The sequence below is a fragment of the Arcicella aquatica genome (genome assembly GCF_034928825.1).
In the GTDB taxonomy this organism is placed as follows: domain Bacteria; phylum Bacteroidota; class Bacteroidia; order Cytophagales; family Spirosomataceae; genus Arcicella; species Arcicella aquatica.
Map to the genome: position 1 here is coordinate 57,672 of NZ_JAYFUL010000009.1, position 108,306 is coordinate 165,977.

Genomic DNA, 108,306 nt, shown 5'->3' on the forward strand with positions numbered 1-108,306 from the left:
CCAATTGAAATTCTCCGTCAAAACAGGCGTATAGTTTAAAATTACTTCAATCCCTTTCGTTTCTAATGAGCCTACGTTGGTCACTACTTTATTACTAAAGTTGGTTCCAGCCGCTACATCAATTTCGTTAATCAAATCAGAAGTAACTTTTTTGTATAAATCAATGCTACCAGAAAGACGTGATTTTTTCAAGCCAAAATCTACCCCAATGTTAGTAGATTCTGTTTGTTCCCATTTGATATTAGGGTCATAAGCATTCGGGCGTAGCAGGGTATAAAAAGTATTACCCAATTGATATTGAATACCCTGACTTGGCGTATAAGCATTTAAGTATGGATAGTCGCCCGAAGAAATATCTTGCTGACCCGTAATACCCCAGCCTAAACGAAGTTTTAAGTCTGTAAAAGTCTGGCTGTCTTTAAATTCGTTATTGATTTTCCAAGCCAAAGCAGCCGACGGGAATGTACCCCAACGGTTATTTTCCGCAAAACGAGATGAACCATCACGACGAAGTGTAAACGTTGCTAAATACTTGTTAGCCAAAGCATAATTCAAACGACCGAAGTATGATAACAAGGCATAATCCGTTTTGAAATATGATTTCGTGCTTGTTACATCAGGGTTTCCGAATGTTGTACCATTTTCTTCTTCTCTTACAAAACCTTGGTTTTCAACCCCTGCCATTACGTTGACAGTCTGGTTTGTAAACTCTTTCACATAGTTTAAATAAAACTGGTTAGTGAAATTATTACGACTCTGCGTATAATATCCTGTCGAACCTCTATTAGTATATAAGTTGGCTGACACCAAGTTTGATGCCGATTCTTTACCATCCGTATTCGAGCGGTCTACGCCTAAGTTCCAGTTAGCTTTTAATGCTGGTAAGAATGGGAATTTATAGTCAAACTGGATGTTGGCAATGATACGATTTACCGTAGCTTTATTACTTTTCAAATTTAATAAAGACAATGGGTTAGAAGGTGCCAACGACACAATATTACCATTGCTTTCTAACCAGTTAAAATAGCCACCGTACTTTTGATTTTCAACATAAGCAGGTTGGGTAGGGTCAAAGCCAATCGCCGAACCGATTGCACCTTCATCAGCGAAATTGCTTTTTGTTGAAGAGGCTTTTACGTTTACATCAATCTTCAAGCTGTTATTGAACAACATCGGGCTGATACCAAATGAACCAGATGTTCTTTCTAAACCAGAAGTCAATAAAATACCATTTTGATTAGTATGACCCACTGAAACGCGGTAAGGAATATCCTTCAAAACCCCTGTAATACTTAAATTATTATCGTTGCTCAAGGCAGTTCGATAGATTAAGTCTTGCCAGTTAGTATTGGCTGTTCCTAGTAAAGCTTTCTGAGATTCCGTACCTCTAGCATTCACCACTTCTCTGAATTGGTCAGCTGAAAGTACGTCTACATTTTTAGTTTTTACCCCCGCAGAGAACATCGAACTGAAATTCACATTGAATTTATCTTTCTTCGTTCCCTTTTTGGTAGTGATGATAATTACACCATTTGACGCACGTGAACCATAAATAGCAGTAGCTGACGCATCTTTCAATACGTTGAATGATTCAATATCGTTTGGATTGATAAAACTCAATGGGTTGGCTGATCCTTTTACTTCGGCATTGTCTAACGGTACTCCATCAATTACAATCAATGGGTCGTTACTAGCACTTAGAGAGGAACCTCCACGAATACGAATCTGACTGGCTGAACCGGGTGCTCCACCGTTGGATGTAATTTGTACACCTGCTAATTTACCTGTAATTAATTGTTCAGGAGTAGCAATGTTCCCTTTTACAAAATCAGCAGAAGTAATGCTGGTGATTGAACCTGTTAAATCCTTTTTCTTTTGACTACCATAACCCACTACCACTACTTCTGTCAATGTTTTTAAGTCTTCTTTCAAGGTAACATTGATAGCTGTTTTGTTGCCAACGGTGATTTCTTGGGGTAAAAAACCGATAAAACTTACTACCAAAACAGCTTGCTCGTTTGGAACGGTGATACTAAACTCTCCATTCGTATTAGTGGTTACACCTCTGGTTGTACCTTTAATGGCTACAGACGCCCCGGGAAGCGGACTACCTTTGTCATCTGCTACTTTGCCTGTAACTGTTTGTTCGGCCGTAGCAGATAGGTTTACTTCAGAAATGGAATTGTTCTCTTTTAAATCATTCCCTTCCATATTAGAAGATAGATTTTTTTCATTTGAAGCGATTTTTGTCTGCGTACTGCCCTCTGACTTTTTTCCAAAAATCAAGTAAGTATTTTTGCGAACTTTTTTGAAAGCTAAACCATTTGGTGCTAATAAAGCTTCCAATGATTGCTCCAGACTTTTACTAGTACGTACATTTTCTTGCAGAACGGAAATGCCCGAAAGTGTTTTTTCTTCAAAAAGAATATCAACATTAAATTGATTCTTTAGAGAAAGAATAGCATCACGTAGTTTCATTGTTGACGAAGTCTCAGGGCTTCTTTCAACTTTAGGCTTGTTTTGGGCGTATGCCAAAGCTTGCGCAGATAACGGATGGGGTAGGTAACTAAATGCAGTTACCATTCCTCCGATTATCACTAATCGAAATACTCGTTTTTTCATGTGTTTTTAAAAATGTTGGTTAATGGAAATTACTTTTGTAAGACTGTTTTTTAGTTGTGATTTAGTGAGTTGGGAATTGTGATTTAGTGATTATTTTTTTATCTAATCCACAATTCAATATTTTTGATTTTTGTTTATGTTCTTTTAAAATTCTTTTAAATCTTTTGTCTTTTTTTACCCGCTGATTTATGGAGATTTAATACGCTGATTTTCGCTGATTTTTATATTTTAATAGTCTTTCAGTCTAAAATCTAGCGTCTAAAATCTTCTAGTCCTAAAGTCCTCCAGTCCTAAAATCCTCCAATCTCCCTTCACTCATCAATCTCAGAAAGCACCACCGTTCCGTCGCTATTTTTCTGATATTGTAAATTGAGTAATTCTTGTAGAATAGAGATTAAATCATCAGCCTTGTCCGCACTAAAAGTGCCTGTTACCGTACGATTCGCTAATTCTTGCGAGTTCATTTTAATTTGTACACCAAACATTTCAGCGATTTGATAAGAGATTTCTTCCAGAGAAGTATCATCAAAAACAAAGCGGTGAACTTTCCAAGCAGTATAAGAATTTACATTTTTTACAGCCTTGATTTCCGACTTCCCCATTTTATCTAATGACACCAAGTCGCCAGGCTTCATCATAATAAAACGTTTTTCAGTGCCATTCAAAAAATTTACCTTTACTTTACCTTTGCTCAAAACTACTTTTGAACCACGATTTCTAGCAAAAACACTAAATTCTGTTCCTAGTACTTCTACTTCTAATTTTTGAGAAGTCTTTACGATAAACTTCTGATTATTAATGGTATGTTTTACCGAAAACTCAGCTTCTCCGTCTAAAAATACTTCTCTGGTAGCCTCATTTTTAAAACTAAATCGCTTTAATTTTAAGGTTGAATTCGCATTCAATGTAACATTACTGCCATCAGGCAAGCTAATAGATTGCGTTTCGCCATAAGCAGTTTGATACACTTGATAAATCAGATGGTCACGTTGGAAATACAAAGCCAAGCCCGAAAACATTAGAATCACGGCAGCACTTGTCCATTTAAACCAAGCCATTTGCCAGATACTTTTTTCTTCTATCGCATCATATTGGCTTTCTAAAGCTTCTTGAACATCAATGTCTGATTCACTATATATTTTTTGAAAAAAAAATGCCTTAGCCTTGTCTTTATCAGCCAGTATTTGTGGGTATTCGTTTTCGTATTCTTCCAACCATTTATAATACACCTCTTTATTTTCAGGGTTGTTAAGCCAATCTGCAATCATTTTCTTTTGCAAAGGACTCGTTCTTCCTGCGAAGTGTTCAAATAACATATTTTTGCTAAGCGTCGTCATATCGTTGATGATTTGTAAGGTAGTGTTTGAGGCTCTTAGATAAAAAATGTCAGAATCAGTCCGAATAATGAAGGATTATTCAGGACAACATCTCTTAAATGTACAAGCGCTTTGTTGATATGTGCCTCAATGGTCTTCGTTGCCAATTGTAGTTCATCAGCAATTTCTTTGTACTTTTTGCCTTCAAAACGGTTCATCAAAAATACTTTTTGGCATTGTGGCGGTAATTGGGAGATGGCTTGCTCGATTTGTTTTTGCAAGTCATCATAAAAGAGCATTTGGTCTGGCGAGACGTTCGACTCTGGAAACTGTAAATCGGAATTATCAAAGGCAAAAGATTTATTGCCTTGTTCTTGTTGTAAATATAAAAAACAACGATTTCTAACGGCCGTAAACAAATAGGCACGGAAAGAAGTAGTGATGTGTAAGAAAACTTGGTTTTTCCAGATGTTGTAAAAGATTTCTGCAATAATATCCTCCGCCACATCTTTTGAATAAACAAACCTTACAGCATGGCTACAAAGAGGCTTGTAATAACGATTGTATAGCAACTCAAACCCCTTTTTAGGGTCTTGCTTGAAAGTTTGTTTGATAAAGAATTCATCATCCATAATTTCCCCAGTCTCAGGTGCTTGAAAAGCCTGAGTTTTGAGAAAATTATTTGTTGATTCAGATGATATATTTTCGAGCATAATTTTAAAAGGAAATTTCCTTGAGATTGTTGATGAAGTGTATTTTAAATGTATAATATTCTATTAAAATAATTCAATTAAGAGCATAGACAAAAAAAAGGGCAGATACCCTTAGTTAAATTCAAAAAAAAATTAATATTCTTCAAATATATCATTTTATAGTGCTTAATTTATTGAAAATCAGCCAAATAAAATATCCAATAATTCCGCCAATTCCATCAGCCACTACGTCGTACCAATCAAAACTTCTATTAAATTCTTTTGGTAAAATAGCTTGCCAAAACTCAATGATAATTCCATAAGCAATGGCTACAAGAATTATTTTCCAAGATTGTTTAGTAGGGAAAATCCAGAAAAAAGTAAAACCAGCAAAAGCTACGAAATGGTTCGCTTTATCATTTACCATTACAACATCTGTCGGGATGTTTTTACTTGGTAACGAGCAAAGTATTAAAATGATGATTGACCAGATTATGGGCAATGCTTTATAATGCAGGAGTGTTGTAATAGTTTTCATGCACAAATTTACAAAAAACTATTGTTTGCTATGTTTTAGGATTATTACTAAATATTTTCAAAAAACGGGTTTATTTTTAGTAAAACGGAAATATGTTACATTTTATGAAAAAATATTTATGTTTTACCCTATAGGAAATTTTAAAATTGACTTTTTTTACCTTACTTTTGACACTTCTGTAACACTTTACTATTTTCCTTAATTTAATCATGAAAAAACTATTTTTTTGTTTATCGTTACTTATTAGCTCATTTGTAGCACGTAGTCAAAATCAGTACAATATCATTCCAGTTCCTCAGAAACTTACTCCGCTCACTGGCGAGTTTGTATGGGAAAAGACCACTACTATCGTTTCTACCTCTGAATTTAAAGATGTAGCAAACCTCTTGAATGAACAGTTGAATCTAGTATCTGGTTCTAGTAAAAAAGTTATTGTTAAAGAAAAAGGATTGGCTAGTTCAGCTATACAGTTCGTGAAAAATGAGCAATTGGGAGATGAAGCATATACTTTAAAGGCTAGCTCGAAACAGGTAATCATTGCAGCAAAAACAGCTAAAGGTGCATTCTATGGAGTACAAACTTTATTACAATTATTACCAACACAAGTTTTCAGTGAAGCAAAAGTTGAAGGAATAAAATTAGCTATTCCGAATTGTACTATTGAAGATGCGCCACGTTATGTTTACCGTGGATTGCACTTAGATGTAGGTCGTCATTTTTTCCCAGTTTCTTTTGTGAAAAAATACATTGATTTAATTGCTTTGCACAAATTTAATACATTCCACTGGCACTTAACAGAAGACCAAGGCTGGAGAATTGAAATTAAAAAATACCCTAAACTAACACAAATTGGTTCGATTAGAAAACAAACGATAGTCGGTCGTTATGGTTCTGGTAAATATGATGGTAAACCTTATGGCGGATTTTATACACAAGAGGAAATAAAAGAAGTAGTAGCTTATGCAAAAACTAAGTATGTTAACATAGTGCCTGAAATTGAAATGCCAGGTCATGCACAAGCTGCTTTGGCTGCTTATCCAGAATTAGGCTGTAACCCAGATAAAATTTATCAGGTACACACCACTTGGGGTGTTTCTGAAGATGTTTTTGCACCAAGAGAAGAAACTTTTACTTTCTTAGAAAATGTGCTTACAGAAGTAATGGCATTATTTCCGGGTCAGTATATTCACATCGGGGGTGATGAATGCCCTAAAGAACAATGGAAAGAAAGCCGTTTTTGTCAGGATTTAATGAAACGTGAAGGCTTGAAAGATGAGCATGAATTACAAAGTTATTTCATCCGTAGAATTGATAAATTCATTACTTCAAAAGGTAGAAAGATGATTGGTTGGGATGAAATTCTGGAAGGTGGTTTGTCGCCAAATGCTACGGTAATGTCTTGGAGAGGCGAAGAAGGTGGGATTGCAGCTGCTAAAGAAAATCATGATGTAATTATGACGCCAGGCTCTTATTTATACTTAGATCACTATCAGGCTGACCCTAAAACAGAGCCTTTAGCGATTGGTGGTTTCTTGCCATTAGAAAAAGTATATAGTTATGAACCAGCACCAAAAGAACTGACAGCCGAACAACAAAAGTTTATTTTGGGTATTCAGGCAAATGTTTGGACGGAGTACATGGAAACATCTAATTATATTGAATATATGGTTTTCCCAAGAGCTTGCGCTGTAGCAGAAGTCGCATGGTCGCCAAGTGCTTCAAAAAATTATGCTGACTTTACAAAACGTTTGAAAACACACGTTGAACGCCTTGGTAAACTAAAAGTAAATTATGCTAAAGGGTTCTTGAGTACGAAATAGCTTTTGGTCATCGGATTTCAGATGTCGGCTTTGACGTTTAGATTTTTGATTAGAAAACTATAATAGAGAGTATATTATCCAATTTTATTTATCATAGATTATTACCAATCCGATTGTTATTAGCCTTGGCTTTTAACAATCGGATTTATTTTTGCAAATCGATTTGAAATGATAGCCGATAGCTGAAGCGCGAAAGCTCTTATTCACATCCAAAATCCGCTCGCTAAAATTAGTACGCCCATTGCTATTTTTATAACTTTGCGAACTTAAATGATAAATATAGATATTTATTGTACGTTTATTTTTTAAAAATCTATAAACCAATGTTTTAGATTAATCTGGCGTTAGCATTTGATGAAATTCTGCTGTTTGAGCGAAGCGAGTTTCAGAATTTCTTGACTTTCTTTTGTTACTTTTCTTGTGTCAAGACAAGAAAAGTAAGGTCTTTCTAAAGAAAAATACTATTTAGCAAACAAGCTATTTTTGCAATTACTCTTATTTAAAGTTTTATAATATTATAAAACGGCAATGAACGTTTTAGTTCACTCGATACAAATTTTATGAGCAAACTATTCAAAAGAACCACCGTTACAGCAGCGTTGATTTATGCTAACGGTCCTATTCATATCGGACACATCGCTGGTTGTTATCTGCCAGCAGATATTTATGTGCGTTATTTACGTGCTACTGGTCAAGACGTAAAGTTTATTTCGGGAACAGATGAGCATGGAGTCCCTATTACAATTAAAGCCAAAAAAGAAGGCGTTACTCCGCAGGAAGTAGTAGATAAATACTATGGAATCATCAAAGATTCATTCGAAGAATTTGGGATTTCGTTCGATATTTATTCTAGGACATCCAACAAAGTACACCATGATATGTCGCAAGATATTTTTAAAAATATCTATGATAAAGGGCAGTTCGTTGAGGAAACTACAGAACAGTATTATGATGAAAAGGCACAGACTTTTTTAGCTGACCGTTATATCATTGGTACCTGTCCTAAATGTGGGAACGAAAATGCTTATGGTGACCAATGTGAACGTTGTGGTTCAACGCTATCGCCTACAGAATTAATCAATCCACGTTCGGCATTAAGTGGTGAAAAACCCGTCATGAAAGAAACCAAAAACTGGTATTTGCCTTTGGATGTAATGCAACCTGCTTTGGAAAAGTATGTTGAAAGTCATCCAGAATGGAAAACCAACGTAATGGGACAAGTAAAGTCGTGGTTAAACGATGGTTTAAAGCCACGTGCCATGACTCGTGACTTGGATTGGGGTATTAAAGTACCACTGCCCGATACTGAAGGTAAAGTAATGTACGTTTGGTTTGATGCCCCGATAGGTTATATTTCCATGACCAAGGAATTGACAGAAGATTGGGAGAAATATTGGAAAGACGAAGATACTCGTCTGGTGCATTTTATTGGGAAAGATAATATCGTATTCCACTGTTTGATTTTCCCTGCTATGTGTATGGCTGATGGTAGATTCATTTTAGCAGACAATGTTCCTGCGAATGAATTTATGAATCTGGAAGGCGATAAAATCTCGACATCACGCAACTGGGCAGTTTGGTTACATGAATATTTGCGTGAGTTTGAAGGTAAACAAGATATTCTACGTTATGTGTTGGCAGCGTCTGCCCCTGAAACCAAAGATTCAGATTTTACTTGGAGCGATTTCCAAATTCGTAATAATTCTGAATTAGTAGGTATTTTTGGGAATTTCATCAACCGTGCAGTAGTACTTACCGAAAAGAATTTTGAAAGTAAAGTACCTAAGCAAGGAGCGTTGAACGATTACGATAAACAAGTATTGGCTACTTTAGCAGATATGCCTGCTAAAATTGGTGACTCTATCGCTAATTTTCGTTTCCGTGAAGCCTTGGCTTTGATGATGGATGTAGCGCGTTTAGGAAACAAATACTTGGCAGATACAGAACCTTGGAAAGTCATTAAAACAGATGTTGAACGTACAGGTACTATCTTGAATATTGGTTTACAGATTGCAGCCAATCTTTCTATTGTAGCTGAACCTTTCTTACCATTCACTGCTGAGAAAATTCGTACGATTTTAAATACCGAAGCCTTCGGTTGGAGTGAAGCTGGCCGTGCAGATTTATTGGCGGAAGGACAAGCTGTAACAAACGTAGGTCTTTTGTTTGAGAAAGTAGAAGATGCCACGGTAGCAGCGCAAGTGCAAAAATTAGAAGATGCTAAACAACAGAATCTTTTAGCAGGTAAAGAAGTAACACCCTTGAAAGAAGAAATTCAATATGATGATTTTGCCAAAATGGATATTCGTATCGGTACCATCATTGAAGCAGAGAAAGTAGCTAAAAGTAAAAAGTTATTGAAATTGAAAATTGAAGATGGTATCAAACAAAGAACTATTTTGAGTGGTATCGGTGAACATTTTCAACCAGAAAACATCATTGGTCAGCAAGTAAGCTTTTTAGCAAACCTTGCACCTAGAAAAATGATGGGGATGGAATCTGAAGGAATGATTCTGATGGCAGAAGACAAAGATGGTTCTTTGGCTTTTGTTCAACCTAGTAAAAAAGTTTGGGATGGAGGGACAGTAGCCTAACCCCAAATTTATACCTTAGTATTACTAGCCTCGATTCTTGAATCGGGGCTATTTTTTTGAAGAGGGGTTAAGTATAGTATTGTAAATTAATAGAGAAATATACTCACTTAATCTTCCTTAAATTTATTTTAAATTTGAGAAATACTTAAAAATAAAATAAGGACAGGAGAAACCCCCGCCCTTATCTGTTTAACCTCTAAACCTATTTAACTATGAAAATTAATACAAATATAAGCTAAATTCTGGTTATTTAAACATTAAATGTCCCATGAATTTTTACTATTTTTTGACAAAAAAGCATTTTAAGTGATGAAACTTGGAAAATGATGTATATACAGACATTTTTCTATACTAAGTATTCACTTTTTAATGTATCAAAATGATAATTTCTATTTTAAAGCCTCACGATTGATAACAGTTGCCGATGCTTGAGCTACTGGAAACAGAGTGATGTCTGCCATTACTACATGCGGAGGTCGAGTCACAGCAAAGGCAATAATATCAGCAATGTCTTCGGCCTTTAAGGGTTCAAACCCTTTATAAATAGCATCTGCTTTTTGTTCATCTCCTTTAAAACGAACCATTGAAAATTCAGTTTCAACAGCCCCCGGCGCTACGTTGGTTACTTTAATACCAAATGGATTTAAGTCGAGACGCATCCCTTCAGAGATGGCCTCTACTGCCGCTTTAGAAGCACAATATACATTTCCGTTTGGATAAGTACTTTTGCCTGCAATAGAGCTTAGATTGATGATGTGTCCTTGCTTTCTAGCTTTCATCCAAGGCATAATTACCCTCGAAACGTATAGTAAGCCTTTTACATTGCTATCAATCATGGCATCCCAGTCGTCTGTTGAACCATCTTGAATAGGCCCCATCCCATGCGCATTGCCAGCATTGTTCACTAAAATATCTATATTCTTGGCTGTTTCTGAAAGCGAGTTCAACGCATTTTCTACTTGCTCTTTGTCTCTTACATCAAAAGTTAGTATTTGTACGTCAACTTTTCCTGAAAGACTTTCTTTTAAAGCTTCAAGCTTTTCAATACGCCTTCCACATATAATTAAATTGATTCCTAATTCAGCAAACGCTTCGGCAGTTGCTTTACCAATACCAGAGCTTGCGCCAGTAATAAGGGCTAATTTGGGCATGTTTGTCTATTTTAATGAAGAAATACGCTAATTATTTTAGCGGAGAAAACGGTACAGGGCTTAAATACTCAGAAGTAACAGTTACCGTTAGAGAGCCTCCTCCCTTTTCTTCTGATGCTTTGCGAACCGCTATCCATTCAGGGTCATCTCTGAAGGACTTAAATGAGGCTATGCCAGCTTCTTGGCTTTTATGAGCTAAAAAGTAAATTAATGTGTTGTCGGCTCCCTGTTCTTTGTCAGTTGGTGTCCAGTAAATAATATTAGTCATACCATGTCTTTCAAACAATTTTAGGGTATGGTTTCTGAATCTTTCTAACAAACCCGATAAATTATTGGGGGTAGTTTTGTAGGTTCTCAATTCAAACACTCTGTCACCCACACTTTTTAAATTGTTTGGTGAAAAATCAGTAGTTTTCAAGAAAGTACTTTCTACTTTGGCTACTATTTCACCGTTGGCATTCGTTTCTTTCGCTACTTTTATCCAACCTTTATCGTTTGAAAAGTCTTTCCATGATTTTTCACGGGCTTCACGTGATGGATACGATAACACATAGACCATTTTATTGTCTTTATTATCCAAAGGCAACCAAAAGCCTTCTAAGCGCATTTTATGTTTTTTAAAATAGTGTAAAGTATGTTCTTTAAACCTATTCATCAGAACATCAAATTTGCCCTCACTTGCATAATATACTCTTAATTCATAAACATGGCTGTTAGCATCGTCAGTTTTGTTGATAGCTAATATCGAAAAACTTGTCAATAAACATACAAGGAAGGCTAAAATTGGGCTTTTCATAGTTTTTTTAAATGGTTAATTTTTATATCCTGTAATTTATGAATTTTAAAGATGCATAGCATGAGTAAGTTACTAAAACTTATAAAATTGTTAGTTCTACTCGTCTATTTCTCTTTTTGTTTTCTTCTGAATCATTCGGGAAAAGAGGTCTGTTGCTTCCATAACCTTTGTAATACAATCTCCGTTCTTCAATTCCTTTACTTACTAAGTAATTATAGACGACTCGTGCTCGGTTTTCCGAAAGAGCAAGGTTTAGTCTTGTATCTCCAATATTATCAGTATGTCCACTAATTTCAATCTTGACCTGTGGGGCACTCTTCAATAGTTCAGCTATCTTGTTCAGCTCTTCGTAGGAAATAGACTGCAAAACAAAACTACTTTGTTCAAAATACACATTATCAAGGGTAATTGCTTGCCCAATTGCTATATTCGCCAAATCTTTAATTTTAGAACTTTCAATAGGGGCTTTGGCGGTAGCCATGCTAGGAGGAGGGGTATTTTTTGAATTATTTAACGAAGGTACCTTTTTTAATAAAACAGTATAGAAAACGGCTTTTTTAGAAGACGCATATTTTACTTGTTCTACTTTCAGCTCATAGTCTTTCGCAAAGGTCTCAATCTGATAAAGGTCTTTGTCCACTAAAGCTAAGTAATATTCTGAAATATCATCAGAAGTATTTACAGTGAATGATTTTTTCGTTTTGTTACCCGTCACCTTAAAAGTGGCACGCAATACTTTCCCACTTGTAGAATCAATTGCCGATAATACTAAGCCCTTGATTTTTTGTTTAGGCATTAAAAAACACTCTAAGTCGGTTTGTTTAATTTTAGATAACTCCTGTTGATACTTTTCAAACCCGTTTGTATTGATTTCTAACTGATAAGTATCGCCAGGAGCCAAGCTTACTAAAGCATCTCCATTTTTTAGTCGTTCTATTTTGGGATGATTTGCTTTATTACTAAGATTTACTACTTCTACTTTGTCAGCAATAACTACTTCACCGTTGAGTTTATTTTTTGCTTTAATGGTTAAGTGTACCAAGCTTTTTTCTAATCGAATGGTGTAATTATATTTCTTGGTAGGGTTAAAATCTGCCATGTTAAAAGTACTTTGCTTCGCAATATAGTGTTCGGCGGCAGTTTCAATCGTAAAAATCTCTTGAGTTGTTACCCTAACACTTGCTTTGGCTTCATTTCTAAATACTATATTCCTTTTTAATCGCTCAAGTTTGATATTAATAAATGATTTGATGGGCTTTTCTGTTTCGGCATCTACCACCTCAAAATTTACAGGAAGGCTATTTTTATACAATAAAAAGTTGACAGAATTTCCCTGAGGGGCTTTTACTACTTTCTCTTTTAGTTCAATATAATCTTCGGCATTGATGATAAACTCATACTTGCTTGAAAGTTTTAAATTGGCAGCATATTCCTCAGAATTTGTCTTTTTTGAAGCATTCTTAATTTCGGAGGCATCCAAATCAACAATTTTCACTTGCGCATTTTTGATAGACTCTTTGGTATCTGCATCCAATACTTTAATAGATAGCGGATAACGTTCAAAGACTAGAGGGATAGCAAAATCATGATGCGTTGTGGTAGTAAAGTCCTTGATCGAGATATTAGAATGAGCATCAGCATAGCCATCAGCGCGTACCACTACTGACAAGTTGTCTTGTTGCGATAATGAAAAAGAGAAAAAAGGGTTCTTATTGTCAGTGCTTCCCTTAAAAACCTCTCCCGTTCTTTCAGAACTAACTATAAAGTCTGCAAGAATACTTTCTTTTGTAGCTTTATTGATAGCAGTGAAATTTATTGTAATATTTTTAAGTTGAATATTTGACTTATTTGTCTGATTTTGAGGTAATTGTGTTTTTGTTAAATTATTTTTTAGTGTATCTATTAACTTTTTTTCAATAAAATCCGTAGATATTAAAGGATAGGCACGATTTTTATTACTTAATAAGTTAGGTAAATAATTCTTTGAAATTGAGTATTTATAATTAATTCCATTTATATCTGTCGATGTCAATAAATTAGTTGAATTTAACAGAGTAGGATAAGTGCTTGGGGCTTTCGAAAAGGCGGATTCCTTTATCAAGCATAATGTTAATGCGAGGAGGGCTGGACTTATCCTAATAGTAGCTTTGTTTTTCATGATTGGATACATACTATACAAAATTACTTAATTTTGATGATTGATTCATGAAAAAAAGAATACAAAGTTAATTTCAAATATATTTTACAGATGAAATACCTAATTGTTGGTCTCGGAAATATTGGACCAGAATATTTGCTTACAAGACATAATGTTGGTTTTATGGTGTTAGATAAGCTTGCGGCGAGTGTAGATGCGAAATTTTCGATGGAGCGATTGGCCTATCACACCGAAATAAAACACAAAGGGAAACAAATTCATTTAATAAAGCCCACCACCTATATGAATTTAAGTGGAAAGGCAGTTAATTATTGGATGAAGGAGTTGAAAATTGAAAAAGAGAATGTTTTAATCATCACTGATGATATCGCTTTGCCTTACGGCAAACTAAGAACAAAAAGTAAAGGTTCGCACGGAGGACACAACGGATTGAGAAATATTGAGGAGGTATTGGGTAGTTCACAATACGGTCGTTTAAGATTTGGCGTTGGAGATGATTTTGGTAAAGGAAGACAAGTAGAATATGTTTTAGGAAAATTTGATGGAAGTCAGTTTGCTGAATTGCCAGAGCATCTAGATCGTGCTATAGACATTATTTTTAGTTTTTGTTTACAGGGAATAGATAAGACGATGAACTCGTTCAACCAGTAGTTGTATTATTCTAATATTTTGAAAATAAATTAAAATAATTTACAACAAAATATTTGCAATGTTTTTATTATGCATGCAGAATAATATTCTGATTATTTTTATTTTTGTTTTGCTATTAAGTGTTTTTTGATTGATTTTTAGGTAGTTACTACTAAAATTTGTGTAAGTAATAGGCAATGATATTTGTATATTTATATAATATTGCACAACTTTGCAACGTTATTTATAAAAAAGAGTCTTTGTACAAAACCACGAATTATTTTTTTATTAATTTTTAAAAATAATTTCAAAAAGAAACTTTTTTGGCAGAAAATTTGTAGTAGTAATAACAAGACAATGATAAAGCTGGTTAACAGATTATCCTTCAATAAGAAAATTATTAGTTGCTTATAAGATTAAATTAGATAGCAACAATTAGTACATATAATTAAAAATTTTTCATAGTTAAATAGGTTTAGAGGTAAGATGGAAAGGGCGTTTCTTTTAGAGGCGCCACTTTTTAAAAAAGCTAAGTTTTTTGTGAGGTTGAATAAAAAGTTGAAAAAACTTAGTTTATTGATTTGAATAGTTATTTTTCATAGTTAAATAGGTTTAGAGGTAAGACGGGAAAGGGCGTTTCTTTTGGAGACGCCTCTTTTTAAAAAACAATTAGAGAATCAAGGTAGTGAGTGAGATTGAGTAGTATTCTACTAATTTTTTACATTTAAAGTGCAGTTATTTTTCATAGTTAAATAGGTTTAGAGGTAAGACAATAAAGGATATAGCCATTGGTTGTGTCCTTTTTTTATGCAAAAAGCCCTTTGTAGATGATACAAAGGGCTTTTTGATTTACTCTTATGTTGTTTCTGAAGCTTAGTTTATCCCAAACGCTTACGGATAGCTTCATAAAGAATTACTCCTGTTGCTACGGATACATTTAAAGAACCCACACGCCCTACTAAAGGAATCGTAGCCAATTCATCTACCGAGCGCATTAAATCATCTGAAATACCATCCTCCTCAGACCCCATGATGATGGCTGTAGGAACAGAAAAATCAATATCATAAATATTTTTTGATACCTTTTCAGAACAAGCCACTACTTGAATACCAGAATTTTGTAAATACCTTACGGTATGAAATAAATTTTCTTCTCTGCAAACAGGTAAAAAGTTTAATGCACCAGATGATGTTTTCATCGCATCAGCATTAATCTGAGCAGCACCTTTTGTTGGAATAACGATAGCATGCACCCCAGTACATTCGGCAGTACGAGCAATCGCTCCGAAGTTTCTTACATCTGTAATTCTATCTAATACTAAAATTAAGGGTACTTCACCTTTCTCATACACATCTGCTACTATATTTTCAAGTTTAGCATAATTAATAGCCGAAACAAAGGCAATAACGCCTTGGTGATTTTTACGCGTAATTCTATCTAGTTTTTCACTTGGTACTTTTTGAACAGGAATTCCTTTCAAACGCGCAAACTCTAATACTTCTAAACTGCCTAATTCTCTTTGGACCAATAGTTTGTCAATTTCTTTCCCAGAACGAATCGTTTCTAAAACTGATTGAATACCAAATACTATATCTTTATTTTCAGGTTTTGCTTGGTTGAAATATTTGAAGGGCTTTTTTTGTCCATCTGAATGGTTTTCCATTGTTGTTGTATTTAATTGATTATTAATTCTTATCGAACGATAGTTTCTCTTATTTTTTGTAAAGTTCGGAAACTTTTCATTCTATTTTTAATTTTTGATAAAGAAACACAATAAGTGACTCTTTTTTTACGTAAATAAGTACAGTTTCGGATAAAGCTTTTTAAGCATTTTTACGACCAAAAAATAAGTTTCTGCCTGTGCCCTGAACCTATCCGTGGCTTTGCTTATTTATTAAACGGTAGTATTTTTCCAAAAAAAAGTTTTATCTTTGCATTGTATTTGTGGAAATATACAAAATCGTTCTTTGAATTCACATTAATATAATCCTTTCTTTAACTACTGTAATTCAGTAGCTTACTTATCATTATTTCATTATCCTGATAAATACCAGGAAACAATTTCCACAGAAAAATCCTAATTACTTAAATAATCAAACATTATTTTTTTTGTTAAAGTTTCGTCTTTTTTTTTCGAGTCGCTCTTTAATTATTGTTCACGTAAGCCAAAAGAGGTTTACTTAAATCCCAAATCAAGGATATGAAAAAATTGATTAAATTAACAGTAACCGTTCTTTTACTGGGTTCAGTACTTTATGCTTGTAAGGTGAAACAGCAACAGAGTAGCCTTTCACACGAAATTCAACAAGCAGTACTACCCCACAAAAGCAATGCTTTACTTACAGAAATGTTAGCTAAAAGTTGGATAATAAATGTAGTGAATTACCAAGCTGATGCTCGTAGAAATGTATTATACGAACGAGGAGTAGCCGCTAATTTACATGATTATTCAAAAGAGGCTTTCAGATTAACAAGTGATGAAGAAGTAGATTATACGGATGGCGCTGGTAAAATTCACCATGGTACTTGGACATTGAAGGATGATGATTCCAAACTATTGATGTCTTTTGAAGATGGAGAAGAAATACAATGGGATATCGTTACGACTGATAAAAACCATTTGGATTTACATCTTGCCATTGATGCCAAAAAAGTAAAATGGAATATTCAAGACTTAAGTCAAATTGATATTCAAACTGCGGTTGTCTTTGCTGGCTTTTATGCTGGAATTGTGGATGAAGATACCCAGAAAGTAAATGTAACCTATCGGATGATGCCGAGAAGCTAAAAAAAGAGCCATTTTTCACATGAGAAATGGCTCTTTTTTTATAATAATTCGTTTGTAGGAGACCAGAAGAGTTCTTTAAAATGTTGAATCTTATCGTTTTTCACAATGATTCCTTCTGCTTCAAGTAATTCTTGCATTTTGTTGCCACCAAAGAAAGCTTTGCCAGTTAATACTCCATTACGATTTACCACTCTATGCGCTGGTATTGAATCGTCAGTATGAGAAGCATTCATTGCCCAGCCAACCATTCTGGCACCACCCTTTCCACCCAAGTATTCTGCGATAGCGCCATAAGAGCTTACTCTGCCGAATGGAATCAGCTTGACTACTTCATAGATGTCCTCAAAATTGTTTTTCATCTTATAGCTGTTCCCTGTCTCTTGCTTCGTTCAGAAGCTCTTGATACCAAGCTTCACCATATTTTCTGATTAATGGTTCTTTCAAAAACTTATAAAGCTCAACGCCCAGTTGTTCGCCATGAGAACAAGCATCAGAACAAATGTGCCAACGGTCGTAGTTCAGGGCTTCATAATGCTCGTACTTAGTTATTCTGATAGGGTATAAGTGACAAGAAATTGGTTTTCGCCAAGTAATTTTTCCATCAAAATAAGCCTGTTCTATCCCACACTTCAAGGTATTTCTATCATCGTAAATAGCATAGGCACATTCCCTGCCTTTGATTACAGGTGTTGAATAATCACCTTCCCAATCTTTTACATAAATGCCTTCTTCTTCAATCGTTTTAATTCCTTCTTGCGAGAGATAAGGCTTTACTTCCTGATAAACCTGATTCATAATAGATAGCTCATCATCATTTAGCGGAGCTCCTAGGTCACCTTCCACACAACAAGCACCCTTACATTTGATAAGATCACAAACGAAGAACTTTTCGATAATGTCGTCGCTAATGACGGTGTCTTCTATCAATATCATAATAAATTTTTATTTTCGTTTATATCTTGGGATGCATTTAGCACCTTAGATAATGCAAAATTACAGTAAAATTTAATGTAATGACCGAAATTTGCATAATTAACCGTTCATACTCCCCTAATTTAGGAAAAGGTATTTTTTCATATCTTTATTGAGATAATAAAATATTGAAGGTTTAATGTTACTTTAGGTAAATTTTTTATCTTCATTATTTTAATTATAAGCTATTAATCTTTATTAGATTACAACTCAAGAAAATAAATTAATTATGTGGTAAATAGGATGAAAGCTTACTCTTTTCATTTTATTTCTCTTAGAATTTCTAAATTATGAACAAGTATTTTTTGGTGGTTTTAATGCTTTTTTCTTATACTTTATCTAGAGCTCAGTCTTTGCCTCGTAGTATTAAAGTTGGTGCTATCAATGTAAAATATGATAGTTATGCTAAGGGTATTATTGAAAAAGAAATACAGAGTTTGAACAACAATCGTAAATACCTTGATGTACTGGTGGATAAAATGGCACTACATTTTCCAGTCATAGAAAAGATTTTAGCAGATGCTGGCATTCCCGATGAAATAAAGTATTTGTGTGTGCAAGAAAGTGTTTTTGATCCAGATGCTATTTCGATTTCTGGAGCAGTTGGCTACTGGCAGTTTAAAAGCGAAACAGCTAAAGAAATAGGCTTGAGGGTAGATGGAATCGTGGATGAAAGAAAACATCTTGCGGCATCTACCAAAGCAGCCGCTATTTATCTGAACAGAAGCAATTCGTTGTTAAACAATTGGATGACTACCGTACTTTCTTACCGTATTGGACAAGGGGCTATCAAAAACCATCCTGCTACAGACTGGGCAAATAAAAAAGAAATTACGGTTACAAACACTACAGATTGGTATTTACTTCGTTTTTTGGCTCATCGTTATCTATTAGAGATTGAATACAACAAAGTGAAAAATAATGCTAAAAGTGACTTTTTATATGAATACAGTAATAGTAGAGGCAAGAGCATTACTGAAATAGCGAATGAATTATCGGTAGCTCCTTCGGTGATAGCAGTGAATAATGTTTGGTTAAAAAGTTCAACAGTACCTAAAGACAAAGACTATATTGTCTATGTACCGATGACTTTGCAGAAGTATAAAGAAATGAGTCAGAATAATGCCAATCCGAAGAACGATGGCAATAAAAATAGTACGAATGATTTAGGTTTTCCTGTATTGGTGCGCCTCACCCAAGGGAATAGTAAAACTGAACCTATTTATTTTGAGATTAACGGTAAGAAAGGAATAATGGCTATCGAAGGGGATACGCCAGAAAGTATAGCAAACCGAGCTGATATTAATTTACATAGATTTTTGAAATATAACGACTTGGATATTGATAGCAGAATTATTCCTAACGAAGTGTATTACCTAAAGAAAAAAGACCACAAAGCAATGGTGGCTTATCATACTGTTCAGGATACTGAAACACTTTGGGCTATTTCACAGATGTATGGCATTTATTTGGAAGATTTAATGGCAAAAAATAGAATAGCTTCCTTACAGCGTTTACAAAGAGGAAGATTATTATGGTTGATTGATACAAGGCCAGATACACCGATTCAATATGTGGAGATGCCTAAAGTAAACCCTGTTGAAAAAACAGTTATCATCTCGACGCCTCCCAAACAAGTAGATACTACTAAGTCTGTCATAATTCTCGATAAACCAAAGGAGGTGAAGCCAACTGAAGTTCCCATAAAAGATAATAAGCCTTCAGGGTCGGGAGTAATTGATAATAGAGTTACTACCAAAGAGAGTACAGTGCCTGTAGCAAAAGATAATACTCAAGTCAGTGATAAAACAAGACCAGTTTTTACTGATCCAGCGGGGCCACCGAAAATTATTATAGAAGAAAAAATAGTAACTAAAGAATTGAAAAATCATACAGTATTGGCAAAAGATACCTATTTCTCAATAGCCCAACTATATGATATGAAGATAGGTGAACTTTTAACCTTGAATGATTTAAGGCTTGATGAAAAACTACGTGTAGGACAAGTTATCAAAGTGTATAAGGTGAGGAGTACACCCATTTCTGGAGCTTATGAAAGTGAAAAGAAATTGGATGGTAAAAAGGATGAGAAAGTTGTTGATGTAAAGGTTAAAGAAACGACCGATAAAATACCAACTATTATCAATAGTCCTGGTAAAGTCCTGTCAAAAGATGATCCAGCAAATGCTAAGGCGGAAATGCCTAAAATAATTACAAAAGAAGAAGTTGACCGAAAAAATATGGAAGCTATTAAGAGTGCTTCTAGAAATATCCATACTGTAAATGCTGGCGAGACGCTTTTTAGCATCGCTAAACTACATGGAGTTACTGTGGCTGACCTTAGAGCATGGAATGATTTAACTACTAATACTGTAGAAATCAACCAGCAATTATGGTTTTCTAAAAATAGTGGCAAATTGGTTGAAACGAGTGATTACGAAACTGTTATGCCTAAGCCTATTAAAAATGTAGTGAAACCTAGTGAAAATAATATATACCATATCATGAAAGTAGGGGAAACTGTATTCAAGGTTTCACAAATATATGGTGTTACTGTAGAGCAAATTGTTAAATGGAATAATCTCAAGAATTTCTCAGTAAGCGTAGGGCAGAGGATATTAATTAAGAAGTGAGGAGACTTTAGGACTGGAGGACTTTAGGACTCTGGACTTTAAGACGCTAGATATAAAACTTTGAGACGTTAGACTTTAACACGGTGTACTTTAAGATGTTAGACATAAGATATAATCTGCAAGCACATCTTTTGTCTAGCGTCTTAAGTCTAAAAATCCTAAAGTCCTTTAGTCCTAAAGTCTTCTCATTTCTTCCTACAAACCATCAATCCATCTCTAATAGGCATCAGGATGTTTTCAGTTCTTGGGTCTTCATGACACATCTTGTTGAAATCCAACAAGTTTTGGGTATCCTTGTCAATCTTTTTATTAGGCTCAATGTTAGCGACCTTACCACTCCAAAGTACATTATCAGAGATGATATAACCACCCTTTCGTACTTTATCAAATACCAAATCATAATATTTTTGATAGCTCATTTTATCAGCATCAATAAAGACAAGGTCAAATGTTTCATCAAGCATCGGAATGATTTCAGCGGCATCCCCAATTCTATAATCTATTTTTGCTGCATAGTCAGAGGCTAAGAAAAATTGTTTTGTAAAACTCTCCAATTCTTCATTGATATCAATCGTAATAATTTTTCCACCCTCAACTAATCCTTCAGCCAAACATAATGCAGAATAACCTGTATAAGTACCAATCTCTAAGATAGTTTTAGCTTGCATCATATGGGAAAACATCGATAAAACTCGTCCCTGTAAATGCCCTGAAAGCATTCTAGATTGAAGAATTTTAGCGTGTGTTTCTCTGTTGAGATTGGCTAATAATTCACTTTCTGAAGAAGTATGGTTTTCCGAATAATCATTGATATTTTTAGGTAAAAAGTCCATTGTAATAATTTTAAAAGATTGTTATGATAAAACACGCTGATAAAGTGATTGTAATTGCAAGGCGATGTTTTCAGCAGAAAATTGGGCGATATGTTGTTGTCCATCTAAAACCATTTGTTTCTGCATTGTTTTGTTGGATAAAACTTGCAGAATCTTGCTCGACAAATCGTTTACATCTTCGGGGTTTGCATATAAAGCACCTTTCCCGCCCGCCTCTTCCAAGCATGAACCCGTTGCCCCAATGACAGGAATCCCCGAATGTAGGGCTTCTAAGATAGGAATACCAAAGCCTTCGAACACCGAAGGATAAACAAAGAGGGATGCGCCTTGGTACAAAGCTGGTAAGTCTGCAAAAGGAACTTTGTTAAATATTTTGACATTAGTAAGTGAATGTTCCGAAATATAATCCTCAAGTTGTTGTTGATAGGCTGATTTTCCTCCTACCAATATTAATTCATAGTCTGAAAGATGTAATTTATGAAATGCCTTTAGGAGTAACAACTGGTTTTTTCGTTCGGTAATAGTAGCTACACAGAGGAGGTATTTTTTATAAATATTGTATTTAGCTTTACCTGCTTCAATATCTTCCTCACTAAGCTTTTCCTTGAAAACATTATCCGAATCTTGATAGACTACGGCAATCTTTTCTGGATTAATTTGATAGTATTCAATAATATCCCGTTTGGTTTGTTCACTAACAGCGATAACCAAATCTGCATATTGACAAGCTTTCTTGAATTTTAATTTGTAAATAAACCTATCAAAGGCGGGGTATAAATTGGGATAACGCTCAAAGATTAAGTCGTGGATGGTTACGATAGCCTTGATATTGTTCCTTTTTAAACCAATAGGTAGTTCATTACTAAGCCCATGAAACACTTCGATACCATCTTTTTTTAAGTCAGTCGTAATCAAAAAACTTCTCCAGAAAGACTTCATTTTTTTGAAAGTCGGCATTCTGATAGTGAAATTAAGAGAGGGCGTCGTCAGGTATTTTTCAGTAAAGGGGGCTGTGCTTACCTTAGGCGTGTAGGCAAAATAAGTATTTTCAGCGTTATATTTTAATAAAGCATCAATGATAAATCGGCTATAATTTCCTAAACCCGTATTATTGTTGAAAGCTCTTTTGGCATCGAAACCGATTTTCATTTTATTAAATAATTGGTGGATAGTGATTTGTTTTAACTTTTGAATCAAATGAAAATAAATTTCATAGATTTCTGCACAAAATTACCTTGAATTGGGTTAAATAAAAATGAGAATGATTTGTTTCGTAAATAATAGCTATATCTCACTAGCATACCATACTATGAACGAATATTTTAACACTATTTGTTTTATGATATAACAAGGCTTAAAATTACTTAACTTTGTATTTAAATTAGATTATATTTTATAAAAAACGAGCAATATATTATTTGTAAAATTGCTCGTAAATGATACGCATGTTAGAAATACAAGAATATAGATTATCGAATGGCATTAGAGTAGTACATCGACAAGTAACGCATACAGCAATTTCACACATTGGAATCATGTTGGATATGGGGAGCCGTGATGAGAAAACTCATCAACAAGGCTTGGCTCACTTTTGGGAACACATGGCTTTTAAAGGTACTAAAAAGCGTACGTCATTACAGATTATCAACCGATTAGAAATAGTTGGTGGAGAGTTGAATGCCTATACTACGAAAGAGAAAATCTGTTTTCATGCTTCTATTCTGACGCCTCATTATGAACGTGCATTAGAATTATTAGCAGATATTACCTTTAATGCTAGTTTTCCAGATAAACAAGTGGAGCGTGAGCGTGGCGTTATTTTAGAAGAAATGGCGATGTATTATGACTCACCAGAAGATGCTATCCAAGATGATTTTGATGAAATTGTCTTTGCTAATCATCAATTGGGAAAAAACACCTTGGGAAATCAGGAAAGCGTTTCAAATTTCAATAAAAAAGATTTATTCGACTTTATCGCTGAAAACTTGGATACTGAACGCGTTATTTTTTCGTCTATCGGTAATTTGCCTTTTAAAAAAGTGATACAGTTGGTTGAGAAGTTTTTAAAAGATATCCCTGCTAAATCTTCTAATTTAATCAGGATTCCCCCAGCGGATTATAAACCTCAGAATATCAGCATCACAAGAAGTATTACGCAAGCCCATGTTGCCATCGGACGAACATCATTTGCTCTGGCTGACGATAAGCGATTACCCTTCTTTATGTTAGTCAATTTATTAGGAGGGTTTGGGATGAATTCAAGGTTGAATCTGGCTGTTCGCGAACGCAATGGTTTGGTGTATGCCATTGATGCTGGCTACACGCCTTTTATTGATACGGGGTATTGGGGGATTTATTTTGCTACCGAAGTAAAGCGATTGAATAAAGTCAACGATTTGATTTTGAAAGAGTTGAAAAAGTTGAGAGATATTACCTTAACAAAAACGCAATTACAAAATACCAAAGACCAGTTAATGGGGCAAATGGCGATGTCGGAAGAAGGTAATATGAGTTTCATGCTGATGATGGCCAAAAGTCTCTTAGATATTGATAGAATAGATAGTCTTGATTATTTATTTGAGCAAATAAAGAAAGTATCGGCTAATCAATTACAAGATTTAGCCAACGAAATGTTTCAAGAAAAAGACTTGAGCTATTTAACCTTTTTGCCAGAGTAATTAATGAAGCTGTTTAAACTTTCCGTTTCGGGTGAAAGTATTGTATTTTTGAATTGATTTTTTCAAAATTTGGGAAGCATAGCATCGCTACGTTGAGTAAATTTTGGAACAAGCTATTCTAAAAGACTTAGTTTAACCCGAAAGGGAAAGTTTAAACAGCTTCAATATTATATAAAAATTTAATTGCCTTAAAGTTGTTATCTTTAAAGCTGTAGACACTTGCATTTATATATCCACATTCCTTTTTGCCGACAAGCTTGTCATTATTGTGATTTTCATTTTAGCACTTCGTTAAAGTTAAAAAGGGAAATCATCATAGCGATTTGCCAAGAAATAAAACTTCGAAGGGGTTATCTTCAACATAAGCAATTAGAAACTATTTACTTTGGTGGAGGTACGCCTTCATTGTTAGATGAGCATGATTTAGCCTTGATTTTCGAAACAATTTATCAATGTTTTAGCGTAAATGAAGGAGCAGAAATTACTTTAGAAGCCAATCCAGATGATTTGACAAAGGAGAAAATAATTCTCTTTCAACAATTTGGTATTAACAGACTGAGTATTGGGATTCAATCATTTAATGAAAATCATCTAAAGAAAATCAATAGGATTCATACTGCTCAAGAAGCAGAAACTTGTGTTAAATTGTCTCAAGATAGCGGTATTCATAATTTGACCGTCGATTTAATCTATGCTATTCCTTCGGAAAGTCACGCTATTTTTGAAAATGACTTGCTGAAAGCTACTAACTTAGGGCTTAATCATATTTCTGCCTATTGTTTGACAATAGAACCTAAAACTGTTTTTGGGAATTGGCTAAAACAAGGAAAAATTGAAGTAATTAATGATGAATTTGCTAGTCAACAATTCGAGATATTAGTCAAACATTTAGCTGATAATGGTTTTGAACAATATGAAATTTCTAATTTCGCTCGGAATAATCAATATGCAAGGCATAATACCAGTTATTGGAAACAAGAAGAATATTTAGGGGTAGGCCCTTCGGCTCATAGTTTCAACCATCAAAGTCGCCAATATAATATTGCTAGTAATGCTCAATATTTAAAATCGTTAGAGAAAGGTCTTGTACCAACCACCATCGAGTTGTTGACTAATGAGGATAGAATTAATGAATATTTACTCACAGGCCTGAGAACGAAGTGGGGATGTGATGTAGAAAAGCTCAATCAAATGTTAGGAAATAATTTCCTTGATTATCAAAAAGATATTCTTGCAAGTCAGTTTGTAGAAAAACTTATTTATCTTAAAAGCAATACGCTGTTGATTACAGAAAAAGGGAAATTGTTTGTAGATAGAATTGCCTCAGATTTATTTATCGCTTAAATTTTAAACTCTTTTTTATTAATCAGAAATACGTTTCTACGAAACATCGTAAATTTGTATTATAATCCTTTCTTCCTACTGCTTATTGATGGATAAATGGAAAGGAATAGATAGTTAATAAAAATTAATCGTGATATTACATGGCAAAAAATACGTTCAGAACTCCTCCGCCAGAAGAGAACTCAAATTTAAACCCCAACTTATTTCAATCTTCATGGAAGACCTTTGGGATATTTAATAGACGCCATCCCATTTTTCAATACATAGCTTCCCTTTTTATTAAGTTCGTGATTTACTTTATTTCCATTACTTTAGCATGGGTATTGGTATTAAAGTTTGTTCCTATTTGGGTAACACCCACTATGATAGACCGTAAAGTAACTGCCTTATTTAACGGAAGAGATTCGGAAATTCATTCAGATTGGGAGCCTTATGAAAATATTTCCAAAGAGGCAGCCTTGGCAGTAGTAGCCTCTGAAGACCAGCTATTTCCTCAGCATTTTGGCTTTGATTTCAATGCGATGTGGGGCGCCTTTCGCTATAATTTAAAAGGGAAAAAAATAAAAGGAGCAAGTACTATTTCGCAACAAGTTGCTAAAAACGTTTTTCTTTGGCAAGGTCGTAGCTATGTCAGAAAAGTATTAGAAGTGTATTTTACATTTCTAATCGAAATCGTTTGGGGCAAACAAAGAATTTTAGAAGTTTATTTGAATGTGGCTGAAATGGGAAAAATGACTTTTGGGGTCGAAGCCGCATCTTTGCGCTATTATGGGCACAGTGCTAAATCAATCACTAGAACAGAAGCTGCGAGAATCGCAGCCGTTTTGCCAAGTCCTAATAGATTTTCAATTACGAATCCTTCAAAGTATGTTCAACGAAGAACCAGCTTTATCACACGCCAAATGAGAGGACTAGGAGGGAAAGCTTATATCGCTGATTTATAGACAAACTGATTAATTTAGAGCGTAGGTTATTGCTCTAAATTAATCATAAGCGATTAAATTATATTTATCAACTAATTTCATCACTCTATCGGCATAATACTTACCACCTTTATGAGAATACCCTTTCTCACCAATTGAATAAGCAAAAGTATATGCTGCTGAATATTTTTCTACTCCTGCCGCTAATTGCCCTCTATAAAATTTAGGAATATCGCTGTAATCACGTTTCCATTGCCCTGTTTTGTGCATGAAAATTTCTTCTACCAAAAAAGTCATACAATCTCTTCTTGAATTAAAGCGTTTGTACCAGTTATCAGGACGGTTTTCTTCATCGTAGATATATTGACCAATATCAGTAATTCTTAGAATGCCTACTTTGCCTTGATTTTCATCAGGCTGTCCTTTTAGTTGGTACGCATTAGAAGGATTTCCCCACCATTGTTTGATGCCTAAGAAGTTATTAGCGTATATTGCATTTCTACTAAAACCATAACCGCTTTCTAAGGCAGACATCGCAATAATTATGCTGGCAGGGACTTGATATTTTTGAGATAAATACTGAGCATCTTGACTGATGTCCAAAATGAAATTACGAGCTTCGTCAGCCGTAGGGTGTCCAATGGCTGTTGTATAAACATTTTGGTTAGTTCCCAGAATAGGGTCTTCATTTGGAGTAGGAAGGAACTTGAAGGAAGTAGTAAAATTATCTGAATATTGATAACTCGGTAGCATTCTATCACGAGATAAATTATCATCAATAGATGCAGATAGCTTGTTATTCCTACCTGTATTATTGCGTTCTAGAATTGTGACGTTATTATCAAATGTTTTACCAGACACTACGATTTGTCCGTATGATACATTGACCGTATCATGTCTAGCAGATATTCCGACAAATTTTAATTGTTTGACACCCGGGTAGCTGAAAAGGAACCTAAATACGGCCTTGTTAGATTCAACCATAGCGGTGCCTAAACTTTTATTATCAGAATAAACTTTTACTCTTTGTACATTATCTCCTACACGGAAGAGAAAGCTTACATCATCGCCAACTTGTACTTTTTTTTCATAATCTACATTAAATACAAATCGATTAATTTTATTTGATGGCGTAAATGCAAATAAAACAAAACCCAATAATAAGATGCCTATTACTTGGTTAAAAAAACTGGTTTTGACCATTGCTAATTAATTTGTTAGATTTTGGGATTTTAACTCAGCGGCGGATAAGAATAATCCTTTTGTTAATCTTAACAAAACAAGAATTATGCCTAATTTTTATATCATTAAGCACAATGCAATATAGAGCTTTTTTTTATAAATTTTATTTAGTTGCGATATAAAAAAAATCAAAACATTCCTCAGCATCATCAGATAAAAAATAATCTTGATACGTAATTCCTGTTACTAGTTGACTATCTGATTGTTGGATAAGATTTCTACTCATTCTGTTCGCAATATCATACGGTATCTGTAACATCCATCTAGGCAAACGATACTGTAAATTAAAAACATCAAATCGGGTAATTTTTTCTACAGAGCGTTTATTTTCTTCATAATAGCTCATTACCTTCTCATTGCCATGTACCCCTTGTGTTTTGATACTAGCAAAATGCTTAAGAATAAGATTTTTAAGTTCCGAAGCTAGGTATTCTCTCACATGCCAAGGGTTTCTTGAAAGCGAGTACTTCTTATTAACAGTGGTTAAAATAAGCTTTCCACCCGGTTTCAATACTCTATGAGCCTCCTTGATGAATTCATTATCGTCTTCTATATGTTCGATTACCTGGAAAGTAACGATATAATCAAATGTATTGTCGGCCAGTCCTTTCAATGGAGGCAAAAACATATCGATAAATTTGAACGAAGGGTATTGAGCCGTCAATTGATTCATCAAAGGCTCATTTTTATCAACGCCTGTATAGTTTGAAACAGACGGAGCCAAAACAGCCACACCTCTTCCTGTTCCACAGCCAATTTCTAATAAGTTTCCAGAAACAATTTTAGCGGCTTCAATATAGGGGAATAATAATCGTTGATGAACAGGATTATCTGAAATAATTTCTGAAGAAGCAATCTCGGTTGTTTTATACATGATATTGAGTAAAAAAGAATGTTGTACTTTAAAATCTTTGAATTTTTTATGTTTCAGTAATAATAAGCTCGTAATCAATCCTTTATAAAGCCTATTATTAGGTTTTAGTTAATTACTTTTCCGGCTGGAAATATTTTAAAGAAAAATAATTTTTAATTTTATTCCAAATTTAAGGCATTTGCTTGACATCAGGAAAATACTTGTTAAATTGAATTCGTTATAAACTCAAAACTTCGTTTATAGCATCTAATTAATTGACGTTTTTATTTGTGTCAACATTTCTAATATTTATCAATGCAATTAGCTCTCAAGCTAGTAGCTATTTATTTAAACTGATGAAAAAAATACTTCTTATAATACCGATTATACTGTTTTTGGCAGGTTGTAGCCCCACTTCACCTAAAAAAGGCAAAGAACAAAGTGATAACAAAGTGCTTTTACAAAGATTTTTAAGTAAAAGTAGATTTTTAGATAATGGTACTTCGGTAAGGGTTTTTTTAAGTATTGATATAGATAGAACATTTACGTTGGCAGAAGCAACCAAAGATTTTGCGATTGCCTATAATCTTTATCCAGATTATAATTCAAAACAAACAAGTTTGGGGAATGGTAATGTAGCTATTACTACTGAGAATGCTAGTCAGGAAGGAGGGTTATTAACTGTTTGGTTTGATATTCCTAAACCCAAAGATTTATTAACAGGCTTGGCTCTTACTGAAATAAAAGATTTGAGAACAGGGAATAAAATCCTAAATGATTGTTTCCTAAGATTCCAATCGGGTAAATCAAGCGATTATTTTATGTTTTTTAGTAAAAACGGAAAAACACCCATTGCACGAAATTATTTCACGGTGCAGGATACTGTTATGTTAAAAAGCCTCTCAGGCAAACAGCAGACGTTTAAAGTTTTTAAATATCGCTATGAATTTGAAGCGGCTATTTCTCCGATGTCAACTACCCCAAGAGCGGCTACAAAAAGCCTTTATGTAGATTCTTCTTTTACAGTAGTAACTAATCAGCCCATTACCCTAAAGAGTGATGCACTTTATTATTTTACGAGAGATACCACAGAATCTTATGGAATAGGGATGGTAGTGGCAGATAAACGATTCCCGAAGGTTACTCGTCCAGAGAAACTTGTACGACCTTTGATTTATGTAAGTACTAATGCTGAAACAAGCGATTTGTATAATTCTAAAGACCCTAAGCGCTCGTTAGATAATTATTGGCTTAATATCATGCAAGGAAACCAAGGAACGGCCAAAAGGACAATCAAGTCTTTCTATCAAAGAGTAGAACAAGCCAACAGGCTTTTTACAAGCTATAAAGAAGGCTGGAAAACTGATAAAGGAATGGTATATATCGTAATGGGAGACCCAACCAGAATTACACGGACCAAAGACAAAGAAGTGTGGACATATACACGTAATAGCCAATACTCAGAAGTGAATTTTACCTTTACCAAAAGGTCTAATCAATTTGCAGAGGACCATTACGAACTTCAACGTTATGCCGAATACCAATCCATCTGGTTTCCAACAGTTGAACAATGGCGAAATGGCGATAAAATTTAAACATAAGAACACTTTGACGATTGTTAAATGTTAAAGTAATACAGTGTTTCAACTGAAATACTATGATGAACCCACCTAAGTTTGTTTCTTGGGTGGGTTTGTTATTTCTATCCCCCTGTGTATCCTATATTCATCCTATATTCTTTTAATTTACCCATCCTACTTTTCGTTTTTTTTATGTATTCTTCCAAATATTAAGAGGAATAAATACGCTGCTTATATTTTATAATTATTAACAGTAATGATAGAAATTCATTTTCTAAATCATTTTTTTTAGCTTGCCATTATAGTTTCCCTTCCCTAGAAAGGAATCTTGAAGAAGTACAATTTTTGGAAATATTGATATGGCTATTTAATATCAGGAATAATGCACTTGTGAAAAGATGCCATCTAAATGGATGTCTTAAATGAAATAGTTTATGATTTAGACAAAATCTAATGAATACCTTTTGTATGGTTGATTACTTTATTAAAGGTATTTTGAATAAAGGCAATATATAAGTTTTGTTTTAAATAGGAAATAACGAATAATATTTTGAATAGGACTGTTTTGGTGCTTTATAGATAATACTTATATTACTATTTTGATATTGAATAATATATTTCAGATAAAATATACCGCTTAATAATTTTTTTATATGAAAATCGAAAATTGTTCTTACTTTTGACTTAGAAGAATGCAAAAATTCTAAGTTTCATCTAATTACTTGTGATTTTAATTCTTTAATATGTCTAAACGCTATTTAACTTTCATGCTGTTTTTTTTTGCATTTTATCTATGCAGGAATGAAGGTGTTTATGCTATAGACGATTCAACAAACGTTCATAAACATAATGTTTCAATAGGATTATCAGTAGGTACTATTGGTCCTAGTATTGAAGTCGCTACTAACATTTCAAAAAATAATCGTTTTTTTGGTAGACTTGGTACTAGTTACTTACAATACCAGAATCTTTTCAAAGTAGATCTTAATAGTAAATCAACTATTAATGTTGAACCTGATTTAAAATTCAACCAAATTTTCTTAGCTGCTGACTATTACCCTTTCAAAAAGAGTAGTTTCCACCTATTTCTTGGAACTAGCTACATATACAACTTTAATGTATCGTCTTTTATAGATACAGACACGGGTATAAACATTGAAGGAGTAGAAGTAAATGCGGAGGATTTTGGCGAAATTAATTTAAGAATTGATTGGAATAAAATTGTACCCTTTGTAGGATTAGGCATTGGTAGGGTAGTACCTCGAAGAAGAGTTGGGTTTAACTTTGAATTAGGGTGTTACTATATGGGAAAACCAAAAATCGTTAGTAATTATTTTGGTGTTCTTGATACGACCAATGCAGATGAACTTATTCCAATTATCGAAAGAAATATAAAAGACTATTCATTTTTACCTTTTATTAACTTTAAGTTAAAGTTCAGAATTACTAAGACCAAACAATAGATTTACAGATATTATAATTTTTTAGCATCTTATTTATATTTGTTGTAGTAGTAATAATAAAGTCCTAATTGTAGTAGTAACAAAGTCCTAAAATCAAAAATGAAAATCTTTGGATATTCCATAATGTTGATTTTTATTATAAGCTCATTATATGCTTGTAATAATCCTTTGGAAGACGTCTCTATTAAGATAAAAGATCCGCTTACTTCATCTGCTATTAATTTAACCTATAAAAATGCTGTATCAAACGATACCACACTAGTACCGAAGCAAATAAAATTCACCTTTTTAGGGGAAGATGCAGAAGGAATTGTTAGTTCGGTGGGCAATAAAAAAATTAATATTAGTCGCGAAGGTTTATTAGGAATAGCTCTTGCTCCTGATTACGTAAAACGACCAGCTAATATTAAAGTAGTTGCTAGCTTAGAAGGTTATCTAACCGATATTAATTATATAACCTTGACTAATACGGCTAATACTAATAAAACTATTAGAATGTTTAACATCAGTAACTTGCCTAAAGGTATGAGTGTCGATGTTAAAAAAATAGAAAGCTCAAGTGTTGAATCTACTACCACTACATTAAAGACGAATGGGAAAAATGAACAAGTTAGTCTTGTTTTAAATGCAGGGACAAATTTGTTAGCTCCAAATACTGAAAAGTTATCAGGGCAATTCTCATACATATTAACTCATTTTGAAAATATTGCAAGAGATTTTGTTCCTTCTAATTATACTATCTATCAGGCAGTTGGTGTAGATAATAAAGAAATACCACCTTTTGAATTAGTTCCTTATGGTTTTTTTTCTTTAAAAGCCATGAACGAAAAGTTTGATGAGGGAAGCAACCTTTCAAAGAGTACTAGCGTAAGTATTGAAATTAGTAATAATAGTTATCATACAAATGGGCAAATTCTAAAAGAAGGAGATGTCATACCATTTTGGGGTTATATCAATAATGTTTGGAAAATGTTAGGTAATCCAATCATTAAAAAAAATAGCAATGGTAAGTTATATGTTAGTTCAAACATTACTGCACTAACACACTATGCACTAGGGGAAATGATTCCAGTATGTGTGAAAGGCCCACTGATTAAAATTACAAGCCAAAATAATGGATTAGATATTTATCATTATTGTCGTTTAGTAGAAGTTAGCTCAGGCAGAAATGTTGGAGATTTATACATTAGCCTGAATAATGGAGCTTTGTATTCTTTGGCTGGCAGAAGAAAGAATACTGTATATTTGCAAGTATATAATTTTAATAATCAATTTGGAGGAGATTTATCAAAACCAATTTTTCAATCTCAACCATTTGATTTGTGTGACGAGAAAACAATACCAGTTAATATTGCTGCTCCTCCACCACAGCCAGTAAATGTAGAATTGATTATAGAATGCCCTAAAGGACAAGTAGTAAACGAATCAGCCGTACCAGTGAAAATTGACATTCAATTTCAACCCAAAGGGGCTGCTGCTAGTGATTGGAGAGATTTGATGACCTTAACGAGAACACAACGCTCTGGTAGTACCTATAAGTTAAAAGTAGGCAGTACTTATTCAATCAGAGCCTCGCCAAACCCAGCACAAGGCTGGATATTTTACAAAAGAGATACTTTGATTAAAGATGTAAACTATCGTTTTTATATTGATAGTAAAGATTTTTGTAAGTAGCTATCAATGTCTATACTAGATAATTTGATTGAAAATAAAAATATATGTACTTAGATTTTATCTAATGTAATAATTTGTTTTATTAAAAGAGGTTTTGCAAATTGTTAATTGAATAGAGTAATAAGTTTTTTTATATTAAAAAGAGTTTAATAAAGGTTAATTTAGCTTATAAAAATTCTTTTAGAATACTAAAAATATCCGATTTGATGAAAATATTTACTAAACTGTCAATTTTCTGGTTATTACTACTCTGTTTTACTATTCAAGTAAAATCACAAATAGTATATGAACCTACCTATAAAACAGTTTATAGCTATTTATCTAGATTAGCTCAGAAAGGAGTAATAGACTTAAACGATGTTACACTTCCTTTGTCTAGAACTTACATTAGTGTTAAGTTAGATTCTCTAGATAATCATCATGAGTTATTGACAAGTTTAGAAAAGGAAGAATTAGTATTTTATCTTAAAGAATATACGATTGAACGTAATCTGACAAAAGAAATAGCTGTAGATAAGCCCTTTAAAAGTATTTTACATGCGAATGAAAACGATAGATTTAGAGTAGCGGCTTATCAAGACAAGCAATTCTCATTTAATCTTCAACCAGTTGTTGGCTATCAATTAGAAAATATTAATAGTACTACGATTAACCAGCGTTGGATAGGAGCGTGGATGTATGGTTATTTAGGAAAGAGTATTGGCTATAGTGTTGATTTTCGTAACAACCAATTGAATAATTTATTCCCAGGCTATGACTACCTAAGAAATTTTAATGCAGAACCTGGTAGAATAGGTGATTTACTAGTAGGAGGTAAAAGATTCGATTACAGTACTATCAATGCATCCATTACAGCAAAGTGGAAATGGGGAAGTGCTACTTTTGGTAAAAATGCTTTGAATTTTGGTTATGGAGTTGGTGGAAAGATAATTTTGTCGGATAAAGCTCCGTCATATCCACAGGTTCGATTAGATATTAGCCCTGTAAAATGGCTATCGTTTACTTATGCTCATGCTTGGTTAAACTCTAATTTGATTGACTCATCATCAATCTATAAAACATCTCTGAAAGGGAGCAATCAATTTGAATATCGTGGTAAATATTTGGCTTTTCATGCCTTGACATTTAAACCAATAAAAGGATTAAGTGTTTCAATAGGAGAGTCTGCTATTTATAATGATAATATTAAAATTGGTTATTTAATACCAATTGCTTTATTTCAAGGTATGAATCATTATCTGGGAGAAGCAACTAGCGGACAAAATGCTAGCAACACGATATCTAATTCTCAATTTTTTTTACAATTCAGTTCAAGAAATCATATTCCTAAAACACATTTATATGCTAGCTTTTTTGTTGATGAATTAGAATTTTCATTGACTGGCGGGAATGCTATAGAACGTAATAATAGAAACCATACAGCCTATCAAATAGGAGTAAGTGTAGCAGATTTTCCTATCAATAATTTACACTTAACACTTGAATATTCTAAAATACAGCCTTTTACGTATATCCACTTTATACAAGCCCAGACTTTTGAAAGCAGTAATTATAACCTAGGGCATTGGATTGGGCCTAATGCTGACCAGCTTTTTGCTCAATTACATTATAGAGTTATTAGAGGACTAGACGTTAAATTCATATACAATTATATAAGAAAAGGAGCGATAGGTTCAGGAGCTCAGCAGACAGATTTCACTACTAGTTATCCATTTTTATGGGGTATAAATAATAAGTATAGCTATCTACAAGCACAGCTTCAATATGAATTTATACATGATTTATTTCTTAGGGTAAATTATCAAAGTGATAACAACCCGAGTGTTACCACAACTGAAAAAAATAGCAGTATATCAATGGCTATAAATTATAGTTTCTAGCTCAAGTCCAATTAAACAATCTTAATCATAATTTTCAAAATATCATCTTCACTATCAATTCTATGATGAATATGTTTATTAAAACAAAAAAAGTTAAAAACTTTAGACTACTCTTAGTAGCAGTTGGCTTTACGTTATTTTTTGCTTCTTGTGTTTCCACAAAGAACATTACCTATTTTCAAGGGACTGATCCGCTGGATTCAGTACGCTATTCAACATTGAAAAACATTTCGCCTTTAATTCCTAAAATTCAACCAGATGATATTTTAGCAATTACAATTAGTTCACTAAGTGCGGAATCAAACGAAGTCTTCAACTTTCAAAATGTTACGCCATTGATTACTTCTAACTTCCCAGGAGGTGTTAGTAATGGTATGGCTAGAAATCAACCATTAGGTTATCTTGTAGATCCAGCAGGAAATATAGAAATGCCTTTAATTGGGAAAATACACGTTGCAGATTTGCCATTAGAAGAAGCTGGCGTAAAAATAAAGAATGAATTGACGAAGTATCTGAAAGAGCCCACAGCAAGCGTTAGATATTTAAGTCAAAAGTTTACGATTATAGGTGAAGTAAACCGTCCGGGTATTTATAACCTTCTAGATAATCATACATCATTACCTGAAGCAATAGGGGTGGCTGGTGATTTAACGATTTATGGTAGAAGAGACAATGTAATGTTAATGCGTACAACTGATGGTAAAAGAGAAGTCATTAAACTAGATTTGACGAAACGTGACGTTTTAGAAACACCATATTTCTATCTTAGAAGTGGTGACGTATTGTATGTTGAAGCAACTAAGGGTAAAATTACTTCATCAGACAGGACTTTGCAGTTAATTCCAATTGCTACTGGGGTAACAACTTCATTAGTGTTGTTATTGAATTTATTGTTTAAATAATAGAATATTTTTTTAATAAGGATAATTAAAGTTTTGAAATTATGATGGATAATTCAAATGATTTTATTGAGAGTAATGAAAGCGGTTTCGATATAAGAAAGTTCTTTTTAATGTATATCAGGTATTGGTATTGGTTTATATTTTCTTGCTTGATAGCATTAGCTGGTGCATATTTTTATCTTCGTTATACTGTACCCATTTACAAAGTTGGTGCAGTGTTGTTGATTAAAGATGAGAAAAAAGGGATAGGAGGCAATGATATGCTAAAGGAGCTAGAGATGTTTTCTGGTAACAAAATCGTTGAAAACGAAATGGAAGTTTTAAAATCTCGTACACTTATTGAAAAAGTAGTAGATGATTTAAATCTAACAGTAGCTTACTTTCAAAAAGGTGAAATAAGACCTTATGATCAAATTTTTAAGAATTCTCCATTATGGGTACAGCATGGAGAATTGACTAAAATAGCTTACCAAGAACCTTTGTTTATTAAAATACTTAATAGACAAAAGTTTGAGTTGCAAAATAAGACAGGAGAATCAATAGGAACATTTGCTTATAGTCAAAATATTAGAAGTAAGTATGGTGCTTTTCGAGTTTTCTTGAATGATTCTCTTTATCGTACTGATAATGATTTAATCAAAATTAATTTTTATGATAAAAATTACTTGGTTGAACAATATCAGAACAACATCAAGGTAGAGTTATTGAATTTAAAAAGTACAGTATTGAAGTTATCGTTGGAAGATGCTTCACCAACCAAAGGAAAGGCTGTATTATCAAAACTAATTGAAGCATATACCTTCTCTGCTTTGGCTGATAAGAATATGGAAGCTACGGCTACTTTACAGTTTATCGACCAAAGATTAAGATTAATTACTGGAGAATTAGGAGATGTTGAGAAAGATGTTGAGACTTACAAAAGTTCACAAGGTATCACTGACTTGAGTGTGGAGGCTAATTTGTTTTTAGAGAAAGTGAAAGAGAATGATACTAAAATGAATGAAGTAGATATTCAATTAAAAGTATTAGATGGTGTTGAAAACTATTTAAGAAGTAGCCAAAGTGGTACTGCACCAGCAACATTAATGGTAAATGACCCTGTATTGATTGGATTACTTGGTAAGTTGAATGAATTAGAAATTCAGAGAGAAAAATATGCAAGAACTACAGAAGCAGCCAACCCTTTATTAGGAACTATTAATACTCAGATTGCTAATACTAAAGCCGCAATTAGAGAAAGTATCTCTAACCAAAAACAAGGATTGATGGTTACTCGTACTAGTTTGAAAGGATTAAATAATCGCTTTGAGTCTTCAATCCGCACGATTCCTAAAAAAGAAAGAGAGTTTGTAAACATTAAAAGACAGCAAGGTATTAAAGAAAGTCTTTTCTTGATGCTTTTACAAAAGAAAGAAGAGACTGCTATTTCTTATGCATCAACTGTAACGGATAGCCGTTTAGTTGATGAACCTTATAGTGACCCAAGACCAATAAAGCCAAAAGGTAATTTTATATACCTGATTGCATTATTAATAGGTATCATCATACCAGCAGGTGCCATTAACCTAAAAGAATCTTTTAATGATAAGATTCAGTCGAAGGGTGAGATTGAGAGTACAACAGGAATTTCAGTTTTTGGTGAAATTGGCAAGAAACCAAAAGAAATGAAAGATAATATTGTTGATATGAAGAGTACAAGTTTCTTAGCAGAACAATTCAGAACGCTTCGTACTAATTTACAATATGCAGCTGGGGGTGTTAATATTGATGGCAGAGGGAAAGCAATATTATTGACTTCATCAATTGGTGGAGAAGGTAAATCTTTTGTGAGTATTAACCTATCTTCAAGTATTGCCTTACTAGATAAAAAGGTTATTGTGCTTGAACTAGATTTACGTAAACCAAAAGTTTCTGAATATTTAGGAGTATCACGTGAAGTAGGTATATCAAACTATTTGATTGGGCAGGCTAATATTGAAGATATTATAAAGCAAAGTTCATTACATCCAAATATGTATGTATTGCCTTCGGGACCTATTCCTCCTAACCCTTCAGAATTATTGTCAAACGGGAAAATGGCAATCTTGATTGAAGAACTTCGTAAAAAGTTTGATTATGTAGTATTGGATACTCCTCCAGTAGGCTTAGTAACAGATTCTACCATATTGGCAGAATATGTAGATGCAGTATTCTATTTGATGAGATACCAGCATACTCCTAAATCATATTTAAGAGTATTAAAAGACTTAAAAGATAAAGGTAAGTTCAAATCATTAAACATTATCTTTAATGGTGTGGACTATCGTAACTCTAAAGAGTATGGTTATGGCTACGGCTATGGTTATGGCTACGGTTATGGTTATGGTTATGGCTATCATGGAGATACAAAAAAACCAACGTTCTGGGCTAGATTTAAAGATAGCTTCAAAAGCTAAGGTTTATTGAAAATATTAAAATAAGGAACACACATATTATGAAGATAACTGCTGTAATACCTGTTAGGATTGGTTCTCAACGGGTTATAAATAAAAACTTAAAGCCTTTTGGAAATACTTCTTTATTAGAATTGAAAATAGATAATCTTTTAAAAGTTAAAGGTATCGATGAAATTATCGTTAATACTGATTCAGATGATGCTATTGAATTAGCAAAATCAAAAGGTGTTTCTTTTCATAGGAGAGAAGATTATTATGCTTCTTCAAAATGCACGAATAGTGAGTTTTTAGAACATTTAGGGGTAGTTACTGAAACGGATATTTTTGCATATTGTCCGTGTACTACACCCTTTATTCTTCCAGCTACGATTGATGAAGCAATTCTTAAATTTTTAAATAATGATAATTCATTCGATTGTTTAGCTACGGTATCTGATGTAAAAGAATTTTTATGGTTAGATGGCAATCCCATAAACTATGAACGAGACAAGCAACCTAATAGCCAGAATTTACCTAATATATATGCATTGAATTTTGGACTAAATTTGATTTCAAGAGAGAATCTGATAAAATATAAAAATATAGTGGGCTTAAATCCTCTATTTACAGTTACTGACGAGATAGAAGGATTAGACATTGATACACCTCTTGATTTTTTTGTTGCAGAGCAGATTTATAGTAAAATGAAGGAAGATTCAACATTGTTTTAACCACAAATTTTAAAAGCAGATGATAATACGCTCAAAAGCTCCTCTAAGATTGGGACTTGCTGGAGGAGGAACAGATGTTTCTCCATTTAGTGACTTGCATGGTGGATTAATACTGAATGCTACAATTAATTTATACGCATTTTGTACAATTGAAGAGATAGAAGGAAATGAAATTATTTTAAATGCCCCCGATATTAATCAGGAAGCACGCTATCCAGTCGCATCATTTCTACCAATTGATGGATACTTAGATTTAATTAAAGGAGTCTTTAATAGATTAGTAAAAGACTATAACTTTCAACCTGTTGCTTGCAAAATTACTACTTATTCAGATGCACCTCCAGGAAGTGGTTTGGGTTCGTCATCTACAATGGTAGTAGCTATCCTTAAAGCATTTGTTGAGTGGCAAAGTTTGCCTTTAGGTGAATACGAAATTGGTCGTTTAGCGTATGAGATAGAGAGAATTGATTTAGGATTAAGTGGAGGAAAGCAAGACCAGTACGCCGCAGCATTTGGTGGATTTAATTTTATGGAATTCTATAAAGATGATAAAGTAATAGTTAATCCGTTAAGAATAAAACGCTGGATAATCGATGAGTTAGAGGCATCAATGATTCTTTACTATACAGGAGCATCACGTTCTTCTGCCAAAATTATTGATGAGCAAAAAAAGAACACTACAGATGGAAATGTAACAGCAATCGAAGCTATGCATAGAATCAAGAGTAGTGCGATTGAAATGAAAGAGGCTTTGTTGAAGGGAGAAATAAAAAGATATTCGGAAATTTTAGGGAGTTCATGGGAGAATAAAAAGAAAATGGCCAGTTCAATCTCAAATAACGAAATAGATAAGATATTTGAGATAGCTATTAATGCTGGTGCTATTACTGGAAAAGTTTCAGGAGCTGGGGGTGGCGGTTTTATTATGTTTGTTGTTGATCCAGAGAAACGAGTTAATGTAATAAATGCATTAAATAAACTAGAAGGAAAAATTGTGAGTTTTAATTTTAGTGAAGGAGGGTGTCATGGATGGAAAATTTTTAATAAATAACTAATCAGAATAAATATAACTGAAACGATGAATTTGAATCTAATTAAATCCCAAATAGAAGGATCTATTTCTACAAAACAAGCATTATTGTCTGATGCTCAATTAATTAGTTTAATTGATGAAGTTGCGACTGTAGTTGTTGCAGCATATAAATCTGGTAATAAAACACTTTTAGCTGGAAATGGTGGTAGTGCCGCTGATGCCCAACATATTGCAGGTGAATTTGTTAGTAGATTTTATTTTGATAGACCTGGTTTAGCTTCTATTGCTTTAACAACTGATACTTCGGTTTTAACAGCTATTGGAAATGATTATGGCTATGAAAAACTATTTTCTAGACAAGTACAAGCCCAAGGTAAGCCTGGCGATATTTTTATTGGTATTTCAACTTCTGGCAACTCTCCAAATGTAATTAAAGCACTAGAGACATGCAAAGAGATGGGTATCATATCAATAGGATTAACTGGTGAGAAAGGAGGAGCAATGGCTGATTTATGTGATTATTGTATTAAAGTTCCATCTAACGAAACCCCTAGGATTCAAGAAGTACATATTTTAATTGGACATATTATTTGCTGTATAGTTGAAGAAGAAATATTTGCAGAATACAAACCTAAAAAATAAATAATATGGATGTAGTGATATTAGCTGGGGGGTTAGGAACACGATTAAGAGGGGTGATAAAAGACATGCCCAAACCAATGGCTGTTGTGAAGGATAAACCCTTTTTAGAACACCTTTTAAACTGGGTAACTAAATACCCAATTAATAAAATAATATTAGCTACTGGATATAAGTCAGAAATAATTGAATCATATTTTGGGAAATTTTTCAACGGTATTCCTTTAGAATATTCAATTGAAGATACGCCTTTAGGTACTGGGGGAGCAATTATCAAGTCTCTTTCAGTTTGCTCTTCCCAAAAAGTATTAATTATTAATGGAGATTCTTATTTCCCGATTGATATAAATCAAATGAATGAGTTTTTTACCTCCCATGAGTCTAAATTTACAATAGCATTGAAAAAAATGTTTGAATTTGAGCGATATGGATCGGTAACAATTGATAATCAGAGTTGTGATATTATACAATTCAATGAGAAAAGATATTGCTCTGAAGGTTTAATTAATGCGGGGATTTATCTAATTGATAAAGAATTTTTACTTAAGAATTCTTATCCTGAGAAGTTTTCATTTGAAACAGAAGTTCTTGAAGTAGAATCTAAATTAGGCAATTTAAAAGGACAAATTTTTGATGTTGATTTTATAGATATTGGCATTCCTGAAGATTATAAACGTGCTGGAGATTTTATAGTATAGTTATTATTTTAAATAGAATTATGGTAAAAGCACTTTTTTTGGATAGAGATGGCGTAATTAATGTCGATAAAAACTATGTTTATAAAATTGAAGATTTTGAGTTTAAAGATGATATTTTTGATATCTGCTTAAAATATCAATCTCAAGGTTATGCGATTTTTGTGGTTACTAATCAAGCAGGAATTGCTCGGGGTTATTATACAGAGAATGATTTTTGGATTTTGACAAATTGGATGTGTAATAAGTTTCTGGAAAAAGGCATTAATATCAAAAAAGTTTATTTTTGTCCTCATCACCCTGAATTTACTGGGGAATGTTTATGCAGAAAGCCTAACCCTGGAATGCTCCTTAAAGCGATAGAAGAATACGATATTGATGTAAATAGCTCTGTAATGATTGGAGATAAACAAACAGATATTGATGCTGCCAAGAATGCAGGGATAAAAAATACTATATTGGTTTCATAGATTGAAACTTACGTTAATTAACTTCTTATAAAAGAAAGTATGATAATCGAAGAAATAAAAAACTTAATTCAAGTCCATTTAAATGAGATAATGAGCCTTAGGAATACAAAGACCTTAAAGGCTGATGGTAGTTATGTGTCTCAAGGTGACTTATTGTGTGAAAACTTAGTGAAGCAATATATTAAGGAGAATTTCCCAGATTATGCACTTGTATCCGAAGAATCACCTGAAGAAAATACTATTAACTGGCGAAAAGACAAAGTTATTATTCTTGACCCAATTGATGGCACTGAGAATTTTGTTTCGGGTCTTAAAGAATGGGGCGTAGCAATTTGTGTATATGAAAATGGAATCCATAAAGAATCTATGCTAGCGCTACCAGAGCTGGACTGTTATCTTAAGACAGGGGATACTTTTGAGCGATTTGAATCAAGAATCTGTGGAATTTCTTCTAGTCTGACCAAAGAAGATATATTAAAACTTGAGCCAGGCTTTGAATATAGAATTATTGGATGTGCTGTTTACAATATGTATAATGTAGTAACTGGTTCGTTTTTTAGTTTTGAAAATCCTAAAGGAGCAAAAGTTTGGGATATTATTCCCGGCTTGAACTTAGCCTTAGAAAATGGCTTATCGGTAGTAGTTAATAACGAAGAATATAAAGGTGAACTTCTTAGTCCAAACGAGAAATATAAATTCAAAATCTTAAACAAAAAATAGGGATGCAAATTATCTATTCCATTAAAAAAAGATTTATCTAGATTTTTTTGAAAACAGAGATATTATATGAGAAAATTAAAGTATCATTCTACTTAATTTTATTTCTATTCGTTTCTAGGTTTATTTTTGGTTTTAATAATTGTGGACTATTGATGAGTTATAAATATAGATAATTCATTATTTATACTTGATAACTTTCAATTAATCTTTCTTCATTATATGAAGCGTTTATAAGATGGAATTAAAATACACTCAGGTACCAGATTGGTATAAATTTATTTGAAATTATGGTATTAATTTTGCTATAAATATGCAAAACGAATTGTATATCAATTAATTAGCATTCATTTTATGACAATTTTTAATTAGGTAAGATTTCTATTACTTCTCTACCTACGATTCAATCATAAGAATTGCTAACAAGATAATAACTTAATCACTCGACTTGGCAAAAGAAGTACTAGACATACGATATAACACATTATAACAAATTAAAAATTCTTCAAAAAGTAAAATTATGGAGGCATTCTCGACCCAAATCAGAAATATATTTTCAAAATCTAAGACCGATAGAGTTTATGTACTTGGTAAAGGAGCAAGTTTAGGCAAAATTGCTAAATCTCAACTAGAAGATGGAGTTGTTATCAATATTAATGATTCAGAGCGTTTTTATGCAGGAGATATTGCTTTAGTACATAGTTTGTGGGCTTATCAAAGTATCAAAGAAAATGGCTTTAAAGCTTCTTATTATATCTCTGATAAGCAAATGCCAGATTCAGTTCCTAGTATGCAAGTATCATATTTCCCAGATACTTATGAAACAACTGAAAGCTATTTGTTTTCTGCACATGGTGAAGAGCTTTTTATTTCAGATTTTTTGTTCCTTTCAGCTATCCGTCTTGGAGTTGTTATGGCCAAAGAATTAAATAAAAAACTTGACATATATTTTCTAGGTTTCGATTTTGGCAGTGATTCTAACTCAACTTTAATCGAAGATTATTCAGGACATAGTCAGCAATTCAGAGATGCAGTTCTTCGTACACAAGAAGATACTTTTATCAGAATCAAATCTTATATAGAAACTGACGTTCCTTCAATCAACCTTCTTCATGTTGGTAGAAAACCTTATAGTGATATTTCTATAGGATTGTTTAACCAAGGAAACTTTAGTGATTTTGCTGAACATAAAAGCAACAATGACCTTTATTTAGGCGTAAAAGAAAAGATTTTTGCAGGTATTCCAATGGTTGTGGCTGAGCTTACTAATAATCACATTGGTGATGAGAAGCGTCTGAGAACAATGATTAGAATGGCGAAGGATGAAGGAGCAGACATTATTAAAGTACAAAGAAGAGATGTTGATTCATTTTATAGCGAAGCTGAATTAGCAAAACCGTATAAATCTCCATTTGGTAATACCTTAGGTCATTATCGTAGATCAGTTGAGCTAACAGATGATTTATTTAAAGTATTGATTGATGAATGTAGGAAAAATGAAATTTTCTGGTTTACATCAGTTTTAGATAAAAACTCTTACGAATACATATTGCAATATAATCTACCACTTATCAAACTTCCAAGTACAATTTCTAACCATAGAAATTACCTTAAACATGTGGCAGATACTTTTGATGGTGATATTGTTGTATCAACAGGTTTTACTGATAAAGAATATGAAGAGTTTGTATTAAATGAATTTACTACAAACAACAGGTTGCTTTATCTTCTACAATGTACGTCTTCGTACCCTGCACCACCAGATGCTTGTAATATTGCGGTAATTCGTCACTATAACGAAATACGCCATGAACGTTTCCCTAACATTATTCCAGGTTACTCTAGTCATGACGTAGGAGCATTAGCTTCTCAGATGGCAATAAGTGCTGGAGCTTTGATGATTGAAAAACACGTTAAATTAGGTAACCTTGATTGGGTACACTTTGATAGCGTTGCATTAGATATCACTAAAGGAGAGCTAAGACAATTTGTTGAAGATGTTAAAAAAGCGACGATAATATGTGGTGAGAAAGAAAAGAAAGTTCATGCTAAAGAACACCACAAATATGTTCCTAATGAAAAAAGTAATTAAAGTTAAAGAGGGGTTCTCTTTAATTAAATAGCATAGATGTATAGATTGGACACAATCTATACATCTATCAATCTTACTAACTGCTAATTAAAAATTATATATGAAATTATTATTTATAACCCTAACCAGTGCCTTATTACTGAGTTGTACTGAAGACTTATTACTAAGTCAATCTCTTTTAGATACTAAGGTGGAGCCAAGTATGGCTATCTACATTGGTAATGAAATAATCAAAAGTCAAAAGACTATTTCAAAAATTGAAACAGAGGTATATGCCCATGATTCAAAACTTTTGATTCATAACGGAATAGGTTATTGTGCTTATTACAGTAATCACACAAGTACCAATGAGGGAGCAGGCGGGCAATCCGTTAGGCTATCCGTTTTTGATATCAATAACCCTGTTGCTACCAAAAAAATATATGATGTTTTTGAAGAAAGCCACGTATATAGTACTGTAAAACTTGATAAAAATACACCTTGTTATACGCCTGTTTTGTTTAAAACAGCAGATGGCAAGATTCGTATTTTATCTAAAATATATGTTAATCGAGTTCAAAGATATTATTATAGAGATTTTAATCCAGAAACAGCAACTTTTACAGACCCTCAAGTTTGTAAAATAGGTAATAGTAATTCTAAAGAAGTGGGTGATTTTGATTTATCTTATGTCAAAGGACAAATAAAAAGTGCATTTAATGATAATTACAAGTTGAGTACAGATTTTATGTTTGCTACATCAGAGCCAGTTATTACTAATGAAGGAACGTATATAGGTTTAACATTAGGTAAATTTACCGAAGACTGGAAAACAGACGAAGGCACTACTGTTATTATGAGGACTAAAGATGCTGGTAAGTCTTTTGAATTCATAGGAACCCCCAATCCTACAGGAGTAGTTTCAAAATATAATAAGCAAGCTGTTGAAGGAGCATTTCTATTTAATAATAATGAAGTTTTGATGCTCGGTAGAAATAGCACAGCAGGAATATTATTAACAAAAAGTATCGATGGTGCAAATACTTTCACTACGCCATATTCTCTTAATGATAGTTGTTCTTTTAAAACTATAGGCAGTAAAATGAATTTTATTAAAATTAGAGATGGTTTTTTATCTGCTTGGAATACTACTGAGAATTTTGGAAAGTTCAATGTAAGAACAGTACTTGAAATTCGATATGGGAAAAACAGTAATATATGTGGTAATGAAGCCAAAATTATCATTAAAAATGAATTTGGGTGTCATTATCCATCAATTTATAAATATGAAGATAGCTATTACATTACCTATACAACAGATTCACGTCGTTTAAATAAAAATAGTACTGGAGAGATTGTATTTGCCAAACTTCCATTTTAAATAATTTGGATTTCATTATGAAAAAAATTAAAAATTTAATTCCTTCAAGCGTTAAGCAAGCTTTATATCTTTGGAAGGATTCTTTAGAATGGTTTTTCTTAAATAGAATTATTTCCTCTTTCCCATCTCAAAGAATAAGGATTGCTGTGCTCAATTATATGGGAGCTACCATTCCCAAATCTACAGCTGTTTATGGAGGAAATGAATATAGAAACCCTAAAGGACTTACAATTGGAGAAGGAACAGCCCTTGGTCATAGATGTATATTAGATGCAAGAATGGGGTTAGAAATCGGTGAAAATGTATGTTTTGGTACAGAGGTCATGATTTGGTCCCTACACCATGATTATAATGATTTGCATTTTAAGGCAGTGGGTGGAAAAGTAACCATCAAAAAATTCGCTTGGCTTGGCTCAAGATGTATTCTCTTACCGGGTGTAACAATTGGAGAAGGAGCAGTAGTTGCTGCAGGCGCAGTTGTAACAAAGGATGTTCCAGCTTATACTGTAGTAGGTGGAATACCTGCAAAGGCAATTGCCAAGAGAGATGAAAAAGAGTATGATTATTCACCGAATGGCTATAAGTTACATTTGGTTTAAATTGATGAATTGAAAACTATAGAGAACTATGCTGGATGATAAGAATTATAAATATTATCAGATTTTAAAACAAAAACTTATTTTTTTAAATGATGGCATCGACTTTAGCAAAGTTTTGGCTCATGACATAGCAAGAATTGCTTTTAAACAAAGTAGTTTAGGCATATTTAGAGAGATATTATACAATTTTGGTTCAGAAATTGATTTTACTGATCTAAGAAAAGCTATGGAAAATAACAGATTTGTATGTTTATATTCTGTTGATAGAAGTGATTACAGCCATCAAATAGCACAAACATTTCAGGGAATCAATAAATATGAAGCTGTATTGTTAGGAAAGCTGCCAAGAAATAAAACATTCAAGCCTTTCAGAATTTTAAATGCTATTTTTTTTACTTTGTTTAAAGTTGGTATCGGCAAAGAAAGCCTTAGTACTATATTTTTTCTGGCAAGTAAAATAGTATCTTATAAGAATAGCCAAGAATCATTAAAAAAACAATTTGAAGGTTTTGATTATTCCGATAAAACTTATGTTTCATTCAACAGTGCTTATACATTTGAGAGCCTGATTACTCAATTTTTTAATATTGCTCAGTGCCCAACTGTATCCCTTTCTCATAGTTTCTTTGTGAATTATAAAAAATTTATTCCATTAGATATTATTAATGCGGAATGTATTACCGCTCAGAAACTTTTAGTTTGGGGAGAAACATCCAAGCATGATTTAAAAGTAACACATAAAGTACCAGAGAATATTATTGAAATAGCAGGTAATCCTAAGTATAGTAAAAAACCAATTAGATTAAAAAATAGCTTTAAAAGATGCGTTGTCTTATTAGGTAGAAAAATTTATGAAGATACTAATATTGACATTGTAAAAATCTTGAAAGACTTTCTTGTTATTGAACCTAACATACAATTCGAACTTAAATTACATTTATCGTTAGATAAGGCGTTTTATGAAGGATTATGCGAAGGAAGTAGTATAACTGTAATAGATGGTAAGGAATCCCTTGTTGAATTGTTTGAGAACAAAGGATATGATTTTTCTATTGTTAATAATTCTACGGCATATTATGAAGCATTATATTATGATTTAATCTGCTTTAGGTATCAACCAGCAGAAAATGAAATATTTGTTGGTATGGACGATAATTTTAGTGATGTAGATACTTTATTAGAAAGGATTAATTATTTTAAACAAGCTGATTTGACCCAATTAAATGTCTCTTTAGAACAACTTTTAAAAGATACTATCGGTATGGGAGTTAATAGGTATAAAGAGATACTTGAAGCCTAGTAAGTAGTAATAAAACTTTGCACAATGAGTAATATAAAAAATATTTTTAGTGGGGTGGCATGGAGTCTTATTTGTAATGTTACAAATGCTGCTTACGGTTTTTTTTCAGTACCACTTTTGTTGACCTATTTTGGTAAAGAAAAATATGGCTTGATAGGAATCGCTATTTCAGTGAATATCTATCTGAAAATCCTTGATATGGGATTTTCATCGGGAAATGTAAAGTTTTTCTCTTCTTACCTCGTCAAGAATGATTATGACGGACTAAGAAAATTATTCCAATCTAGTTTATTATTTTATCTTGTAATCGCTTTTGTGAATGCCTTAGTGCTAGTGGGTTTGAGCTTGTTTTCTTCTCAGATATTTCATTTAAGCGCTACAGATGATGAAATTTTTAAGCAATTAATATACATTCTTATTATCACTTCTTTTCCTGTTTGGGGAGGAAATGTAATGGAACAATTATTACGATCTAATGATTTAGTAGGATGGCAACAAAGAATATTGTTGTTAACTAAAGTGGCTCAGTTAGTAGTATTATTCCTTACTATTTATTTAAAGCTTAACATTATTTCATTTTTTGCACTTAATACCTTTTGTTCTGTTATAAATATTCCCTTTTATGCGAGCAGAATCAATAAATTAAATTTAGGAATATCCTTTTTACCCAAATATTATAAACAAGCTATGGCAGAAGTATTGCCTTATTGCTTAAGTATTTTTTCTTTTGGGATATTCCAATTTTCTGCCAACTATCTACGACCAGTATTTTTAGGAATAAAGTTGGGTTTAACTAGCGTTAGTGATTATAGGGTAGTAGAGGGTATTGCAAACCTTATCTTAATATTAGGCTCTAGTTTTGTGGGGGTTATTTTACCGCATGCTACAAAAGTGAGAGAGTTGGGGGATAAAGCAAGTGAGATGAAAATAGCCATGGACGGTACTAGGTATATTACAATTTTTCTAGGCTTGATAGTTTTCGGATTTACGCTTTCTTCCAAAGAACTTATTATTTTGTATGTAGGAGAGAAAAATGCCTATTTAGTACCATGGCTTAATTTATGGGTGTTTTCATTGTTAGGACTACATAACTCAGCATTATCAAGCTTGGTATTGGTTAGTAATTCTTTGCGAACAATTATATATATGTCGGCATTTTCAACGATATTCTCGCTTACACTTGCTTGGTTTTTAATGGATAGTTTTGGGATGGGTGGAGTTATCATTTCATATACCTGTTATGTAGTATTTCAAGTATCTTATTATTACATTTATTATTATCCAACTAAATTGAAATACAACTCATTTAAGATATTTACTGAATCATTCCTATTTCCCATTGCTGTAATTGGTTTTATTGGAATAGCAGTAAAATGGATTTTTTCGATGCAGACAATAAGTAATATATGGCTACTTATCATTGTAAAAGAATCTGTTTTTGCGCTAATTGCTTTAGTCATTATTTACCAATTTTTATTTACAAAAAGTGATAAGCAATATATAATTGCTTTTGTTTCTAAATTTTTGAAGAAAGATTTAAAGTAGTTTTGGCATTTGTTCAAATCTTATTGCATTTTATTTAGATTAAGATTAATAATAGAATAGTTAAATTATACAAAAATGGAGGGATTGCTTATACAGTTATTTGCGTTTTTCATTGTATTTCGCATGTACAAAGCTGAAGGTGTGGATAGACTAGCATGGTTTATGTTTGGTATACTGTTTATCTCGGATAATTTTGTAATGTTTCAAGCATATCCAACTACCTCATCTAGATTTTTTATTTTTTTTTTATTTTTAATACAATTAGTAAAAAGCAAATTTTGGGTAAAAGTAAAATACTTCCCTTTAAAGGCTAGTACAACGTCAATCCTCATAGGTTTTTTGATTATTGCTTTATTTGACTCAAGACTTAATCTTAATCTTGTTAAGATTTTAAACAGAAGTTTAGGCTATTTTTTTGATAATTTTTTTATAATGGTACTAACATTTATGTTAGTAAGAGACATCAATGATTTTATAAAAATTTATAGAATTATCTTATTCTTTTTCCTTGCCTTTGGTGTATATGGATTTTATAACTACGTAACAGGGAATAATTTTTATTCAGCGTTTGTCAGCCATGCTTTTGATAGTGTTGATTATGCTGAAGTATATATGTCTGGTCACGATGGACGATATAGGATTACCTCTTTCACATGGCACCCCATTTACTACGGTTTTCTATTAACAATAGCAATCCTCATGAATATTTTCTTGTTAGGTAACCTATCTTTCAAGAAAACAAATAAGAATCTTTTTATTGCCACCCTATTGATTTTATTAATCAATTTGTTTCTGGTTAATTCAAGGACACCTTTCTTTGCATTTTTAGGAGGAGCTGCGGTCTATTTTATATGGGGACTAGAGTTGGGCAAGAAAATACAAATTGCCTTTATTACAATTTTTGTGATGAATTTGGCTATTACTTTCATTCCTCAGGTTAATGAGTTTGTAAGTAACTCTTTTGATACTTTTTCTAGTAAAGGCTCTAAACTTGAAGGTAGTTCCGTGGAACTTAGAAATTATCAGCTAGCTTCCTCTGTATTGATTTTTAACAAAAGCCCAATAACAGGAAATGGTTTTTCATACATAGAAGAAAATTTAGGATTTAAAGGAAAAGTAGAAGAAAGAGCCAGTGACTCATCTTTTGCAGGATTTGAAAGTTATCTCTATAAACTTTTGATTGAACAAGGCATTGTAGGGATGGTTACTCAACTAATCTTTTCAATAGCGCTTATCTTATATTTAATACGTAATTATCTGTTTGCTAAAAGTAGTTTTGCGAAGAGACTTGCCATACTCACCTTAGGGATGTTCTTAAGTTTTCTATTATTTATATTTGGAACAGGTGACTTAGGAACCTTTAAAGTCTTTATGGCTATTTTAGGAATAAACATAAAAGGATTGGAATACTTTAAGTATGCAGATAGAAAAAAAGATGATTTTCAGACGGAAAAGTTTATACCTGTATAGTTGACTATAGAAATAAAAAAAACAAATAAGCCGATGTAAATTCAATTGAAAATTGGATAATTCTGTAAACAAATTTATACAAATAGATTACAAGTAATATGACAGACACACTAAATGAAAATACTTTAGCTATTGTTATACCTGCGTATAAACACAACTTTCTGAGAGCAACCTTAGAATCTCTTAATCAACAAACCAATAAAAACTTCACGGTGTACATAGGAGATGACAACAGCCCAGAAAAATTGTGGGATATTGTTGCTGATTTTACCACTTCATTGAATATTAATTATAAAAAATTCGAGGAAAATTTAGGAGGTAAAGATTTAGTAAGTCATTGGAATAGGTGCATCGAATTGGTAAAAGAAGAAACATGGATATGGCTCTTTTCTGATGATGATTTGCTAGGCTTGAATTGTGTAGAAACCTTTTATAAGTATATAGATAATAACCCAGCAATAGAATTAGTTCATTTTCCTGTCAAGATAATAAACCAAGATGGGATAGAAATAGAAAATTTTGGACATTCCAAGGAATTCCCACCCGTACTCACAAGTGCAGAGTTTTATGCTGAAAAAACCAAAGGAAACATCCAAAGCTTCGTAGTAGAATATGTATTTAAACGTACCCTTTTTGAACAGGAAGATGGATTGGTCAATTTTGATTTAGCTTGGTGCGCTGACGATGCCACTTGGGTAAAATTTTCAAGAAAAAGTGGCATTTATACTGTAGAAGGGGCATACGTTTATTGGAGATATAGTGGACTAAATATATCATCTCTAACGGGTAATCTTTCTGTACTACATAGAAAACTAGAAGCCAAATTAAGTTATGTATCTTGGGTTAATGCGTTTTTTAAAAAGCATGGAATCACACACACACTTGATAAGGTTTCATTAACAAATTGGTTTTTGCTTGAGGTTAAGGAAAATCGACAATTACCGATTCTGAATCGTTTGAAAATAACATACCATTATACAAATCGCTTATTGGGTATTTTAGGTGCTTTTATTTCTTGCTTATATATTTTAGCTTTTTCTGCAAAAAAAGGATTATTATTTGTGAAATCAAGCTAGAAATAGATAAAGTAAGTAAGGATAAATGGCTATGTGATTAAGCATCACATATAAAATCAAGAATAGCCTTTAGAGTATTAAAAATTATAACAGTTTATGAAAAAAACGCTTTTAATAACAGGTGGAGCAGGATTTATTGGTTCTCATGTGGTTCGGTTATTTGTTAATAACTATCCTGATTATACCATTGTCAACCTTGACAAATTGACTTATGCTGGCAACCTTGAGAATTTGAAAGATATAGAAGATAAGCCTAATTATATCTTTGAAAAAGGAGACATCGTTGATGCAGACTTTATCAATCAACTCTTTGACAAATATCAATTTGATGGAGTAATTCACCTAGCGGCAGAATCACATGTTGATAGGTCAATTGCTGAACCAATGGCCTTTGTAATGACCAATGTGGTGGGTACTTGCAACTTATTGAATGCTGCTAAAAACGCTTGGAAAGAAGGTGGATATGAAGGAAAACGCTTTTATCACGTTTCTACCGATGAAGTTTATGGAGAGTTACATAACCCAGAAGACTTCTTTACAGAAACCACTCCTTACGACCCACGTTCTCCTTATTCAGCTTCAAAGGCTTCTTCAGACCACTTTGTAAGAGCTTATGGTAATACCTATAAATTGCCAGTAGTAATTACCAATTGCTCAAACAATTATGGACCAAACCATTTCCCTGAAAAATTATTACCATTGATGATTAACAACATCTTGCACAATAAACCATTGCCAGTATATGGAAAAGGTGAAAATGTAAGAGACTGGTTGTTTGTGGTAGACCATGCAAGAGCTATCGATACCGTGTTCCATAACGGGGTATTAGGTGAAACCTACAATATCGGTGGTTTTAACGAATGGAAGAATATCGACATCGTAAAGTTGGTTTGCAAAACCATGGATAGCAAACTAGGCAGAGAAGAGGGTACTTCTGAAAAACTGATTACTTATGTAACCGACCGTGCAGGGCATGATTTAAGATATGCCATCGATGCTACTAAAATCATGAAAGAATTGGGATGGGAACCCTCTTTACAATTTGAAGAAGGACTTGATAAAACCGTAACATGGTTCTTGGATAACCAAGAATGGCTTGATAATGTTACTTCTGGTAATTACCAAGATTATTATAAAAAAATGTACTCTTAAATGGTTTTAAGCGATAGGCTATAAGCAACAAGCATTTAATGCCATTGCTTAAAGCCTATCGCCTACAGCCTAAAGCTATAAGAAAGATATGAAAGGAATTATTCTGGCAGGCGGTTCAGGTACACGTTTGCACCCTCTTACCCTAGCCGTTAGTAAACAGTTAATGCCTGTTTACGACAAACCCATGATTTATTACCCGCTTTCTATTTTGATGTTGGCGGGCATCAAAGAAATATTGATTATTTCTACTCCCCATGATTTACCTCATTTCAAGAAATTGTTAGGAGATGGCTCACAGATAGGTTGTAGATTTGAATATGCTGAACAACCATTGCCTAATGGATTAGCACAGGCTTTTGTGATTGGAGAAGAGTTTATTGGTGATGACAAAGTAGCCTTGGTATTGGGTGATAATATTTTCTATGGTAGTGGTTTGAGTAAATTGTTACAAGCCAACAATGACCCAGATGGTGGAGTAGTATATGCTTATCAGGTGCATGACCCAGAGAGATATGGGGTAGTAGAGTTTGATGATGATTTCAATGTGCTTTCGATTGAAGAGAAGCCAGTGACTCCTAAATCAAACTATGCAGTACCGGGTTTGTATTTCTATGACAATTCAGTGGTAGAGATTGCCAAGAATATTGCTCCTTCGCCAAGAGGGGAATATGAGATTACGGATGTCAACAAAGAATACTTGAAGCAAGGGAAGTTGAAAGTGGGAGTGTTGAACAGAGGGACAGCATGGCTGGATACAGGAACATTTGTATCATTGATGCAAGCGGGACAGTTTGTACAAGTCATTGAAGAGCGACAAGGATTAAAGGTAGGTTGTATAGAAGAGGTAGCCTACAGAATGGGATTCATTGATGAGGTGCAACTCAAGAAAATAGCTGAACCGCTGGTAAAAAGTGGGTATGGAAAATATCTGCTTGGGTTGTTATCTTAGTGCTTAACTGTATTTTAAATATTATTTTTTCTGAAAATTATCAGTGCCCACAGCACAAAAATATGTATTATGAAAGTATCTAATGCAGTGCTTAAAGATGTTTTAATCATTGAACCAAGTATTTTTGGGGATGCACGAGGCTTATTTTTTGAGCCTTTCAATAGTATTACTTGGGGCGAGAAAGGTTTGCCAACCAATTTTGTTCAGGATAATCAGTCATTTTCTTATAAAGGAGTTTTAAGGGGCTTGCATTTTCAAAAGGGAGATTATGCCCAAGGTAAGCTTGTTAGAGCAATAACAGGTAAAGTGCTTGATGTAGCCGTAGATTTACGTCCTGATTCACCAACTTTCAAGCAATGGGAGTTTTTTGAACTTGATGCACAGACGAATAAAATGGTATATATTCCTGTAGGTTTTGCCCACGGATTCTTGGCATTGGAAGATAGTATTTTTGCTTATAAATGCACAGCAGGCTATAATAAGGCTTCTGAAGGAGGAATTCTTTGGAACGACCCAGCTCTTAAAATAGAGTGGCCAGTAGAAAATCCAAATGTATCTGACAAAGATATGATTCTTCCTACCCTTGAAGAATATTTGGCACAAGCTTAAATCTTACTGTATGAAATGGTATTAATAATTTTTTATTGATACTAAGAATAAAGACCTACAACGCTTGAATTAGGTGTACTTAAATTATATTAAAAGATTCTGATATGAGTATTATTATATTTGGAGGTATTGGCCAGTTGGGACAATGCATCAATAAAGTAGCTAAAAGCCAAAATATAGAAGGAATTATCTATTTAGATGAAATTGAAGGTAATATTTTGGATGTGGAACTTTTAGAGAACCTATTTATCAAGCACAAACCTTCTTATGTTGTTAACTGCGCGGCTTACACAGCTGTAGATAAAGCAGAAGACGACGTAGATTTAGCTAGAAAAATCAATAAAACGGGTGCTGCTAACCTAGCAGATGCTTGTGTGGCTCATGGAAGTACTTTGATTCATGTTTCAACGGATTTTGTTTTTGAAGGAAACCTTCCAAAAGCTTTATCTGAAGAAGATGAAGCTACCCCGATAGGGATGTATGGTTTAACGAAACTAGAGGGAGAACAGGATATTATTAACAAGATGTCTGAGTTTTTTATTCTCCGCACTAGCTGGTTGTATTCGGAATTTGCCAATAATTTTGTAAAAACAATGCTTCGCTTAGGAAAAGAAAGACCAGAATTAGGCATCATTGTTGACCAAGTTGGTACTCCAACTTATGGTGTAGATTTGGCTGCTTGTATTCTTCACATCATTACTACTCAAAGCAAAGATTACGGCTTATATAATTATAGCAATGAAGGAGCGATTTCATGGTATGATTTTGCACAAGCAATTTTTGAGTTAGGGGAAGTGGCTGTAAAAGTTAAGCCGTTAAAAACAAGCGAATATCCAACCAAGGCCAAAAGACCTGCTTTCTCTTTAATGGATAAAACTAAAATTAAGCAAGTATTAGGCATTGAGATACCTTATTGGCGAGATAGCCTGAAAGTTTGTATGGCAGCTTTAGCTTAATAAGGTAAACATATCGACTTAAGAGAAACGTTAAAATAGAAGATAACACAAACACAGTGAAATATTACCTCTAATCACTTCCGATAAAAACTAATTATTATTTCAGTTTTTAGTATCAGTACACATCCATCTTGGTATTTTTCTATGCTAAATCCTAGCTAGTTTTCTATGGGTATTGCTAGAATGCAATGCCCCAAAGGTTAGCGTAATTTCAGCGTCTAGTCCATTTTGGGTTGCTGAATTAAAAGCAAACAGTAATAGTAGAATGGACTCTTGCCAATAATAAAAAGGAAAAGTGAATTAGTAAAATGCTGGTTAGTCAAGTTTTTAAAGATATAATTCGTTTTTAAAAACAGTCCTTATTCGAAATGAAAAATATACAATAACTACATGAATTATTGATAAATGACAATGTTAATAATAAAATAATTCTAAGAATAGGATATTTTAAATATTAGTTGAAATAGTATTAAAATTCAGTATTTTATTGTGTATTAATCACAAAATGCTTCTTTTTATGCCTTCATATTAAGAATAAACGGAATGTTTGTCTTTAATATTGATTAAATAAAAACTTTGATATTTGTATTTTTTTTAGAATATGCCTAAATTTGATAAAGATTGAATTTGAGTAGGGAAGATGAATACTTTATAATGATATTACCAAATTTGTAATAGTTGAGTTAGGGTATAAATAACAAAGTTTGAGTTTATATAAGATTTCAATAGCTTCTTCTAACCGATATAGCTATTTTAATATTAGTCTTGTTTTAGATTAAATTTAGTAACCTATTTTAAATGCCTGAGATATTATAGGTGATAGCCTGATGAATAGTAGCTTTTATATATAATAAATTATAACTTTTATGAAGAAAAAAATTATCTATTACACACAGGTTTACTATTTAGATTCTGCCTTAGAATATATTCAAGTAGCCAGTAAGGATTTTGATTTTCATGTGTATATTGAAATAACGCCTCATGCGCTGAAAGCGAATATATTTAATATTGATGCTGATTTGACAGAATATCCTCTTGTTATTCCTGTAGAGTCAGTTGTAAAGAAATGGGATATAGAATATATTTCAACATACTTGAAAAATTGTAAATCATGTCAATTTCTCAATTTTAGTTCTCCTAAAAGTTTAGATGTAGATTCGTTGTTACGAGCTACCAAATCAATAGCAGGCTTATATAAATTACATGCAGATTTTGTTCATTTGGATGATTTTTCAATGAGACAAATAGGGATGCTTCCTTTTTTCCTATTGAAAAAGAATAGTTTAATATTGGATGTCCATGACCCTAAACCACATACTGGCGAAAAAGATATTAAAAAAGTTATTTTTTCTAAGATACTCTATAAACTGACTTCAAAGTACTTGTGTTTGTCAGAATACAGTACCAATATTTTGAAAGGGATATTAGTAGGAAAGAAAGTTTATACAATCAAGTTTTTGCCTTGTAGCGTTTATCAAAATTTTATCAAAAAAGATTCGGAAATCAAAAAAGAATACATCACATTTATCGGTAGAATTTCACCATATAAGGGTATCAACTTGTTTATTGATGCTATCAAAAATATTAAGGATGATTCAGTAAAATTTATGATAGCAGGCAAGCAAATAGTTGGATTTGATTTGTCAAAGGAAATACCTGATAATATGCCTAATCTGGTTGTAAGAGAAAAGCATTTAAGTAATGAAGAGTTTGTTGATATTGTTCAACGTTCCGTATTAGTAGTTTGTCCTTATTTAGATGCCACACAAAGTGGCGTAGTAATGACAGCCCATGCTTTAGGATGCCCAGTAGTAGTAACTCCTGTAGGTGCATTGCCAGAATACGTTGATGAAGGGAAAAATGGTATTGTCTCAGATGATATGAGCTCTGAAAAACTATTAGAAAGTATCAATAAAGGGTTAAAAGAATTTAATCATTTAAATCAATCACTTGACGATACTTTGTGGACAAATTATGCAGCGTCTAATTTAAAAGTAATGCATACGCTCTATAGTTGAGAATCATTTTAAGATATTAATTAAATTCAGATGAAGAAAAAAATACTTTTTTTAGCGCCAGGACTTGTAGTTGGTGGGGCAGAGAAGTTTTTGGTATCGTTAATGAATCGCTTGGATAAAGAACAATTTGATATTGTTTTGGCTGTTTTGAGCGATAATAATCCGTTACTTAATCAAGTAGAAAGTGGTATTCCTGTTAAGGTATATTCACGTAAATCAAAATTTGATGTTTCACCTATCTTTGAACTTAGAAGCTTATTAAAAGAAATAAAACCTGATATCGTATTTTGCTTAGGTTTATTCCCTTTTTTCTTCCTTCAATTAGCTAGCTTTTTGATAGGTTCAACTTTTAGAAAATTGATTTCTTACCATTCTACTGTATATCATACTAAGAAAGATGATAGATTGGCCAGAATGTATTTTAAAATGATTGATAAGTACACTCATGTTATTCCTGTTTCAGAAAATCAACGTGAGTACACGATAGATAGATTTGGGGTATCTGGTAACATTTTTACAACAATCCATAATGGCGTAGATGTTGATTTTTGGACTAATTGTCCTTCTCAAACAATAAGAGAAGAAACAAGATTGAAATATGACATACCTTTAGATGCAAAAGTTGTTGTACAAACTGCTGCTTTCAGACCCGAAAAAAACCATGTAGCGGCTTTAAAAGCATTACATGTCATTAATGCGAAAGAGAATGCAGAGAAACTTTACCTTTTGTTAGTGGGCGATGGGCAATGTAGAAAACTTATTGAGGATACCATAGAGGAGTTGAAACTCCAACCTTATGTTCGAATGGCTGGAATTCAAAGAGATGTTCGTCCTTTTTATTGGTGTGCCGACTTCTTTTCATTAACATCTTATAGTATCGAGACATTCTCAATAGCTGCCTTAGAAGCAATGTCAACAGGTTTACCTTGTGCATTAACAGATATTGGAGGTGCCAACGAAATGATTGTATCGGGTAAAAATGGGCTATTATGTTCGCCAGATTACCAAAGTATTGCAGAGGTTTGGGAGCAAATGATGAATACATCATACAATCCTATTGATATAAGAAGCTATATTCAATCAAGATTTAGCGAAAAAGGTATGGTAGATGACTATACACGGTTCTTTAAAAGCTAATAAAAATAACTTTATCTATTATCTCAAATTTATCATTTTATAAATTAGTAAATTCACTATGAGTGTTATCATTACAGCTCCAAGCTTAGATCCCAATTTAAATGTTAGTGGTGTTTCTTCTGTCGCTAAATTTATTATTGATAACAACAAGGACTATAAATACTTTCATTTAGAACTTGGTAAACGCGATAATGAAACAAGAGGCTTAGGATGGGGCTTACGTATTCTAAAAGCATTGATTACACTTTTTATACAACTGCTTACGGGTAAAGCAAACATCGTTCACTTTAATTATGCCCTAAGCAAACCTTCTATTATTCGTGATACTCCTTTTATTTTTGTTACTAGATTATTTAACGTTAAACTGATAATACATTTACACGGAGGTGAATTTTTAATGAAAGAAAATCCTCCGCAATGGATTAAACGTTATTTAGAATACGTCTTAAATGGAAACGAGAGTAAGATTGTACTGAGTGAATTAGAAAAACAGGTTGTTGAAGCAAAATTTAAAGCTAAAAATGTATTTGTTCTGCCCAATTGTGTAGATTTAGGGGAAGCTCAAAGTTTTCAAAGAGTAATTAATAACACCAGTCCTTTAAAGGTATTGTTTATGGGAAGAATAACCATAAGTAAAGGAATAGAACAAATTGTAGATGCCTTTAAACTACTCAAAAATGAAGGGATTGCTGTTGAATTTAGTTGTGCAGGAAAAGGACCTGAGGCTGATATATTTATTGGTGAAATGACTAAGATTTTAGGGGATAAATTTATTTATAATGGCGTAGTGAAAGGTGCAGGCAAGATAGACCTCCTAAAAAAATGCGATGTGTTTATCCTTCCTTCTTTGTTTGGCGAAGGCCTACCAATGGCGTTATTAGAAGCAATGTCTTTTGGACTTGTTCCTATTGTGACAGACGATGGTTCAATGAAATTTACAGTTGAGGATAAAAAATCAGGCTTTGTAGTAGCTAAAGAATCTCCAGAAGAAATTATGCAGGCTATAAAGAGTTTAGCAAATGACCGCATCCAGCTCGGAAATATGTCTCAAGAAGCACAAAAAAATATTTTTACTAATTATAACCCTGAAGTGTATATTCAAAAACTAGATCAGTTATATGAGGGGAAATGATAAATTTTTACCACACAGGCTTACTGTACTAGGAAATAGTGCTCATCAACCTTAATAAAACCTAAGTAAATCGGAAAAGAGTTATGGCTCAACAAAAACTTATTAGCATTAATATCACCTTAGGTAGCTATCAGCAGATTGTTGCTGATATCATCTCTTTGGCTAAAAAAAGATACTCTTCTTACGTATGCGTAGCCAATGTTCACATGTGTATTGAAGCATATAATTCTAAGGAGTTTGCAAATATCGTTAATTCAGCAGACATTGTTACTGCAGACGGTAAACCGCTCTGTGTTGGCTTAAAGTTGATTAATGGAATAGACCAAGAGAGAGTGGCAGGTATGGATTTAACACCATCTCTTTTGAAAGAAGCAGAATTGAATAATATTAAGGTATTTTTGTATGGTTCAACAGATGAAGTGCTTGAAAAAATACAAAAAGTAGCAAAAGAAAAATATCCTAATTTAGCAATTGTCGGTGCGATTTCACCACCATTCAGAGTATTGTCAGAGGCAGAAATAGCAAATGATATTAATACCATCAATGATAGTGGCGCAGGACTTGTTTTAGTGGCGTTGGGTTGCCCTAAGCAAGAAAAGTGGATGTATAGCATGAAAGGTAAAATAAAAGGGGTAATGGTAGGAGTAGGAGGAGCATTCCCTGTTTTTGCTGGAATACAGCCAAGAGCGCCTAAATGGATGCAAGATTATAGCCTTGAATGGTTACATCGGTTATCACAAGACCCGAAAAGACTTTTTAAAAGGTATTTTGTGACTAACTCCCTTTTTATATCACTCCTTATTAAGGAAAAAATACGTACTATATAATTTTAAACAACATATTGGTATTCAATAAATGGAAAAACACTCCAAAATATATATAGCAGGTCATCGAGGAATGGTGGGTTCTGCTATTCTAAGAAAATTACAAAATGAAGGTTATGAAAATTTTGTATTGAAAACGTCTAAAGAGCTAGACCTAAGAGACCAACAAAAAGTAGCTGAATTTTTTGAAGTAGAAAAACCTGACTATGTTTTTTTAGCGGCTGCTAAAGTAGGAGGTATTGTTGCCAATAATACTTATCGTGCAGATTTCTTGTATGAAAATTTAGCGATTCAAAATAACATCATCCATAGTGCCTTTGTTACCAAAGTGAAGAAACTAATGTTTTTAGGGTCTTCATGTATTTATCCTAAACTAGCACCTCAGCCGCTTAAAGAAGAATACCTACTTACTGGTCTTTTAGAGCAAACCAATGAGCCTTATGCCATTGCTAAAATTGCTGGTATTAAAATGTGCGAAGCTTATCGTGCTCAATACGGATGTGATTTTATTTCAGTAATGCCTACTAATTTGTATGGTCCGAATGATAACTACGATTTACAAAACTCTCACGTGTTGCCTGCCATGATTCGCAAGTTTTATGAAGCGAAGGAAAACGGCGTTGAGCAAGTAGTTTTATGGGGTTCTGGTTCTCCTATGAGAGAGTTTTTATATGCTGATGATTTAGCAGCAGCCTGCGTATATTTAATGGAAAATTATTCTGAGCCTGAGTTAATCAATGTAGGTACTGGAATAGATGTTACAATTAAAGAGTTGGCTAATACTGTAAAAGACATAGTAGGCTTTGAAGGTGAAATCGTTTGGGATAGTTCTAAACCAGATGGCACACCAAGAAAATTGATGGATGTTTCTAAATTGAACGATAAAGGCTGGAGACATACGATAGAATTGAAAGAAGGAATCGGTTTAGCATATCAGGATTTCTTGGATAACCATGCAAAACTAAGATTATAGATTGTATAAATTATGGTTGTTGATAAGATGCAACAACACTCAACATAGGTTTTAAAAATACTTTAAATTTTATTTATTACTAACACTGATACATTTATCAGTAGCATTAACACAACGATTATGAAAAAAGCCCTTATTACTGGTATAACTGGACAAGATGGAGCCTATTTGGCAGAACTACTATTATCAAAAGGATATGAAGTACACGGTATCAAACGTCGTAGTTCATTGATCAATACTGCACGTATCGATCATTTGTATGAAGATTTACACGAAGATGGTGTTAAATTCATCATGCACTATGGAGATTTGTCAGATTCAACTAACATTATCAGAATTATTCAAGAAGTACAGCCAGACGAAATATACAATTTAGGTGCAATGTCGCACGTAAAAGTTAGTTTTGATGAACCAGAATACACTGCTCAGGTAGATGGTATCGGTACATTAAGAATTCTTGAAGCTGTTCGTTTACTTGGATTAGTAGAAAAAACTAAAATCTATCAAGCTTCTACTTCAGAGCTTTATGGTTTAGTTCAAGAAGTACCTCAATCTGAGACTACTCCTTTCTATCCACGTTCTCCTTACGCTGTTGCTAAGATGTATGGTTTCTGGATTACAGTAAACTATCGTGAAGCTTATAATATGTTTGCGGTGAATGGTATCTTATTTAACCATGAATCTCCGTTAAGAGGGGAAACATTCGTTACTAGAAAAATTACTAGAGCGGTTTCTCAAATAGCATTAGGACAACAAGAGAAATTATATCTTGGAAACTTGGATGCTCAACGTGACTGGGGTCATGCGAAAGATTATGTAGAAGCAATGTGGTTAATCTTACAGCAAGATGTTCCTGAAGATTATGTAATTGCTACTGGTATCACAACAAGAGTTAGAGAGTTTGTTAGAATGGCATTTGCTGAATTAGGTATCGAAGTAGAGTTCTCTGGAGAAGGTGTAGACGAAATCGGTACAATTGTTTCTTGTTCAAACCCATTGTATCAAGTTGAAATAGGAAAAGTAGTTGTAAATGTTGATGCTCGTTATTTCAGACCAACTGAAGTTGAATTACTAATTGGTGACCCAACTAAATCAAAAACTAAATTAGGATGGGTGCCTAAATATGATTTACCAGCTTTAGTAAAAGATATGATGCAGTCAGACATTAAGCTATTTACAAAATAATTAGGCAGAATTTAAGACTTCTTTGTCTATATGAAGTCTTAAATTTTACTGAATTAATAGTGGAATCGTTAAAGTAATTGATAATACGATAAATACAAGATTGTTATCAGTGCAAATTCCACATAAAAATTTCTGCTGAAAAAATAATGCTCTAAGCATAGAGCAAAATTAATTAGCGTATAGAAAAACAATTGCGCTTAAGTAAGGAAGAAATGAGCAATTATTGAGTAAAGTAGCTTCTGATCTACTTACTTAGTAATGAATAAAAGTAAATACTTTGAATAATTAGATTCCTTATTAGAGGAATAAATGTAGGGTGAGCTTATATTTTAACAAATATAACTAACGTACTTAGGCAAAAGTTATTTTTTCTTTATAGAGAATAAATAGAAAAAAAGCCACCAATCATAAAAGAATGATTGATGGCTTTTTTTCTAAGAACTTTTATCAATCTTTAAAAATTAATAAAATAAGTCAGTGCTGCCAAAAGGATAATTAATGTAATTCTTCCCCATATTTGAAGTGTGTATTTAGATTCATTACTCATAATGTAAGGAGGTTAAGATGTGTACAAGAATAAATGAAATGTTAATCATACCCAAAATTACAATTTTTGAGTTAAATTTATCCTAAAAGATTCATCTATTTATTAAACGGTATATAGAAGGAGATTGGTTTATAAATATTCTAATATTTAATTGTTTTTAAAGCGGTATTTTAACGCTAATTTTATTCTTACAAGCTAACGTTCATAATTCACTAACATCCCCCAAAAATATAAACTATTATGCCTCAAAGTATAAGTAAAGTAAACTATTTCAGGTTGTTGTCTGATATTATCTCTATTGTATGTGTTTTTGTGTTTTCTTCATTTATCACAAAACCTGAATTAGAAAAAAGTGATAGTATTCTATTATTATTACTTGTAATAGGTTGGTATTTTTCTACTAAAATTTCAAATACCTATGATGATTTTAGGACTGAAAGATATATAGGTGAACTGTTGTTGATTTTTCAGAATGTATTAGTACAGTCTGTCATAGCAGGGCAAGTTTTGTTTATACTGAATCGTCATGAATATACTAGAAGATTTATCTTTGCCTATATTGTGATTTTGTTAATTGTGTTGATTGTTAAGAATTACATTATTAAAAAAATCCTATTTTATTATAGGCAAAAAGGAGGTAATATCAGAAATGTTGTATTTGTTGGCTATAATGAAATTACTGCCAATTTAATTACGCAAATTCAAGAGAACCCTCATTATGGTTTTAGAGTAATTGGTATTATTGCCAAAGAAGAAGAGGTAAATGATATTGGTGGAAATACTTATTTAGGAGACCTAAGGAAATTCTTATCAATGAATGAAGATTATAAAATTGATGAAATCATTATTACTACTGATGAAATTAGCAATAGTTTAATGCAAGAAGTTTTTATGGTATCAGAAAGAAGGGCCATCAGGACTAAAATTGTACCAAGCTATATTACGTATTATCCAAGTAGATTACAATTCAAATTTTTTGGAAATTATCCACTGATTACGTTTAGGAGTGAGCCACTACAAGAATATCATTGGAGATTAGTAAAAAGAGTGTTTGATATTGTATTCTCGTTGCTAGTATTCCTTTTTATTTTTTCTTGGCTGTTCCCGATTATTGCCATTCTAATTAAACTTGACTCTAAGGGGCCAGTATTTTTTAGACAGTATAGATGGGGAAAGAATAATAAAAAATTTAAGTGCTTCAAGTTTAGGTCAATGAGACCAGAGAGTAAAGATGTAACTGAGAATGGTGCATTTAACCAAGCGAAGATGAACGACCCAAGAATTACAAAATTAGGACAATTTTTAAGGTCATCTAGTTTGGATGAATTACCTCAATTCATCAACGTGTTATTAGGTGATATGTCTATTGTAGGCCCTAGGCCACATGCCCATGAACATAATATACGTACGAAGGATGAAGTAGATAGTTATTTAGTTAGACACTGGATTAAACCCGGTATAACAGGTTGGGCACAAGTAAATGGTTTCAGAGGAGAGACAAAGACTATTGAGCAAATGGAACAAAGAGTAAAATATGATATTTGGTATATTGAAAATTGGACATTAGGATTAGACTTTAAAATTATCTTCATGACAGTCTATAATGTGATTAAAGGCGAAGATATGGCTTATTAATATCACTCCCTATAACGTATTATTTATGAACATGAGTCATCCCGAATTTTAAAATCATAAAAAAGCGGTCGAAATTAGTTTTTCGACCGCTTTTTTATGATTGATGGGCAACGAATTCCTACTGTTTGAGCGGAGCGAGTTTAGGAATTCTTGATTTTTTTACGGTCCGCCGTTGCGGTTACTTTTTGTATCAAGACAAAAAGTAAGGACGAGAATAAATCCTAAAACTTCTAAAACTTGCTATTTCACTAGAAAATTCGGGATGACTCATGTTTTATTTTTATAAAATATTATTGTAATATTTTAATTTATTGTATTGTTTATTTTGTGAATAGGTAGTTCTAACGTAAATTTAGTATCTAAGAAATACATTTGCTTAATTAGTTAATATTCAATGGGTTAAAAAATAGGGTTGAACTTGGAAATAAAAGTCAATGCTATTTATTAATAAGTAGTTCAAACAGAGCTACTATAAATATACCGTTTAATAGATTTTTTTGTGACTATCCAACATTGATTGTAAATTTGTAACAAGATAATTCGGTTAATAGCACATTAAACATAAATTTATGATGAAAGACTACTTTGGAAGAGAAAATTATTATTTACGATTGCTTACTGATATTTTAGTATTAATGCTTTCATTTTACTTGACTTCAATTGTCAGTAATCGTAATAATTCTATTCACGATAGAGAGGTTTTCGTGCTTTTAGTATTGGTTTGGTATTTTTCTAGTAAAATAATCCATGTTTATGATGACTTTCGAACCCTCAAATTTATTGACGAGTTCTTATTGTTAGTGCCTGTCATTGCGATTCAAGCATTGGTATTGATTCTATTTTTATTCTTCCTTAACGATAGAGATAATGCCCGTAGATTTGTACTAGAGTATTGTGCAATGCTTTTTGTTTTTCTCTCTATTAAGAAATACCTCTTAAAAAAATCCTTTGAGTTCCTGAGAAGAAAAGGAAGAAATACACGTAATCTTTTGATTGTAGGTAGTTCAGAGATGGGAGTTTCTTTTTTTGATTTTGTCAAGAATAACACTCAATTTGGTTATAATCCTATCGGTTTTATTGATGAAACTAAATCTGTATATTTAAACGGGTTATACAAAGGAAATTTTGATGAAGTAGATAAAATTATCGTAGATAATCAGATAGATGAAATTGTAGTGGCCATGCCACAGTTTAATAAGCAACAATTAGATAAAATCATTTCAGCAGGTGAAAGAAATGCTGTAAGAACTAGAATCATTCCTGATTATTTTAAATTTAGTTCTAATAAATTTAAGATGGGGATGTTTGGGAACTTTCCCATGATTACAGTAAGGGATGAACCTTTGAATCAATTACATTGGAGGATGATTAAAAGAATAATCGATCTCTTTTTCAGTTTAATTCTATGTATATTAATCTTTTCATGGCTTTTTCCAATAATTGCATTGCTTATACGCCTAGAATCAAAAGGCAGTATTTTCTTCGTTCAGGAAAGATGGGGTAAAAATAAAGAAATCATACGTTGCTTGAAATTCAGAACAATGTTTATTGAAAGTAAGGTAGTGGTAGATGGTAAGTTTCAGCAAACTACTGAAAATGACCCTAGAATTACGAAAATTGGGAGGATATTACGTAAAACCAATTTAGATGAACTGCCACAGTTTTTAAATGTAATCGGAGGGTCGATGTCAGTCGTAGGGCCACGCCCGCATGCTTTACAACATAATATAGAAAGCCAAGCCCTGATTAATAATTATGCCCTCCGTAACTGGGTAAAACCTGGCGTAACTGGTTGGGCTCAAGTGAATGGCTTGAGAGGTGAAACAAAAGATTTTAGTTTGATGAGAAAAAGAGTTGTGTTTGATATTTGGTATATCGAAAACTGGACTCCTTGGCTTGATTTTAAAATCGTGATTATGACAGTTTACAATATGTTCAGAGGCGAAGAAATGGCTTATTAATTAAAATCAGTCGTACAAAAAATCAATCAAACATGAGCCATCCCGAATTTCAAAATCATAAAAAAGCGGTCGAAAAACAAATTTCGACCGCTTTTTTATGATTGATGAACACCGAATTCCTACTGTTTGAGCGGAGCGAGTTTAGGAATTCTTGATTTTCTTTTGTTACTTTTCTTTCATCAAGGAAAGAAAAGTAAGTACTAGACGATAATTAAGTAGAAAACCTCACAAATTGACTCCAAAACGCACAATTTTAGGAAAAATTCGGGATGACTCATGTTTGATTATGAAATTCTGAATGCCTTATGGTTCAAACAAGCATTAAACTTTCTCATTAAGGTGCCTTAATTTAGAGAGTTTGTTAAGAATACTTTTAGATTGTAATAATTTATTCAGAATTCTTACATCGTCAGGTCTGTGTAAATCAGTACCCATAAACTCATAGAGATTCATGTCCAACAATTTATTGGCTATTTCATTGGCCTTTGGCCCATATTGATTGACCAAGGACATCAGGTTCAATTGTAAATGGCATCCCAATGCTTTCAATTCTTCAAACTTAGCAAGGTTTTCACTTAAATATAAGTATCGTTCTGGATGAGCAATAATTGGCCGATAGCCTTTTGTTCTTAAGTTGAAAATAATGGTTTCTAAATTAATGGGGGCAGCTACAAAAGAGAACTCCACTAATATATATTTATCTCCAAAAGTCAATAAATTATCAGTTTCTAATAGGCCTGTAAATTGTTCATCAATTTTGTATTCTGCGCCAACTTCTATCTCAATATCTATTCCCGCTTCCACCAAGGCTGCTTTTAAGATAGTCAAACCTTCATTGATGATTTCAGGTGTATTAGGATATACCTCTGCCATGATATGTGGCGTAGTGATAATTTTAGAAAAGCCTAATTCCTTTAATTTTTGAATACAAGCAACAGAGTGTTCAATACTAGCACAGCCATCATCAATACCCGGTATGAGATGTGAATGAATATCTGTACCAATAAATGAAAAATCTACTATTTTAGGAGTGTCTGATGATTTTTTAAAAAATGAAAACATATCTTTTAATTTAAGCTGTAAGCTTTACATTATAGATGATTACGCTATAAGCTTTTTTATTTTAAATTTTGAGCGAAGAGTCTTATTCTGTATGGGTTTAATTGTTTTAAAACTTCAAATAATACTGTTGAAGTTTTAAATAAAAGCTTCATTTCTGTGTTACGATGAGCTCATTACACATTTCTTTTAGCTAGACGCTAAACATTTATGCTAAAATACCATAAATCTTTGATAATAACGTGAATGCTATATGTTTGTAAATGTTTTTTCTTTGTATTATCAAAATTATTATTTAAAAAATAGAGTAGTTTATGATTTTTTCTACTTGTTATTGCGATTATACATGTATCAATCTTAAACTATTAACATATTTTTTATGAAAAACAGATATTTAGTACCTTTTATTTTATTGACTACTTTGTTTTTCCTTTGGGGATTTGCACATAACTTAAATCCAATATTAATTCCGCACCTTAAGAAAGCTTGTCAGCTTACAGATTTTCAATCTTCGTTAATTGATGGTTCGTTCTTTATTGCATATTTTATTATGGCCATCCCTGCGGGTATGGTAATGAAGAAGTTTGGGTATAAAACAGGTATTATTGCTGGTTTACTTTTATTTGCGATAGGAGCATTTTTATTTATTCCCGCCGCTAATACGCGTGTTTTTGCTTTTTTCTTAACGGCTCTGTTTGTGATAGCAAGTGGCTTAACTTTTTTAGAAACTGCTGCGAATCCGTACATGACTGTACTTGGTGAACCTGAAGGTGCATCACAAAGATTAAACCTTGCACAATCATTTAATGGTTTGGCTGCCACAATTGCTCCTTTGTTAGGAGGATTATTTATTTTATCCGGAAATACATTAACTAGTGCTGAAACTGCCTCAATGTCAGCAGCACAAATGAGTACTTTTTTAGATGGAGAAGCTGCCACTGTAAAAATGCCTTATTTAATTATAGGTATAGTGGTATTGGTAGTGGCAATTTTATTATATAAAAGTGAGCTTCCTGAAATTACTGAAGCGGGACATGATATTGAATTGCCAACAGGAAGCCAATCTATTATGCGTCATAAACACCTAGTTTGGGGAATAATAGCACAGTTTTTCTATGTAGGTGCACAGGTATGCGTGTCTAGTTTTTTTATTCGCTATTTAGGAAAAACCGCTAATATTGATGAAAAAACGGCGGCTAATTTTCTATCTGCTGCCTTGTTTTGTTTTATGATTGGTCGTTTTATAGGTACTTTTCTGATGCGTTATATCAGCCCTAATGTTCTTTTGGCAGTGTATGCTTTAATCAATGTTGTGCTTTTGATAATCGTAGTTATTTATGGAGGAATGTTATCTGTATATGCTTTGATTGGAGTTGAGTTCTTTATGTCGATTATGTTCCCTACTATTTTCTCACTAAGTATTAAATCGTTAGGCAAGGAAACTAAAATAGGGTCATCATTAGTCATTATGTCTATCGTCGGAGGGGCTATTTTTCCGTTAATTATGGGTAGACTTTCTGACATGATGAGTATCCAAGTGGCATATTCTGTACCATTGGTGTGCTTTTTCGTCGTGTTTTATTTCGGTTGGAAAGGGTCAGAAGTTAAGAGCCAAAGTTAATTAGGTTAGGAAAAAGCGTGAGTTGGCATTAATCTGTTTACAGGTTAAGGAGATATTGTATGCATTTTAGGTAATAAGATTTATAATCAAGCATAATTAAAAATATAGAAATTAGTGAAAACAATTATTCTAAATCAACCTGGTGAGTTTCAGTTAATCTCAAGGGAAATAGATGATAAGTTGGCGGATAATGAGGCGCTTATCAAAATTCATAAAATTGGTATTTGCGGTACAGATTATCATGCTTTCAGAGGAAAACAACCTTTTTTTTCATATCCCCGAGTACTTGGTCATGAGTTGGGTGCTGAAGTGGTTGCATTAGGAAAAAATGTTGATACTGAACAATTGGTGATTGGCGATAAGGTTTCTGTTGAGCCTTATTTAAATTGCGGTACTTGTCAGGCATGTTTAAATGAAAAGCCTAATTGTTGTGAAAACCTAAAAGTAATGGGCGTACATACGGATGGAGGAATGTGTGAGTTTCTAAAGATTCCTGCCCATAAACTACACCGTTCAAAAGTGTTAGGATATGAACAATTAGCACTCGTAGAAACTTTGGGTATTGGAGCTCATGCTGTGCAGAGAGCCAGTGTCACTAGCAATGATATTGTGTTAGTAATTGGTGCAGGGCCGATTGGTTTATCAGTAATCCAGTTTGCTAAACTACATCAAGCTAAGATTGTAGTGATGGATTTTAACCAACAAAGACTTGATTTTGCTAAGCAATTGTTTAATACAGATGTGTCGGTACTGGCAAAAGAAGGATTTACTTCGGATGATTTAAAAACGGCATTAAATGGAGCTTTGCCAACGGTGATTTTTGATGCAACGGGTAATCCACAGTCTATGATGAAGGCTTTTTCTTATTTAGCTTTTGGTGGGAAATTGATTTTTGTGGGGTTATTTCAAGGAGATGTTACATTTTTTGATCCAGACTTCCATCGTAGAGAAATGACACTTTTTGCTAGTAGAAATTCTCTTCCTGCTGATTTTAAAATGATTATTAAAAATATGGAAGAAGGAAATATTCAAACCCAAGCTTGGCTTACGCATGAAGCTCCTTTTGAAGAATTACCAAATGTCTTTGAATCTTGGCTAGACCCAAGTTCTAAAGTGATTAAAGCAATGTTAAGCGTGTAAGCTTTCGGATTAATATAGACTTACTAAATTACAAAAAAACTAATTCAAGGGAATATAATAATAGCTGAAAAACAGAGACCTAAATTTCTAAAATTTAATCCGAAATCCGATACCTGATGACCGATACCCGACGTCCGATAGCTGATACCCAACAGCTATACCTTCACAACCGATGAATCTCTAATAATCAATTCTGTGTATAGTTTGAAGGTTTGGTAAGTTTGAGGAATGCTTGAGGGTTTTCGCTCAATTAAATCTAGCAATAACTCAGCCGAACGCTGACCCATTTCTAAGGATGGTTGCACTACTGTCGTCAAGGCTGGCTCTAACATAGAGGCAGCCTTGAGGTTAGTAAAACCAACCATGGCTATTTGTTCGGGAATGGTAATGTTTTTCTTTTTCAAAGTAGCCAAACAACCCAAAGCTAGTCTATCACTTACTGTTAGGATGCCATCTGGAGGATGTTTTTCAGATAGAAGCTCATCAATGAATGTTTCTATATTTTCTAAAGAATAATTAGAATATTTAATCATGGCTTCATCCACAGGAATTTCATATTTGTTCAATGCTGCGATATAACCTCTTACTCTTTCTTTAGTAATCGATAAATAAGGCGAGCCAGAAATATGGGCTATCCGCCTTCTTCCTCCACGAATCAGGTGCTCTGTAGCAGTGAAAGCACCTTCAAAATTATCAGAGATTACTTTGTGCGTGTTTATTTCATCAGACACCCTGTCGAATAATACAATGGGCATTCCTTTTTCATTAAGTTCTTTTAACTGTGAAACATCATTGGTTTCGCCAGCTAATGAAATGAGCAATCCATCCACCCTGCGTGAAGCAATGTGTTTGAGGTTGATGTTTTCTCTTTCAAAAGACTCATGGCTTTGAAAAATAACGACATGATACCCTCTGTTATATGAAATGGCTTCAATCCCATTGATTACTTGTGAGAAAAAAGGATTATCTATTTCAGGAACAATTACTCCAATCGACCTGCTTTTGTTTTCTTTCAAACTCAATGCAATTGGGTTTGGTCTATAATTATACTTCTCAGCATATTCAATGACCATTTTTTTGGTATCAGGATTAATTTCATAGCTTCCTCTTAAAGCCCTAGAGACGGTAGAAGTAGATAAATTTAAAGCCTTAGCAATATCTTTGATAGTAATCAGTTCCAATGTTTTGTTCTTTGATTTGTACAATTACAAAAGTATAATTTTTTTATGGCTAAAAAATAGGGCAGACTACTAAATTCTATTAAAAATCTCAAATTGTATTAAATAAGTATAAAAAATATTATTAATGAGAACGTTCCCGATAACGTTTGCATAAAAATATTCAAATATTTACTTGAACGCTGTACTTTTAAAGCATACGTTTGTTCTGGGTTTGGTGGATAGTTTTTCTGACCAAATAGTTTAAATCTTGGAATAATTAAAAAAATAAAACTTATGAGTTTATCATCATTATTTAGTTTAGAAGGTAAAGTGGCTTTAGTTACTGGTTGTGACAGAGGTATTGGAATGGGAATGGCATTGGCATTGGCCGAAGCAGGAGCAGACATCATTTGTGCAGCCCTTACCCTTGAACCAGAAAATAGTGAAATTGAAAAAGGAGTGAGAGCTTTTGGAAGAAATTTCGCTGGTTACAATGTAGATTTAAGTGATAGAGCTACCCTTTATGCTTTTATTAATGAAGTGAAGGCTAAACATCCACAAGTTGATATTTTGATTAATAATGCGGGAATGATTTTGAGAAATCCAGCGGCAGAACACTCTGACGAATATTGGGATAAAGTTTTATCAATCAATTTGGATGCTCAATTTATCTTAGCACGCGAGTTCGGTAGAGATATGGTAGCGAGAGGTTCTGGTAAAATTATATTTACAGCTTCTTTATTAAGTTTCCAAGGTGGTATCAATGTACCAAGTTATGCGGCTTCAAAAGGAGCAATCGCTAGCGTTGTGAAAGCTTTGGCTAACGAGTGGGCTTCAAAAGGTGTAAATGTAAACGCTATTGCTCCTGGTTATATCGCTACAGACAATACTGCTGCGTTAAGAGCAGATCCAGAAAGAAGTAAATCTATCTTAGACCGTATTCCAGCAGGACGTTGGGGAGAACCAACAGACTTCATGGGTCCAGTAGTTTTCTTAGCTTCTGAAGCTGGTGCTTATGTAAACGGAACTATCGTGGTAGTAGATGGTGGCTGGATGGGAAGATAAGCATCCTTTTACAATTATATTATTCAATTAATAAGATTTAATAACATGGAAAGTAGATACGAAAGTAGCCCCAAAGAAGTGGCTAGTATGAATACGGAAAGTTTGAGAGCTAATTTTTTAATCGAAAAATTGTTCGAGGCTAACCAAGTAAATCTAACTTATACACATTATGATAGAGTAATTACAGGTGGAGCGATGCCTGTAAATGCTGTAGTTGCTTTACCAAACTATGATGCACTGAAAAGTGATTATTTTTTAGAAAGAAGAGAACTAGGCATTATCAATGTTGGGGGCGATGGTAAAATTACTGCTGATGGTGAAGTATTCTTGATTAATAAATTAGATTGTTTGTATTTAGGAAAAGGTGTTAAAACGGCGTTTTTTGAAAGTATCGATGCGGCTAACCCAGCACAATACTTTTTGATTTCATCACCTGCACACCAGTCGTATCCTACTCGTTTGATGAAAAAAGAAGAAGCTTCACCAGTAAATTTGGGAAGCAACCAAACTTCTAATGAAAGAACGATTTATAAGTACATTCACTTGGATGGTATTCGTAGCTGTCAATTGGTAATGGGACTAACGGTGTTAGCAAATGGTAGTGTTTGGAATACAATGCCTGCCCATACGCATGACCGTAGAATGGAAGTATATTGTTATTTCGATATTCCTCAAAACCAAGCGGTTTTACATTTGATGGGTCAACCACAGGAAACTCGCCACTTATTTGTATCGAATCACCAAGCGATTATTTCACCACCTTGGTCAGTTCACTCAGGTTGTGGTACAGCGAATTATTCTTTTATATGGGCAATGGCTGGTGAAAACCAACTATTTACTGATATGGATTTTGTAGAGATTCCATCTTTACGATAATATTTTCTTTATCTCTATCATATAATTTAAGTAGTGATTAGTAAATAGCGATTGGTGATTAGCTGTTCAAGTTTCTAATTATCACTTGTTTACGATAAATGAAAGCCTTGCTTAAATTATATGACAGAGAGAAAATAACATGGCGTTATTAAGCCTTGGGTAGGCTAAGTAAAATAAACGAAATTAGCGTGTGGATTAAAGTGTTATGCATCAGGGTTTTAAATTGCATTGGCGACAACTTAAAACTCATCACTCACAATTCACAACTCAATTACTTATCAATCTCTATTTACAATGAAAAAAATACTTTGTCTCATATTATGTGTTGTTCTTACGGCTTTTAAAAGTACAGATGAGAAAATGACGGTTTTCCTCATTGGTGACTCTACCTGTGCTGATAAACCACCAGTGGATAGTCCTGAAACGGGTTGGGGAATGATATTACATAATTATTTAACTGAGACAGTCCAAGTACAGAATCATGCTGTAAATGGTAGAAGTACCAAAAGCTTTATTAACGAAAAACGTTGGGAGGCTGTAACAAAACAATTAAAAAAAGGAGATTGGGTATTAATTCAGTTTGGGCATAATGACCAAAAGATTGCTGATAGTACTCGTTATGCGGCGCCACAAACCACCTACAGAAATAACCTTATTAAATTTGTCAACGAAACTAGAGCAAAAGGTGCTAATCCTATTTTGATTACACCCGTGATGCGTAGAAAGTTTGATACTAACGGACAGTTTGTAGACCAGCATGGAGAGTATCCTGCGGTTGTAAAAGCTGTAGCAAAAGAATTAGGTGTGGCATTGATTGACCTTCATGCCAAAAGTAAAGCAGTAATTGAGCAACATGGAATAGAAGGTTCGAAGAAATTATTCATGCACTATACAGAGGGATTTTATGCTAAACATCCCAAAGGAATAGCAGACGATACCCATTTTTCAAAATACGGTGCATCGGTAATGGCGAGTTTAGTAGCGGAAGGAATTCTTGAATCAGGGGCTGAATTAAAGAGTTTTTTAAAGAAGTCAGAGTTTCAAGAGAAGTATGAATTTGAATTACCAAAGTACTATACGCCAGTATTTAAAAAGGATACGTTTAATATTATCCGTTATGGTGCAAAGTCTGATGGAATTACCGTAAATACTGTAGCAATAAACCAAGCGATTCAGACTTGCTCAGAGTCGGGAGGGGGTACTGTTTTGATTCCAAGTGGCCTGTGGTTAACAGGGCCTATTACCATGAAATCGAACGTAAATCTGAATGTTGCTAAAGGCGCAGTATTACAATTTAGTAGAAATATAAATGACTACCCAATTATTGCAACAACGTGGGAAGGTGAAGAAGCTTACCGTTGTCAAGCACCAATTTCAGGGGTTGATTTAATAGATATAGCCTTAACGGGTGATGGTGTAATAGATGGCGGAGGAGATGCATGGAGAGCCATTAAAAAAAGTAAGCAAACAGAGGCACAATGGAATAAATTGGTGAAATCTGGTGGTGTTTTAGATGACGCTAAAAATACATGGTATCCCAATGAACAGTCAAAACAAGGTGCTTTGTTAGAAGGAGGAAGTAAATTATCTAATGGAAAAACAGCCAAGGATTATGAGGTAATTAAAGGCTTTTTAAGACCTAATATGGTGAGTTTAACACGTTGTAAGTTTATCTTATTAGAAGGGCTACATTTTCAGAATTCGCCCGCATGGACGCTCCATCCATTACTTAGCGACCATATTACGATGAGAAATGTAGACGTTAAAAACTACTGGTATGCTCAAAATAGCGATGGTGTAGATTTAGAATCTTGTAGAAATGGTATCATGGAAAATTGTATTTTTGATACGGGTGATGACGGTATTACAATTAAATCGGGCAGAGATGAACAAGGTAGAAAAAGAGGCATACCGACCGAAAACTTTATCATCAAAGATTGTAAAGTATATCATGCGCATGGAGGATTTGTAATTGGTTCAGAGATGTCTGGAGGGGTGAAAAATATGTATGTATCTAATTGTACATTTCTGGGTACAGACGTAGGCTTACGTTTTAAAACAGCCAGAGGTAGAGGTGGAGTTGTTGAGAAAATATATGTCAACAACGTACAAATGACAGATATAGCGGGTGAAGCAGTATTATTTGATATGTATTATGCAGGCAAAGACCCTGTTTCGCTTAATGGAGATTCTGATGAATTGCCACAGATGGAAGCCAAGCCTTTGACAGAAGCTACGCCACAATTCAAAGATTTTTACGTAAGAAACATTAATTGCTTGGGTGCCGAAACAGCGATAAAAGTAAGAGGTTTACCAGAGATGAGCGTTAAAAATATTTTAATTGAAAACGCAGTATTTCAAGCAAATACAGGTTTACTTTGTATTGAAGCAGAAAATATTTTGTTAAAAAATATTACTTTGATAACAAAAGATAAAACGACCATGCAGGTACAGAACAGTAAAAACGTAACTCTTGACGATATTCGCTATGAAAATGCTGAGGTGCTATTAAAAATTACTGGAGAGCGAACGCAAGGGGTTAAGTTATTAAATACTGATGTTTCAAAAGCTAAGAAAGAAGTAGAGTTTGGGAAAAAAGTATCTAAAAATATTTACAGTAATAAAAAATAATATGCTATCAGTAAAAGAATTAACCTTGGTGTCTGATGAACAGGTAGCTTGGGAAGAACTCGGCGGAGGAATCAAAAGAAAAGTAATGTCATACAATGATGACATTATGTTGGTGAAAGTAGCTTTTGAAAAAGGAGGCGTAGGAGCGATTCACTCACATCCCCATTTACAGATTAGCTATGTTTCAGCAGGTGCTTTTGAAATAACCATCGGCGAGGACAAAAAGGTATTAAAAACAGGTGATGTTTACTTTGTACCATCAGATATACTGCACGGAGCAGTCTGTTTAGAAGCAGGTGAATTAATAGATGTCTTTTCACCCATGCGCGCAGACTTTGTATAGATAGTTAGTGATTTAGTGAATGGTGATTTAGCGAATTAGTGAATTAGTGATTGTTTTTTTAATACTATAAATCCCTTTATTCTTAAACTCTTTAGTCTAATATCTTTTAGTCCTAAATTTATAAATCTTTAAGTCTAAAAAAACAAAGTCTAGTGTCTAATGTCTTTTAGTCCTAGAGTCATAAATCTTTAAGACTAAAAAACAAAGTCTAACGTCTAACGTCTTTAAGTCTAAAATCCTTTAGTCCTAAAGTCCTAAATCCTAAAGTCTCAAAAAAGAATCAAGCATTATTAATATACATAAAATGGTTGGGTTGTAAAGTTTGCTACCCAACTACTTTTCTCTATTAAAGATTTCTAACATAATGAATACTTCTCAAAATCAAATAAACCTCAGTAAAGGCAATGTAGCGCTTCCTGAATCTTTGTTTAATTTACCTGAAAAGGTATTACAGTTTGGAACAGGCGTACTATTAAGAGGCTTGCCAGATTACTTTATTAATAAAGCTAATCAGCAAGGAATATTTAATGGTAGAATTGTAGTGGTAAAGTCAACCGACGGAGGTGATGCCGAAGCTTTTGACCGCCAAGATAATCTTTATACTATTTGTGAAAGAGGGATTCAACAAGGAAATGTTTTTGAAAAGAATACAATTTCGTCAGCCATTAGCCGTGTATTATCAGCTAAGACTGAATGGGATGCTATTTTGGAATGTGCTAAAAATCCAGCGTTACAGATAATTACTTCTAACACCACTGAAGTAGGTATTCAATTGGTGCAGGACGACATAAAGCAGTCTCCGCCAATCTCATTTCCGGGTAAAGTATTAGCCTTTCTTTATGCTAGGTTCAAAGCTTTTGAAGGAAGTAAAGAACACGGAATGGTAATTGTTCCGACGGAATTAATACCTGATAACGGTAAAAAACTAGAAGGCATTATTTTCGAGTTAGCGCATCGTAATGCTTTAGAGTCTGAATTTATTGATTGGCTAGAATCATCGGTAACCTTCTGTAATTCATTAGTAGATAGAATTGTGCCAGGGAAACCAAGCGCGGCTGTTAAGGCAAATATCGAAGCAGAATTGGGCTATAAAGACGACTTATTAATCGTATCAGAAGTATATCGTTTGTGGGCTATTGAAGGAAATCAAAAAGTTAAAAATATCCTGTCGTTTCATCAAGCAGACGAAGGCGTAATTATTGAGCCCAACATTGACTTGTACCGTGAATTAAAATTACGTTTGCTCAACGGTACCCATACACTTAGTTGTGGTTTAGCATTTTTAGCAGGCTTCAAAACAGTAAAAGAAGCCATGCAAGATGAAGTAATGTCAGCTTTTGTCAATAATTTGATGTTGGCAGAAATAGGGCTAGGCATTCCTTATAAGGTAGATGAGAAAGTAGCTCAACGTTTTGGCATGCAAGTGATAGATCGTTTCCGTAATCCTAATCTAGACCATCAGTGGTTGAGTATTACGGTACAATATACGTCTAAAATGAAAATGCGAAATATTCCAACGTTGTTGAATTATTACAAAATTTATCAATGTGTTCCTGAATATATTGCTTTTGGTTTTGCGGCATATTTATTGTTTATGAAGGCCGTCAAAGAAGAGAATGGGAAATATTATGGTATTCATGAAGACGAATATTACCAGATTCAAGATGATAAGGCTGATTATTTCTTTGCAAAATGGGCTAAATTATCAAGCGATGAATTGGTAATATCAGTATTGAATGATAAAAACCTTTGGGAAACAGATTTAACAAATATTGCAGGCTTTGCAGAAAGTGTTACAGCATTTTTGAATCAAATGATTGAAAAAACAATGAATACTTCTTTAAAAACATACCTTAATAAAGGTGAATTGGTTGAGTATAGTAAGGCTTAGTCTTACTTTTAAGTTCAAAATACTCTGTGTGAACTCAAAGAATTAATACTTTAACCAATCATCAAATATTCATCGTGAAAAGAAACGTTTTAAAAATTCATCCTAACGACAATGTGATTGTCGCTTTAACAGATTTATCGAAAGGTCAAACTGTGGAGTTGGATGGCCAGACTTATACCCTGACTGAAGATATTGCAGCTAAACACAAATTTGCTACTGAGGATTTTGAAGTAGGAGCCGAAATTAGAATGTATAACGTATTAGTAGGAAAGGCTCAATCTCCAATTCTGAAAGGAGGTAGTATCAATATTTTCAATGTGAAGCATGCGGTAGATTCATTTGAATTGCGCGAAAACCATGCAGAATGGCAAGCACCGTCGTTAGCGGCTTTTGAAGGTAAAACATTCAATGGATATCACCGCCCAGATGGTAGCGTAGGTACGGCTAATTATTGGTTAGTAATTCCATTGGTATTTTGTGAGAATCGTAATATCGAAGTACTTCGTGAAGCTTTAGTGGACGATTTAGGGTATGCTCGTACGCATGATTACCAAAATCAAACGCATGATTTGATAGCGTTGTACAAAGCGGGTAAAACTGTTGAAGAAATTTTACAAGCTGATTTACAAGCGCAAGGTGAGAAAGATTCAAAACAAAAGCTTTTCCCAAATGTAGATGGCGTAAAGTTCTTGTTGCATGATGGTGGTTGCGGAGGTACTCGTCAAGATGCCCAAGCACTTTGTGGATTATTAGCAGGTTATATTACACACCCTAACTGCGCAGGAGCAACCGTATTGAGTTTAGGATGTCAGAATGCACAAGCTAGTATCTTACAAGAAGAAATCGCTAAACGTGATGCTGACTTCAAAAAACCACTCTATATTCTAGAACAACAAAATATTGGTACTGAATCTGACTTGATGGCGTTGGCATTGAAACAAACCTTTGTAGGGTTAATTCAAGCAAACCAAAATACACGTCAGCCAGCACCATTAAGCAAATTGTGTATTGGGTTAGAATGCGGAGGCTCTGATGGTTTCTCTGGTATTTCTGCCAACCCTGCTATTGGCTATACGTCTGATTTATTAATAGGCTTGGGAGGTTCGGTTATTTTAGCTGAATTCCCAGAATTATGTGGTGTTGAGCAAGAGTTAACAGACCGTTGTTTGAACCCAGAAGATGCTAAATTGTTCAGCTATTTGGTAAATACTTATAATGACCGTGCGAAGGCTGTAGGGTCTGGCTTTGATATGAACCCATCACCAGGGAACATCAAAGATGGATTAATTACAGATGCTATCAAGTCTGCTGGAGCAGCTAAAAAAGGAGGTACTTCACCAGTGACTGCGGTATTAGATTATCCAGAACCAGTAAAAAAAGCAGGTTTAAATCTTTTATGTACACCGGGCAATGATGTTGAGTCGACAACTGCTGAGGTAGCATCGGGCGCTAATCTTGTTTTATTCACTACGGGCTTAGGAACACCAACAGGAAACCCTATTGCTCCTGTGGTTAAAATTGCAACAAATACGAAATTGTACGAAAAGATGTCTGATATTATCGACATCAACACTGGAACAATTATCGAAGGTGACGAAACGATAGAAGAAGCGGGAGAACGTATTTTGAACTACGCAATCAAGGTAGCTAGTGGAGAAATAGAAGTTTGTGCCGTTAGAAATGGACAAGATGATTTTATTCCTTGGAAACGTGGAGTATCTTTATAGGATTGAAAATTGAGTATCGAGGATTGATTTTCAATGTCTTTTAATATCAATCCTCGCTTATTTAAATTCTCAATACCAAATCAAAATTTTTAACAAAATGCTGTACACGAAAACATTCTTAGACGAAGATTTCCTTTTACAAACTGCAACTGCTAGTAAACTGTACCATGAGTTTGCTAAAGAGATGCCAATTATTGATTACCATAATCACTTACCACCAGACCAAATTGCGAACAATAAGAGCTTTGGCAATTTAACACAAATCTGGTTGTATGGCGACCATTACAAATGGCGTGCGATGCGTGCGAATGGAATCAACGAAAGCTATTGCACGGGCGATAAGTCTGACTATGAGAAGTTTGAAAAATGGGCAGAGACAGTACCTTATACAATGAGAAATCCATTGTATCACTGGACTCACCTAGAATTACAGCGATATTTTGACGTTCACGAAATTTTAAATCCAGCTTCGGCACGTAAAATTTTTGATGAATGTTCTGAAAAACTACAATCACCTGAATATGCAGTAAGAGGATTGTTGTCAAAAATGAATGTAAAAGTTGCCTGTACTACAGACGACCCTTTAGATTCATTAGAATATCACCAAGCGATTAAAACTGAAGGAACACTGGATACGAAGGTATTACCGACGTTCCGTCCAGATAGATTTATTTTAATTGATAATCCTAATTATGCTTCATTTATTGAAAAATTAGGAACATTGCTTAATGTAGAAATCAGTACATTCTCAGCTTTAGTTGCGGCATTAAAAACGCGTGCAGAATTCTTTGCTTCAATGGGTGGCAGATTAGCTGACCACGGTTTAGAGCAAATTTATGCAGTAGATTTCACCGAAGAAGATGCCAATAAAGTTTTCCAGAAAACAATAGCTGGACAAAGTATCAGTGCTGACGAGGCTTTGTTGTTCAAATCGGCGATTTTACACAGCTTAGGCGTAATTTATCATGGATTAGGTTGGACACAACAGTTCCACTTGGGAGCGTTGAGAAATAATAATTCAAGAGCAATGCGTTTGTTAGGCCCAGATACTGGTTGGGATTCAATCGGAGATTTTTCTCAGGCAGCTTCTCTATCTAAGTTCTTAGGTCGTTTAGATGAGTATGACCAATTGGCACAAACGATTATTTACAACCTTAATCCACGTGATAACGAATTGATGGCAACCATGATTGGTAACTTCAATGATGGTTCTGTAGCAGGTAAAATTCAGTTTGGTTCAGGTTGGTGGTTCCTAGACCAAAAAGATGGCATGGAAAGACAAATGAATGCTTTGTCGAACATGGGCTTATTGAGTCGCTTTGTAGGAATGCTAACAGATTCAAGAAGTTTCTTGTCATTCCCACGTCATGAATATTTCCGTAGAATTCTTTGTAATTTATTAGGGAATGAAATTGAAAATGGCGAATTACCAAACGATATAGCATGGATCGGAAAGATGGTTCAGAATATCTGTTACAATAATGCCAAGGATTATTTTAAATTTTAAACTAAGCTTTAGGCTGTAAGCAATAAGCTTTAAGCAACACAGTGTTATGAAACAGGAGTATAAAAATACTGTATTATTGACAGCATATTGCTTAAAGCTTATTGCTTACAGCCTACAACCTAAAGCTCAAAAATATCATGAATAAAGTTTGTTGTTTCGGAGAATTGTTATTGCGTCTTTCACCAAAAGCTGATGGCGTTTGGATACAAAATGCTTCAATGCCTGTGTTTGTAGGTGGGGCAGAATTGAATGTCGCTACTGCTATTGCTAACTGGGGAATTAATACTAGTTATTTCACAGCACTACCTGAAAATTCTTTAGCAAACGATATAAAAAAATATATAGCCGATAAAGGAATTGATACTTCGGTCATTAATACGTCTGGAGAAAGAATCGGGACATATTATTTACCACAAGGAGCTGACTTGAAAAATGCTGGCGTAATTTATGACAGAGCGTACTCGTCATTTTCAGTATTAAAAGTGGGTCAGGTAGATTGGAAAGAAGTATTGAAAGATGTGTCTTGGTTTCATTTTAGTGCCATTAGTCCAGCCCTCAATCAAGATGCAGCAGATGTTTGCTTAGAAGTATTAAAAGTAGCTTCAGAGATGAATATTACTATTTCGGTAGATTTGAATTACCGTTCAAAACTATGGAAATATGGCAAAAAGCCAACAGAAATAATGCCTGAATTAGCACAATATTGTGATGTAATTATGGGCAACCTTTGGGCAGCGAATACCTTATTGGGGATAGACATTGACCCATTGTTATTGACAAGTCTTGAGAAGCAGGCTGATTATGATTATCCTGCACATGGAAAAGCAACTTCTGAAGCTATTCAAGCGAAGTTTCCTAAGTGCAAATTTGTAGCCAATACGTATAGATTTGATCATCAAAAAACAGGCATTGAGTATTATACTACTCTTTTCACAGAGGGAAATCAATATCAATCACCCGTATTTTTTGCTGATGCTGTAGTAGATAAAATAGGAAGTGGAGATTGTTTTATGGGTGGATTAATCTATGGCTTATCCCAACAACATGAGCCTCAAGAAGTAATCAATTTTGCTGCTGCTGCTGCTTATGGAAAACTCCAAGAGTATGGCGATGCTACTCAACAAAAAGTAGAAGCCGTTAAGCTGATTCTCGAAAATTATCTTTAGCTATTGACGTTTTTGAGTTGTATTTCAAAAAAGGCTCTTAAGCTTTATATAATTAGTTTATGAAAAATAAACGACGTTAGTGCGTGGGTTAAAGTGTTATATATTAGGGTTTTAAGCCGACTCGGTAGTCTGCTCAAAACTCATCACTGCGGCGGCAGACCGTTCACAATTCACAACTCTTACTTAACCTATTTGTTTAACAATTAATATTGGCTTTTATGAAAAATGAAAACTTAGCTTTACCTGTTGGTATTACTTTAGATCGGTTCATTATGCGGAATCAAGAAGCATTTCAATTTGCTTCGGGAGAATTGTCGCAGTTATTGAGGGATATTGCTTTGGCAAGTAAAATTCTGAATCGTGAAATCAATCGTGCCGGATTGGCTGATGTAACAGGGCTGTTAGGTTCACAAAATGTACAGGGTGAAGCTCAGCAAAAATTGGATGTCATTGCAGATATTCGTTTTTTAAGAGCGCTTAAGAATGGAGGAGAAGTTTGTGCCATCATTTCTGAGGAAGAACCTGAAATTATTCTGACGGGAAATAATCATGCGAAGTATGTTATCGCTATTGACCCGCTAGATGGTTCATCAAATATTGATTCTAACGTGTCAATTGGTACAATTTTTTCAATTTTTCGTAGAAAAACACCTATTGGCTCAGTCCCTTCCATGAAGGATTGTATCCAAAGAGGTGATGAACAAGTAGCGGCTGGGTATATTTTATATGGTTCTTCAACCATTTTAGTATATACTACAGGCAAGGGTGTGAATGGCTTTACGTATGATAATTCTTTAGGAGAGTATTTCTTATCTCACCCACAGATGCAGGTAAACCAAAGCGGTACTATTTTTTCTTGTAATGAAGGAAACTTCTATGACTTTCCAGAATGTATTCAAGAGTATTTGAATGAATGTAAGCAAAAAAGATATTCAGGCAGATATATTGGGTCATTAGTCGGAGATTTTCATAGAAATCTTTTAAAAGGTGGAGTATATTTGTACCCACCAACACGTCATAACCCTGACGGAAAATTAAGGTTACTTTATGAATGTTTACCCTTGGCTTTTATTATTGAACAAGCAGGAGGGAAAGCATCTGATGGAAAGCAAAGAATTTTAGAAATACAGCCCCAAAATCTTCACCAACGCTCACCTCTATACATTGGTTCGTCGAGCATGGTAGAAGACATTGAAGAATGTACTAAAGCGACTGAAAATCAGTTTTCGTAGAAAAAGTATGAATTTTAAATGATATTGAGTAAGTTTTAGTGTTTGACTAGTTTTAAACATATTTCAAGAATCAATTGGTCCAAAAAATCTTAAAAATTATAGACAAGCATGGCTTTTTTTCAACCCAAAGTATTAAATCAATTACTAGCTGATTTCCCAGTGGTGCCAGTATTTTATCATGAAGAAATTGAGTTAACTCAAAATGTAATCAAAGCATGTTACGATGGTGGTATGCGCGCTTTTGAGTTTACTAATCGTGGAACAAAGGCTTTAGATGTTTTTAAGGCGATTTATCCATTTATTCGTGAAAACTGCCCAGAAATGGCATTAGGGATTGGAACAATTTTTACGGTTGAACAAGCCAAAGTTTTTATTGATGCAGGGGCTGATTTTGTCGTACAACCAGTAATTACACCAGAAGTTGGTGCATTTTGTCAGGCAAATGATATTGCTTGGTTTCCTGGGGCAGCTACTTTAAATGAGATTTACGCAGCAACACAGTTAGGTGCAGAAATTGTCAAGATTTTTCCAGGGAATGTAGTGGGGCCTGGTTTTGTAAAATCAATGAAAGGTCCAATGCCCAATGTAAAAGTAATGGTAACAGGTGGTGTAGAACCTACTGAGGATAGTTTAAAACAGTGGTTTTCTGCGGGTGTTACAGCCGTGGGAATGGGGTCACAATTGTTTCCAGCAAGTTTATTGGCTAGCGCAAAATTTGACGAATTGACGCATACTGTTGAATCTTTGATGAAATATGTTGAAGGCTTGAAATCAAAAAAATAAAAATTCACTAAATTAGCTTACCTCAATTTTTTTAACATTCATGGAAAACACCCTAGGGAAGTATCGTTGGAGAGTCGTAGCATTGCTTTTTTTTGCCACCACAATCAGTTACCTTGATAGACAAGTAATTGCCTTATTAAAGCCAACATTAGAAAAAGAATTTAATTGGGCTGAAAGTGACTACAGTAATTTAGTAATGGCATTTCAGGCTGCGTATGCAGTGGGATTAATGATTTTCGGCGGAGTTATCGATAAGATTGGCACGAAATTAGGATATGCTATTGCAGTAGCTTGGTGGAGTACAGCAGGTGTATTAACTGCTTTTGCTGGAAGTACCATCGGTTTTGGAATGTTTCGCTCTTTATTAGGGTTAGGAGAAGGTGGAAACTTTCCTGCTGCTATTAAAAGTGTAGCAGAATGGTTTCCTAAGAAAGAAAGAGCTTTAGCAACTGGTATTTTTAATTCTGGTGCAAATATTGGGGCAGTCGTAGCACCAATAATGGTTCCTTTTATATTAGCAAGTTTTGGATGGGAAGTAGCGTTTATTGTTACTGGTGGTGTAGGTTTTATTTGGTTGATTTTCTGGTGGATTGGCTATGAAATTCCAGTTAGACAGAAAAAACTTTCGAAAGAAGAATTGTTGTATATTCAATCTGATAACGAACCAGATACTTCGCAAGAAAAACCTGTAAAATGGATTACTTTGTTGGGGATTCGTCAAACATGGGGATTTATCTTCGGAAAAATGCTTACTGACCCAATCTGGTGGTTTTTCCTTTACTGGTTGCCATCTTATTTCTCAGAAACCTTTAAATTAGATTTAAAGAAGCCAAGTTTAGAATTAATCGTTGTATATACAGCCACTACCATTGGAAGTATCGGCGGAGGATATATTTCTGGTTATTTAATTAAAAAAGGTTGGCCAGTATTCAAAGCTCGTAAAACAGCGATGTTGAGCTTTGCCATTGCAGTAATTCCTATTGTTTTTGCACAATATTGTTCAAACATTTGGCAGGCTGTGGTGTTAATTAGTTTGGCAGCGGCAGCTCACCAAGCTTGGAGTGCTAACATTTTCACGACGGCATCTGATATGTTTCCTAAAAAAGCAGTAAGTTCAGTTGTTGGTTTAGGGGGAATGGCAGGGTCAGTAGGAGGAATTTTATTCCCAATGATTGTTGGACAATTGCTTGATACATATAAGGCGCAAGGAAATATCACTGCTGGTTATAACATCATTTTTATCATGTGTGGTTGTGCATATCTATTAGCATGGGGAATAATGCACTTGTTTACACCAAGAAATGAACCAGTAGTCATTTAAAATATTAAATTGGATAATAGTAGAGTGTTTACAGGTATCGCAGCTAATGTGATACCTGTTTTGTTTTATCGCATTTTCGTTTTTCCGCGATTACTTCATCTGCTATTTTTATCCTTACAACAGTAAATTAGGGCTATATATCTAATCTAATTTTAGGAAATAGCAAAAGTCGATACAAAGAAGTATTTTGCATTAAATTACATTTCAAACAAACTTCATAACTAAATATGAAAAAACTATTTCTCTTATCGGGTTTATTGTCGGTTTCATTATGGACTATGGCCCAAAACACTTATCAAAATCATACACAGCTTTCTTCTAGACTCAAAGCATTAAGTTCAAAGTTTTCTTCTAGCGTTACGATTCAATCAATTGGTAAAAGCAAAGGCAATCGAGACATTTGGGCTTTAACCCTTGGAAAAGGAAACACCTCGACTAAACCCGCAATAGCCATTATTGCAGGCGTAGATGGAACACACTTGGCAGGAACAGAACTAGCCATACAAATGGCCGAAAAACTAGCCAGTGCAAGCGGAGACTCAATAGCAAAATTGTTAGAGACAAAGACGTTTTACTTTATTCCAAGTGTAAACCCTGATGCCCAAGAGCAATTTTTTGCGAAAACGAAATTTGAAAGAGGAGGGAATGATACACAAACAGATGATGACCGAGATGGCTATTTGAATGAAGACCCTTTTGAAGATTTGAATGGTGATGGTATCATCACTCAGATTCGTGTAGAAGACCCAACAGGGACTTTTATTGTAAGTAAAGAAGACCCAAGAGTATTGATAAAAGCAGACCCAGTCAAAGGAGAAAAAGGGAAGTATTTATTACTAACAGAAGGCATGGATAATGACAAAGACGGTACATTTAATGAAGATGGCGTAGGAGGAGTAAACATTGATAAAAATATGACCTATGACTATCCAATTTTTACGGCTGGCTCTGGCGATTTTGCTGCATCAGAATCAGAGACTAAAGCATTGTTAAGTTTCTTGTACAAAGCCACAAATGTTTTTGCAGTATTGACTTTTGGCCCTGCTAACAACTTAACAGAAGCTACAAAATTTGACAGAAGCAAAACGGCTAAAAGAATTATTACTGGAATATTAGAAAAAGATGCTACTGTAGGTGAACAAATTGCTAAACTATACAATACTCAAACAGGCTTGAAAGATGCTCCTGTTTTGCCACAGACCAAAGGGAACTTGTCACAAACTGCTTATTTCCATGTAGGTAGATTTAGTTTTACAAGTCCGGGATGGTGGGCACCTAAAATACAAGCTCCCAAAGATAGTACTAAAAAAGAAGTAGCTACTCCTAGCAAAGCTTCGGATAATGATGAGGTAAGATATTTAAAATGGGCAGATGCACAAAAATTAACGGACGTATTTGTGAATTGGCAGTCGATAAAACATCCTGACTTTGCCAACAAAAATGTAGAAGTAGGAGGGATTGCCCCTTATGCAAAGCTGAATCCGCCTGTAAGTTTCCTGACAGAATCTGCTAATAAACACGTGAAATTTGTAACAGCTTTGGCAATGCAAATGCCAGAAATACAGATAGTAGATGTAAATGCTGAGGCTATTTCAACAGGATTAACTAGGGTGACTATTAAAGTAATCAATACAGGTTTATTGCCAACTTATGCAGAAATCGGCGACAAAGTTCGTTGGGTGCAAAAAGTAAAAACTGAATTGAAACTGACAGGAAATCAAGCCATCGTTTCAGGGAAGAAAATAAACCTAAGAAGTGCTTTAGGAGCAGGTGAAACCCAAGAATATTCTTGGTTAATCAGTGGTAATGGCTCAGTAGGTATTGAAGCTGGTTGCCCAACCACAGGCGTAAAAACTGTAAATGTTAGCTTAAAATAACCAACTGGATATTAATGCTGATAGATGTTAACTATTAATTTGAATCAAATCCAATGAAAAAATATATCTTTTTAGTCCTTTTAACCTGCTCGTTTAGTGCTTTTTCACAAGAAAAAATTCAAAATGACGACCTAACTGGTTTAAGAGCAATTGGCTCGCCAGCGAACCCAAAAGTAAAAATGGCTTGGAATCATTACAACGATTACGCCATGATTACTAAGTTTTGTCAGGATTTAGCCAAAGCATATCCAGATTTAGTAAAAGTAGAATCGATGGGTAAGTCTTATCAAGGCAGAGACATGTGGGTACTAACGATTAGTGATACTAAAACTGGCAATGTAAGTCGTAAACCGGGTTTTTATATTGATGGCAATATTCACTCGAATGAAATTCAAGGTACCGAAGTGGCGATGTACACGGCTTGGTATTTAGTTGAAAATTTTGCGAATGTAGCATTTATCAAACAGCTATTACAAGACAAAGTATTCTATATTACGCCGACTATTAATCCTGATGCCCGTGAGGATTTCTTGAAAAATCCTAATAATGCTAATTCACCTCGTTCGGGGATGATGGCGATGGATGATGATGGCGACGGACAAGCCGATGAGGATAAATATGATGATTTAGACGGCGACGGAAACATTGTAATGATGAGAAGACGTTCTGCTACTGGTCGTTGGAAAGTAGACCCAGAAAATCCGCAAAGAATGGTTCCTGTAAAAGCAGATGAAAAAGGCGAATATGAAATGCTAGGTTATGAAGGCATTGATAATGATGGAGATGGTTTAATTAACGAAGATGTATTGGGATATTATGACCCTAACCGCGACTGGGCTTGGAACTGGCAGCCTGATTATGTTCAACGTGGGGCATTGTTCTATCCAGGTACTTTACCAGAAACGCAAAGTATCAAAAACTTCATCATGAATCATCCAAACATTGCAGGAGCACAGAGCTATCATAACAACGGAGGAATGTTTTTACGTGGACCGGGTGCTGAAGAAGATGCCCCATTTTATACTACTCAGGATGCATCAGTGTATGATTATTTCGGGAAAATTGGCGAAAAGATGAATCCAGGCTATAAATACTTTGTGATTTATAAAGATTTATACACGGTTTATGGTGGCGAGATTGATTGGGTTGCTTTAGGAAGAGGTATTTTTACGTTTTCAACAGAGTTGATGACTTCTTATAAATTGTTCAATAAAGTAGGTGAGGAAGGACGTTTTCAAAATAATGAATTTGAAGAATTTAGTCGCCTAATGCTATTTGGGGATGCTTATGTAGCATGGAAACCTTTTAAACATCCGCAGTATGGAGATATTGAAATTGGAGGTTCAAAGAAAAACTATGTGAGGGCACATCCAGGTTTCTTATTGGAAGAAGATGCTCATAGAAATATGGCATTTACCATTTTACATGCTTCGCAAATGCCTAAACTGGATGTATTAGAAATCAAGCAAAAAGTATTGGCTGGTGGTTTAACTGAAGTAACGGCAATTATTGTCAACGAGAAAGTAATTCCAACGCATTCAGCACACGATATAAAGTATAAAATTGAACGTCCTGATTTTATTACGTTAAAAGATGCAACTGTTGTGGCTGGAATGATTGTTGAAAATGAAGATACAAACCTTACAAAAGAACAGCTAAATAATCCACAGACGATATCGGTTCCGAGTATTCCGGGAATGGGTACTGTAAAAGTACGTTGGATTGTTAAAGGTAAAAGTAATAAATTTACGGTTGAAATCGATAGTAAGAAAGGTGGACTTGTGTCTAAGACCTTATAAAATGATTACCTAAAATGGAAAAAATTAGATCTACAACCGTTCTGGCGGTGGTGCATAATGGCGAAGTAGCAATTGGTGCAGACGGACAAGCGACAATGGGAAATACCGTTGCCAAAAATCATGTGCGCAAAATCAGAAAAATGTTGGATGGAAAAATTGTAACAGGTTTTGCAGGTTCAACGGCAGATGCTTTTACATTACTAGAGCGTTTTGAAGAAAAGCTAAATGCTTATGGGGGTAATATGAAGCGTGCTAGCATAGAATTAGCCAAAGATTGGCGTACTGACCGCTATTTGCGCAAACTAGAAGCCATGATGATTGTTGCCAATAAAGAAGAAACCTTGATTATTTCAGGAACTGGCGATGTATTAGAACCTGAGAATGGGATTGCTGCCATTGGTTCTGGTAGTAATTACGCACTATCGGCTGCTTTGGCAATGCGTAAACATGCGGCTCATTTAAGTGCGGAGGAAATCGTTCGTGAAGGCTTAACCATCGCAGCAGATATTTGTATCTATACAAATCATAATTTTATTATTGAGAAGCCAGTTTAGGCTTTTGGCTGTAAGCAATAGGCTTTAAGCCTTTTTTTTAATCTGTGAAAATCTGCGTATAAATCTCCTAAATCTGCGGGTAAAATAACGTTTTTAACCCGCAGATTTTCGCTGATTGGATACGCTGATTTACGCTGATTCATTTTTCGCCGATATCCGACATCCGAAAGCCTATTGCCTACAGCATATAAAACAGCTTAAAAAAATCAATTAACCTGTATCTTGAAACTATTTTTTTATTAATCTTGTATTCCAATAGAGTAAGTATTTAAAAACTTTAAATTGAATAAAACTATGTCATTAAGATTAGGAGATATTGCACCCGACTTTACAGCGGAAACAACTCAAGGAACAATTAATTTTCATGAATGGATTGGTGACTCATGGGCTTTACTTTTTAGCCACCCTGCTGACTTTACACCAGTTTGTACAACTGAATTAGGAAAAACGGCTTTATTGAAAGGTGAATTCGAGAAAAAAGGAGTTAAAGTAATAGCAGTTTCAGTAGATGATTTAGCCTCACATAATAAATGGATACCAGATATTGAAGAAGTAAATGGTGTGAAAGTGAATTTCCCAATCATTGCTGATTCAGACCGTAACGTTGCTACGTTGTATGATATGATTCACCCAAATGCTTCTGAAAAAGCGACAGTTCGTTCGGTATTTATCATTGGACCAGATAAAAAAATCAAGTTGACATTGACATACCCTGCTTCTACAGGGCGTAATTTCCAAGAATTGTTAAGAGTAATCGACTCGCTACAATTAACGGCTAATTACCAAGTAGCTACTCCAGCAGACTGGAAAGATGGTGAAGATGTTATCATTACACCAGCAGTGAAAACTGAAGATGCAGCGGCAAAATTCCCTAAAGGGTTTACGATTATTAAACCTTATTTGAGAACAACGCCTCAGCCAAACAAATAATCGTTCGATGATTTTGTAAATCATTACATAGAAAAGGCAAGAAGATGAAATATCTTTCTTGCCTTTTTGTATTTTTGTAATATGAATTCTTTAAAACTACTCAAAAAGCGCTTCCGATTACTCCCTCGATTTGTCAGGATTGTACTTATTTCTATCCTATTGCTCTTTTTGTCTTTTGTTATCTATATCAATCTTCGCCCTAATCCTAACGAATGGACGAAAGTCTCTAAATTAGGCATTACAATACCTTTACGCTACAAAATTCATGGCATCGATGTATCACATCATAATGGCGTGGTGAATTGGAAGGAAGTAAAGAAAATGAAATTCTCGGATGAGAATTTAAAACTTGGTTTCTGTTTTCTAAAAGCTACGGAAGGAATGAGCCATGCCGACCGTCAATTTGAAAGAAACTGGGAACAAGTAAAAAAGAGTGGTTTAAAAAGAGGAGCTTATCATTTTTTTATTACTTGGCGTGAGCCCGTTGGTCAGGCGAAAAATTTTATTAATTCAGTAGATTTGGAGGAGGGAGATTTAGCGCCTGTGTTGGATATTGAACAAAATTCTTTGAAGCCCGACAAGCAAATTATCAGCGAAATTCAGACTTGGTTAGATATTGTAGAAAATCATTATCACAAAAAACCAATTATTTATACCAACCCCAACTTTTACAAGAAGTTTATCAAAGGCAATTTTGATGATTATCCGCTTTGGATTGCTGATTATTCAAGGGAAACATTAAAAGGATATAATTCAAATCTATGGTTTTGGCAACACAATCAGCGTGGTTGGTGCGAGGGCGTAAAAGGTACGGTTGACTTTAACGTGTTTCTGGGCAATCGAGAAGATTTAGAAGCCTTGTGTTTATGATAGTTTATTTATGATACTGATTTTAGGATTGAGATTATCAGTGGGAAACAGAATCATATCCGATCCCGTAGTGGTAGCCACAATAATCCCATAAATCCTAATTCAGACAAATTTAAGGTTATTAGATAGTTCTTACCTCATGGCATTATTTACAGGCTGACTATCTACAAACTGCTCAAATTTTATAATCTTTCCTTCTTTCAGTTTCCAGATATGAGCAACCCTCGTTTCAAAATATTTACCTGTTATTTTGTATGTACCAGTATAGGTACCGTAGGCTACTACTTTATCATCACTAGCAACATAGTCTTCGGGAGTGAACTTATAATTTATCCATTCGCCTCCTAATCGGCTAAAAACATTCTTAGTAACACTTTCTAAACCGATATAAGTGCCAGCATAAGGAAATCCCTTGGCTTCTGTCCAAGATATATCTTCAGCTACGTATTTGGCTAAATTTTTTCCGTTTTCTTCTGACGTTTTTCCTTCGTAAGTGCTTTTAATAATCTCAAGATTTGTCATTTCCTTCTTTTTTAAAGAGCAACTTGACAATGCCAGAAACATTGCCAAGTTGAATGTGATTAATTTTACCATTTCATTTCTCCAGTGTTCACTTTTGCTCCTATTTGCAAAGCAGTGTCAAAAGTAAGAGTTGGATATTTTGCTTTGATGGCTTTAATTAAATCTTCCGAAGTTTTGTTTGTTTTCAAAGCCTCTTCATAAAACTGGATATAACTTTTGGTGTGTTTTACTGCTGAAATATCAAATGGGGAATTAGCATTTGCATGTGCAGGAATCACGATTGTTGGTTTTAAAGCTTCAATTTTATCTAAAACATTTATCCAGTTTTTGCGAGCGTCTGTTGTTTGGGCATCTGCCATCCAAAGATTAAAAGTCGTTCCAAAAACATTGATACCTCCTACAACTGCCTTAATGGACGGAATCCAGACGAAAGTTTTTGAAGGAAATTCTTCTAAACCTACAATTTCTAATTTTTGACCCTCCAGTTCAATACTATTTCCTTTTAAAACTTGCGGTAAAACAACATTTGATGTAATGGCTTTGCCTAATCTTCCGCCCCAAATGTCTAATTTTTTCTGTGCTGTAGCCTTGATAGATTCAACGGTTGCTGGCGAAGCATAAGCAGTAACATCAGGAAAATGTTTTTTGAAAACTTCCAAGCCAAAATAAAAATCAGGGTCGGTGTGCGAAACATAAATAGTCGTCAGTTTTTTACCTGATTTTTTGATTTCCTGTGCTACCTTTTCGGCATCTGCTAAGGTAAATTGTGCATCAATTAATACGGCATCCGTTTTTCCTGATACAATTACTGATGCTACCCCAAAACTGTTTTCTGAGGCATTATAAACCTCAAGTTTAAAATTGCTTGTTTCAATCGTTTTGAAACTTTGTGCTTGTCCGTCCATTTTGAATAAAATTAAGATTGTTAATAATATTGTTGAAATAAGGTTTTTCATCTTTGCTGTTGTTTTAAATTGATAATGCAAAGATGGGAGCAAGCAAGGCACAAAAACTTTAAAGTAGTTTAATAAAGGAGGGAGACAAGCTATTTTTTTAAAGAAATTTTCTTTCGGATATTGCTCAAAAAGACATTAGTAATGCCCAAATAGGCAGCAATTTGCAGATTAGAAAGGCGTTGGATAAGTTGTGGGTATTTTTCAGAAAATTCCAGATAACGTATTTCAGCAGTTTTGCTCAGATTATCTATCATCCTTCTTTGAAGGGCAACATGCGTTTTTTGAGTCATTACCCTAAATAATTTTTCTATTTTGGGTAAATTCACATAAGCAAATTCTTTATCTTTTTTTGAAATTAGCAATACTTCGCTATCTTCGATAGCTTCTATAAAAAGTTGTGATGGTTTATCATTCGTAAAACTATCAATATCGGTAATCCACCAATTCTCAAAGGCGAAATAGAGTATTTGTTCAACTCCGTCTTGGTCAATATGATATACGCGAAAAAGCCCTTTGACAACGAAGCCCTCAAACTTGCAAACTTCGTCTTTCCTCAATAAAAAACTTTTTTTCTTAATGCTTTTGTATTGAAACAAATTGCAGAATTCTTCCATTTCATCATCTTCAAGAGAGATATGTTTGGATATATTTTGTTCGAGGAGATTTTTCATCTTGAGAGTCTATTATGATGCTGTATAAATTTGTTGCAACTTAAAAACTATCAAGAATAGTCTTCGCATAATTTTTGGCTTGGTTCAAATGGGCGAATTCTTTCATTTGTTGATGATTACCAATGACCTGCTTGGTTGCCAGAAGTGTTTCAAGCTTTACTAAAAGGTCGTCTTCAATAGCTTCGTCAATAATTAAACCCAATTGTTTTTCAGCAGTAATTTTGCCCATTAAGCCGTAGTTATAAGTAATTAAAGGCTTCTGAGCACTAGCAGCTCTTACCATAATGGCACTCATGCCAATATGTTTTTGGTAGAGAGCCAATACATAATCTGCTACTTCAAAGAAAGATTGAATATTTTCATCAGCCACAAAATCGTTATGAGTCACGACTTGTACTGTTTTCTTTTGGGCTAGTTTTGCAAGCTTTTCTTCAAAAACCAATTTCTCATTCATATCCCAAGGACCAACAACCAATAAACAAACGTTTTTGGCTTTTTCATTTGAAAGTTGGGTAAGGGTATCCATTACCTTAGTGATGCCTTTTCTATCATCTAAATGACCAAAAATCAACAATACGGTTTTCTCAGGAGAGATTCCTAATTCATTTTTTAAGGTAATGGCAGGTTGGGTACTTGGATAAATCTGGACGGGGTCTGGTAAAAACTTTACATTATACGTTTGCCAATTGTTTTGAATAAACTCAACAGCAAAAGGGTCTAAACAAAATAACGTATTTAAAAATTTACGATGAGTAACAGCTCTTAATAGTAAATATTTACGCCAATAATTAATTTTTTCTTTGATAGAATAAGCAGGATAATTAACCAATGTTGGGCGAAAGAATATCCCTGAAATAGGACAAGGAGGAGTTGGTTCTGTAAAACAAGCTAGCTGAAAATGGTCAAAATACATCATAAAGATGGATTTAGCTTGTAGTACTTTAGCGTACTCACAACAAATAGCCCATTCCAATTTTGCTCGTTTGATAACATTACTTTTAGCCTCTTGCCAATTTTGAAAAGTCTGTTCCGAGGTACTCATCCATTTGATATTATCGGATGTAGTATTTTGAATGATTGTAGGGTGTTTTTCAAAAAAATCTGGATTCACCAAAACCGCTAACTGAAAATCATATTGCTCGGTCAAAAAATGTAAAAGCAAATGATATAAATAGCCTGGATGATGCCCGCTTGCATCAGGTTCAAAGATTAAAACAGTTTTTTGAAAACTCATGAGTTAATAAGTAAGTATTACAAAATGCTTTTGTAAACATTCAGTGTTTGTGTAGCAGTTTTTTCTGCCGAAAAGTTTTGTTGACGAATAAACCCCTTTTGAACTAGACTTTTCCTAAGAGATTCATTCTCAATAATTGCTGTGATTTTATCGGCAATATCTTCTTTATCGCTAGGATTGAAGTATAAAGCGGCATCTTGAGCCACTTCAGGAAAGCATGAAGTATTGCTTAACACTACTGGACAACCACAAGCAAAAGCTTCAAGAATTGGTATCCCAAAACCTTCGTATAAAGAGGGATACACGAAAGCTATGGCATTTTGATACAAGTAAAATAAGGTATCGTCGCTCTGAAAGTGAAAATGCTTTACTTGTGTTTGTAAATTTAAGCTATCAATTAATTCATGTTCTGCTTTGTTAAAATCACCTCCGCCTGCACAAAGTAACTGTACGTCTGGATGTTGATGTAATACAGAAGCAATAGACGTTACAAAGCCAGTAAAATTTTTATAATCGTTGCGTGCACCTACGTAAAGCAAGTATTTCTCAGGTGTTTTTACTTGAAAACCAACTGGTAATTGATGGTTTCTGAAAGAAGAGGAATGGTAAATTACTTCAATTTTTTCGGGTTTTATTTGGTAAAACTCTAGTAAATCAGCTTTAGTATTTTCAGAAATAGCGATGATTTTTGCGGCCTTATTCAGTAATTCTTGTTTCTGTGCATGACTAGCATTATCGATATGATTCAAATTAAAACGCTCTTTAATACAGTCGTGGTAGGTAAGCACAAAAGGCTTCTTCTTGAGATGATTTAAGTAATAATTATGAAAGAAGGTAGGATGAAAAACGTCAAATTTACCTTTTTGTAGTTGAACAATACTATTCAAACGGTTTGTTCTCGACACGAGCATATTGGTTGGCATAAAACCAAAAATATGCCTAAATTCATTTGGACGACGAACAGAACTATTTTTTAAATATTCATTGTTTGAAAAAGGCAAAGATAGTTTTACACCAACACCCATGTCCACTAGCGACTCCATCAAATCATGAAAATAGCGCGCCACCCCTCCATATCTTTGTCCCGTAAATGCCTGATGATCGTATAGTATTTTCATATTTATTTAGTGATTGAGTGAGCAGTCCGCCGCAGTTGTGATTGAGTGAGTTTTAGGTTGTGATTTGAGTAAGATTACTTATCAAATCACAACCTATTCAATCTTTTAATAACTTAAATCAAAGTTAACACTCATCCTAATCAATGCTCAACTCTTAAATCTTATAGCTCAAAACTATTTGTTAAAAGCTATCTACTTTTCTCAAATCTCATAGCTCAGTGCTCAAAGCTGTTAGCTCAAGGCTCAAAGCTTACTCATTAAAGCCTCAATTTCATCGGCTTCAATCGGAATATTTGCCATTAAATCAATGTTGCCATCTTCTGTAATCAGGATGTTGTTTTCTAAACGAATTCCTAATCCTTCTTCACGAATATAAATACCAGGCTCTATTGTAAAGACCATTCCAGCTTCAAAACGACGATATTTGTTCCACACATCATGAACATCAAGTCCTAAATGGTGTGAAACACCGTGCATGAAATACTTTTTGAATAATGGTGATTCTGGATTTTGTTTTTCTACCTCTTCGCGCGTAAATAAGCCTAAGCCTATTAGTTCTTCTTCAATAAACTTCTCAACAGCTTGCTGATATTCATCCCATAAATTGCCTACTACTAAAATAGATTTTGCATATTTGAATGCACGCAACACCGCATCATACACTTGACGCTGACGAGGCGTAAATTTACCATTTACAGGAATCGTTCTTGTTAAGTCTGCATTATAATTTCCGTACTCAGCCGCTACATCCAATAAAATAACATCACCATCAAGACATGGGCGACTGTTTTCAATATAATGTAATACACAAGCATTAGCCCCCGAAGCAATAATAGGCTGATAAGCAAAACCTTTGGAACGATTTCTCACAAATTCGTGCAATAGTTCAGCTTCGATTTCATATTCAGTAACATTGGGCTTTACAAAATTAAGGAGTCTTCTGAATCCTAATTCTGTAATACGCATGGCTTCGCTCAACTGTTCAATTTCAATGGGATTTTTAATGACCCTTAATTGGTGCATTAGCGGAGCAAGTCGTTCAAATTTATGCAAAGGGAAATGCTCTTTAGCCCAAAGGATAAATTTTGCATCACGTGTTTGTACTACTGAATGGTTACGAATATGTTCGTTTGAATTCAGATAGAGGTGTTCAGCTTCAAAAACTAAGGTTGTTAACACAGCATCAAATTGGCTCATCCAATAAATGCTTTTTATGCCCGAAACCTCTTGTGCATGCTCTTTGGTATATTTATAACCTTCCCAGATGGCAATCAATTCAGAAGTTTCTCTCAAGAATAATATTTCTTTATGAGCAGGATTTGGGCTATCTGGAAATAATAAAAGGATAGATTCTTCTTGGTCGATACCTGAAAGATAGAATAAATCAGAATTTTGTTGAAATCCCATCGTTCCGTCTGCATTGGTAGGCATTGGGTCGTTGGAATTTAAAATAGCAATAGATTTAGGTTTTAAAAGTTGCGCTAAGCGTTGACGATTTTCAATGAAAAGCGAGTTGTTGATGGGTAAGTATTTCATATAAAAAGAGTGTTATTTCTGACACAGGTAAATGATTTCATCTTTAGGTAAAGCAAAACGTTTGATTTGGTCTGGTGGCATATTAACCCCAAATTTATCCTCTGTTACCTTCCAGCCACCTTGTTCCAAACGTTTGTTATAATCTCTGCCATAAATTCTGAAGTGGTCATCTTGTTTAAACAGGCGTTCACGTTCTTTAGGGTCAGTAATCGTTTTGTCTTCGAAGGTAGTGGCTAAGCTCCAATCTTGGGGAGATTGCATAATAGCCCAACCCGTAGGTTTTAATACTCTTCTCATCTCTCGCATACATTGAATATCATCATTCACGTGTTCAAGGACATGATTACAGAATACTACATCAAAAGTGTTGTCTTCAAATGGAATATGGTGTAAATCCATTTTCACTTTTGCCAAAGGTGATTCAATATCAGCAGTGATATAGTCCAGATTTTTCATTTTCTCGAAACGATCAATGAAACAATACTCTGGGGCAACATGTAATACCTTTAATTTATCAGTAAAGAAATTAGTCTTTTGCTGTAAATACATATACATCAAACGGTGGCGTTCTAAAGCCAGACAGTTCGGGCATAAAGCGTTGTCTCTGGGTTCTAAACGCCCATAAGGTACAAATTTTGAGAATTTTGATCTACAAACTGGACAGGTTACTCTAGTGCCTCTTAAAAAGATAGCGTAGATTTTCATCACTAAGTGAGAAACTAATTGCAGGTATTTACGTGGAATGTTTCTGAGTGTCCAGCTAATAATTGATTTCATAATTAATCTTAAAACGGTTTATAACGCTCGTTTTGAATGAATATATGTGATAAAATAAAAAAAGGAATGATTATTCACACAAAGGTAAAAAATCATTCCCAATTTCTAATTAACAAAAGCTAAGAAGCATTGAATACTATATTTCTCTAATCCAAATATTGCGGAAACTTACTAAGTTACCGTGGTCTTGTAAAGAAATAGGGCCTTTTTCATGAACAGGATTAGTAGGCTGTCCGATATAATTTGTAGCTCCTTGAATTTTTGTATGGTTTTGTACAATTACCCCGTTGTGAATAACCGTTACATAAGCAGGCGTTTCGATACCACCATTAGCTGTAAAGCGAGGAGCAGTATAGATAATGTCATAGACATTCCAATCACCCATTTTAGAAGTAGCATTAACTAGCGGAGGAGTTTGTTTGTAAATAGAACCTGCTTGACCATTTCTGTAAGTACGGTTTTGGTACGAGTTCAACACCTGTACTTCATAAATACCATTCAGAAAAACCCCGCTGTTTCCTTTTTGTTGACCTTTCAAGGTTTCAGGTTCGATAGGTGAACGCCATTCGATGTGTAATTGGCAATCTCCAAAGTGTTTTTTTGTTGAAATACCACCCAAACCTTTTGCTACAGTCAAGATACCATCTTTTACATCCCATTTTGCCGCTGAACCGTCTTTCGCTGATTCCCAACTATCTAAATTTTTTCCATCAAATAAAACTATCGCATCAGATGGAACAGATCCGGGCGTAACTACTCTTACTTCTGGATCCCAGAACTCGGTAGCTTCTGGTTTATCTGGATTTTTTTGAGTAAAACGGAAATCTTGTGCATTGGCAGAATTCATTGAATAAGCAGCCAAACTAAGGCTTAAACCCAAAATAAATTTCTTGTTGATCGTCATTGAATTATAGTTTATGTTTATTTTAATTTTAATTTGCGTAAAATAAGGTATTCTGGCTATGCTAGCATAAATTTTGAGTAAGTTTTATTCAATAATGCAATATTCAAGAATATCTTGCGAATTAATACTTTATTTATGAAAATTACTCAAAGAAATTGGATAAAATTAGCTTTTCTGTGTGGATTTGTGCTTATTATCGATGTAGCCAATGCAGAAAAAGCTAAACAAACAGGACTAGACTTGAATGTTATCTTAAAAGATAAGAAAATTCAACTTGTTAAAACCCAATTGCTTAAAGGCTGGACAATGCGTGCTAATGGAAGTAATTTCTATATTGAAAGAAATAATGATATTTTTTTGCCGCAAACTGCCCTGAAAAGTATTGATACCAGAGCTAGCGTTGTGACAAAAACTGTAGGCAAGAAAAAAGTGTTGATGATGAAAACAAAGGCTTATTTTATGATGACTGTTGAAAAGAAACTTCCTTCCGACAAAGTGGCCATTCTAAGAAATAGCACAAAGGGAGTATATCAGACAGATAATTATACAATAATTTTGTGGCAAGAACATGGCTTTACATATTCTAAACATACAATTCCTGATAACTTAAAAGATGAATTTCAAACGATTGAAACCCTATTAGGGAGCAATTGGCAATGATTTTCTATTAAAAAAAATACCCAACCCAATATGAAACCTGATATTCCTAAAAAAGCACCCGGTCAAAGATTAGTTAGAAGAATGCCATTGCGCACTAAATATATTTGGTGTACCATACTGGGGTTACTTCTTTTTGGCTTTGGTATTTCTGTGGTAGGTACTGCTTCAACCATCAGAGCAGAACCTAACGTTGTTTTTTTTAGATGGTTTATTTGGGGGCTGTATGGCTTAATCATTACAAGTATAGGATTGGTCTTCCTAGGACAAGCTATCCGTTTCAGAGTCTTAATGGATATGAACAAGCGTTTTAGTCGCCAAGAGAAAGAGATGACGAAACAAATTAAGAAGTTAAATCATCTAGGAGAAGTATTGCGCGGTAAAGAAGATAAAAAAGCTAAAAACAATAAAGAAGATAAAAAGGAGTAAAAAAAGAAAACCCCGTCAGGTTTGACGAGGTTTAGATCTCTTAGAAGAAATTGTACAAATTACTTCGCAGCCTTCGCAGCAAACTCAGCTTTGATTGCCTCAATATCTACCAATTTAATTTCGGGAGTTTGAGTCAAATGCTTAATCGCATTGATTTTGTTAGTGGCTATAGCCTTGTTTCTTCTGTCTTTTCTTTTTAGTCTTGTAACAGCCATTGCGAACAGAGTTTTAAATTGAGGTGCAAAATTAGGAAGAATATATTTTTTAAACAAACATATAGGCAATTAATATGCTGAAAGCGGTGAGCTTTAAGCTATGAGCCGTAAGCTTAAAGCAAAAAAATCTAGTATCTAGCGTCCTAAAGTCATCCAGTCCTCCAATCCAAGAAGAAATAAAACCCACGAAGTTTCCAAATACTTCGTGGGTTTTGTAATTTTGCCATTCAGGATAATCCTGTTAATTTTCACGTTCTTGGGTTTAATAACCCAATTTTTATGCTATGAAACCAAGTTTAGTAAAAGGTACGCGAGATTTTGGACCAGAGAAAATGGTTCGACGTAATTATATTTTTGATACTATTAAAGCCGTTTTTCAACAATTTGGTTTTCAGCCTATCGAAACGCCCGCTATGGAAAATCTTTCTTCATTAATGGGAAAGTATGGTGAGGAAGGGGATCAATTATTATTTAAAATATTAAATTCAGGAAATTTTTCTGAAAAAATTACACAAAAAGAATTAGATGAAGGCGCTAAGAAATTAACGTTAAAGATTTCTGAAAAAGGCCTAAAGTATGATTTAACAGTTCCTTTTGCACGTTTTGTAGTGATGAATCGTAATGAATTGGCAATGCCATTCAAACGTTATCAAATTCAACCCGTTTGGCGAGGTGACCGTCCGCAAAGAGGTCGCTACCGTGAATTTTATCAGTGCGATGCCGATGTTGTAGGGACTGATTCCTTGGTTTGTGAAGCCGAAATCGTTTTAATGATTCATCAGGTATTCAAAAGTTTAGGTGTTAATTTTTCACTAAAGATTAACAATCGTAAAGTACTTACTGGTCTTTCAGAAGCTATTGGTGCAGCAGGGCAAGAAGGAGCTTTAGCTGTAGCCATTGATAAATTAGATAAAATAGGCAAAGAAAAAGTTTTAGAAGAATTAGCCGAAAAAGGTTTTAGTGAAGATACTTTAGCCAAACTAGACCCAGTTTTTGAAATATCGGGGACAAATCAAGAGAAATTTGTCAAGCTTTCAGAACTACTCCAAGATTCTGAAACAGGTAAAAAAGGAATAGAAGAATTACGTGCAGTCTGGGATTTGTTAAAATCTTTCGGGCAATCGGAAGAAAATATTGAACTAGATATTACCCTTGCCCGTGGACTATCGTATTATACAGGAGCAATTTTTGAAGTAAAAGCATTGGATGTACAAATGGGTTCTATCTCTGGTGGAGGTCGCTATGATAACCTAACAGGAACTTTTGGTGTAGATGGTCTATCAGGCGTTGGTATTTCTTTTGGGGTAGATAGAATCTATGATGTGTTAGAAGAATTGAATTTATTCCCTGACAATAATTCAGTCACTACTAAATTATTATTATGCCATTTTGGAGTAAATGAATTGTATTATGCTTTACCATTGTTGCAAAAAGCCCGTTTGGCAGGCATCAATGCGGAGGTTTATCCAGATGTTAGTAAAATTAAAAAGCAGCTAGATTATGCCGATAAAAAGCGAATCTCTTATGTCTGTATCATCGGTTCAGATGAGATGGAAACAGGGAAATTGACGCTAAAAAATATGATTACAGGTGAGCAAGAGAAACTCACTTTTGAAGAGATAATCACCAAATTACAGTAAGCTTTAAAACGGCATTGATGAATCTAATATTTGTCAATGCCGTTTTTCGTTTAGTTCTACTATCATTTATTCCTTAATATTTTTACTTTTGGAATTATTAAACCAAATCATACAAAAACACTCTACTATGAAAAAAATATTTGTAAGCCTTGTTCTTACATTCCTCTTTTTTAGTTCTTTTGCCCAAAACTCATCTGGCGAATTAGACCCCATTCAGAAATTTATTGAAGTTAATGTTCAAATTCCTTTTCAGGCAAGGTTAGCTGATACACAAGGAATCGTGGCTGTTCGTATTACAATGGGTAGCGATAATTTGCCTAAAAAATATGAAATAGTTCAGAATCTAACCGATGATTGTGATGCCGAAGCCTTACGTGTGATAAAGCTGATTCATCCTAAATATCTTTTGGATAGATTAGGAGTGAAGAAGGTTATGATTCTGCAAGTACCTTTTATCAATGAATACCCTCTTTTATTTGAAAAAGGATACTTTATTGAGTATTTTGACAGAGCAAAAAAGCCATACTGGGGTAATGAGCCAGCCTTTGCAAGAAGATACTTGGTTGATACGCTCTCAGGGATAATCATAGGAAAGGCTGAATGTTTTAAGTTTGAGGGTAAAAATCTAACACTTGTTGATGTTGCTCCGCTTAAAATAGACAGCACAGAAAGATATTCGCCAGAACTGTTTGAGAAAGCTACTGACACACTGAAGATTTACAAAAGGAATGTCTTAAGTAATTTGAGTTTTCCAACAATCAATCAGGCTATTTATCAAAATGGAAGGATATCATACAGAACTTTTAATGAAAGAAGTTATGCTTATTATGTCAATGGAAGTATTGCTACTTATAGTAAAAAAGTTGAGGAAGAAAACAATAAGGTGACAGAAACGATGAAATGGTTCGCTAATGGGCTATTGGCTTCTATGAGTATTAGAACAGAGAATGAAAAAGGGCTTACTGAGCGTTTTATAGCTGTTTGGGATACGCTAGGAAATCAGTTAGTGAAAAATGGAATAGGCAATTGTCAATTTTATGAAAAAGACGGGAATGATTTGTTTATTCATGCTGGATTAATCCAAGATGGATTCAAAGAAGGGAAGTGGATAGGTAATAGGAGAGGGGAAGTAGTTTATGAAGAGAATTATGAAAAAGGGAAATGTATCAAAGGTTTTTCATTTGCCAACGGACAAACATTTGAGTATGCAGACCCTCAAATAAATGCTGAATTTATCGGAGGTATTCCTAGTTTTGCAAAACATATTCAAAAGAATTTAAAGTATCCAGCACCAGCCCAAAGAGCGAATGTACAAGGCAAAGTGTATGTACAATTTACGGTTTGTACTGACGGTACATTATGTGACTACAATGTGTTAAAAAGCGTTGGTTTTGGTTGTGATGAAGAGGCTATCAGAGTTATTCAGCTTTCAAGCGGTAAGTGGGCACCGGGAAAATTAAGGGGAAAAATCATCAAAACTAAGTTTGTTTTACCCATTAATTATTTGATTGCCAATTGATTGTGTTTTGATATTAATGATAGATAGGCATTGGTAAATTTAAGCTATATCAATGCCATTTTTTCTTTTGTTAGCCTAGTATTTTATAAGAATATTACTATTTTTGAGAAATTGTTCAAATAACTCAATAGAAACACCCCCAAATGAAAAAAATACTAACAAGTATTGTTCTAACTCTACTAAGCCTCAGCACATTTGCTCAAACCCCTTCACTGGAAATCGATCCAATCGTTGAATTTATTAGGGAAACTACTCAAGTGCCTTTTATGGCTAAAGTTACCAATACTAAAGGAACTGTAGCTATTGCAGTTACTATTGGTGAAAATAATTTACCAGAGAAGTATGAAATACTACAAACTTTAACCAATGAATGTAACCAAGAAGCCCTTAGGGTCGTAAAATTAATCAACCCTAAATATCTTATAGATAGGCTGGCAGGCAAAAAGCGAATAGTGTTAGAAGTACCTTTCTTGAAGACTTTCAACGTATTTTATGGTAAAGGTTATCAAATGGAGTATTTTGATAAAAACCTGAAAATACATTTTGGAAATGAGCCAATGTATGCAAGAAGGTATTTGGTAGATACGCTTTCAGGTAAGATTATTGGAAATGTAGAGTATTTTCTAATTAAAGATAATGTCCCATCATTAATTGAAATTTCTAAGCTACAAATTGATAGTTCACAGCAATATTCATCAGATTTTTTGAGGCATAGCTGTGATTCGACAAAAATCTACCACCTAACTTCATTAAGTAAGTTTAATTTTCCTAAACTTAGCCAATCTTTTTATGGTAATGGCATAGCCGTTTACAATGATATTAACAATGAACTATATCAATACTATTCAAATGGAAGAATTTTAACCTTTAGTAAAACGATACATCAAGATAAGAATCGTATCATTAAATGGTACGCTAATGGGCTTATGGCTTCGATTATAGAAATTAGTCCAAATTCAAATCAACAAAATTCCGAGTCAGCAGATCGTTACACAGCAGTTTGGGATTCATTAGGCAACAAAACTGTAAAAAATGGAGAAGGGTTTTGTGAGTATTGTCAATCTGTAGATAATGACTATTTATTTGAATCAGGTTTAGTGACATCAGGTGTAAAAGAAGGAATTTGGAAAGGAAAAAATTCAAAAGGAGAAATATTATATGAAGAAAAATATGCAAAAGGGGTATGTATAAATGGAACTGCTCATAACAATGGACAGACAATCGCATATTCAATGCCCGAAGAACAAGCCAGTTTTGAAGGAGGGATGCAAGGATTTGCAAAACACTTGCAAAGAAACTTACGATATCCTAGTAGTGCCCAGAGAGCCAATGCTTCAGGAAAAGTATATGTACAGTTTACTGTTTGTACTGATGGTACCTTGTGTGACTTTAGTGTAATAAAAGGCATTGGGTTTGGCTGTGATGAAGAATCTGTAAGAGTATTAGAATTATCAAGTGGAAAATGGAAACCAGCAAGACAAAGAGGAAAACCTGTAAGAAGTAAGTTTACAGTACCAATTAGTTATGTTTTAAGTAGATAATTTATCTTCGTTAAAGTAATTCTCTCAACTTTTTAATAGAAGCTGTTTAAACTTTCCGTTTCTGAGGTGAAAGTATTGTATTTTAGAATTGATTTTTTCAAAATTTGGGAAGCATAGCATTGCTACGTTGAGTAAATTTTGGAACAAGCTATGCTAAAAGGCTTAGTTTAACCCGAAAGGGAAAGTTTAAACAGCTTCATATACTAAATACAATTTAACATGAATACTATACTTAAAAGTATTATTCTTAGCCTCTTCTTTTTTAACACATTTTCTCAAAGTTCTTCTGAGGAAATAGACCCAATTCAAAAATTTATTGAAGCTACGGTACAAATTCCTTTTATGGCAGAAGTGGATAACGTGCAAGGGCAGATTGAGGTACTTATTTCTATGGGAGATAATAATCTTCCAGTAAAATATGAAATAGTGAAAGGGTTAAGACCTGACTGTGACGCTGAGGCACTTAGAGTAGCTAAATTAATTAATGTTAGCAATTTGCAGACAAAATTAAAAGATGGGAAAAAGATATATGTGTCAGTTCCTTTCTTTACAACTGAAAAAGTTATATACGAAGATGGTACCGTTTTTATGTTTTTTGATAGCGAAAAGAAGAGAGTCTTTGATGACAGAATCTCCACATATGCAGGAAGCTATTTTGTAGATTCACTGACGGGTATTATTAATAGTGGAATAACATATCACTTATTTCAAGACACAAAAGCAAAGTATGTAGATTTTGCTGCTATTAGAGTAGATACTACCGAAAGAAATACTCTTTCAATTTGTGAAAATGAAGCTGATGATATGAAAGTTTACACAAAGAGTGCTTTAAATAATAGCAATTTTCCGCTTTTATTTATTTCATGGTTTGAGAATGGCCAATTAAGAGATAGAGAAGTCAATAATAAAAAATATTATTATTATCCAAATGGAAGAATTTATAAACTTATAGAAAAAGATATAACTAAGTCCATTGAAAAGGAAATTACATTTACAAAAGAGTTTGAATGGCATGCCAATGGACAGCTTTTTTCTGTTATAGAAAGAAATGTTTCAAAAGAATTAAATGAGGAAAAGTATATTTCAGTTTGGGACACCCTTGGTAATCAAGTAGTGAAAAATGGTAATGGTACTTGTTCTTTATATTTGTACAAGCTCAAAGATGCTATTAAAGAACATGGAACCATAAAAGATGGGCAGAAAGAAGGGCAATGGGTTGGAAAAACGATAGAAAACAAGACAGCTTACATTGAGTATTATGAAAAAAATAATCTTGTAAAAGGAACTGCCTATACAGAGGTAGATTCAGTAGTTTATGAAACTATTGAAGAAATGGCAGAATTTAAAGGTGGATTAAAAAGTTTTGCCAATTTTCTTCAAAGAAATCTAAGCTATCCTAAACAAGCTAGAAAAGAGAACATTGAAGGAAAAGTGTATGTTCAATTTATAGTATGTACTGATGGTACACTGTGTGATTATAAAGTTGTAAAGGGTATAGGGGGCGGTTGTGATGAAGAATCCGTAAGAGTATTACAGAAGTCAAGTGGGAAGTGGATGGCAGGAAAGCAACGAGGAAAAGCTGTACGTTCAAAGTTTACTATACCAATTAGTTATGGCTTCCCTTTAGTAATATAATTATTTGATTATCAATACATTATAAATAAAATAACCCCGAAAAAGTGTCAATATTGGCAATTTTCAGGGTTTTTCTGTATTTTGTTTCTGCTAAAAAA

Annotated in this window: 88 protein-coding genes and 1 pseudogene (1 of these 89 cut by a window edge); 63 read left to right on the top strand and 26 right to left on the bottom strand. The window is 33.9% G+C overall.

All coding sequences use genetic code 11. From position 1 onward, the window contains the following. From VB264_RS07890 to VB264_RS07905, 4 genes are all read right to left on the bottom strand, one after another. Positions 1-2,622, bottom strand: partial view of a SusC/RagA family TonB-linked outer membrane protein gene (locus VB264_RS07890; protein WP_323248250.1) — the 5' portion only. The gene continues 723 nt to the left of window position 1, outside the view; 2,622 of the gene's 3,345 nt are visible here — the first part of the coding sequence; it begins with the start codon at positions 2,620-2,622; its stop codon lies off the left edge, out of view. 311 nt (positions 2,623-2,933) lie between these two features. Beyond that, a complete protein-coding gene (locus VB264_RS07895; RefSeq protein ID WP_323248251.1) occupies positions 2,934-3,959 on the bottom strand; it encodes a FecR family protein in 1,026 nt (341 codons plus the stop codon). Between the two features lie 35 nt (positions 3,960-3,994). Next, positions 3,995-4,651, bottom strand: coding sequence for an RNA polymerase sigma-70 factor (locus VB264_RS07900; protein ID WP_323248253.1), 657 nt, complete (start codon positions 4,649-4,651; stop codon positions 3,995-3,997). Between the two features lie 151 nt (positions 4,652-4,802). After that, positions 4,803-5,168 (bottom strand): VanZ family protein, encoded by a 366-nt coding sequence (locus tag VB264_RS07905; protein ID WP_323248255.1) that lies wholly within the window; start codon positions 5,166-5,168, stop codon positions 4,803-4,805. 209 nt (positions 5,169-5,377) lie between these two features. Here VB264_RS07905 and VB264_RS07910 point away from each other — a divergent pair, with 209 nt between their 5' ends. After that, complete coding sequence (locus VB264_RS07910) at positions 5,378-6,988, top strand: beta-N-acetylhexosaminidase (protein ID WP_323248257.1); 1,611 nt, start codon at positions 5,378-5,380, stop codon at positions 6,986-6,988. 560 nt (positions 6,989-7,548) lie between these two features. Further along, on the top strand, positions 7,549-9,582 hold the full coding sequence (gene metG / locus VB264_RS07915) for a methionine--tRNA ligase (protein WP_323248259.1): 2,034 nt from the start codon (positions 7,549-7,551) through the stop codon (positions 9,580-9,582). Between the two features lie 389 nt (positions 9,583-9,971). Here metG and VB264_RS07920 read toward each other — a convergent pair whose 3' ends face one another. The 3 genes from VB264_RS07920 to VB264_RS07930 form a co-directional block, all read right to left on the bottom strand. After that, positions 9,972-10,733, bottom strand: coding sequence for an SDR family NAD(P)-dependent oxidoreductase (locus VB264_RS07920; RefSeq protein ID WP_323248262.1), 762 nt, complete (start codon positions 10,731-10,733; stop codon positions 9,972-9,974). Between the two features lie 31 nt (positions 10,734-10,764). Next, positions 10,765-11,529 (bottom strand): NIPSNAP family protein, encoded by a 765-nt coding sequence (locus VB264_RS07925; protein ID WP_323248264.1) that lies wholly within the window; start codon positions 11,527-11,529, stop codon positions 10,765-10,767. A 79-nt stretch (positions 11,530-11,608) separates the two neighbouring features. Continuing rightward, positions 11,609-13,687 (bottom strand): OmpA family protein, encoded by a 2,079-nt coding sequence (locus VB264_RS07930; RefSeq protein ID WP_323248266.1) that lies wholly within the window; start codon positions 13,685-13,687, stop codon positions 11,609-11,611. A 90-nt stretch (positions 13,688-13,777) separates the two neighbouring features. On the opposite strand from VB264_RS07930, the gene pth reads away from it, so the two are divergent. Then, positions 13,778-14,338: an aminoacyl-tRNA hydrolase gene (gene pth, locus VB264_RS07935; protein ID WP_323248268.1), complete on the top strand. Its 561-nt coding sequence runs from the start codon at positions 13,778-13,780 to the stop codon at positions 14,336-14,338. Between the two features lie 857 nt (positions 14,339-15,195). On the opposite strand, the gene rlmB is transcribed toward pth, so the two are convergent. Further along, the gene (gene rlmB, locus VB264_RS07940; protein ID WP_309924313.1) at positions 15,196-15,981 is read right to left on the bottom strand and encodes a 23S rRNA (guanosine(2251)-2'-O)-methyltransferase RlmB; all 786 of its coding nucleotides are present in this window, start codon (positions 15,979-15,981) and stop codon (positions 15,196-15,198) included. A gap of 537 nt (positions 15,982-16,518) precedes the next feature. On the opposite strand from rlmB, the gene VB264_RS07945 reads away from it, so the two are divergent. Continuing rightward, the gene (locus VB264_RS07945) at positions 16,519-17,106 is read left to right on the top strand and encodes a lipocalin family protein (protein WP_323248270.1); all 588 of its coding nucleotides are present in this window, start codon (positions 16,519-16,521) and stop codon (positions 17,104-17,106) included. A 38-nt stretch (positions 17,107-17,144) separates the two neighbouring features. Here the strand turns inward: VB264_RS07945 and VB264_RS07950 are convergent, their stop codons facing one another. Continuing rightward, positions 17,145-17,465, bottom strand: a complete 321-nt coding sequence (locus VB264_RS07950) for an MGMT family protein (protein WP_323248272.1) — start codon at positions 17,463-17,465, stop codon at positions 17,145-17,147. Position 17,466: 1 nt separating this feature from the next. Further along, entirely contained in the window at positions 17,467-18,039 is a 573-nt protein-coding gene (locus tag VB264_RS07955; protein WP_309924323.1) for a DUF3109 family protein, read from the bottom strand. Between the two features lie 329 nt (positions 18,040-18,368). Between VB264_RS07955 and VB264_RS07960 the strand changes: the two genes are divergently transcribed. After that, the gene (locus VB264_RS07960; RefSeq protein ID WP_323248274.1) at positions 18,369-20,711 is read left to right on the top strand and encodes a LysM peptidoglycan-binding domain-containing protein; all 2,343 of its coding nucleotides are present in this window, start codon (positions 18,369-18,371) and stop codon (positions 20,709-20,711) included. Positions 20,712-20,896: 185 nt separating this feature from the next. On the opposite strand, the gene VB264_RS07965 is transcribed toward VB264_RS07960, so the two are convergent. Both VB264_RS07965 and VB264_RS07970 read right to left on the bottom strand, forming a co-directional pair. Beyond that, entirely contained in the window at positions 20,897-21,544 is a 648-nt protein-coding gene (locus tag VB264_RS07965) for an O-methyltransferase (protein ID WP_323248276.1), read from the bottom strand. 21 nt (positions 21,545-21,565) lie between these two features. Beyond that, complete coding sequence (locus VB264_RS07970) at positions 21,566-22,693, bottom strand: glycosyltransferase family 4 protein (RefSeq protein ID WP_323248278.1); 1,128 nt, start codon at positions 22,691-22,693, stop codon at positions 21,566-21,568. A 296-nt stretch (positions 22,694-22,989) separates the two neighbouring features. Between VB264_RS07970 and VB264_RS07975 the strand changes: the two genes are divergently transcribed. The 3 genes from VB264_RS07975 (at position 22,990) to mtgA (ending at position 26,510) form a co-directional block, all read left to right on the top strand. Then, on the top strand, positions 22,990-24,222 hold the full coding sequence (locus VB264_RS07975; protein ID WP_323248400.1) for a M16 family metallopeptidase: 1,233 nt from the start codon (positions 22,990-22,992) through the stop codon (positions 24,220-24,222). A 219-nt stretch (positions 24,223-24,441) separates the two neighbouring features. Continuing rightward, positions 24,442-25,566: a radical SAM family heme chaperone HemW gene (gene hemW / locus VB264_RS07980; protein WP_323248280.1), complete on the top strand. Its 1,125-nt coding sequence runs from the start codon at positions 24,442-24,444 to the stop codon at positions 25,564-25,566. A gap of 140 nt (positions 25,567-25,706) precedes the next feature. Beyond that, entirely contained in the window at positions 25,707-26,510 is an 804-nt protein-coding gene (gene mtgA, locus VB264_RS07985) for a monofunctional biosynthetic peptidoglycan transglycosylase (protein ID WP_323248282.1), read from the top strand. 39 nt (positions 26,511-26,549) lie between these two features. On the opposite strand, the gene VB264_RS07990 is transcribed toward mtgA, so the two are convergent. Next, positions 26,550-27,692, bottom strand: coding sequence for a glucosaminidase domain-containing protein (locus VB264_RS07990; RefSeq protein WP_323248284.1), 1,143 nt, complete (start codon positions 27,690-27,692; stop codon positions 26,550-26,552). A gap of 142 nt (positions 27,693-27,834) precedes the next feature. Further along, positions 27,835-28,605 (bottom strand): class I SAM-dependent methyltransferase, encoded by a 771-nt coding sequence (locus VB264_RS07995; RefSeq protein ID WP_323248286.1) that lies wholly within the window; start codon positions 28,603-28,605, stop codon positions 27,835-27,837. A gap of 335 nt (positions 28,606-28,940) precedes the next feature. On the opposite strand from VB264_RS07995, the gene VB264_RS08000 reads away from it, so the two are divergent. The 31 genes and pseudogenes from VB264_RS08000 to VB264_RS08150 all read left to right on the top strand — a co-directional run bounded on the left by VB264_RS08000 (position 28,941) and on the right by VB264_RS08150 (position 67,302). Beyond that, the gene (locus VB264_RS08000) at positions 28,941-30,179 is read left to right on the top strand and encodes a GWxTD domain-containing protein (protein ID WP_323248288.1); all 1,239 of its coding nucleotides are present in this window, start codon (positions 28,941-28,943) and stop codon (positions 30,177-30,179) included. Positions 30,180-30,931: 752 nt separating this feature from the next. Then, the gene (locus tag VB264_RS08005; protein ID WP_323248290.1) at positions 30,932-31,627 is read left to right on the top strand and encodes a hypothetical protein; all 696 of its coding nucleotides are present in this window, start codon (positions 30,932-30,934) and stop codon (positions 31,625-31,627) included. Between the two features lie 99 nt (positions 31,628-31,726). Next, complete coding sequence (locus VB264_RS08010; protein WP_323248292.1) at positions 31,727-33,301, top strand: hypothetical protein; 1,575 nt, start codon at positions 31,727-31,729, stop codon at positions 33,299-33,301. A gap of 206 nt (positions 33,302-33,507) precedes the next feature. Beyond that, the gene (locus VB264_RS08015) at positions 33,508-35,181 is read left to right on the top strand and encodes a capsule assembly Wzi family protein (protein ID WP_323248294.1); all 1,674 of its coding nucleotides are present in this window, start codon (positions 33,508-33,510) and stop codon (positions 35,179-35,181) included. A gap of 71 nt (positions 35,182-35,252) precedes the next feature. Beyond that, positions 35,253-36,083 carry a polysaccharide biosynthesis/export family protein gene (locus VB264_RS08020; RefSeq protein WP_323248296.1) on the top strand — a complete coding sequence of 277 codons (831 nt, stop codon included), beginning with the start codon at positions 35,253-35,255 and terminating at the stop codon, positions 36,081-36,083. 41 nt (positions 36,084-36,124) lie between these two features. Then, a complete protein-coding gene (locus VB264_RS08025) occupies positions 36,125-38,518 on the top strand; it encodes a GumC family protein (protein ID WP_323248298.1) in 2,394 nt (797 codons plus the stop codon). A gap of 38 nt (positions 38,519-38,556) precedes the next feature. Then, a complete protein-coding gene (locus VB264_RS08030; protein WP_323248300.1) occupies positions 38,557-39,228 on the top strand; it encodes an acylneuraminate cytidylyltransferase family protein in 672 nt (223 codons plus the stop codon). Between the two features lie 19 nt (positions 39,229-39,247). Continuing rightward, positions 39,248-40,279, top strand: a complete 1,032-nt coding sequence (locus tag VB264_RS08035) for a GHMP family kinase ATP-binding protein (RefSeq protein WP_323248302.1) — start codon at positions 39,248-39,250, stop codon at positions 40,277-40,279. Positions 40,280-40,306: 27 nt separating this feature from the next. Next, positions 40,307-40,903, top strand: a complete 597-nt coding sequence (gmhA2, locus tag VB264_RS08040) for a D-sedoheptulose 7-phosphate isomerase (RefSeq protein WP_323248304.1) — start codon at positions 40,307-40,309, stop codon at positions 40,901-40,903. Between the two features lie 5 nt (positions 40,904-40,908). Next, positions 40,909-41,598: a nucleotidyltransferase family protein gene (locus VB264_RS08045; protein ID WP_323248306.1), complete on the top strand. Its 690-nt coding sequence runs from the start codon at positions 40,909-40,911 to the stop codon at positions 41,596-41,598. A 20-nt stretch (positions 41,599-41,618) separates the two neighbouring features. Beyond that, the gene (gene gmhB, locus VB264_RS08050; RefSeq protein WP_323248308.1) at positions 41,619-42,065 is read left to right on the top strand and encodes a D-glycero-beta-D-manno-heptose 1,7-bisphosphate 7-phosphatase; all 447 of its coding nucleotides are present in this window, start codon (positions 41,619-41,621) and stop codon (positions 42,063-42,065) included. Between the two features lie 39 nt (positions 42,066-42,104). Further along, positions 42,105-42,785: an inositol monophosphatase family protein gene (locus VB264_RS08055; RefSeq protein WP_323248310.1), complete on the top strand. Its 681-nt coding sequence runs from the start codon at positions 42,105-42,107 to the stop codon at positions 42,783-42,785. A gap of 517 nt (positions 42,786-43,302) precedes the next feature. Next, positions 43,303-44,874, top strand: a complete 1,572-nt coding sequence (locus VB264_RS08060; protein WP_323248312.1) for an N-acetylneuraminate synthase family protein — start codon at positions 43,303-43,305, stop codon at positions 44,872-44,874. 100 nt (positions 44,875-44,974) lie between these two features. Next, positions 44,975-46,234, top strand: coding sequence for a sialidase family protein (locus VB264_RS08065; RefSeq protein WP_323248314.1), 1,260 nt, complete (start codon positions 44,975-44,977; stop codon positions 46,232-46,234). Positions 46,235-46,623: 389 nt separating this feature from the next. Then, positions 46,624-46,833, top strand: a pseudogene (locus tag VB264_RS25105) (acyltransferase); the annotation flags it as partial. 28 nt (positions 46,834-46,861) lie between these two features. Next, a complete protein-coding gene (locus VB264_RS08075) occupies positions 46,862-48,133 on the top strand; it encodes a hypothetical protein (RefSeq protein WP_323248320.1) in 1,272 nt (423 codons plus the stop codon). Positions 48,134-48,157: 24 nt separating this feature from the next. Then, positions 48,158-49,678 (top strand): lipopolysaccharide biosynthesis protein, encoded by a 1,521-nt coding sequence (locus VB264_RS08080; RefSeq protein ID WP_323248322.1) that lies wholly within the window; start codon positions 48,158-48,160, stop codon positions 49,676-49,678. Positions 49,679-49,876: 198 nt separating this feature from the next. Next, a complete protein-coding gene (locus VB264_RS08085; RefSeq protein ID WP_323248324.1) occupies positions 49,877-51,148 on the top strand; it encodes an O-antigen ligase family protein in 1,272 nt (423 codons plus the stop codon). A 98-nt stretch (positions 51,149-51,246) separates the two neighbouring features. Further along, positions 51,247-52,224 (top strand): glycosyltransferase, encoded by a 978-nt coding sequence (locus VB264_RS08090; RefSeq protein WP_323248326.1) that lies wholly within the window; start codon positions 51,247-51,249, stop codon positions 52,222-52,224. Positions 52,225-52,320: 96 nt separating this feature from the next. After that, positions 52,321-53,376, top strand: a complete 1,056-nt coding sequence (gene rfbB / locus VB264_RS08095; RefSeq protein WP_323248328.1) for a dTDP-glucose 4,6-dehydratase — start codon at positions 52,321-52,323, stop codon at positions 53,374-53,376. Between the two features lie 88 nt (positions 53,377-53,464). Beyond that, a complete protein-coding gene (gene rfbA, locus VB264_RS08100; RefSeq protein ID WP_323248330.1) occupies positions 53,465-54,325 on the top strand; it encodes a glucose-1-phosphate thymidylyltransferase RfbA in 861 nt (286 codons plus the stop codon). 69 nt (positions 54,326-54,394) lie between these two features. Continuing rightward, the gene (gene rfbC / locus VB264_RS08105) at positions 54,395-54,934 is read left to right on the top strand and encodes a dTDP-4-dehydrorhamnose 3,5-epimerase (protein ID WP_323248332.1); all 540 of its coding nucleotides are present in this window, start codon (positions 54,395-54,397) and stop codon (positions 54,932-54,934) included. 104 nt (positions 54,935-55,038) lie between these two features. Next, positions 55,039-55,890 carry a dTDP-4-dehydrorhamnose reductase gene (rfbD, locus tag VB264_RS08110; protein WP_323248334.1) on the top strand — a complete coding sequence of 284 codons (852 nt, stop codon included), beginning with the start codon at positions 55,039-55,041 and terminating at the stop codon, positions 55,888-55,890. A gap of 866 nt (positions 55,891-56,756) precedes the next feature. Then, on the top strand, positions 56,757-57,908 hold the full coding sequence (locus VB264_RS08115) for a glycosyltransferase family 4 protein (RefSeq protein ID WP_323248336.1): 1,152 nt from the start codon (positions 56,757-56,759) through the stop codon (positions 57,906-57,908). 30 nt (positions 57,909-57,938) lie between these two features. Then, positions 57,939-59,045 carry a glycosyltransferase gene (locus VB264_RS08120; RefSeq protein WP_323248338.1) on the top strand — a complete coding sequence of 369 codons (1,107 nt, stop codon included), beginning with the start codon at positions 57,939-57,941 and terminating at the stop codon, positions 59,043-59,045. A gap of 58 nt (positions 59,046-59,103) precedes the next feature. Next, on the top strand, positions 59,104-60,177 hold the full coding sequence (locus tag VB264_RS08125) for a glycosyltransferase family 4 protein (protein WP_323248339.1): 1,074 nt from the start codon (positions 59,104-59,106) through the stop codon (positions 60,175-60,177). An 83-nt stretch (positions 60,178-60,260) separates the two neighbouring features. Next, positions 60,261-61,004: a WecB/TagA/CpsF family glycosyltransferase gene (locus tag VB264_RS08130; protein ID WP_323248340.1), complete on the top strand. Its 744-nt coding sequence runs from the start codon at positions 60,261-60,263 to the stop codon at positions 61,002-61,004. A 28-nt stretch (positions 61,005-61,032) separates the two neighbouring features. Beyond that, positions 61,033-61,974, top strand: coding sequence for a GDP-L-fucose synthase (gene fcl, locus VB264_RS08135; protein WP_323248342.1), 942 nt, complete (start codon positions 61,033-61,035; stop codon positions 61,972-61,974). Positions 61,975-62,094: 120 nt separating this feature from the next. Continuing rightward, positions 62,095-63,159 (top strand): GDP-mannose 4,6-dehydratase, encoded by a 1,065-nt coding sequence (gene gmd, locus VB264_RS08140; RefSeq protein WP_323248343.1) that lies wholly within the window; start codon positions 62,095-62,097, stop codon positions 63,157-63,159. 787 nt (positions 63,160-63,946) lie between these two features. After that, positions 63,947-65,341 (top strand): undecaprenyl-phosphate glucose phosphotransferase, encoded by a 1,395-nt coding sequence (locus tag VB264_RS08145; RefSeq protein ID WP_323248345.1) that lies wholly within the window; start codon positions 63,947-63,949, stop codon positions 65,339-65,341. Between the two features lie 569 nt (positions 65,342-65,910). Then, positions 65,911-67,302 carry an undecaprenyl-phosphate glucose phosphotransferase gene (locus VB264_RS08150; RefSeq protein WP_323248346.1) on the top strand — a complete coding sequence of 464 codons (1,392 nt, stop codon included), beginning with the start codon at positions 65,911-65,913 and terminating at the stop codon, positions 67,300-67,302. Between the two features lie 321 nt (positions 67,303-67,623). On the opposite strand, the gene VB264_RS08155 is transcribed toward VB264_RS08150, so the two are convergent. Further along, entirely contained in the window at positions 67,624-68,364 is a 741-nt protein-coding gene (locus VB264_RS08155; protein ID WP_323248347.1) for a tyrosine-protein phosphatase, read from the bottom strand. 376 nt (positions 68,365-68,740) lie between these two features. Here VB264_RS08155 and fucP point away from each other — a divergent pair, with 376 nt between their 5' ends. Both fucP and VB264_RS08165 read left to right on the top strand, forming a co-directional pair. Then, positions 68,741-69,982: an L-fucose:H+ symporter permease gene (fucP, locus tag VB264_RS08160; protein ID WP_323248348.1), complete on the top strand. Its 1,242-nt coding sequence runs from the start codon at positions 68,741-68,743 to the stop codon at positions 69,980-69,982. Between the two features lie 114 nt (positions 69,983-70,096). Then, complete coding sequence (locus VB264_RS08165) at positions 70,097-71,122, top strand: zinc-binding alcohol dehydrogenase family protein (RefSeq protein WP_323248350.1); 1,026 nt, start codon at positions 70,097-70,099, stop codon at positions 71,120-71,122. Positions 71,123-71,277: 155 nt separating this feature from the next. On the opposite strand, the gene VB264_RS08170 is transcribed toward VB264_RS08165, so the two are convergent. Then, a complete protein-coding gene (locus tag VB264_RS08170; protein WP_309918541.1) occupies positions 71,278-72,303 on the bottom strand; it encodes a LacI family DNA-binding transcriptional regulator in 1,026 nt (341 codons plus the stop codon). A gap of 273 nt (positions 72,304-72,576) precedes the next feature. On the opposite strand from VB264_RS08170, the gene kduD reads away from it, so the two are divergent. The 14 genes from kduD to hslV all read left to right on the top strand — a co-directional run bounded on the left by kduD (position 72,577) and on the right by hslV (position 91,054). Further along, on the top strand, positions 72,577-73,347 hold the full coding sequence (gene kduD, locus VB264_RS08175) for a 2-dehydro-3-deoxy-D-gluconate 5-dehydrogenase KduD (RefSeq protein WP_323248351.1): 771 nt from the start codon (positions 72,577-72,579) through the stop codon (positions 73,345-73,347). A 45-nt stretch (positions 73,348-73,392) separates the two neighbouring features. After that, positions 73,393-74,223 carry a 5-dehydro-4-deoxy-D-glucuronate isomerase gene (kduI, locus tag VB264_RS08180; RefSeq protein ID WP_323248352.1) on the top strand — a complete coding sequence of 277 codons (831 nt, stop codon included), beginning with the start codon at positions 73,393-73,395 and terminating at the stop codon, positions 74,221-74,223. Positions 74,224-74,517: 294 nt separating this feature from the next. Then, entirely contained in the window at positions 74,518-76,854 is a 2,337-nt protein-coding gene (locus VB264_RS08185) for a glycosyl hydrolase family 28 protein (protein WP_323248354.1), read from the top strand. A gap of 1 nt (position 76,855) precedes the next feature. After that, positions 76,856-77,197, top strand: coding sequence for a cupin domain-containing protein (locus tag VB264_RS08190; protein WP_323248356.1), 342 nt, complete (start codon positions 76,856-76,858; stop codon positions 77,195-77,197). 364 nt (positions 77,198-77,561) lie between these two features. Further along, positions 77,562-79,088 carry a tagaturonate reductase gene (locus VB264_RS08195; protein WP_323248357.1) on the top strand — a complete coding sequence of 509 codons (1,527 nt, stop codon included), beginning with the start codon at positions 77,562-77,564 and terminating at the stop codon, positions 79,086-79,088. A gap of 74 nt (positions 79,089-79,162) precedes the next feature. Further along, the gene (locus VB264_RS08200; RefSeq protein WP_309918559.1) at positions 79,163-80,815 is read left to right on the top strand and encodes a UxaA family hydrolase; all 1,653 of its coding nucleotides are present in this window, start codon (positions 79,163-79,165) and stop codon (positions 80,813-80,815) included. A gap of 97 nt (positions 80,816-80,912) precedes the next feature. Beyond that, positions 80,913-82,322: a glucuronate isomerase gene (gene uxaC / locus VB264_RS08205; protein ID WP_323248359.1), complete on the top strand. Its 1,410-nt coding sequence runs from the start codon at positions 80,913-80,915 to the stop codon at positions 82,320-82,322. Positions 82,323-82,459: 137 nt separating this feature from the next. Next, a complete protein-coding gene (locus VB264_RS08210; RefSeq protein ID WP_323248361.1) occupies positions 82,460-83,488 on the top strand; it encodes a sugar kinase in 1,029 nt (342 codons plus the stop codon). A gap of 218 nt (positions 83,489-83,706) precedes the next feature. Further along, positions 83,707-84,720, top strand: a complete 1,014-nt coding sequence (gene fbp, locus VB264_RS08215; protein WP_309918566.1) for a class 1 fructose-bisphosphatase — start codon at positions 83,707-83,709, stop codon at positions 84,718-84,720. 108 nt (positions 84,721-84,828) lie between these two features. Beyond that, the gene (locus VB264_RS08220; RefSeq protein ID WP_323248363.1) at positions 84,829-85,503 is read left to right on the top strand and encodes a bifunctional 4-hydroxy-2-oxoglutarate aldolase/2-dehydro-3-deoxy-phosphogluconate aldolase; all 675 of its coding nucleotides are present in this window, start codon (positions 84,829-84,831) and stop codon (positions 85,501-85,503) included. Between the two features lie 40 nt (positions 85,504-85,543). Further along, the gene (locus VB264_RS08225) at positions 85,544-86,824 is read left to right on the top strand and encodes an MFS transporter (protein ID WP_323248365.1); all 1,281 of its coding nucleotides are present in this window, start codon (positions 85,544-85,546) and stop codon (positions 86,822-86,824) included. A 227-nt stretch (positions 86,825-87,051) separates the two neighbouring features. Next, the gene (locus VB264_RS08230) at positions 87,052-88,701 is read left to right on the top strand and encodes a M14 family metallopeptidase (protein WP_323248367.1); all 1,650 of its coding nucleotides are present in this window, start codon (positions 87,052-87,054) and stop codon (positions 88,699-88,701) included. A gap of 53 nt (positions 88,702-88,754) precedes the next feature. Continuing rightward, a complete protein-coding gene (locus tag VB264_RS08235; protein ID WP_323248369.1) occupies positions 88,755-90,500 on the top strand; it encodes a M14 family metallopeptidase in 1,746 nt (581 codons plus the stop codon). A gap of 14 nt (positions 90,501-90,514) precedes the next feature. Next, positions 90,515-91,054 (top strand): ATP-dependent protease subunit HslV, encoded by a 540-nt coding sequence (gene hslV / locus VB264_RS08240; RefSeq protein ID WP_323248371.1) that lies wholly within the window; start codon positions 90,515-90,517, stop codon positions 91,052-91,054. Here the strand turns inward: hslV and VB264_RS08245 are convergent. Beyond that, positions 91,051-91,197, bottom strand: coding sequence for a hypothetical protein (locus VB264_RS08245; protein ID WP_323248373.1), 147 nt, complete (start codon positions 91,195-91,197; stop codon positions 91,051-91,053). The genes hslV and VB264_RS08245 overlap by 4 nt on opposite strands. A gap of 151 nt (positions 91,198-91,348) precedes the next feature. On the opposite strand from VB264_RS08245, the gene VB264_RS08250 reads away from it, so the two are divergent. Together VB264_RS08250 and VB264_RS08255 are read left to right on the top strand one after the other, a co-directional pair. Further along, positions 91,349-91,984, top strand: coding sequence for a peroxiredoxin (locus VB264_RS08250; RefSeq protein WP_323248375.1), 636 nt, complete (start codon positions 91,349-91,351; stop codon positions 91,982-91,984). Between the two features lie 168 nt (positions 91,985-92,152). Continuing rightward, complete coding sequence (locus VB264_RS08255; RefSeq protein ID WP_323248376.1) at positions 92,153-92,854, top strand: glycoside hydrolase family 25 protein; 702 nt, start codon at positions 92,153-92,155, stop codon at positions 92,852-92,854. Between the two features lie 132 nt (positions 92,855-92,986). On the opposite strand, the gene VB264_RS08260 is transcribed toward VB264_RS08255, so the two are convergent. From VB264_RS08260 to VB264_RS08295, 8 genes are all read right to left on the bottom strand, one after another. Then, a complete protein-coding gene (locus tag VB264_RS08260; protein ID WP_323248377.1) occupies positions 92,987-93,376 on the bottom strand; it encodes a nuclear transport factor 2 family protein in 390 nt (129 codons plus the stop codon). A 65-nt stretch (positions 93,377-93,441) separates the two neighbouring features. Beyond that, on the bottom strand, positions 93,442-94,332 hold the full coding sequence (locus tag VB264_RS08265) for an MBL fold metallo-hydrolase (protein WP_323248379.1): 891 nt from the start codon (positions 94,330-94,332) through the stop codon (positions 93,442-93,444). Between the two features lie 89 nt (positions 94,333-94,421). After that, positions 94,422-95,003 (bottom strand): Crp/Fnr family transcriptional regulator, encoded by a 582-nt coding sequence (locus VB264_RS08270; protein WP_309918594.1) that lies wholly within the window; start codon positions 95,001-95,003, stop codon positions 94,422-94,424. 40 nt (positions 95,004-95,043) lie between these two features. Next, positions 95,044-96,237: a glycosyltransferase gene (locus VB264_RS08275; protein ID WP_323248380.1), complete on the bottom strand. Its 1,194-nt coding sequence runs from the start codon at positions 96,235-96,237 to the stop codon at positions 95,044-95,046. A 17-nt stretch (positions 96,238-96,254) separates the two neighbouring features. After that, positions 96,255-97,355: a glycosyltransferase family 4 protein gene (locus tag VB264_RS08280; protein WP_323248382.1), complete on the bottom strand. Its 1,101-nt coding sequence runs from the start codon at positions 97,353-97,355 to the stop codon at positions 96,255-96,257. A 243-nt stretch (positions 97,356-97,598) separates the two neighbouring features. Then, positions 97,599-98,891, bottom strand: a complete 1,293-nt coding sequence (locus VB264_RS08285; protein WP_323248384.1) for an aminopeptidase P family protein — start codon at positions 98,889-98,891, stop codon at positions 97,599-97,601. A 12-nt stretch (positions 98,892-98,903) separates the two neighbouring features. Next, positions 98,904-99,668, bottom strand: a complete 765-nt coding sequence (locus tag VB264_RS08290; RefSeq protein ID WP_323248386.1) for a class I SAM-dependent methyltransferase — start codon at positions 99,666-99,668, stop codon at positions 98,904-98,906. A 136-nt stretch (positions 99,669-99,804) separates the two neighbouring features. Continuing rightward, positions 99,805-100,572: a 3-keto-disaccharide hydrolase gene (locus VB264_RS08295; RefSeq protein WP_323248387.1), complete on the bottom strand. Its 768-nt coding sequence runs from the start codon at positions 100,570-100,572 to the stop codon at positions 99,805-99,807. Between the two features lie 135 nt (positions 100,573-100,707). On the opposite strand from VB264_RS08295, the gene VB264_RS08300 reads away from it, so the two are divergent. Both VB264_RS08300 and VB264_RS08305 read left to right on the top strand, forming a co-directional pair. Next, positions 100,708-101,232: a hypothetical protein gene (locus VB264_RS08300; RefSeq protein ID WP_323248388.1), complete on the top strand. Its 525-nt coding sequence runs from the start codon at positions 100,708-100,710 to the stop codon at positions 101,230-101,232. 30 nt (positions 101,233-101,262) lie between these two features. After that, complete coding sequence (locus VB264_RS08305) at positions 101,263-101,658, top strand: hypothetical protein (protein WP_323248389.1); 396 nt, start codon at positions 101,263-101,265, stop codon at positions 101,656-101,658. A 59-nt stretch (positions 101,659-101,717) separates the two neighbouring features. Here the strand turns inward: VB264_RS08305 and VB264_RS08310 are convergent, their stop codons facing one another. Further along, positions 101,718-101,873 carry a hypothetical protein gene (locus VB264_RS08310; RefSeq protein ID WP_309918619.1) on the bottom strand — a complete coding sequence of 52 codons (156 nt, stop codon included), beginning with the start codon at positions 101,871-101,873 and terminating at the stop codon, positions 101,718-101,720. Positions 101,874-102,157: 284 nt separating this feature from the next. Here VB264_RS08310 and hisS point away from each other — a divergent pair, with 284 nt between their 5' ends. The 4 genes from hisS to VB264_RS08330 all read left to right on the top strand — a co-directional run bounded on the left by hisS (position 102,158) and on the right by VB264_RS08330 (position 108,208). Next, a complete protein-coding gene (gene hisS, locus VB264_RS08315) occupies positions 102,158-103,513 on the top strand; it encodes a histidine--tRNA ligase (protein WP_323248392.1) in 1,356 nt (451 codons plus the stop codon). A 127-nt stretch (positions 103,514-103,640) separates the two neighbouring features. Further along, positions 103,641-105,032 (top strand): energy transducer TonB, encoded by a 1,392-nt coding sequence (locus VB264_RS08320; RefSeq protein WP_323248394.1) that lies wholly within the window; start codon positions 103,641-103,643, stop codon positions 105,030-105,032. 143 nt (positions 105,033-105,175) lie between these two features. Continuing rightward, complete coding sequence (locus VB264_RS08325; RefSeq protein WP_323248397.1) at positions 105,176-106,573, top strand: energy transducer TonB; 1,398 nt, start codon at positions 105,176-105,178, stop codon at positions 106,571-106,573. 219 nt (positions 106,574-106,792) lie between these two features. Continuing rightward, the gene (locus VB264_RS08330; RefSeq protein ID WP_323248398.1) at positions 106,793-108,208 is read left to right on the top strand and encodes an energy transducer TonB; all 1,416 of its coding nucleotides are present in this window, start codon (positions 106,793-106,795) and stop codon (positions 108,206-108,208) included. Positions 108,209-108,306 lie beyond the last annotated feature (98 nt).

Coding starts and splice junctions, on each gene's coding strand:
- VB264_RS07895 (WP_323248251.1), bottom strand. CDS start 3,959: ATGACGACGCTTAGCAAAAATATGTTATTTGAACACTTCGCAGGAAGA.
- VB264_RS07900 (WP_323248253.1), bottom strand. CDS start 4,651: ATGCTCGAAAATATATCATCTGAATCAACAAATAATTTTCTCAAAACT.
- VB264_RS07905 (WP_323248255.1), bottom strand. CDS start 5,168: ATGAAAACTATTACAACACTCCTGCATTATAAAGCATTGCCCATAATC.
- VB264_RS07910 (WP_323248257.1), top strand. CDS start 5,378: ATGAAAAAACTATTTTTTTGTTTATCGTTACTTATTAGCTCATTTGTA.
- metG (WP_323248259.1), top strand. CDS start 7,549: ATGAGCAAACTATTCAAAAGAACCACCGTTACAGCAGCGTTGATTTAT.
- VB264_RS07920 (WP_323248262.1), bottom strand. CDS start 10,733: ATGCCCAAATTAGCCCTTATTACTGGCGCAAGCTCTGGTATTGGTAAA.
- VB264_RS07925 (WP_323248264.1), bottom strand. CDS start 11,529: ATGAAAAGCCCAATTTTAGCCTTCCTTGTATGTTTATTGACAAGTTTT.
- VB264_RS07930 (WP_323248266.1), bottom strand. CDS start 13,687: ATGAAAAACAAAGCTACTATTAGGATAAGTCCAGCCCTCCTCGCATTA.
- pth (WP_323248268.1), top strand. CDS start 13,778: ATGAAATACCTAATTGTTGGTCTCGGAAATATTGGACCAGAATATTTG.
- rlmB (WP_309924313.1), bottom strand. CDS start 15,981: ATGGAAAACCATTCAGATGGACAAAAAAAGCCCTTCAAATATTTCAAC.
- VB264_RS07945 (WP_323248270.1), top strand. CDS start 16,519: ATGAAAAAATTGATTAAATTAACAGTAACCGTTCTTTTACTGGGTTCA.
- VB264_RS07950 (WP_323248272.1), bottom strand. CDS start 17,465: ATGAAAAACAATTTTGAGGACATCTATGAAGTAGTCAAGCTGATTCCA.
- VB264_RS07955 (WP_309924323.1), bottom strand. CDS start 18,039: ATGATATTGATAGAAGACACCGTCATTAGCGACGACATTATCGAAAAG.
- VB264_RS07960 (WP_323248274.1), top strand. CDS start 18,369: ATGAACAAGTATTTTTTGGTGGTTTTAATGCTTTTTTCTTATACTTTA.
- VB264_RS07965 (WP_323248276.1), bottom strand. CDS start 21,544: ATGGACTTTTTACCTAAAAATATCAATGATTATTCGGAAAACCATACT.
- VB264_RS07970 (WP_323248278.1), bottom strand. CDS start 22,693: ATGAAAATCGGTTTCGATGCCAAAAGAGCTTTCAACAATAATACGGGT.
- VB264_RS07975 (WP_323248400.1), top strand. CDS start 22,990: ATGTTAGAAATACAAGAATATAGATTATCGAATGGCATTAGAGTAGTA.
- mtgA (WP_323248282.1), top strand. CDS start 25,707: ATGGCAAAAAATACGTTCAGAACTCCTCCGCCAGAAGAGAACTCAAAT.
- VB264_RS07990 (WP_323248284.1), bottom strand. CDS start 27,692: ATGGTCAAAACCAGTTTTTTTAACCAAGTAATAGGCATCTTATTATTG.
- VB264_RS07995 (WP_323248286.1), bottom strand. CDS start 28,605: ATGTATAAAACAACCGAGATTGCTTCTTCAGAAATTATTTCAGATAAT.
- VB264_RS08000 (WP_323248288.1), top strand. CDS start 28,941: ATGAAAAAAATACTTCTTATAATACCGATTATACTGTTTTTGGCAGGT.
- VB264_RS08005 (WP_323248290.1), top strand. CDS start 30,932: ATGCTGTTTTTTTTTGCATTTTATCTATGCAGGAATGAAGGTGTTTAT.
- VB264_RS08010 (WP_323248292.1), top strand. CDS start 31,727: ATGAAAATCTTTGGATATTCCATAATGTTGATTTTTATTATAAGCTCA.
- VB264_RS08015 (WP_323248294.1), top strand. CDS start 33,508: ATGAAAATATTTACTAAACTGTCAATTTTCTGGTTATTACTACTCTGT.
- VB264_RS08020 (WP_323248296.1), top strand. CDS start 35,253: ATGTTTATTAAAACAAAAAAAGTTAAAAACTTTAGACTACTCTTAGTA.
- VB264_RS08025 (WP_323248298.1), top strand. CDS start 36,125: ATGATGGATAATTCAAATGATTTTATTGAGAGTAATGAAAGCGGTTTC.
- VB264_RS08030 (WP_323248300.1), top strand. CDS start 38,557: ATGAAGATAACTGCTGTAATACCTGTTAGGATTGGTTCTCAACGGGTT.
- VB264_RS08035 (WP_323248302.1), top strand. CDS start 39,248: ATGATAATACGCTCAAAAGCTCCTCTAAGATTGGGACTTGCTGGAGGA.
- gmhA2 (WP_323248304.1), top strand. CDS start 40,307: ATGAATTTGAATCTAATTAAATCCCAAATAGAAGGATCTATTTCTACA.
- VB264_RS08045 (WP_323248306.1), top strand. CDS start 40,909: ATGGATGTAGTGATATTAGCTGGGGGGTTAGGAACACGATTAAGAGGG.
- gmhB (WP_323248308.1), top strand. CDS start 41,619: ATGGTAAAAGCACTTTTTTTGGATAGAGATGGCGTAATTAATGTCGAT.
- VB264_RS08055 (WP_323248310.1), top strand. CDS start 42,105: ATGATAATCGAAGAAATAAAAAACTTAATTCAAGTCCATTTAAATGAG.
- VB264_RS08060 (WP_323248312.1), top strand. CDS start 43,303: ATGGAGGCATTCTCGACCCAAATCAGAAATATATTTTCAAAATCTAAG.
- VB264_RS08065 (WP_323248314.1), top strand. CDS start 44,975: ATGAAATTATTATTTATAACCCTAACCAGTGCCTTATTACTGAGTTGT.
- VB264_RS08075 (WP_323248320.1), top strand. CDS start 46,862: ATGCTGGATGATAAGAATTATAAATATTATCAGATTTTAAAACAAAAA.
- VB264_RS08080 (WP_323248322.1), top strand. CDS start 48,158: ATGAGTAATATAAAAAATATTTTTAGTGGGGTGGCATGGAGTCTTATT.
- VB264_RS08085 (WP_323248324.1), top strand. CDS start 49,877: ATGTTTCAAGCATATCCAACTACCTCATCTAGATTTTTTATTTTTTTT.
- VB264_RS08090 (WP_323248326.1), top strand. CDS start 51,247: ATGACAGACACACTAAATGAAAATACTTTAGCTATTGTTATACCTGCG.
- rfbB (WP_323248328.1), top strand. CDS start 52,321: ATGAAAAAAACGCTTTTAATAACAGGTGGAGCAGGATTTATTGGTTCT.
- rfbA (WP_323248330.1), top strand. CDS start 53,465: ATGAAAGGAATTATTCTGGCAGGCGGTTCAGGTACACGTTTGCACCCT.
- rfbC (WP_323248332.1), top strand. CDS start 54,395: ATGAAAGTATCTAATGCAGTGCTTAAAGATGTTTTAATCATTGAACCA.
- rfbD (WP_323248334.1), top strand. CDS start 55,039: ATGAGTATTATTATATTTGGAGGTATTGGCCAGTTGGGACAATGCATC.
- VB264_RS08115 (WP_323248336.1), top strand. CDS start 56,757: ATGAAGAAAAAAATTATCTATTACACACAGGTTTACTATTTAGATTCT.
- VB264_RS08120 (WP_323248338.1), top strand. CDS start 57,939: ATGAAGAAAAAAATACTTTTTTTAGCGCCAGGACTTGTAGTTGGTGGG.
- VB264_RS08125 (WP_323248339.1), top strand. CDS start 59,104: ATGAGTGTTATCATTACAGCTCCAAGCTTAGATCCCAATTTAAATGTT.
- VB264_RS08130 (WP_323248340.1), top strand. CDS start 60,261: ATGGCTCAACAAAAACTTATTAGCATTAATATCACCTTAGGTAGCTAT.
- fcl (WP_323248342.1), top strand. CDS start 61,033: ATGGAAAAACACTCCAAAATATATATAGCAGGTCATCGAGGAATGGTG.
- gmd (WP_323248343.1), top strand. CDS start 62,095: ATGAAAAAAGCCCTTATTACTGGTATAACTGGACAAGATGGAGCCTAT.
- VB264_RS08145 (WP_323248345.1), top strand. CDS start 63,947: ATGCCTCAAAGTATAAGTAAAGTAAACTATTTCAGGTTGTTGTCTGAT.
- VB264_RS08150 (WP_323248346.1), top strand. CDS start 65,911: ATGATGAAAGACTACTTTGGAAGAGAAAATTATTATTTACGATTGCTT.
- VB264_RS08155 (WP_323248347.1), bottom strand. CDS start 68,364: ATGTTTTCATTTTTTAAAAAATCATCAGACACTCCTAAAATAGTAGAT.
- fucP (WP_323248348.1), top strand. CDS start 68,741: ATGAAAAACAGATATTTAGTACCTTTTATTTTATTGACTACTTTGTTT.
- kduD (WP_323248351.1), top strand. CDS start 72,577: ATGAGTTTATCATCATTATTTAGTTTAGAAGGTAAAGTGGCTTTAGTT.
- kduI (WP_323248352.1), top strand. CDS start 73,393: ATGGAAAGTAGATACGAAAGTAGCCCCAAAGAAGTGGCTAGTATGAAT.
- VB264_RS08185 (WP_323248354.1), top strand. CDS start 74,518: ATGAAAAAAATACTTTGTCTCATATTATGTGTTGTTCTTACGGCTTTT.
- VB264_RS08190 (WP_323248356.1), top strand. CDS start 76,856: ATGCTATCAGTAAAAGAATTAACCTTGGTGTCTGATGAACAGGTAGCT.
- VB264_RS08195 (WP_323248357.1), top strand. CDS start 77,562: ATGAATACTTCTCAAAATCAAATAAACCTCAGTAAAGGCAATGTAGCG.
- uxaC (WP_323248359.1), top strand. CDS start 80,913: ATGCTGTACACGAAAACATTCTTAGACGAAGATTTCCTTTTACAAACT.
- VB264_RS08210 (WP_323248361.1), top strand. CDS start 82,460: ATGAATAAAGTTTGTTGTTTCGGAGAATTGTTATTGCGTCTTTCACCA.
- fbp (WP_309918566.1), top strand. CDS start 83,707: ATGAAAAATGAAAACTTAGCTTTACCTGTTGGTATTACTTTAGATCGG.
- VB264_RS08220 (WP_323248363.1), top strand. CDS start 84,829: ATGGCTTTTTTTCAACCCAAAGTATTAAATCAATTACTAGCTGATTTC.
- VB264_RS08225 (WP_323248365.1), top strand. CDS start 85,544: ATGGAAAACACCCTAGGGAAGTATCGTTGGAGAGTCGTAGCATTGCTT.
- VB264_RS08230 (WP_323248367.1), top strand. CDS start 87,052: ATGAAAAAACTATTTCTCTTATCGGGTTTATTGTCGGTTTCATTATGG.
- VB264_RS08235 (WP_323248369.1), top strand. CDS start 88,755: ATGAAAAAATATATCTTTTTAGTCCTTTTAACCTGCTCGTTTAGTGCT.
- hslV (WP_323248371.1), top strand. CDS start 90,515: ATGGAAAAAATTAGATCTACAACCGTTCTGGCGGTGGTGCATAATGGC.
- VB264_RS08245 (WP_323248373.1), bottom strand. CDS start 91,197: ATGAATCAGCGTAAATCAGCGTATCCAATCAGCGAAAATCTGCGGGTT.
- VB264_RS08250 (WP_323248375.1), top strand. CDS start 91,349: ATGTCATTAAGATTAGGAGATATTGCACCCGACTTTACAGCGGAAACA.
- VB264_RS08260 (WP_323248377.1), bottom strand. CDS start 93,376: ATGACAAATCTTGAGATTATTAAAAGCACTTACGAAGGAAAAACGTCA.
- VB264_RS08265 (WP_323248379.1), bottom strand. CDS start 94,332: ATGAAAAACCTTATTTCAACAATATTATTAACAATCTTAATTTTATTC.
- VB264_RS08270 (WP_309918594.1), bottom strand. CDS start 95,003: ATGAAAAATCTCCTCGAACAAAATATATCCAAACATATCTCTCTTGAA.
- VB264_RS08275 (WP_323248380.1), bottom strand. CDS start 96,237: ATGAGTTTTCAAAAAACTGTTTTAATCTTTGAACCTGATGCAAGCGGG.
- VB264_RS08280 (WP_323248382.1), bottom strand. CDS start 97,355: ATGAAAATACTATACGATCATCAGGCATTTACGGGACAAAGATATGGA.
- VB264_RS08285 (WP_323248384.1), bottom strand. CDS start 98,891: ATGAAATACTTACCCATCAACAACTCGCTTTTCATTGAAAATCGTCAA.
- VB264_RS08290 (WP_323248386.1), bottom strand. CDS start 99,668: ATGAAATCAATTATTAGCTGGACACTCAGAAACATTCCACGTAAATAC.
- VB264_RS08295 (WP_323248387.1), bottom strand. CDS start 100,572: ATGACGATCAACAAGAAATTTATTTTGGGTTTAAGCCTTAGTTTGGCT.
- VB264_RS08300 (WP_323248388.1), top strand. CDS start 100,708: ATGAAAATTACTCAAAGAAATTGGATAAAATTAGCTTTTCTGTGTGGA.
- VB264_RS08305 (WP_323248389.1), top strand. CDS start 101,263: ATGAAACCTGATATTCCTAAAAAAGCACCCGGTCAAAGATTAGTTAGA.
- VB264_RS08310 (WP_309918619.1), bottom strand. CDS start 101,873: ATGGCTGTTACAAGACTAAAAAGAAAAGACAGAAGAAACAAGGCTATA.
- hisS (WP_323248392.1), top strand. CDS start 102,158: ATGAAACCAAGTTTAGTAAAAGGTACGCGAGATTTTGGACCAGAGAAA.
- VB264_RS08320 (WP_323248394.1), top strand. CDS start 103,641: ATGAAAAAAATATTTGTAAGCCTTGTTCTTACATTCCTCTTTTTTAGT.
- VB264_RS08325 (WP_323248397.1), top strand. CDS start 105,176: ATGAAAAAAATACTAACAAGTATTGTTCTAACTCTACTAAGCCTCAGC.
- VB264_RS08330 (WP_323248398.1), top strand. CDS start 106,793: ATGAATACTATACTTAAAAGTATTATTCTTAGCCTCTTCTTTTTTAAC.